At 45.5% G+C, this 115,343-nt stretch carries 94 protein-coding genes (2 of these 94 running past the window's edge); 45 read left to right on the top strand and 49 right to left on the bottom strand.

The features are described from left to right. The 6 genes from luxN to C1S73_RS17230 form a co-directional block, all read left to right on the top strand. On the top strand, positions 1 to 1,909 hold the 3' portion of the coding sequence (gene luxN / locus C1S73_RS17255) for a quorum-sensing autoinducer 1 sensor kinase/phosphatase LuxN (RefSeq protein WP_038871881.1). It extends 635 nt beyond the left edge of the window; the window shows 1,909 of its 2,544 coding nt (coding positions 636-2,544); its start codon lies beyond the left edge, outside the window; its stop codon occupies positions 1,907 to 1,909. A gap of 94 nt (positions 1,910 to 2,003) precedes the next feature. Next, a complete protein-coding gene (locus C1S73_RS17250) occupies positions 2,004 to 2,246 on the top strand; it encodes a hypothetical protein (protein WP_038871884.1) in 243 nt (80 codons plus the stop codon). A gap of 132 nt (positions 2,247 to 2,378) precedes the next feature. After that, on the top strand, positions 2,379 to 2,951 hold the full coding sequence (locus C1S73_RS17245; RefSeq protein ID WP_038871887.1) for a septation protein A: 573 nt from the start codon (positions 2,379 to 2,381) through the stop codon (positions 2,949 to 2,951). Positions 2,952 to 3,088: 137 nt separating this feature from the next. Beyond that, positions 3,089 to 3,484 (top strand): acyl-CoA thioester hydrolase YciA, encoded by a 396-nt coding sequence (yciA, locus tag C1S73_RS17240; protein ID WP_038871890.1) that lies wholly within the window; start codon positions 3,089 to 3,091, stop codon positions 3,482 to 3,484. 120 nt (positions 3,485 to 3,604) lie between these two features. Beyond that, positions 3,605 to 3,901: a YciI family protein gene (locus C1S73_RS17235; protein ID WP_038871892.1), complete on the top strand. Its 297-nt coding sequence runs from the start codon at positions 3,605 to 3,607 to the stop codon at positions 3,899 to 3,901. Between the two features lie 3 nt (positions 3,902 to 3,904). Further along, positions 3,905 to 4,306, top strand: a complete 402-nt coding sequence (locus C1S73_RS17230) for a GspS/AspS pilotin family protein (RefSeq protein ID WP_038871894.1) — start codon at positions 3,905 to 3,907, stop codon at positions 4,304 to 4,306. A 103-nt stretch (positions 4,307 to 4,409) separates the two neighbouring features. Here the strand turns inward: C1S73_RS17230 and metE are convergent, their stop codons facing one another. After that, on the bottom strand, positions 4,410 to 6,692 hold the full coding sequence (gene metE, locus C1S73_RS17225; RefSeq protein ID WP_038871897.1) for a 5-methyltetrahydropteroyltriglutamate--homocysteine S-methyltransferase: 2,283 nt from the start codon (positions 6,690 to 6,692) through the stop codon (positions 4,410 to 4,412). Positions 6,693 to 6,955: 263 nt separating this feature from the next. Here metE and metR point away from each other — a divergent pair, with 263 nt between their 5' ends. Next, on the top strand, positions 6,956 to 7,867 hold the full coding sequence (gene metR / locus C1S73_RS17220; RefSeq protein ID WP_038871949.1) for an HTH-type transcriptional regulator MetR: 912 nt from the start codon (positions 6,956 to 6,958) through the stop codon (positions 7,865 to 7,867). 21 nt (positions 7,868 to 7,888) lie between these two features. Here the strand turns inward: metR and C1S73_RS17215 are convergent, their stop codons facing one another. Both C1S73_RS17215 and C1S73_RS17210 read right to left on the bottom strand, forming a co-directional pair. Next, on the bottom strand, positions 7,889 to 8,089 hold the full coding sequence (locus C1S73_RS17215; RefSeq protein WP_005445023.1) for a DUF4250 domain-containing protein: 201 nt from the start codon (positions 8,087 to 8,089) through the stop codon (positions 7,889 to 7,891). A 183-nt stretch (positions 8,090 to 8,272) separates the two neighbouring features. Beyond that, a complete protein-coding gene (locus tag C1S73_RS17210) occupies positions 8,273 to 8,983 on the bottom strand; it encodes a hypothetical protein (RefSeq protein WP_038871898.1) in 711 nt (236 codons plus the stop codon). 211 nt (positions 8,984 to 9,194) lie between these two features. Here C1S73_RS17210 and C1S73_RS17205 point away from each other — a divergent pair, with 211 nt between their 5' ends. After that, entirely contained in the window at positions 9,195 to 12,893 is a 3,699-nt protein-coding gene (locus tag C1S73_RS17205) for an Ig-like domain-containing protein (RefSeq protein ID WP_081634796.1), read from the top strand. 74 nt (positions 12,894 to 12,967) lie between these two features. On the opposite strand, the gene C1S73_RS17200 is transcribed toward C1S73_RS17205, so the two are convergent. Further along, on the bottom strand, positions 12,968 to 15,424 hold the full coding sequence (locus C1S73_RS17200; RefSeq protein WP_038871901.1) for an EAL domain-containing protein: 2,457 nt from the start codon (positions 15,422 to 15,424) through the stop codon (positions 12,968 to 12,970). Positions 15,425 to 15,833: 409 nt separating this feature from the next. Between C1S73_RS17200 and C1S73_RS17195 the strand changes: the two genes are divergently transcribed. The 4 genes from C1S73_RS17195 (at position 15,834) to C1S73_RS17180 (ending at position 23,839) form a co-directional block, all read left to right on the top strand. Then, positions 15,834 to 18,197 (top strand): YgiQ family radical SAM protein, encoded by a 2,364-nt coding sequence (locus C1S73_RS17195; protein WP_038871903.1) that lies wholly within the window; start codon positions 15,834 to 15,836, stop codon positions 18,195 to 18,197. A gap of 308 nt (positions 18,198 to 18,505) precedes the next feature. Next, complete coding sequence (locus tag C1S73_RS17190; RefSeq protein WP_038871904.1) at positions 18,506 to 18,988, top strand: hypothetical protein; 483 nt, start codon at positions 18,506 to 18,508, stop codon at positions 18,986 to 18,988. Between the two features lie 380 nt (positions 18,989 to 19,368). After that, positions 19,369 to 22,875, top strand: a complete 3,507-nt coding sequence (locus tag C1S73_RS17185; RefSeq protein ID WP_038871906.1) for a T6SS effector BTH_I2691 family protein — start codon at positions 19,369 to 19,371, stop codon at positions 22,873 to 22,875. A gap of 4 nt (positions 22,876 to 22,879) precedes the next feature. Beyond that, on the top strand, positions 22,880 to 23,839 hold the full coding sequence (locus C1S73_RS17180; RefSeq protein ID WP_038871908.1) for a hypothetical protein: 960 nt from the start codon (positions 22,880 to 22,882) through the stop codon (positions 23,837 to 23,839). Between the two features lie 80 nt (positions 23,840 to 23,919). Here the strand turns inward: C1S73_RS17180 and C1S73_RS17175 are convergent, their stop codons facing one another. From C1S73_RS17175 to C1S73_RS17140, 8 genes are all read right to left on the bottom strand, one after another. Continuing rightward, positions 23,920 to 25,242: a CoA-disulfide reductase gene (locus tag C1S73_RS17175; protein WP_038871909.1), complete on the bottom strand. Its 1,323-nt coding sequence runs from the start codon at positions 25,240 to 25,242 to the stop codon at positions 23,920 to 23,922. A 76-nt stretch (positions 25,243 to 25,318) separates the two neighbouring features. Further along, positions 25,319 to 26,725, bottom strand: a complete 1,407-nt coding sequence (locus C1S73_RS17170) for a cation:dicarboxylate symporter family transporter (protein ID WP_038871911.1) — start codon at positions 26,723 to 26,725, stop codon at positions 25,319 to 25,321. 40 nt (positions 26,726 to 26,765) lie between these two features. Beyond that, positions 26,766 to 27,149 (bottom strand): RidA family protein, encoded by a 384-nt coding sequence (locus C1S73_RS17165; RefSeq protein ID WP_005434996.1) that lies wholly within the window; start codon positions 27,147 to 27,149, stop codon positions 26,766 to 26,768. A gap of 24 nt (positions 27,150 to 27,173) precedes the next feature. Beyond that, a complete protein-coding gene (locus C1S73_RS17160; protein ID WP_038871913.1) occupies positions 27,174 to 27,842 on the bottom strand; it encodes a helix-turn-helix transcriptional regulator in 669 nt (222 codons plus the stop codon). Positions 27,843 to 28,396: 554 nt separating this feature from the next. After that, on the bottom strand, positions 28,397 to 30,493 hold the full coding sequence (locus tag C1S73_RS17155) for a methyl-accepting chemotaxis protein (protein WP_038871916.1): 2,097 nt from the start codon (positions 30,491 to 30,493) through the stop codon (positions 28,397 to 28,399). Between the two features lie 389 nt (positions 30,494 to 30,882). After that, positions 30,883 to 31,269, bottom strand: a complete 387-nt coding sequence (locus C1S73_RS17150; RefSeq protein WP_038871917.1) for a GtrA family protein — start codon at positions 31,267 to 31,269, stop codon at positions 30,883 to 30,885. 4 nt (positions 31,270 to 31,273) lie between these two features. Next, positions 31,274 to 32,680 carry an ArnT family glycosyltransferase gene (locus C1S73_RS17145; protein ID WP_038871918.1) on the bottom strand — a complete coding sequence of 469 codons (1,407 nt, stop codon included), beginning with the start codon at positions 32,678 to 32,680 and terminating at the stop codon, positions 31,274 to 31,276. Positions 32,681 to 32,682: 2 nt separating this feature from the next. After that, positions 32,683 to 33,723 (bottom strand): glycosyltransferase family 2 protein, encoded by a 1,041-nt coding sequence (locus C1S73_RS17140; protein WP_081634797.1) that lies wholly within the window; start codon positions 33,721 to 33,723, stop codon positions 32,683 to 32,685. Positions 33,724 to 33,875: 152 nt separating this feature from the next. Here C1S73_RS17140 and C1S73_RS17135 point away from each other — a divergent pair, with 152 nt between their 5' ends. Together C1S73_RS17135 and C1S73_RS17130 are read left to right on the top strand one after the other, a co-directional pair. Then, positions 33,876 to 34,553, top strand: coding sequence for a response regulator transcription factor (locus tag C1S73_RS17135; RefSeq protein ID WP_038871919.1), 678 nt, complete (start codon positions 33,876 to 33,878; stop codon positions 34,551 to 34,553). Continuing rightward, entirely contained in the window at positions 34,550 to 35,848 is a 1,299-nt protein-coding gene (locus tag C1S73_RS17130; protein ID WP_038871920.1) for a sensor histidine kinase, read from the top strand. Before C1S73_RS17135 ends, C1S73_RS17130 begins: the two co-directional genes overlap by 4 nt. 110 nt (positions 35,849 to 35,958) lie before the next feature. Here the strand turns inward: C1S73_RS17130 and C1S73_RS17125 are convergent, their stop codons facing one another. Beyond that, positions 35,959 to 37,197 carry a leucine-rich repeat-containing protein kinase family protein gene (locus tag C1S73_RS17125; protein ID WP_038871921.1) on the bottom strand — a complete coding sequence of 413 codons (1,239 nt, stop codon included), beginning with the start codon at positions 37,195 to 37,197 and terminating at the stop codon, positions 35,959 to 35,961. Between the two features lie 264 nt (positions 37,198 to 37,461). Here C1S73_RS17125 and C1S73_RS17120 point away from each other — a divergent pair, with 264 nt between their 5' ends. The 3 genes from C1S73_RS17120 to C1S73_RS17110 all read left to right on the top strand — a co-directional run bounded on the left by C1S73_RS17120 (position 37,462) and on the right by C1S73_RS17110 (position 41,614). Beyond that, positions 37,462 to 38,358 carry a 1-aminocyclopropane-1-carboxylate deaminase/D-cysteine desulfhydrase gene (locus tag C1S73_RS17120; RefSeq protein WP_038871923.1) on the top strand — a complete coding sequence of 299 codons (897 nt, stop codon included), beginning with the start codon at positions 37,462 to 37,464 and terminating at the stop codon, positions 38,356 to 38,358. 382 nt (positions 38,359 to 38,740) lie between these two features. Beyond that, complete coding sequence (locus tag C1S73_RS17115) at positions 38,741 to 40,075, top strand: hypothetical protein (RefSeq protein WP_038871925.1); 1,335 nt, start codon at positions 38,741 to 38,743, stop codon at positions 40,073 to 40,075. Between the two features lie 96 nt (positions 40,076 to 40,171). Further along, positions 40,172 to 41,614 carry a hypothetical protein gene (locus tag C1S73_RS17110; protein ID WP_038871926.1) on the top strand — a complete coding sequence of 481 codons (1,443 nt, stop codon included), beginning with the start codon at positions 40,172 to 40,174 and terminating at the stop codon, positions 41,612 to 41,614. 128 nt (positions 41,615 to 41,742) lie between these two features. Here the strand turns inward: C1S73_RS17110 and C1S73_RS17105 are convergent, their stop codons facing one another. From C1S73_RS17105 to C1S73_RS17095, 3 genes are all read right to left on the bottom strand, one after another. Further along, complete coding sequence (locus C1S73_RS17105) at positions 41,743 to 42,219, bottom strand: GNAT family N-acetyltransferase (protein ID WP_038871953.1); 477 nt, start codon at positions 42,217 to 42,219, stop codon at positions 41,743 to 41,745. Positions 42,220 to 42,250: 31 nt separating this feature from the next. After that, positions 42,251 to 42,793, bottom strand: a complete 543-nt coding sequence (locus tag C1S73_RS17100) for a hydrolase (RefSeq protein ID WP_038871928.1) — start codon at positions 42,791 to 42,793, stop codon at positions 42,251 to 42,253. A gap of 117 nt (positions 42,794 to 42,910) precedes the next feature. Beyond that, positions 42,911 to 43,771: a LysR family transcriptional regulator gene (locus C1S73_RS17095; protein ID WP_038871930.1), complete on the bottom strand. Its 861-nt coding sequence runs from the start codon at positions 43,769 to 43,771 to the stop codon at positions 42,911 to 42,913. A gap of 114 nt (positions 43,772 to 43,885) precedes the next feature. Between C1S73_RS17095 and C1S73_RS17090 the strand changes: the two genes are divergently transcribed. After that, positions 43,886 to 44,950 carry an HlyD family secretion protein gene (locus tag C1S73_RS17090; RefSeq protein WP_038871932.1) on the top strand — a complete coding sequence of 355 codons (1,065 nt, stop codon included), beginning with the start codon at positions 43,886 to 43,888 and terminating at the stop codon, positions 44,948 to 44,950. 9 nt (positions 44,951 to 44,959) lie between these two features. After that, the gene (locus tag C1S73_RS17085) at positions 44,960 to 45,979 is read left to right on the top strand and encodes a DUF2955 domain-containing protein (protein WP_038871933.1); all 1,020 of its coding nucleotides are present in this window, start codon (positions 44,960 to 44,962) and stop codon (positions 45,977 to 45,979) included. A 415-nt stretch (positions 45,980 to 46,394) separates the two neighbouring features. Here C1S73_RS17085 and C1S73_RS17080 read toward each other — a convergent pair whose 3' ends face one another. The 7 genes from C1S73_RS17080 to C1S73_RS17050 all read right to left on the bottom strand — a co-directional run bounded on the left by C1S73_RS17080 (position 46,395) and on the right by C1S73_RS17050 (position 56,538). Beyond that, entirely contained in the window at positions 46,395 to 47,423 is a 1,029-nt protein-coding gene (locus C1S73_RS17080; RefSeq protein WP_038871935.1) for a methionine synthase, read from the bottom strand. Between the two features lie 30 nt (positions 47,424 to 47,453). Beyond that, positions 47,454 to 48,428 (bottom strand): DUF1852 domain-containing protein, encoded by a 975-nt coding sequence (locus tag C1S73_RS17075; RefSeq protein WP_005443333.1) that lies wholly within the window; start codon positions 48,426 to 48,428, stop codon positions 47,454 to 47,456. A 256-nt stretch (positions 48,429 to 48,684) separates the two neighbouring features. Further along, the gene (locus tag C1S73_RS17070) at positions 48,685 to 49,398 is read right to left on the bottom strand and encodes a substrate-binding domain-containing protein (protein ID WP_038871937.1); all 714 of its coding nucleotides are present in this window, start codon (positions 49,396 to 49,398) and stop codon (positions 48,685 to 48,687) included. A gap of 199 nt (positions 49,399 to 49,597) precedes the next feature. After that, positions 49,598 to 52,759 carry an AAA family ATPase gene (locus C1S73_RS17065; protein ID WP_038871939.1) on the bottom strand — a complete coding sequence of 1,054 codons (3,162 nt, stop codon included), beginning with the start codon at positions 52,757 to 52,759 and terminating at the stop codon, positions 49,598 to 49,600. Further along, positions 52,752 to 53,306 (bottom strand): ABC-three component system middle component 1, encoded by a 555-nt coding sequence (locus tag C1S73_RS17060; protein ID WP_038871942.1) that lies wholly within the window; start codon positions 53,304 to 53,306, stop codon positions 52,752 to 52,754. Before C1S73_RS17060 ends, C1S73_RS17065 begins: the two co-directional genes overlap by 8 nt. Continuing rightward, the gene (locus C1S73_RS17055; protein ID WP_102778964.1) at positions 53,299 to 55,032 is read right to left on the bottom strand and encodes an ABC-three component system protein; all 1,734 of its coding nucleotides are present in this window, start codon (positions 55,030 to 55,032) and stop codon (positions 53,299 to 53,301) included. Before C1S73_RS17055 ends, C1S73_RS17060 begins: the two co-directional genes overlap by 8 nt. Positions 55,033 to 55,035: 3 nt before the next feature. Next, a complete protein-coding gene (locus C1S73_RS17050) occupies positions 55,036 to 56,538 on the bottom strand; it encodes a metallophosphoesterase (RefSeq protein ID WP_158654988.1) in 1,503 nt (500 codons plus the stop codon). Between the two features lie 823 nt (positions 56,539 to 57,361). Between C1S73_RS17050 and C1S73_RS17045 the strand changes: the two genes are divergently transcribed. Then, positions 57,362 to 57,976 carry a 3'-5' exonuclease gene (locus C1S73_RS17045; RefSeq protein ID WP_038870613.1) on the top strand — a complete coding sequence of 205 codons (615 nt, stop codon included), beginning with the start codon at positions 57,362 to 57,364 and terminating at the stop codon, positions 57,974 to 57,976. A 65-nt stretch (positions 57,977 to 58,041) separates the two neighbouring features. Here the strand turns inward: C1S73_RS17045 and C1S73_RS17040 are convergent, their stop codons facing one another. The 8 genes from C1S73_RS17040 to C1S73_RS17005 form a co-directional block, all read right to left on the bottom strand. Next, entirely contained in the window at positions 58,042 to 58,470 is a 429-nt protein-coding gene (locus C1S73_RS17040) for a CesT family type III secretion system chaperone (RefSeq protein WP_038870611.1), read from the bottom strand. After that, a complete protein-coding gene (locus C1S73_RS17035; protein ID WP_038870610.1) occupies positions 58,470 to 59,453 on the bottom strand; it encodes a YopT-type cysteine protease domain-containing protein in 984 nt (327 codons plus the stop codon). Before C1S73_RS17035 ends, C1S73_RS17040 begins: the two co-directional genes overlap by 1 nt. A 259-nt stretch (positions 59,454 to 59,712) precedes the next feature. After that, positions 59,713 to 60,405, bottom strand: coding sequence for an ABC transporter ATP-binding protein (locus tag C1S73_RS17030; RefSeq protein ID WP_038870608.1), 693 nt, complete (start codon positions 60,403 to 60,405; stop codon positions 59,713 to 59,715). 22 nt (positions 60,406 to 60,427) lie between these two features. Next, positions 60,428 to 61,711 (bottom strand): ABC transporter permease, encoded by a 1,284-nt coding sequence (locus C1S73_RS17025; RefSeq protein ID WP_038870607.1) that lies wholly within the window; start codon positions 61,709 to 61,711, stop codon positions 60,428 to 60,430. Between the two features lie 2 nt (positions 61,712 to 61,713). Then, positions 61,714 to 62,928 carry an ABC transporter permease gene (locus C1S73_RS17020; protein WP_038870604.1) on the bottom strand — a complete coding sequence of 405 codons (1,215 nt, stop codon included), beginning with the start codon at positions 62,926 to 62,928 and terminating at the stop codon, positions 61,714 to 61,716. Continuing rightward, entirely contained in the window at positions 62,925 to 64,196 is a 1,272-nt protein-coding gene (locus C1S73_RS17015; RefSeq protein WP_038870603.1) for a TolC family protein, read from the bottom strand. The genes C1S73_RS17020 and C1S73_RS17015 overlap by 4 nt, the downstream gene beginning before the upstream one ends. Further along, entirely contained in the window at positions 64,189 to 65,325 is a 1,137-nt protein-coding gene (locus C1S73_RS17010) for an efflux RND transporter periplasmic adaptor subunit (protein WP_038870601.1), read from the bottom strand. The genes C1S73_RS17015 and C1S73_RS17010 overlap by 8 nt, the downstream gene beginning before the upstream one ends. 195 nt (positions 65,326 to 65,520) lie before the next feature. Further along, positions 65,521 to 66,369, bottom strand: a complete 849-nt coding sequence (locus C1S73_RS17005; RefSeq protein ID WP_038870598.1) for an MBL fold metallo-hydrolase — start codon at positions 66,367 to 66,369, stop codon at positions 65,521 to 65,523. 257 nt (positions 66,370 to 66,626) lie between these two features. Here C1S73_RS17005 and C1S73_RS17000 point away from each other — a divergent pair, with 257 nt between their 5' ends. Together C1S73_RS17000 and C1S73_RS16995 are read left to right on the top strand one after the other, a co-directional pair. Then, positions 66,627 to 67,166: a TetR/AcrR family transcriptional regulator gene (locus C1S73_RS17000; protein WP_038870597.1), complete on the top strand. Its 540-nt coding sequence runs from the start codon at positions 66,627 to 66,629 to the stop codon at positions 67,164 to 67,166. Between the two features lie 109 nt (positions 67,167 to 67,275). Next, positions 67,276 to 67,785: a GNAT family N-acetyltransferase gene (locus C1S73_RS16995; RefSeq protein ID WP_038870595.1), complete on the top strand. Its 510-nt coding sequence runs from the start codon at positions 67,276 to 67,278 to the stop codon at positions 67,783 to 67,785. Positions 67,786 to 67,839: 54 nt separating this feature from the next. Here C1S73_RS16995 and C1S73_RS16990 read toward each other — a convergent pair whose 3' ends face one another. The 8 genes from C1S73_RS16990 to C1S73_RS16955 form a co-directional block, all read right to left on the bottom strand. Continuing rightward, on the bottom strand, positions 67,840 to 68,253 hold the full coding sequence (locus C1S73_RS16990) for a hypothetical protein (protein WP_038870594.1): 414 nt from the start codon (positions 68,251 to 68,253) through the stop codon (positions 67,840 to 67,842). After that, positions 68,250 to 68,783 (bottom strand): GNAT family N-acetyltransferase, encoded by a 534-nt coding sequence (locus C1S73_RS16985; RefSeq protein ID WP_038870592.1) that lies wholly within the window; start codon positions 68,781 to 68,783, stop codon positions 68,250 to 68,252. Before C1S73_RS16985 ends, C1S73_RS16990 begins: the two co-directional genes overlap by 4 nt. A gap of 46 nt (positions 68,784 to 68,829) precedes the next feature. Continuing rightward, a complete protein-coding gene (locus C1S73_RS16980) occupies positions 68,830 to 69,600 on the bottom strand; it encodes a phospholipase A (RefSeq protein WP_038870590.1) in 771 nt (256 codons plus the stop codon). Between the two features lie 67 nt (positions 69,601 to 69,667). Continuing rightward, on the bottom strand, positions 69,668 to 70,102 hold the full coding sequence (locus C1S73_RS16975; RefSeq protein WP_038870588.1) for a GNAT family N-acetyltransferase: 435 nt from the start codon (positions 70,100 to 70,102) through the stop codon (positions 69,668 to 69,670). A gap of 21 nt (positions 70,103 to 70,123) precedes the next feature. Continuing rightward, positions 70,124 to 70,753, bottom strand: coding sequence for a class I SAM-dependent DNA methyltransferase (locus tag C1S73_RS16970; RefSeq protein ID WP_038870586.1), 630 nt, complete (start codon positions 70,751 to 70,753; stop codon positions 70,124 to 70,126). Between the two features lie 105 nt (positions 70,754 to 70,858). Beyond that, positions 70,859 to 71,371, bottom strand: coding sequence for a protein disulfide oxidoreductase (locus C1S73_RS16965; RefSeq protein ID WP_038870584.1), 513 nt, complete (start codon positions 71,369 to 71,371; stop codon positions 70,859 to 70,861). Further along, positions 71,368 to 73,479: a protein-disulfide reductase DsbD family protein gene (locus tag C1S73_RS16960; protein WP_038870582.1), complete on the bottom strand. Its 2,112-nt coding sequence runs from the start codon at positions 73,477 to 73,479 to the stop codon at positions 71,368 to 71,370. Before C1S73_RS16960 ends, C1S73_RS16965 begins: the two co-directional genes overlap by 4 nt. A 67-nt stretch (positions 73,480 to 73,546) precedes the next feature. Beyond that, a complete protein-coding gene (locus tag C1S73_RS16955) occupies positions 73,547 to 73,945 on the bottom strand; it encodes a hypothetical protein (RefSeq protein WP_038870581.1) in 399 nt (132 codons plus the stop codon). A gap of 139 nt (positions 73,946 to 74,084) precedes the next feature. On the opposite strand from C1S73_RS16955, the gene C1S73_RS16950 reads away from it, so the two are divergent. Continuing rightward, entirely contained in the window at positions 74,085 to 74,990 is a 906-nt protein-coding gene (locus C1S73_RS16950) for a LysR family transcriptional regulator (protein ID WP_038870579.1), read from the top strand. A 66-nt stretch (positions 74,991 to 75,056) separates the two neighbouring features. Here C1S73_RS16950 and C1S73_RS16945 read toward each other — a convergent pair whose 3' ends face one another. The 3 genes from C1S73_RS16945 to C1S73_RS16935 all read right to left on the bottom strand — a co-directional run bounded on the left by C1S73_RS16945 (position 75,057) and on the right by C1S73_RS16935 (position 82,271). Further along, entirely contained in the window at positions 75,057 to 78,191 is a 3,135-nt protein-coding gene (locus C1S73_RS16945) for an HD domain-containing phosphohydrolase (protein ID WP_038870576.1), read from the bottom strand. Positions 78,192 to 78,369: 178 nt separating this feature from the next. Next, positions 78,370 to 79,743 (bottom strand): melibiose:sodium transporter MelB, encoded by a 1,374-nt coding sequence (gene melB / locus C1S73_RS16940; RefSeq protein WP_038870574.1) that lies wholly within the window; start codon positions 79,741 to 79,743, stop codon positions 78,370 to 78,372. Positions 79,744 to 80,138: 395 nt separating this feature from the next. Further along, positions 80,139 to 82,271: an alpha-galactosidase gene (locus tag C1S73_RS16935; RefSeq protein ID WP_038870572.1), complete on the bottom strand. Its 2,133-nt coding sequence runs from the start codon at positions 82,269 to 82,271 to the stop codon at positions 80,139 to 80,141. A gap of 838 nt (positions 82,272 to 83,109) precedes the next feature. Between C1S73_RS16935 and C1S73_RS16925 the strand changes: the two genes are divergently transcribed. The 3 genes from C1S73_RS16925 to C1S73_RS16915 all read left to right on the top strand — a co-directional run bounded on the left by C1S73_RS16925 (position 83,110) and on the right by C1S73_RS16915 (position 88,474). After that, positions 83,110 to 84,351 carry a carbohydrate porin gene (locus C1S73_RS16925; RefSeq protein WP_038870568.1) on the top strand — a complete coding sequence of 414 codons (1,242 nt, stop codon included), beginning with the start codon at positions 83,110 to 83,112 and terminating at the stop codon, positions 84,349 to 84,351. A gap of 69 nt (positions 84,352 to 84,420) precedes the next feature. Continuing rightward, a complete protein-coding gene (locus C1S73_RS16920) occupies positions 84,421 to 85,296 on the top strand; it encodes a MalM family protein (RefSeq protein WP_038870566.1) in 876 nt (291 codons plus the stop codon). A gap of 85 nt (positions 85,297 to 85,381) precedes the next feature. Further along, entirely contained in the window at positions 85,382 to 88,474 is a 3,093-nt protein-coding gene (locus C1S73_RS16915) for a beta-galactosidase (RefSeq protein WP_038870564.1), read from the top strand. A 96-nt stretch (positions 88,475 to 88,570) separates the two neighbouring features. On the opposite strand, the gene C1S73_RS16910 is transcribed toward C1S73_RS16915, so the two are convergent. Together C1S73_RS16910 and C1S73_RS16905 are read right to left on the bottom strand one after the other, a co-directional pair. After that, positions 88,571 to 89,170, bottom strand: coding sequence for a response regulator transcription factor (locus tag C1S73_RS16910; RefSeq protein ID WP_005438923.1), 600 nt, complete (start codon positions 89,168 to 89,170; stop codon positions 88,571 to 88,573). Continuing rightward, positions 89,163 to 91,055, bottom strand: coding sequence for a sensor histidine kinase (locus tag C1S73_RS16905; RefSeq protein ID WP_038870562.1), 1,893 nt, complete (start codon positions 91,053 to 91,055; stop codon positions 89,163 to 89,165). Before C1S73_RS16905 ends, C1S73_RS16910 begins: the two co-directional genes overlap by 8 nt. Positions 91,056 to 91,226: 171 nt before the next feature. On the opposite strand from C1S73_RS16905, the gene dsrO reads away from it, so the two are divergent. The 10 genes from dsrO (at position 91,227) to C1S73_RS16855 (ending at position 103,550) form a co-directional block, all read left to right on the top strand. Next, positions 91,227 to 91,994, top strand: coding sequence for a sulfate reduction electron transfer complex DsrMKJOP subunit DsrO (gene dsrO / locus C1S73_RS16900; protein WP_038870560.1), 768 nt, complete (start codon positions 91,227 to 91,229; stop codon positions 91,992 to 91,994). Further along, the gene (gene nrfD / locus C1S73_RS16895) at positions 91,991 to 93,088 is read left to right on the top strand and encodes an NrfD/PsrC family molybdoenzyme membrane anchor subunit (protein ID WP_038870558.1); all 1,098 of its coding nucleotides are present in this window, start codon (positions 91,991 to 91,993) and stop codon (positions 93,086 to 93,088) included. The genes dsrO and nrfD overlap by 4 nt, the downstream gene beginning before the upstream one ends. 17 nt (positions 93,089 to 93,105) lie before the next feature. Continuing rightward, positions 93,106 to 96,198, top strand: a complete 3,093-nt coding sequence (locus C1S73_RS16890; protein WP_038870557.1) for a tetrathionate reductase subunit A — start codon at positions 93,106 to 93,108, stop codon at positions 96,196 to 96,198. 175 nt (positions 96,199 to 96,373) lie between these two features. Continuing rightward, on the top strand, positions 96,374 to 96,997 hold the full coding sequence (locus C1S73_RS16885; RefSeq protein WP_038870555.1) for a c-type cytochrome: 624 nt from the start codon (positions 96,374 to 96,376) through the stop codon (positions 96,995 to 96,997). Beyond that, on the top strand, positions 96,994 to 98,055 hold the full coding sequence (locus tag C1S73_RS16880) for a c-type cytochrome (protein ID WP_081634780.1): 1,062 nt from the start codon (positions 96,994 to 96,996) through the stop codon (positions 98,053 to 98,055). The genes C1S73_RS16885 and C1S73_RS16880 overlap by 4 nt, the downstream gene beginning before the upstream one ends. A gap of 150 nt (positions 98,056 to 98,205) precedes the next feature. Continuing rightward, positions 98,206 to 99,210: a substrate-binding domain-containing protein gene (locus tag C1S73_RS16875; RefSeq protein ID WP_038870622.1), complete on the top strand. Its 1,005-nt coding sequence runs from the start codon at positions 98,206 to 98,208 to the stop codon at positions 99,208 to 99,210. A gap of 132 nt (positions 99,211 to 99,342) precedes the next feature. Further along, a complete protein-coding gene (locus tag C1S73_RS16870; protein ID WP_038870554.1) occupies positions 99,343 to 100,674 on the top strand; it encodes a paraquat-inducible protein A in 1,332 nt (443 codons plus the stop codon). After that, on the top strand, positions 100,667 to 102,313 hold the full coding sequence (gene pqiB, locus C1S73_RS16865; RefSeq protein WP_038870551.1) for an intermembrane transport protein PqiB: 1,647 nt from the start codon (positions 100,667 to 100,669) through the stop codon (positions 102,311 to 102,313). Before C1S73_RS16870 ends, pqiB begins: the two co-directional genes overlap by 8 nt. Beyond that, positions 102,313 to 102,882, top strand: coding sequence for a PqiC family protein (locus C1S73_RS16860; protein WP_038870549.1), 570 nt, complete (start codon positions 102,313 to 102,315; stop codon positions 102,880 to 102,882). The genes pqiB and C1S73_RS16860 overlap by 1 nt, the downstream gene beginning before the upstream one ends. Before the next feature lie 95 nt (positions 102,883 to 102,977). Continuing rightward, a complete protein-coding gene (locus C1S73_RS16855) occupies positions 102,978 to 103,550 on the top strand; it encodes a TetR/AcrR family transcriptional regulator (protein WP_038870548.1) in 573 nt (190 codons plus the stop codon). 142 nt (positions 103,551 to 103,692) lie between these two features. On the opposite strand, the gene C1S73_RS16850 is transcribed toward C1S73_RS16855, so the two are convergent. Further along, complete coding sequence (locus tag C1S73_RS16850) at positions 103,693 to 104,079, bottom strand: DUF4345 domain-containing protein (RefSeq protein ID WP_038870546.1); 387 nt, start codon at positions 104,077 to 104,079, stop codon at positions 103,693 to 103,695. A 439-nt stretch (positions 104,080 to 104,518) separates the two neighbouring features. Between C1S73_RS16850 and C1S73_RS16845 the strand changes: the two genes are divergently transcribed. The 4 genes from C1S73_RS16845 to C1S73_RS16830 all read left to right on the top strand — a co-directional run bounded on the left by C1S73_RS16845 (position 104,519) and on the right by C1S73_RS16830 (position 106,819). Further along, entirely contained in the window at positions 104,519 to 105,298 is a 780-nt protein-coding gene (locus C1S73_RS16845) for a DUF481 domain-containing protein (protein WP_038870544.1), read from the top strand. Positions 105,299 to 105,380: 82 nt separating this feature from the next. Beyond that, complete coding sequence (locus tag C1S73_RS16840) at positions 105,381 to 105,863, top strand: SRPBCC domain-containing protein (protein WP_038870542.1); 483 nt, start codon at positions 105,381 to 105,383, stop codon at positions 105,861 to 105,863. Between the two features lie 156 nt (positions 105,864 to 106,019). Next, on the top strand, positions 106,020 to 106,259 hold the full coding sequence (locus C1S73_RS16835; protein ID WP_020197184.1) for a hypothetical protein: 240 nt from the start codon (positions 106,020 to 106,022) through the stop codon (positions 106,257 to 106,259). Between the two features lie 107 nt (positions 106,260 to 106,366). Further along, a complete protein-coding gene (locus C1S73_RS16830) occupies positions 106,367 to 106,819 on the top strand; it encodes a hypothetical protein (RefSeq protein ID WP_038870540.1) in 453 nt (150 codons plus the stop codon). An 82-nt stretch (positions 106,820 to 106,901) separates the two neighbouring features. On the opposite strand, the gene C1S73_RS16825 is transcribed toward C1S73_RS16830, so the two are convergent. Further along, positions 106,902 to 107,264, bottom strand: coding sequence for an HMA2 domain-containing protein (locus C1S73_RS16825; RefSeq protein WP_020197182.1), 363 nt, complete (start codon positions 107,262 to 107,264; stop codon positions 106,902 to 106,904). 140 nt (positions 107,265 to 107,404) lie between these two features. Between C1S73_RS16825 and C1S73_RS16820 the strand changes: the two genes are divergently transcribed. From C1S73_RS16820 to C1S73_RS16800, 5 genes are read left to right on the top strand one after another with little or no spacing between them, the layout of a single operon-like run. Then, positions 107,405 to 107,737 (top strand): HMA2 domain-containing protein, encoded by a 333-nt coding sequence (locus C1S73_RS16820; protein WP_078608395.1) that lies wholly within the window; start codon positions 107,405 to 107,407, stop codon positions 107,735 to 107,737. After that, entirely contained in the window at positions 107,734 to 108,501 is a 768-nt protein-coding gene (locus C1S73_RS16815; protein WP_038870539.1) for a YtxH domain-containing protein, read from the top strand. Before C1S73_RS16820 ends, C1S73_RS16815 begins: the two co-directional genes overlap by 4 nt. Next, positions 108,494 to 108,799: a magnetosome protein MamC family protein gene (locus C1S73_RS16810; RefSeq protein ID WP_020197179.1), complete on the top strand. Its 306-nt coding sequence runs from the start codon at positions 108,494 to 108,496 to the stop codon at positions 108,797 to 108,799. Before C1S73_RS16815 ends, C1S73_RS16810 begins: the two co-directional genes overlap by 8 nt. Continuing rightward, complete coding sequence (locus C1S73_RS16805) at positions 108,789 to 109,103, top strand: hypothetical protein (RefSeq protein WP_038870537.1); 315 nt, start codon at positions 108,789 to 108,791, stop codon at positions 109,101 to 109,103. Before C1S73_RS16810 ends, C1S73_RS16805 begins: the two co-directional genes overlap by 11 nt. After that, positions 109,100 to 111,160, top strand: coding sequence for a heavy metal translocating P-type ATPase (locus C1S73_RS16800; protein WP_038870535.1), 2,061 nt, complete (start codon positions 109,100 to 109,102; stop codon positions 111,158 to 111,160). The genes C1S73_RS16805 and C1S73_RS16800 overlap by 4 nt, the downstream gene beginning before the upstream one ends. A gap of 268 nt (positions 111,161 to 111,428) precedes the next feature. Here the strand turns inward: C1S73_RS16800 and C1S73_RS16795 are convergent, their stop codons facing one another. The 3 genes from C1S73_RS16795 to pyrF all read right to left on the bottom strand — a co-directional run. After that, the gene (locus tag C1S73_RS16795; RefSeq protein WP_102778962.1) at positions 111,429 to 112,442 is read right to left on the bottom strand and encodes an IS110 family RNA-guided transposase; all 1,014 of its coding nucleotides are present in this window, start codon (positions 112,440 to 112,442) and stop codon (positions 111,429 to 111,431) included. A 118-nt stretch (positions 112,443 to 112,560) separates the two neighbouring features. Further along, positions 112,561 to 114,408: an extracellular solute-binding protein gene (locus C1S73_RS16790; RefSeq protein WP_038869496.1), complete on the bottom strand. Its 1,848-nt coding sequence runs from the start codon at positions 114,406 to 114,408 to the stop codon at positions 112,561 to 112,563. A 428-nt stretch (positions 114,409 to 114,836) separates the two neighbouring features. Next, a protein-coding gene (gene pyrF / locus C1S73_RS16785; RefSeq protein WP_038869495.1) for an orotidine-5'-phosphate decarboxylase crosses the window boundary here: on the bottom strand, positions 114,837 to 115,343 show its 3' portion. The gene runs 195 nt beyond the window's last position; the window shows 507 of its 702 coding nt (coding positions 196-702); its start codon lies off the right edge, out of view; the stop codon is at positions 114,837 to 114,839.

Here is a 115,343-nt window from a genome sequence, read left to right as displayed (position 1 = left end):
CATGACTTACTTCATGGGTGACTTTTCACTGACTTGGCTACCACCAGCGTTGTCTATCAGTGAAATGTTATTCGTAGGTTATGCGCTACTCACCTCACGTTTTTATAGCGTCAAATACCTCGCATACATGTCACTCAGCGCATTGCTCGTATGCGCGATATTCGTTTTGCCTTTAGGTGCAATCTTCATCCCAATGACAGATAGCAAACAATGGTTAATCGCCACACCAATCTGTGCCCTAATCGGCATTACTTGGCATCTACTTTATAAACGAGTAAGCCGTTATTCATCGTTTTTGATTTACGGCAATAAGAAAACACCCGTGCAACAAATCTTAGCGCTTGAGGATGAGTTCAAACTGTCGATTGATGATGCGATGAGACGTTTGGGAATATTACTTCAAATCCCGAACGACAAGCTCCGCTTGGTGACCAGTAATTACACTGAGACATTTTACGAAGACTACTTGTCGTCAAACAAATCTGTCTTAGTGTTAGACGAACTCTCTGACGAGATTGACTATGCAAGCTCATCAAAGGGCTCCGTAAAAGCCTTGTACGAAAAAATGAGTTCAAACAATACGGCTTTGGTTATGCCACTCTTCGGGCAAGGCAAATCCGTGACGCACCTATTGGTCTCACCACATAAGATCAACAATCAGTTGTTCTCAAATGAAGAGATCTCCGCGTTGCAAACCTTGCTTACACGTGTTCAAAGCACCATTGAGGCCGATCGACGTATTCGTCAAAGCCGTGCGCTGGCTAACTCAATTGCCCACGAAATGCGTAATCCTCTCGCTCAAGTTCAATTGCAATTTGAGGCTCTGAAGCAGCATATTGAAAACCAAGCACCGATTGAGCAGATAAAAATTGACATCGAAAATGGTCAGGCGGCCATCCAACGTGGCCGTCAGTTGATTGATATCATTCTTCGGGAGGTCAGCGACAGCGCCCCTGAACATGAGCCCATTGCCCTCTCTTCAATTCATAAAGCGGTCGATCAAGCGGTCAGCCACTACGGTTTTGAAAATGAGAAGATAATTGAGAGAATTCGTTTACCACAACATACTGATTTTGTGGCCAAGCTAAATGAGACCTTATTTAACTTCGTTATTTTTAACCTCATTCGTAACGCAATTTACTATTTTGATTCCTATCCAGATAGTCAAATTGAAATCAGCACCAGTACTGGGGCTTATGAAAACGTGCTTGTGTTCCGCGATACCGGTCCTGGTATCGACGAGACCATCTCTCACAAAATCTTTGACGACTTCTTCTCTTACCAGAAAAGTGGTGGTAGCGGCTTGGGGCTTGGTTATTGCCAACGCGTAATGCGTTCATTTGGCGGGAGAATTGAGTGCCACTCAAAACTGGAAGAGTTCACCGAGTTTCACCTTTATTTCCCTGTTGTCCCTAATGCGCCAAAAGCTGAAACCTTACGTACGCCTTATTTCACGGATTGGAAGAATAGTCACACTGAACAAAAAGCCAAATCGAACGTACAAATAGATAAACACGCACCAACCGTACTCATCGTTGATGATAAAGAAGTGCAACGAGCATTAGTGCAAATGTATTTAAACCAACTTGGTGTGAATAGCTTGCAAGCCAAGAACGGAGAGAATGCGGTCGAACTGTTTGAAGCTAACCACATCGATTTGATATTAATGGATGTGCAAATGCCTGTAATGAATGGATTTGAAGCCAGTGAAAAGATAAAAGCGCTATCGCCTAACACGCCGATCATTGCGCTCTCAGGAGAGTCTGGAGAACGCGAGCTTGAAATGATTGCCAAGCTCATGGATGGGCGTTTGGAAAAGCCAACGACTTTAAATGCCCTCAGGCATGTCCTGAACAACTGGCTCAACAAAGACACCGCGTCGAATTCTTTCGAAATTGAGAATGAATAATTGGCATCTGATATGCATTACTGAAGTACAAACGAATTATCCATAGATTCAAGCCCTCTCTTTATTAGCGGGGAAACTTGATAAGGAGATGACCATGATGCTTCATCGACATACTTATTACGGCTTGATTCACCACGGTATTAAAACCTTACTTTTAGACCGTGTTGGACACTATACAGAAGAAGAATACCATCAGTACCTCAACCTGATGACGGGAAAATCAACCTGCTTCACCATGTCCCATGACGAACTAGAAGCAACAGTCGATAACCTGTTACGCGAAGGCTATTTGGAAGATGTGAAAAACCTCATCACTCGTTACCAAAACGTTGCCTGAACCTCTTCCTTCTGTCCAACAAAATAGCCGCTGAATGCGGCTATTTCTTTCCTCTATATTCTATAAATATTCACATTGCCTCAGATTCCGCTAGACTGTCCTCAACTCAATAACTAGGTAGTTTTTTGCATCATGAAGCAAATCCTTGATTTTATTCCACTCATTGTCTTCTTTGTCCTATACAAGATGCACGATATCTATGTTGCGACAGGCGCACTTATCATCGCAACGGCTATTCAAATCGTGTTGACGTTTGCTCTATACAAGAAAGTAGAAAAGATGCAATTGGTTACTTTCGCAATGGTGGCTATCTTCGGTGGCATGACCATATTTTTCCACGATGACAACTTCATCAAATGGAAAGTAACCATCATCTATGCACTGTTCGCTGTTGGCTTAGCCGTAAGTCATGCTATGGGCAAGTCCGCGATCAAAGGCATGCTTGGTAAAGAAATCACTTTGCCTGAAGCGGTCTGGACCAAAATCAACTGGGCATGGGTTGGCTTTTTCTCGTTCTGTGCCGGCCTAAACGTATACGTAGCGTTTAAGCTCCCACTCGATGTGTGGGTTAACTTCAAAGTGTTCGGTTTACTGATCGCGACATTCGCTTACATGATCGCTACGGGCTTCTACATCTACAAGCACATGCCAAAAGATCAAAAAGAGAAGAAAGAAAACTCATCCGATGTTTCGGTTGATGATTAAAAGCTCAATTTTGCTATAATCTTCTTACATTGATTATTTACAGCGACCTCAGGGTCGCTGTTTTGTTGTTTGCGCCAGAAATCTTGGTGCATTATTTGCTCCATTTTTGAGCTTAATAAAGATTGTAGGATGTCATCATGAATCAAGAAGGTCATACACCAAAAGGCCAATTATTGCTTCGCACCCTTGCTATGCCCGCTGATACTAATGCCAATGGCGATATCTTCGGCGGCTGGATCATGTCCCAACTCGACTTAGCTGGCGCGATTCTGGCTAAAGAAATCTCCTTAGGCCGAGTTGTTACTGTCTCGGTTTCTAGCATCACATTTAAAAAACCTGTCAGCGTCGGCGATGTTGTCTGTTGTTACGGAGTATGCTCAAAGATCGGCAGAACTTCGATGAGTGTAGACCTAGAAGTATGGGTGAAGCCTGTTAAAGTCGACGGTGTAGAAGAGCGCTTCATGGTTTGTGACGCCACATTCAACTATGTTGCGATCGATAGCGAAGGTAAACCACGCCCAGTTCAAAAGTAATAACTTGGTTTAATATAACGAATTGCTAGGAACAACCTCACAAATTCCATTGTTGACTTGTGAGTGGCACAAAAAAGGCGTTAAATTAGGACTTTACCCTACCAATTAAGGAAATATGCTATGTGGTACGTCATTTTTTCTCAAGACATCGAGAACTCATTAGAAAAACGTCTGAGTGTTCGCCCTCAACATCTTGAGCGCTTGCAGCAACTTCAAGACGAAGGACGTCTACTCACTGCAGGTCCAATGCCAGCCATTGATTCCGATAATCCGGGTGAAGCAGGCTTTACTGGCTCGACAGTCATAGCAGAATTTTCCTCTTTGGAAGAAGCTCAAACATGGGCTGATGCCGATCCATACATTGCAGCGGGCGTTTACGAAAATGTCATCGTAAAACCGTTCAAGAAAGTGTTTTAAGTTATGAAAAAATTACTGTGTCTTTTCCTCGTATTCGGTGCACTAGCAGGTTGTTCATCAAGTGATGACAAGCAACATCAACTTGAGTTGATGGCTTCTAACCGCGCTGGTGTTCTTTCTGCAGGTTTACCGCTTGAATACGGTCCATTAAAAATCTTACGCATTTCTTCCAACAAAAATGTGGTTGAGATGATGATGATTTATAACGATGATGCGCTTGGTGCCAAGCCGTTAAATCAAGTAGTGAACACCAGTATATACACTTACTGCAATACACCAGCGGTGCGTGAGCAAATTGATATGGGCTTGATGTACCGAATCAAAGTACGCAACTCCCGCGGCCAATTAATGGCGGATGAGTTGGTGTCAGCGCAAACATGCAGCGCAGGTCAAAAAGCACAGTAATACGCGACTCAATCTTCTTGAGTTAGACGCTCGATAAAATAAAAAAGCGAGGATAGATATCCTCGCTTTTTTGTTTCTGCGGCCAGTTTGAAAAACTAAGCGCTTATACGAGTTCAGCTCTGAGCTTCTTAGCAGCAGAGACAAGGTTACCTAATGCGGCTTCAGTTTCTGCCCAATTACGCGTTTTAAGTCCACAATCAGGGTTCACCCACAAGCGTTGCGCCGGTATTTTTTCAGCTGCTTTCTTGAGTAAGCCTTCAATCCACTCCTCCGTTGGAATGTTCGGAGAATGGATGTCGTACACACCCGGACCAATTTCATTCGGATAATTAAAGTCTTCGAACGCTTTCAGCAATTCCATATTGGATCGCGACGTCTCGATTGTAATCACGTCAGCATCAAGCGCTGCAACTGAATCAATGATTTCGTTAAACTCGCTGTAGCACATGTGAGTATGAATTTGCGTTTCTGGTTTTGCGCTAGCCGCAGAGATCTTAAACGCATCGACGGCCCAATTTAGATATTCTTTATGGTCACGCTTCTTCAATGGTAAGCCTTCACGAATCGCTGGCTCATCGATTTGAATAATGTTGATACCCGCCTCTTGCAAGTCAGAGACCTCATCACGAAGTGCAAGGGCCAACTGGTCTGCAATTTCTTTGCGAGTAATGTCTTCACGTGGGAATGTCCAACACAGAATCGTCACTGGACCGGTCAACATGCCCTTCATTTGCTTGCTGGTCAACGATTGTGCATACGTCGACCATTCCACCGTAATCGGTTTTATGCGCTCAATATCTGCGACCACAATCGCTGGTTTGACACAACGAGAACCATAGCTCTGTACCCAACCAAATTGAGTGGTTTGGAAGCCCGCCAGGTTTTCAGCAAAATACTCCACCATGTCATTACGCTCAGCCTCACCATGCACAAGAACATCAAGATCGAGTGCTTCTTGGCGTTTCACCGCATCAGCGATGTGTCCTTTCAATGCCTGTTTATAATCTGATTCTGAAAGTTGACCACTGCGGAACGCACTTCTCTGAACCCGAATTTCTCCCGTTTGTGGGAAAGACCCGATAGTCGTAGTCGGCAAGAGTGGCAAGCCAAGCACTTCAGCTTGGTGTACGGCACGCTCTTCATAAGGTGCACTGCGCTGACTGAGCGCCGCCGTGATTTGGTTCAAACGAGACTGAACGTGTGGTTTGTTAACATGTGAAGCGGCTTTACGATCTTTAATGGGTTGACTATACGTATCACAAGCTAAAATCGCATTTTGGTCTCCATCAAGCGCACGGCCAAGCAAGGCAACTTCCGTTACTTTTTGTTTGGCGAAAGAAAACCAACTTTTTACTTCTTCACTTAACTCCGTTTCTAACTCTAGGTCTACCGGGCTGTGTAGCAATGAACACGAACTGGCTACCCATAAATTGTCGCCAAGTTTCTCTTTAACTGGCTGTAAGCGCTCTAATTGAGAACTTAAATCCGATCGCCACACATTACGTCCATTCACCACGCCCGCAGACAATACCCAGCCACTAGGCAGTTTTGCTACCACTTCTTCAAACTGCTCAGGCGATGCAGATAAATCGACATGAAGTCCATCAACATTAAGCTCGATGATTTTATCCAACGTGTCCGTGACCGAATCAAAATAAGTGGTTAGCAACACTTTTACGTCACTACGAATGACCTGATAAGCTAGCTTGAACGCATCCAACCATTTACTTTCCAGCTCAAGCGAGAGAATCGGTTCGTCAATTTGTACCCATTCCACACCTTGACTAGCAAGTTTAGAAAGAATTGCTTGATACGCGGTGAGTAGCCTTGGCAATAAAGTCAAACGATCAAAATCTTCTTCCACTTCCTTACCTAGATAGAGGTAACTGAGCGGCCCAAGCAAAACAGGTTTTACTTTGTGGCCGGCTTTGACTGCCTCATTCACTTCTTCAAAAAGCTGTGGCCAACTGACTTCAAACGTATCGTCCTTGCTGAACTCAGGCACAATGTAATGGTAATTGGTATTAAACCACTTCGTCATATCAGAGGCAGCCGCCCCTCCACAGTCGCAAGCGGATTGAGATTGACCACGACCGACTTTAAATAGTGTGTCTAAATCCGGAAACCCACTTGCGTGTCGCTTTGGTACATGTCCCAATAACAATGTTGTGGTTAAGACATGATCGTACCAAGCAAAATCACCCGCGGTTGTGAAACTCAAACCCGCCTCTGTTTGTGTGTTCCAGTTTTGTGCTCGCAAGCTTGCCCCTGCTCGCTTAAGCTCCGCCTGATCGATTTCACCACGCCAGTATTTTTCCTGAGCAAACTTAAGTTCTCGTTTTTCACCAATGCGTGGGTAACCAAGAATATGCGTTGTCGTTGCCATGTCCGTATTCCTTATTCAGTGTCTGATGTTGAGGTCAGAGCATCGAGAGAAAACCTATCAAGATGTCTGGATGGCTAAAACTATCGCTCTGGCAACCGCATTGAACAACATCCAATTATTCAACTTGTTTATTAAAAAATTTCATATTGAGCGATCTCACTCGCACTAGACTAAAACAAATGGACGTCTAGACGTTTACATATCCATTTTTTATGGGTAAGTTAATAAAGCTCATGGCAGACATAAAAGGATGAATGGGATTCATGATAGAGTTGAAACACTTACGCACACTCACTTCACTGAGGGATACTGGTTCATTAACGGCAACCGCAACCGCTTTGCACCTGACGCAATCTGCCCTTTCTCATCAAATCAAAGATCTTGAATCTCGTATTGGTGGGCAGCTTTTTTTGCGCAAAACCCGCCCCGTTAAATTCACTTCAGAAGGTGAAATTTTGCTTCGTCTCGCTGATGAAATCTTGCCAAAACTCGCCAAAGCAGAAAACGAGCTTGCAAGCTTGAAAGAGGACGTCAACGGTCGTTTGCACATGGCGATTGAGTGCCACTCTTGCTTCCAATGGTTAATGCCGGCACTGAAGGAATACCAATTAACTTGGCCAAGTGTGACGCTCGATTTCTCTTCCGGCTTCGGCTTTGAACCTCTACCAGCCCTGTTGGCTGGCGAGCTTGATTTGGTCATTACATCAGACATTCAGCCACGCTCCGAAGTCCATTATGAACCGTTGTTTGACTTCGAAATGCGCTTGATTACTTCGACTAGCCACCCATTAGCGAACAAAAACGTCATTGAGCCTGAAGATCTTGCTGATCAAACCATGCTTTCTTATCCAGTACAGAAACAAAGATTGGATGTGGTCAAACACTTCTTACACCCTGCGGGAGTTGAGCCAGCCAAGTGGAAACAAGCGGACAACACATTAATGCTCGTACAAATGGTGTCAGCAGGATTGGGGGTAGCAGCATTACCAAATTGGGCGATTTCTGAGTTCTCGCGCCAAGGTTTGATTACCAGCATGCCTTTTGGAGAGGGGTTATGGCGTAGATTGTTCGCAGCAACACGTAACTCAGAAAAAGAGAAGCGTTACTTACAGGCTTTCTTTGCAACAGCTCGCCAGCAATGTAAAAGCCACCTTGATGGGATCAAGATGGCTTAAAGATCGACAATTGAAACGAAACTAACGTTCGTAAGATTTAAATTGATTGGTCAGTGGGTCATATTGATAGCCAAGCATATCGAGCTTGCCCACTACCGATTCCACATCCATCTCGTACATCGATACCAACTCTTCAAAGCTATCACATTCTAAGCGCAGCTTTTCATTAACGATACCCAACAAGATAATGCTGTCCCAGTTACTTACGTTGCTTAAATCCATCGCGACACTCCTCTAAGACAAGGTATTTGACCCCAATTCCGTTGAGCACGTGCGTCAAGACTCTCTCGAAATGAATGAGGCTATAACTAAAGCGTAGACTTAATCGAATGATTTGAAAGTGAGCTCGATCTAAATCCCGAGCTCACAAAAAGAAAAGAAGACAGAAGTGTTAGTTCATTCGGTCTATGCCCCCAATAGGAACAGACCCTGTAAGCTTGTCATTGAAGCCAAAGCAAGAAGCAACGCTGCCGCCAATTGCACTTTGTTTGGCGCTTTATGAGTGAAGATATGCCAGCACCAAACCACGATTGCCATAATCAGCATCGCCAGTGACGCTAGAATATGTTGTGTCACGCCATTCAATGTCGCTTCATCCAACTGATAAGCAGAAAACAGCGTCATCACGACCAACAGCATGCCCGAAACAACACCCGTAACCGGTAAGATTCGGTGAAATGCTTGCAAGCGGCTACGTGCGATAACTAGAAGTAACTGCGCAAACACGGCACCTAAGAAGAAGATCATCAATGCCACTGAAGCGCTTGCCGCCCAATGCGGTTGCTCAAATAGTTGAATGCTCACGTACGCGAACGCCAAACCGTTCGCTAGATGCAGAGCCCATAATGGCCCTTTCTCACGTGTCTTCTTAGTCTGAACTTGAGAGTAAAAATAAAAGATCGCGAATACGATCATGAAAGCTTCAATACGAAGCGACGCCACTGCCAACCAAAGTACGCCAATTGATGGCAACATCTTATGCAGGCGACCACGTTGACCAGGGCAGATATCACCCTTAATCAAAAGTAAGGTCAACAGCGCTTGGGCGCCAAATAGCATTGGAGGAAAAGTTAACAGCAATTGTTGAATCATGTTGAATGCAAACTCAAAAGTCATTTTGGGGTGGCGATAATAGCAAATCACCTAATGGTCGACTAGCCCGTAACTTCACCACTCGCTCGCAGAGTTCACAAGTCAGCATCTCTTGAGGGGCTGATTCGCTTTCCGTGTTAGCATCGCCGCGAAATAGCCGTCAAACCTGCTATTTAATCTCTCCGCTTGAACTTTACATTTTGCAATAAAATGAAAGTGTAAAGTCAAAAACAACATGAAAAACAGAACGTTCATCTCTATTCTCTTTTGTCTATTTTCGTTAACAGGCTGTGATTTCAACAAAGCTCCAGTCCTCTCCCTATCATACGAAGAGTCCACGGTTTCTCATGAGTTAGTCATTCATGCTGAATCAAAGTCACTACCCAAAGGGGATAAGCTCTATTTACGCGCTCAACTCCTTGATTCAGAGAATAACGGTTGGCTTACCGAAACAGATACCGTGATTTGGAATAGCTCGAATGAGAAGGTCGCGACGATTAACTCAAGCGGCTTATTGCTTGCGAAATCACAAGGAGCCACAACCATCACCGCATCAGTAAATAAAGATGGTCTCGCCTTCTCTGTAAGCTTAGAAATCACAGTATCCGAAGCAATGCTCTCAAAATTAACTCTCGTATTGGCAAACGAAGGTTCAACAGCTAAAGGCTTAACGCTTCCCTTTCAAGTCATGGGGGAATATTCAGATGGAAACCGCATTGATTTGACTGACTCTTCGGAACTTCAGTGTCATATTGCAGACTCTACTGTCGCCCAACTCACACTCGGGAATCCAGCCAACCTCATCCAAGGAATGAGTGTCGGAAATACTGTACTTAACTGCACATATGGAGATACCAGCTTAGAGGCAGGTAAGAAAATCTCTATCAGCAAAGCCATACCCGTCGAATTGTCCCTTAGCCTAGAGCATTCAGAACTGCCTGTCGGTTCGAGCTCTCAAATACTCGCGCTCGCTAAATTTTCAGATAGTTCAACGCAAGAAATTACAAACGCGCCGGAGCTCCATTTAGACATCAGGGATCGCTCGCTGGCATCTATTGTTCAAGAACAAGATCAAACCCAATTATTTGCTACCTCTACCGGGACAGCAATCGTGACGGCGAAAATTAAAAACACAAAGCTGTCCGACGAAGTATCAGTCGTCATTACTCCAGCAGAGTTTTCTGCACTCAATGTAACCCTCGAGAAAGATGAAATACCCTTGGGCCTCTCAACGCATGTTCAAGCACTGGCAGAACTTACAGACCAATCCACTATCAATGTCACACGAGACCCTCGAGTGATCTGGTCTGTGCTCCCTGTAACCATTGCTCGAATAGAAACAAAAGAGAACAAACTGACCATCAAAGCGCTTAAATCTGGTCAAGCGACGCTCATTGCCTCGCTGAACGATGGACAAATACGCTCGCAAGTACCGTTTAGCGTATCCGAACCTGTGGTGACCAAACTTAGTTTATCTCCCAATGTCGATTCATTGCCTAAAGGGTTATCTCATTCATTTCAAGCTTGGGCCACATACTCGGACGGTTCTATTGCCGAAGTTACGTCTGCCTCAGAATTTCAATGGAGCGTCGATAATACAGACATCGCGACATTTGAACTTAGTCCTCATAAAGGAATGATAACGGGCATTCAAGTTGGTGAAACCAACATAACAGGTACACTTTCTGATAGTTGGCGTAGTACCGCTACAGTAACGGTTTCAGATGCTATCGTTACCGAGATCAACTTTGATGAAACTGAGCTTTCTTTACCCGTAGGGCTAGAGCATCCTTTGAAAGTAAACGCCCTATTGTCAGATGGAAGTATCATTGATATTTCGAACTCTCCTGAGATTAGCTTTATTGTTAGCAATAACGAGTTTGTCGATTTTGACGACCAAGAAAGAAATGTGGTTGTCGGAAAGAATATGGGCTCGACCACAATTACAGCACTCGCTAAATTTAATTCATTAGAACATCAAAACCATATGACATTGTTCGTCATGCCTCCCGTAATAAAACGACTTTCTCTAGAATCAACATTTACAGAAATAACGGCAGGTGTTCCTCTGGTACTGCAAGCTATCGCAACCATGACCGACGGCTCTGAGGTTAACGTAACAAACAGCTCAACATTAGATTGGAGCGTCGAACCCATTGGTAGCGCAGAGCTTACTCAATCAACGGAAGTGATAACGCTTACCGGAATTGAAAAAGGTGAAATAAAAGTCTCTGTTATTGCGGAGTCTTTTCCCTCAACGGCCACAACTCAGAAAACATTCACTGTTGTCCCTAAGGACTATACGATTACATTGGTAGAAGAAGCGATATCTCCTCTAAGTCGCTCCGTTTTCGAAGGTTATGACATCGATGATATAAAAATTAGGCATAACGGTTTAACAAACTTTGATTTGTTGAACACAACACCACGCTACTTGAATAATCCTTTAGTCAGAGTCAATCAACAACACTTTCGCATTACGGGGGTTGTCTCACCATTTAAAGCTGTGAATTTTGAACTGCCAGAATGGTTTGATGAACCCATCGCTTCTGCTTATTTCGTTGATGAGCAACCATTGTTCAAAGCACATATACGAGCTTATGCCGACGTCAGACAAAATGACGACAAATACGCACAGCCAACGACAGAAAACGTTTATCAATATGAAAAAGAGTTGCGTGGCTTCAAACAGTTAATGAATAACTATGACTATAACCATCAGTTTATCGGCTTCATTCAAAGCTATATGAATTCAAGAACCCGCATGATCCGGCATGAAGATCATTGGTGTGAAGTAGAAACGCTACTGACATCAACTCGTTCAATAGAAAGCAGTTCTGACCACTTTGCTAAATTCAAAGGTAACGATACTTCACCACATACATTGAAACACGTAAGTCTTATCGCAAATAAGCCGAGTGCGACCTACATGATGCTGACCCGAGAAGCCAACGGCGTCGCAACGGTTGGAGATGGGTGGTTGAGCGTACGTGATTTTAGGTTGTTTTCTGAAGGGGCTACATCACCTAAAACAACCTACCTACACGAAAAGATGCACAACCACGGCTTCGGTCATAAAGGAGGAATGACCTATGGCTACCCCGCAGAGACTGGCAAGTTTGTGAATCAATCTTGGACACAGTTTTACGAAGATGGCGCGGTTGAGGCATCAACACCCACACTAGCAAGCCAATACGAACTCAAAGATCTGGGTAAACAGTTTAAGTTAGAGATTTCATTTTTAGATAAGAGCACATCGGTGCCATCAAACCGACATATTGATAAGTTCATCTTACTCACCACTTCTTTGACTAAATTAGAACGTAGCTATCTAATTGATCATAACAACAATGCCATCGAAATTTACCCAGAACTCGACTCTGGTTATGAGCACACGTATGTATTTAACAATATTGAACCAATTCAACCTCAAAGCATAAGTGAGGCGAACTCTGAACCAGTCGCGTCAAAACTCATTTTTGTTTTTGATAAACCAGAACAAGCAAATACAAACAACATCCCTACATCTATCATCTTTATCGGTGGTAACAGGGAAGATACAAAGCAACAAGCGAACCTCGTAATCAACTACTCAGGTTCAGGAGGATTTGTCAGCAAAGATGGACAGTTCGTCTATCTAACCAAGCAATGGAATAAAAATGACAATAACGTCTTCACCAATGAAGTAAATACACTCTCACCAATTGAAGCGGAACAGTTCTGCAAAGAGAAAGGACTCAACCTAGGAACATTAAAGCCATTTCGCTCAAGAGATATGATGGATTTTCAAACGAAATATCAGAAATACGGAACTCAAGTGGGGCTATCGTACGAAACTGGTACACCGATGGCCATCTCAGTACCAACCACTTACCGACCAAATACTATTACAGAAGTAGAAAAAGGTGCCGTAATTGTATGTAATGAGCGGTGAACTGAATGAAAGCAGCATTGAGCACTTTTACCAGTCCCCAACACTGCCCATATAAAAGATCGATGCAACTAATACTAGCTCTTTGCCAGATAACTCAACGCATCTTCTTGAGTTAACAAACCACGGTACTGATTTTGTGAATCACAAAGTATCCATGGAAAGGCCGTTCCTGCTGTCACTAGCTCTCGAACGGTCGAGACAGGCAAGTTCGCATCCACCAGCTCAAACTCTGTACTCATGATTTGATTCACTGGTCGCTTCCAAATCCTATTCTCACGTTCCGATTCCAAATCAGTCCCCATCGTTGGTGTTAAGTGCAAGTTGATTTGAGCTTTAGTAATCAGACCAACGCATTGCTTTTCATTAATGACCACCAAAGGCGCCGTCGGGCTCAAGTTCATGTACTCAACGGCGAGTGACAATGGCTCACCCGGATCAAGTCGACGAACATCGGTATGGCTGAGAGACATCAGTGGTGCATCTTGCGTCGGTTTTACTTTCACGTTGTTAAAGTGCTTTTTGTGACACTGTGGCTTGTCCAGTAGCACCACAGGTACCGCTTGAGAAAACAAAAAACCCTGCATAAAATCAACACCAAGGTCTGCAAGCTCTGTTAGTTCTTGTTGCGACTCAACCCCTTCAGCAACCACTTTCACGCCAAGCTTGTGTGCTAACTCAGTGATCATTTTGACGATGTTGTAACGAGTGCTCCCTTCTTCGATACCTCTGATAAATTTTCGATCTATTTTGAGCAGATCAAACTGCCCTTCTTCAAGGTAAGAAAAGGAAGAGTAGCCAGTACCAAAATCATCAATAGCGATCTTGATGCCCTTGTCACGCAGTTCACTCAAAGCAAGGGTATGCTCTTTATCTTGTTCAAAATACGCAGTTTCCGTGAGTTCGATAGTGATTCGATTCGGATCAACACCACTTCCAGCAATCAAATCATAGGAACTTTGCAACACTTGCAGCGCATCCAACTTGGTATTCAGTGAACGATTCAACGTTAATCCTATTTCTTCTCCATAAACTTTCTGGATATGAGGAAGTTGCTTGAGTGCTGTGCGGCAAACGAGATCATCCAACGCAGCAATCAACTCTAAATCCTCGACAACTGCGATCATCTCTTGGGTATCATAGGTTTTATTCTGATGATAGAAACGCGCTAACGCTTCGAACTTCACCACTTTGCCCGTACGTGTTTCAATGATCGGCTGATAATAGACATCAACAAGTTGGCTCTCAATTTGTGTTCTTAGAAAGGCTTCGAGATGATGACGCTTGACGAGTTCATCATGCAGTTCACTATTATAAAAACTGAAGTAGTTCTGGCCTCCACTCGGAGAGGAAACCATCGCTTGCGCTGCATGCACCAGTGCTTGTTTTGGATTATCAGTATCGTAACCGAGCACCGATACACCAGTTTGCCCTTCTACTATTGCATCATGCATACTTGATCCCAACTCACTTCTTAATTCCGAAAAAAAGCCTCGTAACGCAATCTGAATAAGACGCAGTGGGCTTAACCATTGGCATCGAGGCGTTTGCAAACACACTACAAATACGTCCCGCGACAACTGACCCGCAATACTGGCGTGGCGACTTCGCATCACAAAATCGGAAAAACCTAACTGCTGCTCAAGTAGGGACTGCTGTGAGAATTTCGGTCTAATTGTCACGATGATATTGAGATCTTTGTGGCTATTTTCATCCACTAACCGTGCTAACTGTTGTTCAAACTCTTCGCGAGGGGGAAGAAACGTAGTCCACTGTTGAGGTTGGTCACTGGCCTTTTTCATCCACAATAATGAGGCAGAAATATCGGTAGAAAAACCGAGGTAAAGCGTACGACCAGAATTGAACACTAACCGATAAATGCAAAGATGATGCGCTTGGTTACTCCCATTCACGGTACGACTAAGAAGGTTACCACTCCAAAAGCCTTCAGTATCAATGTCTTGCCAGATCTGTTCGTAAAACGCTTTACTATGATGTTCAGAACTTAAAATATGGGTTTTCAGACCAACAAGGTCACGGTTTTCATAACCCATTTGCTGCTCGAACGCTGGGTTGCAGCCTAATATGCGAGTGTCTTGATCGGCGACCAAAACGCCTACGTTGGGTAAATCGAAAATGGTTTCCAGAATTTTGGCTAACTCTTCGCAGCCGGTAATACTCAATTGCGGGATGATGGCACCTTGCACGATATGACCATTAAGGCGCTCAAAGCTCAACGCTACATGCACGAGTCGGTCATTATCTAGCATCAGGCAACCAGAAAACTTACCATGCCCACCATTTTGTTCTACATCTAAGATGTGTTGCTTCGCTCTGTCACCCTGACCAAGCAACATGTATTGAAAAACATCATCCAAACTATTCACTGTCTGTTTTAAGCCCAAAACAGACATCATGCTTTGCTGCTCACATTCAAACTCATGTGTCTCTATATCATAAGACCACTCGATCACTTGAGAATGACCGGACGCAGGCTGCACTTCTCCTTGTGCTACGGATAGCATTTCACTCATAACCTAGCCCCCTATTGTATCGGCTTAAGACTTTGAGAGCGCCACCCATGTATGACGATTGTTTGCTGTAGTTTTTTGATTGCAAATCGGCCAATACCATTTGAAACATCAACGATGTTTACGGCACGCTTCAGTCTACAAGCGCGTGCATTTTAGTATGCGCTAATACAATTATAGGAACAGAATTCGATAAGCACACCATTGCTTATTGCTAATTTTTACAAGGTTAAAAAACTCAATAACCATAAGGGATTGAAGGATATAATGGCGTAAAAGTCAGCGATGGAATTGAGAGTGATTTTCATCTCCAAATAAATCTAGTCGAACTAAGCTTTATATAATCACTTGGGTATAGATACCTGATCATCAAATCGCTATAATTCGCGCTCCCTGGAACAGAGAGCAAAATATGACCAACGACATTACTCCTATTCATGAGTACAAAAAATACTGGGCTGAGTGTTTTGGTACGGCACCTTTCTTGCCGACCAGCCGCAAAGAAATGGATGCCCTAGGATGGGATAGTTGTGACATTATCATTGTCACGGGTGACGCGTACGTGGACCACCCAAGCTTTGGTATGGCAATCATTGGTCGTCTGTTGGAAGCACAAGGATTCCGTGTCGGTATCATTGCTCAACCAGAATGGAACAACAAAGATGCTTTCATGCAGCTTGGTAAGCCAAATCTGTTCTTCGGGATCACTGCGGGTAACATGGACTCCATGATCAACCGTTACACGGCGGACAAAAAGCTTCGTCACGATGATGCTTACACACCAAACAACGAAGGCGGCAAGCGTCCAGATCGTGCAACCTTGGTGTACTCACAACGTTGTCGTGAAGCCTACAAAGGCACACCTATTGTTCTTGGTGGTATCGAAGCCAGCTTGCGTCGTGTTGCTCACTACGATTATTGGTCAGACAAAGTTCGTCGCTCTGTTCTGTTCGATGCAAAAGCAGACATTCTTCTATTTGGTAACGCTGAGCGTGCCCTCGTAGAAGTCGCGCACCGTCTTGCTGATGGCGAAGACATCTCGACCATGACCAACATTCGCGGTACTGCGGTTAACCTGCCAGCCGAACCAGAAGGTTACACCGTTATTGATTCTTCTCGTATTGAGAAACCTCGTAAAGAAGCGTTCGTACCAAAAAACCCTTACGAAGTGGAAACTCAGTGCGATACCAAAAAAGAAGAGCCTGTTGCACAGCCAATCACTATTCGCCCATCACGTCATGATGCAGCGAACACAGCAGTGCGCCTACCAGCCTTCGAAAAACTGCACAACGACCGCATTCTTTATGCGCATGCAAGCCGTGTGCTGCACTTAGAAACCAACCCATACTCGGGTCGTGCTCTATTGCAACGTCATGGTGACCGTGAGCTTTGGGTGAACCAAGCGCCAATCCCTTTGACTACAGAGGAAATGGATTACGTATTCGGCCTATCGTACGCGCGTGTTCCTCATCCTATGTATGGCAAGGCAAAGATCCCTGCTTACGACATGATCAAAACTTCGGTTAACATCATGCGTGGCTGTTTTGGTGGCTGTTCTTTCTGTTCGATTACCGAGCACGAAGGCCGTATCATCCAAAACCGTTCACAAGAGTCCATCATCAACGAGTTAGAAGAAATCCGCGACAAAGTGCCTGGCTTTACCGGTACCATTTCTGATTTAGGTGGTCCAACGGCAAACATGTACCGTCTTGGCTGTAGCGATCCAAAAGCAGAAGCAAACTGTCGTCGCCCTTCTTGTGTGTTCCCGGGTATCTGTAACAAACTGAATACCGACCACAAACACACCATCGATCTTTACCGTGCGGCGCGTAAAGTGGAAGGTGTGAAGAAAGTTATGATCGCATCTGGCGTACGTTACGACCTCGCGATTGAATCACCAGAGTACGTGAAAGAGCTTGTGACGCACCACGTCGGCGGTTACTTAAAGATTGCACCTGAGCATACAGAAAAAGGTCCACTGGATCTGATGATGAAGCCGGGCATGGGTACTTATGACCGCTTTAAAGAGATGTTTGAGAAGTACAGCGCGGAAGCAGGTAAAAAACAATACCTGATCCCTTACTTCATCTCGGCGCACCCAGGTACAGAAGATGAAGACATGTTGAACTTGGCACTATGGTTGAAGAAGAACAACTTCGAGTGTGACCAAGTACAGAACTTCTACCCATCGCCAATGTGTAACGCAACGTCGATGTACTACTCAGAGACAAACCCTCTGAAACGCGTGAAGTACAAACAACGTGAAGATGTGCCAGTGGCGAAAGGTGAACGTCAGCGTCGCCTACACAAAGCCCTACTTCGCTACCACGATCCAGCGAACTGGCCAATGATCCGCGAAGCGCTGATCAACATGGGTAAAAAACACCTGATTGGTGATAAACCGAACTGTTTGGTTCCAGCAGAAGACATTGATGCGCAAACTCCAGCACAGCGTCGTAAGTCTGGTCGTCACGGTGCAAACCGTTTTGCGACCAAACACACCAAGAACCAACCGGGTTTCGGTGGTCACTTGAATAAACGCTCAGAAGGCGGCTCTCGCGACGGCAAGCCATCTGGCAACCGCAACGGTTCAGGTAAAGCGCAAGGTGGTCAAAACGGCCAAGGTCGTGGCAACCAAAACGGTCAGCGTCCTAATACGGGATCACGTCCTGGTAGCAACAACCAAAGCCGCTCAAACGGTGCAGGTTCACAAGGTCAAGGTCGTCCTCAAGGACAAGGCAAACCAGCGAGTCAACGCAAACCTAAGCGCCGTTAATTCAATAGAGCTTGAATAGAAAAAAGGGCTTCAGAGGTAACTCTGGAGCCCTTTTGTTTTGTCTTTCGTTTGTGACTATCACTGCGATGCCATTAAGAACTTCACACTAGAAACTACCCCCTCAGAGAACCACCTTTCTAGAGCATCCGAGTATCCCTTCCTATAATCGGATTAAGGTAAGCCAGCACGTGATATCTAGTCATGTACATGAGCGCAGGAATACAAATTACTGAATTGACGCAACATTGACATAATTGATCTAAATCAATTTTACTGTGTTTCGCATAATTAAAACAGGAAGTCTAAGTATGTCAAACAAGAACTATGTAACCACCTTAATGCTGTTGTGTGCCTTCACCTCGAGTGCGAATGCGGAAAGCAAAGATGACATTGATAACATTAAAAACAAAATTGGCGATATCCAAGATAGCCTCTCTCAATCGCAAGACACCATGCAATTCGTGAGATCGGTTTCTGGTTCAACCTTTGTGCCGGAACCCAAACACAGTAAAGATATGCCTTCTTACAGTTACTTCTCGATAGAGAGCTACGACATATTCAGCAGCCCTTCTGGCAAGCGTATGATTCAAGCCGTTATCACCAACAACTCAGGCGGTGGTATTAAGCTCAAAACATCTCAAATCAAAGCGTACTTTGGTGGCCAAGTGTACTTATCTCCTTCTTCGATTGAGCAGGATGATAAATTCGCTCAAGGAGAAACGAAGTCCGTCACTTTGCATTTTGGTGAGAATAGCGCTTCGATTCTTGGTCTCATGACCAGAAACTACTAAGCGATTTTGGGGCTAAGCTCCCCTACAGTAATCGATGGTAATAAAACTGATGCTCTAAACTTCATATTCCCTTTTAAAGCCATCAGCTTCCCCAAAAATCATCCTAGAAACAGATACTAGAGAGGCTCCAGAGGTAACTCCGGGGCCTTTTTGTTTTGTATGCAGCTCTAACTGTCCCGATAACAACTCACAATTAAGCCCTAACTCAAACTTAAGCCCTATCGATACAAAAAATGGTATGCGCCAACCAACTTATTGGAAAAACAAACAATTTTTTGGTTAAAGCAGAATCTGGAAAGAATTAAACCACTGATTTTTAGTCGTTTTATTTTGGTGCGATATTTGCCTAATGGAGTAAAACTCTTAAACATAGGCCGACGATGAGTAATCCACTTCCCCCGAAAACTTCGATGTTTTGGCACGACAACAGCTATACCCACGAAAAAGCTGTTCAAGCATTTGAAAGCGATGGCACGTTGAAATCTCTGAATACCGTTCCAACCAACGCATCCGATGATATGGCTGGCTCGCCTCCAGAGCGCAGCATGTTTTGGGAGGGAGAAACCAAGAAAATCGATCCGCCACCGCCGTCTGAACCAGAACCTCTCAATTTAAAAACCGAGAAAGAACCGACAGAGGCTTTACCGGCACATTTCATCCCTGTTCGCTACGCCATCGATCAGCTAGAAACAGAAGAAACACAACCTTTTGGTTTGCCTGAAGAATGGAGAGGCCAAGGCCCAGCTAAACTCAATACCGTTGGCTACACCCTGCGTCAGCTTCGTGATGGTTGGTTGTATGTCTATGATGCAATCAACAAAAGCCTAGACGAATACGAAATCAAAGGAACGCAATTCACGCTCTACAAGCTGGGAGAGTCGGAAAGCCCAGAATCCGAACAGCGTGGGACGCCAGAAGGTGCAAAACCTTTCCTTACCTACGAAGACGGGAGTGTGCTGTCGATTTGTTACTCTGAACACCGTTGGACATGGAACATGTTCATGCGCGTCCTTAACAATCCGAGTAATCATATCGATCGAATGCAGACTATTGTTCTGTCTGCAAACGAGAATCAACCCAACATTGCACCAATCGATAAGTTAACTCAAGTGGCTGATATTGAATCTTCCGCCGTCGATGATGGGCGTTTTGCAGATTCTGGCATCGCCACCAAAGCTGACGAAGATGGCTCTGTCTTTAAACCTGTCGCAGCCGAGAGTGATTTAACCTCTGCGATTCCAGAAGAAGAGTCAGGCTACTTCGTCGCGATAAAAGATTACGCTGCAGACATTCAAGATATGTCGCTGCATTTTGTTGGCGCTGCAAGCCCTTACCGTCTTTTCACTGACCAGTTTTCGAACCAGTGGAGCTTGATGCAGACCGCCATGCAACTATGCATGTTCGGGGCAAGTGACGAGATAGACATGCCAGCTAGCGTTAAGCGTAACGGCGAAGAGCTGTCGTTTTATACCGACATGGCTGAGTATTATGATTCCTCTAACCAACTTGATTTGGCAGAGCAAAATAAAAGCTCAGTTCAATCAGGCTATCCTGCTAAATTTTCCGCCGGAGCGATTGAATCACACCAACATACCCAAAGTGACATTGCCAAAGCAATACAGGACAAATATCGAATTTCTGCAAGCCGATTTGGTAAATACGAACAATGGATAGCGACTGAACGCTGGCGTAAGCAGCTCAACTGGAAGCAAATGCTGAGCGAGATGCAAGAGCTGTCAGAACAAAAAGAAACCATGCTAGCCCAAGTTGTCTCGGTAAAAAGGGACTTTATTGCTGTAATGGAATCTTTGACGCCGCATCATCTCGAGAGAACCTTCGACCTATACAGCGAAGACACGCAGTACAGCTTGTATCAACTGCACAAGCAAGCCGTTGAGTCATTTACTCTGGTGATGCAAGAAGAAGACCGCCAATGGGCTGAAAGCCAATGGGAAAAACCAACCAGTTTACTTGCTCTCTATGCCTCTGGGTTCAGCCGAAGCTTATTTAAAGTAATAGAGAAGAATATTACTGAGGCGCAGAATGAACAGTCGATCGCCTCGGAAAATTCTGACGCTGATAATCAGTTGATGGACCAGATCTCTGCTACGAGCAACCGTGTGAGCATGTACTCTAAGATCATGGATTTTGTTTCCAACCCAAACACTGCGGAAACGGACTTTCTCAAAGATATCGCCAAAGGCTTCCAAGAGCTGGATATTATCTTTAAATCTGCAATAGGTGCGCTTGCAAAAGGAGTTTTAGAGTTTGGCGTTAGCATGACTTCACAAGCATCGATTATGCTGATGCCTGTTTTTGCTAAACCTCTGAACCGCCATAGCTATTATTTGTTTGCTGTTATAGCAGAGCATATGGCACACAATATGCCCGTAACAATAAAAGAAAGTTACGCTCGCGATTTTAAAAAATGGAAAACACGCGTAAATGATTATCTGATTAAGCTCGAAAAGAATGATGCAATCATTGCTGACTTCCAGAAAAATAACCGCAAAGCTGACTCTAAATACACAGCAGCTTTAAAAAATAAAAAGGCTATTAAGAAGGCACTCGCTGTGGCTACATTGGAGTACCCACAGCGTATTGTATTACCCGATGATCTGCCTCAAAAAACCGTCGAACTGCGAATGCGACTCGTGACTAATAAGCTCAATGATTTGAATAAACTGTTCGAGAATGCAGGTGGCCTAGGCTTTATGGCATTAGTATTTAACTGCATCGCGCTTGGTGATGCCATGAGCAGTATCCAAGATACAGAGTTAATGTCCTCAGATGAATTTTTGGATATCCAACAAAAGTTTTTTTATACCGCCAACGCGTGGACGGGGATTCGTACGGGTAAACTGTGGAACCAAGTAAAAGGAAATGACAAGCTCAGAAAAAAATCATTTAATACGTTAAAGTCTTTAGTTTCAAATCAAGTAGAAGGCTATGAAAACCTGGCAATTGATGATCTAAAGGTCTTCAATAAATGGCTTGCTATCACAGGAGCTCTCGGAGCCCTAGCCTCGGGTATAGAAGCGTACCGTTCTTGGTTCAAAATTGATAACCTCACAGGTCAAGAGCAAATTTTCGAGCGCATCAATTTTTACTCATTATTAACACTAACAGGTACTAGTGTAGTTCAGGTGCTTGGGGCGACAGGGGCTCTAACAACAACTTTTACCTTTGGTTGGCCGATGATGTTTGTCATAGCAGCTGCTACAGCAATTTATCTACTGAATAACTACATTAGGAACAAAAATAAACTAGATGAATACCAGAAGTGGTTAGATAATTTACCCTGGGGCTATAGCGTAAATCGATTAAGATGGAGTCGTTCTGAAGTGTTATTAGAAAGAAACATGCACAATTCAGAAGTCGTTCAAAAAGCACTATTTGATTTGCACACTATTATGGAACAACCAACAATATATCAACAGCCGATACTGCGAGTTGCGCCTAATTCACAAACCCAATATCCAGCAGTGAAACAGGAGTTATCTGGTATTGAACTACATATTCAGCTCCCAATTAGTGCAGCAAGAAACGGAATCAAATTCAGAACAAATACTGCGGCAACTGAAGAGGAATTGATATCAGGTGTTTGGCACGCAGGAGTCGAATTGGAAACCCTGACTAGCTCGACTAACTCTTCAGATTCTCAAAGTATTTATAAGTTGAATTTACCCATCAAAGGCTCGACTGACTATTTAGCATTGGAGATAGAGTACATCCTAGACGATGAAAGCGAATCAAGCCGTAAGTACTGGTTCCAAAACAGTGCAAAACAACGTGCAACCTATACAGCAATTTCAGACAATACTAAACAAGCAGCAATCATAAGCTCATTGAACTCGAGTGTTAGTGAACTTAGCTTACAGGAGTAACCCTTTGGCCTATTTACCATTTTACATCACCCCAGAAGAGCTTGCTGCTTACCAAGAGGCACAAGAGCATGAGATTTCTTCTGGTCAAGGCTTTAAAAACTGGCAAACAAAAAATGTCGAAGAAGCTTCTAGATACATTTATTTGAAGATGACTTCGATTCCTGCAGCTATCTTCATTATTCTCTTTTTCGTACTTGCTGATTTAAACAATTTATCATCCGCACTAACTCTAGCTAGCGGGTTTTGTTTATCCACGTCAGTTATATATTTTCTTTTGAGGCTCAACTTTGTCAAAAGGTATACTTATACCTTATCTGATAAAGGCTTTGTCATTAAGTCACAAAGTACTGTGCCGCGTTGGATGAACAATGCTACACAAGCTGTCGGTTGGGTTGGTGCTATCGTATGTATATTAATGGTCGTACTTGTTGGCCCAATGGCGCTAGCAGGCGCAGGTGCCTTTATATTGGTTTCCTTTAAAATGCTTAAACGCCAACCAGATGAAGTAGCCGAAATTAAAGTTGGCGAACGTGAGGATTGGCTGTTCGCCTACTACAACAAAAAGCGTAAAGTGATTCGCTTCTACCACAAGTATGACGAGTGTTCCAAATGGAACCTAGAGAAGCATACCGTCTTCAGAGCTCAAACTCGTGGTTATAGCTACATATTCTTTAGGACTGTTCAAGACCTTGATGCAATGTTAGAGACTCTTTCAAACAAGTACGGCATTGAATGTATTGATTTTCCAGACCATAAAGCGTTTTTTGAAGGAAGACCTGAGCCTCGAATTGAAGATATCCCTTCTCGTAGCCTTGAATTTCCGGTAGCCGATACCTTTGACCTTAGGGCTCAAAACGCCCCGCTTCCTGAATGGCGACGTATTTACAACGGAAAATGGCAAACTGAATCTGAAATCGAACGCTTAAAAGCGGAAGGTGCACAGCAAGCCACTCCCGCTTCGTAGTTCACAACAAGCATTAAAAAAGGGCTCCAGAGTTAACTCTGGAGCCCTTTTGTTTTGTTTGATTTACGTGGATAGCTATATTATTTCGCTACGTTGCCTGCAACGTTTAGTGCATCCCATGTACGTGCGAATGGTGGTGCGTAACAGAAGTCCATGTAGCCTAGTTGCTGTGTTGTCATCTTCGCAGTGATGGCAACAGCGAGTGCGTTGATTCGGCCTACTGCGCCTTTCTTGCCAACGATTTCACCGCCAAGCAGTACATTGGTTTCTGGGTGGTAAACCAGTTTCACTTTAATGTCTTCTTGACCTGGGTAGTAGTCGGTTTGGTTCTTATCTGAAATAGTTGAAACCTTCACTTCCAAACCGTGTTCTTTAGCTAGAAGTTCCGATACGCCTGTGCATGCCAGTTCGTAGTCCAGCACTTTCAAGCAAGACGAACCCAAGAAGCCACTCATGTAAGTGTCTTTGCCTGCAAGTTTGTCGGCCATCATGCGCGCTTGCTTGTTCGCAGTGGTTGCCAGTGGAACATACACTGATTTGCCTAGCGCCATATGGTGAACCACGGCACAGTCGCCAACAGCGTAAATGTGTGCATCTTCTGTTGCGCCAAACTCGTCTACTAGTAGTGCACCGTTCGCGGCTTTTGGTAACTCGAACGCTTCTGTGTTTGGTTTGAAGCCAAGTGACATGATCACAACGTCTGCTTCAACATTGCCGTTGTCGGTTTCTACGATGTAACCGCCCTGCTCGGCGTCGCGAATGGCTGATACGCTGCAACCAGTTTTAAGCTCAGCGCCAGATTCACGGATCGCGCCTTCTACCACTTCAATCATTTCTGGGCTGAACTGACGGCTCATCACGTGTTGTTCACGCTCAATGATGGTGACGTGTTTGCCTAGTAAGTGCGCTGCATCGAACACTTCAAGGCCGATAAAGCCGCCGCCGATAACACAAACGCGTTGTTTGTTGCTGTCCTTAAGCGCTTCTTTTACTGCCAAACCATCTTCCATGCTGGTTAGCGTGTATACGTGTTCTGGGTTGAACTCGCCAAACGATGGCACGATTGGACGCGCGCCCGTGGCAATCACCAACATATCGTAATCGATGGTGCTTTCTTCACCTTGGTGACGAACTTTAATCCGCTTTTCTGTGCGGTCTAGTGCCACCATTTCAGTTTCAATGCGCACGTCTAAACCAGATTTAATCGCTTGCTCTGGCGTACGAGAAATCATGCGCTCAGTGTCATCAAACATGCCACCAGCAAAATAAGGTAAACCACACGCACCGAACGAGATGTAATCGCGCTTATCGAGCACAATCACTTCATCTGATGGCTGATTACGTTTGTATTTCGCTGCGAAACTCATACCTGCAGCGCTACCGCCTACGACAACAACTTTCATATTTATTACCTAAATAACCTGAACTCAGGAAAAACGGAGAGCACCCGCGTTGGGTGCTCTTTATTAAGTTTGGAAATTACACTGCTGCTTCTTTTGCTACTGTTGCAGTAACGTCAGCATTGTATTGCTCAGTGTTTAGTGAGCCATTCTTCTTCGCGGTTAGTACACCTGACAACATTGAGCCAGAGATGTTAAGCGCGGTACGAGCCATGTCGATAAGCGCTTCGATAGAAACCAGAATCGCCACAACCGTAATGTCTAGACCCATGATAGTCAGTACCGCTACTGCTGCGAACGTTGCACCACCACCAACACCTGCGATACCGAATGAAGCAATCGCGATGACAGCAATCAGTTGTAGGATGAAGCTTAGGTCAACTGGCATACCCATTACTTGAGCTGCCATGATAGCGAGCATTGCTGGGTAGATACCTGCACAGCCGTTCTGACCGATACTGGTACCGAACGTTGCTGACATGTTTGCTGTTTCTTCGTCCACACCTAGACGTTGTGTTTGAGTTTCAACGTTTAGTGGGATTGCCGCCATGCTTGAGCGAGAACCGAAGCCAAATACAAGCACTGGCCAGATTTTCTTCATGAACTTCGCAGGAGACAGACCGAACATTGACACCATCACGAAGTGGATAGCGAACATTACACCGATTGCCACGTAGCTTGCTAGTAGGAAGCGACCCATTTCTGCTAGTGCGAACAAATCGTTTGTCATCATGAACGTGGTCATCAGAGCAAATACACCGTAAGGCGTCAGCTTCAGAATCTCACGTACCATTGAAAGTACTACTTCTTTTGCAGAGTTGATGAAATCAACGAAGTTTTGCACTTTCTCAGGCTTACGGTTTTTCACTTGCAGGATACAGTAACCAAGGAACATACCGAACAATACTGTTGATAGTGTTGAAGTACGCTCAGAACCCGTTAGCATGTCGAAAATGTTAGCTGGAATGATAGATAGCGCCATACCAGACAAACCGCTGTTCGCCATCGCATCTTGCGTTGCTACTAATGCATCACCACGAGCTTCAATCGCACCATTCGTACCGATTGTACTGACTAGTGCGTTTGCATCGATACCGAATAGGTAAATACTTGCGATACCAACGGCTGCTGAGATTGCACAAGTGAAAAGTAGAATACCGATGATTTTTGGTGCGATACGCGATAGCGCACCACCGCCTTCTACGTTCATGATTGAAGAGATCATCGCCACAAATACCAGCGGGATTACAATCATTTGTAGAAGCTTGATGTAGCCTTTACCGAACACGGAAATCAGTTCAGCAAAGCCTGCGGTTGCCACGTTGCCCACACCGAATACAAGCTGAATCGCTCCGCCGAATAGCAGACCAGCAGCAAGCGCACTTAGCACGCGGAAGTTAAAGCTTTTCTTTTGTTTTTTGAAGTTCGCAAGTAATGCATAGAACCCAAAGAACAGGATGCTCAATCCAATAAATGAAACGCTCATGAGAATCTCCTATTGATACCCATTTATGTCCGAAAATCGGTTACTTTTTGTATGCAATGGCTTCAACTTCAACCAATGCGTCTTTTGGTAGTCTTGCTGCTTCAACGCAAGAGCGAGCTGGTGCGTTTTCTGTACCAAATACCTCTGTGTACACTTCGTTAAATGCGGCGAAGTTTTCCATGTCTGATAGGAAGCATGTCGTCTTCAATACTGTGTCTAGGCCTGCACCGCTTGCTTCTAGAACCGCTTTTAAATTCTCAAGAGACTGACGTGCCTGCTCTTTGATGCCGCCTTCAACAAACTGCATGGTTTCTGGAACCAATGGTAGTTGGCCTGATGTGTAAACCATGTCGCCGTAAGATGTACCTTGAGAGTAAGGACCGATAGCGGCAGGTGCTTGTTCAGTGGCAATGATCTGTTTCACGATATAACTCCTAAGTTATTAGTTTTATTCTGATTTAAATTCACGGATAAACTTGTAAACCGCCTGACGGCTGATCCCAAGCTGCTCTGATACTTGTGTGGTCGTCTCTTTTAGCTCAAATACGCCGTTATCAAACAGACAACGAATGATGGCTTTGTTACGGCCTTTGCAAGAAACCGTCTCGTCTTGATCCACCTCTGTGATCGCGGCGCTCAAGGCTTTTTGAATGACCTCATTAGCATTTTTGCTAAACGTCTCGCTGACTAAGGTTTGAGACACATTGCACTGCGGCATAAGCGTTTTAACGATTTCTGGGAATGGGAAGGATAAGTTCATATTGATGCAAAGCATGCCAATCGGCTTTTGCTCAGGGCCCGCCAAAATGCATGTGGTCGATTTCAGTAACGAACCATCCGCAGCATTAGTGAAGTAACTCTTTGGCGAGACCTCTCCGGTTTTCTCGAATGTGCTCCACATACGTAGACCCAAATCCGTGATAGGCGAGCCGATTTCGCGGCCAGTATGATGACCATTGACGATTTTCACGACTGAATTTTCTAAGCTTTCAAATGAATGAATGACCACTTCGCAGTACGGCCCGATTAAATCGGCAATCGTGTCTGCTAAACGAAAATAATTGCTTAAACATTCTCTGTCTTCGTCGGTGAATCGAACTTGCTTTACACTCATCATCTCGGTTTACATTTTTGAACTCAATGACTAAAAAGTACTCCTTTCGAGTTAGTTGAGCAATACAGGGTAAACTTCTGTAAACCTAAAAAATACGTCTAAAACACCGCCAAAAACCGAAGAATTGATCGAAATCACGCACAATAGTTGAACAAGATCACCAAAAACATATGAATTGGGTTTAATTTCTTAAACCTCATCAAAGTTTAAATATTTAAAATCAAAGATTGCATTTTTGAACACTTTAATGATCTAGAACAAGTTCTTAAAGTCAGTAAAAATCGCGTACGGTAATAACAAATTTAAAAGGCGATAATATTTATAAAATGCCATTCATTTACGATACAAAACAATGGTTGTGAATGAATAAAACATCAATAACTGCCCTCTCCAACCTCAGTCCATGCTGATAAGACGACGTGAATTTTAAAAAGACGCAAACGTTGAAGAAAATACCGAGAAAAAGCGGTTATCGAAGTGAAAAGATGGAAGTACAGAACAAAAAAACCGAGCAGATTTACCTGCTCGGCTTTGTATGAAAAATGAGGAAAGACGAATTAAGACAGCTTGAACTTACTCAGCTCACCGTGAAGATCGCTCGCTTTTACCGTCAACTCGTTACTGATTTCTACTGAAGAGGTCATCGTATCCATCACCTCTACCGCCGTGTCGTTGATGATCACTACATTGCGGTTAATCTCTTCTGATACTGAGCTCTGCTCTTCTGCTGCCGAGGCGATTTGGTTGTTCATATCATTGATGACTTCAATCGCTTGGTTGATTTCAGACAGCGCTAAGTGGGCAGCTTGTGTTTCACCTTTAGTATCATTAGCTTGCTTTTGGCTTTGTTCCATCAAGACCACAATTGATTGAGTTTCTTGTTCTAGACGGGCCAGCATCGTACGAATCTCTTCAGTTGATCCTTGAGTACGATTTGCAAGGTTACGAACCTCATCGGCAACCACCGCAAAGCCTCGACCCGCTTCACCTGCACGTGCAGCTTCAATAGCCGCGTTCAGAGCCAGCAGATTGGTTTGCTCTGCAATGCCACCAATCTCGCTCAGAATGCCTTGAATCGCCGTGCTGGAATCGACCAAGTTCTGTGTTTGTTGCTGCGCATCGTTCACTTGCATTGCCAAGCTATCTACCGCATTTGCGGCATTATCCATGCGTGTCATGCCGTTCAAGCTGTTGCTTTGTACTTGGCTTGCTGCCGCTGCCGCTTGGACCGCAGAGTTCGCCACTTCTTGAGCGGTTGCACTCATTTCATTGATGGCCGTCGCTAATGAGTTCACCTCATTTACTTGCGTATTCAATTGATCGCGAGAAGCCGCAGCACGCGTTTGACCTTCGGTCGCATTCTTATCGACTTGATCAGCAGTCACCATCACGGTCAGCAGCATCTCCTGCATACGCGATAGGAAAGTATTGAACCAATGTGCCAATTGCGCAGTTTCATCTTTACCTTTCACTTCGATACGGTAAGTTAAGTCACCTTCACCTTGCGCGGCATCTTTAAAACGCTCAACCAGATTGTTTAGCACTTTACCCAGAGAGTTCGCGATCAAAGTCATCGAGGCAATGCCTAGAAGAGCAGCGATGATCCCCGCCCACACACCTTTTTCAAGCGCTTTTGAATTCTGTTCATCACTCCATTGCGCGTAGTCATCGACGCTTCTTGCAAGGTGGCTACTGGGAACCGACACCATGACTACCCATGGAGCGTCACTCGTATCGATAGAAGTAATCGCATATTCATCACCGCCAAAGGTCACAAGACCAGCGCCTTGACGTTTTGCAATAGATTGGATGTTAGACCATTCAGAGGCCAGTTCAGAAGAGACCTTCTTACCGACCATATCAGCAGCGCGGCTGTTCGCTAGGGTGATGCCCTTCCATGATGTGATGAGGATTTTACCTTTGCCATCAAACAAGTTACGTGCAGATTGCTCGCTCTGGCTTTGTAGCTCATAAAGAGACAGATCAAACCCAAGAGAGCCGATGATTTTGCCATCTTGTTTGATTGGTTGACTGATCGTTGTGATCAGCTCTTGCTTACCACGTACAGGATAAAAGTACGGCTCCATGACGAACGTTTTGCCCGTTTCATAAGGCATTAAATGCCAATCGTCTTTACGTTCACCACTGCTGTTTAGCTCCGTGTTGCTAAAGCTCTCCATCGCCACTGCATCAAAGCTATTTTGGTCATTTGGCGAGAAGAAAGGCGCCAGATAGCCTTGGCTGTTAAAACCCTCTTCTGGATTAAACGTCACTTGTTCTGGCCACGTTTTGTCTTGCCAAACCATGTAGCCCGCAAATACGGCTTTATTCTGTGCTTCTAGCGCGGCAGTAAACTGTTTAACAATAAGGTCTGCGCTTGCGTTGGTTTCTGCGCTCAACTCAATGATCGAACGTACTTGTTTTAAGTTTGCCAATACAGGATCAAGTTGGTTCGCAATATCCAACCCCTGCTGAATCGCGGTATTTTGCAAATCGGTGCTAGTCGCATCCGTCAATTGCGCTTTTACTTTCTCGTTCACTTGCTTGTTCACGTCAGTAAATGCGTTGGTTGTCATACCCATTGCAATCAATAAGGTGAAGGCCATTGCACCGCCCGCACTGACTGCGATTCGCGTACGTATACTGTTAAACATAGTCACCTCTGTAACTGATGATAGATTGGCATTATTTTCTGAAATTTCATGGATTTTAAACAACAGAGGTGAACAGAAGACGTCAAGATATGAATGAAAAGAGAATGGAAAGATCAAACTTATTAACAGGGTTACGTATGAGGCCAGTTTTATATTTTAAGTGCATGAGCCCCACAATAAATAAAACCTAGAGAATCGATCATTAAGTCATTGTATTTATAGAATTTAAAATCAACATTCAAGATGAATCTTATACGAAAGTACCCATAGCTATTCACTCTCCTATACTGAGTATTAGATTAGCCAAACCGTGACTTGAGTCACGTTTAATTTTCTTCATCTCCCTGTTTTTAATGCAGTTATTCAGTATTAAAGCAAATAAGCCAGGATCAATGTTCGCTAAATACCCATTTTGTACTGAGTAAGTAGTTACTCATCATGCCTGCCAATATTCCGAAAACCAACGCGACGTACACCATATAGTTTTGAGTCCCAAACATAAGCGTCAAACCTTTGAAAGCCGCAAAGTTCGGCACTGCACTAATACAAGCACTCACCATAAACTTTTGCCATTGAGCAAACGGATCGGTTTTTTCTGCTTGAGAGAAAGTCAGCCAGCGATTGCCAAGCCAAGTCGTGGTTGCCGCAAACAAAAATGCTATCCCACGAGCCAACATCAGCTCCAGACCAAACCAATGGAACAACAGCGAAAAGATAAGGGTGTCGACTATAAAGCCGACACCACCAACCAGAGCAAACCTGATTAATTTGTGCATTCCATTACCCAATCACACAGGTATAGAGTGAGCGTTTCGATTTTGCTGTGAACTCGTTGGTACAACTCAACGCATTTTCATGAATCATGCTATCCACTTGCTGCGATTTACCAATCAGGTGGAATTTCTTCAGGTCGTTTAAGTCATTCTTATCTTCAAGCTTTTTCGCCTGACCATGACTATAGAACTGGCCTGAGAACGGGCGCTTACCAATGTAAAATACCGGAGCGTTGTCATTAATTTGCGCGAAGATTATGCGGTCGCTGCGGCTGTCTGCTTTACCCATATTCAAAACCAACATCGCAATCATAAGCAGGGCTGGTAACACCGCCGCCGTTCCGGTCAACCATTTGAAATCATGTTTATCCACCAGCATCGCAATCAAGATACCCAATGCAGGCACACCCGGTAGTACGTAAGCAGGCAAAATATTCCCAGCCATGGTGAACAAGATCATTGGGGAAATCAGCCAACACATCAGGAAGCTAAATAGGCCTTGATGATCAGTTTCAATGGCTTTGAGTACCTTACGACGTTTCCACGCCAAGATAGGCAATACAATTGACCAAGGCGCAGCCGACTGCAGCCAGAATACCCAGATCATCCCACGTGGTTGATCATGAGCAGAGCCATACAGGTCCCCTTCCCAACCGCTGACAACAAAACGCTTAAAGTGCTCACCAACAATAAAGTAATCAATAAAGCCCGGCGTTGCCATTTCTGCCATGATGTACCAAGGCAGAGCAACCGCCAGCATAAGCGCCAAACCCGATACGATAGGAAACCGCTGCCACAAGGCTTTAAAAGCGCCAAAGAAACCATGCTGAATCACAAGCCAAGGAAATACTGCGATGCCCATGATCACTATCGCTACGGGACCTTTTGCCAACAACCCACAAGCCAAACCAAAGAAACCGAGGTAACCCCAAAATCGGCTGTGTTTGTCTTTGCCGAGCCAACAATAGTAAAAGCCGACCATCGCCATGGTCATTGCCAACGTCAGTGCCATGTCGGTCATCACTGCGCCCGCCGCAATTGAAAAGATGCCACACGTCGCTAATACCAACGCTGCGATGACTGCATTAAAGCCTGCACGATGCGCCATGAAAGCAACAAAAACAATCGTCGCAACACCCGCTAACCAATGAGGCGCGCGCACTGCAAATTCATTCAATCCAAACAACTCAATGCCGTAAGCACTCATCCACGTGAACAGGGGTGGCTTCCCCCAAAAAGGCACGCCGTAATCAAACTGTGGGGTAAGCCAATTGCCGGTTTCCACCATTAAGCGCGCCATTTCGCCGTAGCGGGCTTCTGTGGTGTCCATCAAAGGGTAAGCGGCAAGTGAAATAAGACGGAGTAAAAGAGCAAACGCCAACAACAACCACAGATGGGTTTTATTAATACTCATGATTACGCGGTTTCTCCCAGTTTAAACTTCATGGTTTGGATGGATTGATGTTTTGCAGGCTGCTCGTAAACAGACTGAACAAGATAAAGAGGACGTTGCTTGGTCTCGACAAAAATGCGGCCAATGTATTCACCCAAAAGGCCAATCGACAGCAGTTGCACACCGCCCAAGGCAAGTTGGACGACCATCATGGATGGGTAGCCAGTGACAGGCTCACCAAACACAACGGTTTTCATCACAATGAATGCACCATAAATAAAAGCACTGACCGCCACTAAGGCACCAACAAGTGTCGCTAAGCGCAAAGGGCGAATGGAAAACGAGGTAATGCCGTCCATTGCAAGGCCAATCAGCTTGAGGTAGTTCCATTTGGTTTCACCACAGAAACGAGCATCACGCTCAAACTGCACCGTCACTTGCTTGAAACCAGGCCAAGAAAAAATGCCTTTCATGTATCGGTTACGCTCTGGCAGCGCATTGATGTGTTTAACCACTTTTGCGCTCAATAAACGGAAATCGCCCACGTTCTCCGGCACATCCAATTTCGCCATGCTGTTAAGCACTTTGTAAAAACAAGTGGCCGAGAAGCGTTTGAACCAAGTTTCACCGTGGCGTTCACTGCGCTGCATGTTCACTACGTCATACCCTTCACGCCATTTTGATACCATTTGCGGAATCAGCTCCGGCGGATCTTGCAAGTCGGCATCAATCACGATCACCGCTTCACCTTGGCAGTGTTCCAAACCCGCACTCATGGCGGACTCTTTGCCGAAGTTACGGCTTAATGCAATACAACGAACATCGCTAGAAGATTGAGAAAAGCTTTGCGCGATCATTAGGCTGTCGTCTTTGCTGCCATCGTCGACATAAACGATTTCGCAGCGTTCTGGCATTTCATCCAAAACGGCGGCTAAACGACGATGAAATTCAGGCAAGACTTCTTGCTCGTTAAAGAATGGCACCACAACAGACAAAACTGTTTTAGGCTCAGTGTTTTGGCTCACCTTTGAAAAGGCTGCAGCGTGAATGTTGAAGGTTGACATGCTACTCTTCCACTAAATCCGATGAATGAATCCAGTCTACAAACATCAATGTGAAAGAGATGTTGTTGACATCTTTTTCACGTTCTTAGTGAATAATGTTCGGTTAAGACGAAGTCTTATTTTCGAAAACCCGCCCACTTGGAGAGAAATACATGAAACGCGTACTTTTAGTCGAAGATAATCGAGAAATCGCAGGCATGTTGTTCGATTATTTCGAGTGTGCAGGTATGGAACTCGATTATGCAGACAACGGCGAGCTCGGCCTGAAACTGGCGATGGAAAACACCTTCGACATTATCTTGCTCGATCTCATGTTGCCACGCATGGATGGCCTGACCATGTGTAATAAACTTCGCGATGCGGGCAACAACACACCGGTACTTATGCTGACCGCACTTGATAGCCGTGACGATATGCTCAAAGGCTTCCAACACGGCGCCGATGACTACCTGACCAAACCTTTCGATCTGGATATTCTTGAAGCGCGCATGATGGCGCTGATCCGCCGTTACCGTGGCACTGTCGCGTCGAGCAAGTTGGAATACGGTGAAGTGTCTATCGACCAAAAAACGCGTAAAGCGTACCGCCAAGATAAACTGCTGGCGCTCAATCCAACCACTTACACCATTCTGGAAATGCTTGTAAAAAGCGCACCGGATGTGGTGACGCGTGAAGAAATCGCCTTCCAACTTTGGCAAGAGAACGAGCCGAACAACGACGTTCTGCGCAGCCACATTTACCAGCTACGTAACCAACTCGATAAGCCATTTGAACAACATGTGCTGATCACCGTGCCGAAAGTTGGCTTTCGCTTGGAGCCAGATGCATGATCAATCGCTTACTTGCTAGCACGCAAAGCACACAAAGTATGACAGGGCGACTCGCTCTGTTTTTCTCTTTGGTGTCGGTCGTGATTGGCATTTTTTGTTTTCTGCTGATTACAGGCGCACTGCTCTGGTCTGAGGATCGTGTCGGTGAACGCCGTATCATGATCGATAAAAAAGAAGCCATCGAGCACTTTCAGTCTCACCCTGAGCAAGGCGTGATTAAACTCGACTTTCTCACTACCGCATACAATGACATCCAGCTCATACCAGAACAGTTCCAACAATACCTGATTGGAAAAAGCCGATTTTTAGACGAAGTGGGTGACGAGCCAAGCTCCAGAATGATCTACATGAGCACGTACACTTACAAAGGTGTCGAACACCCCATCATTCTGATTTCCTTAATCGATGAAATCGAAATTACCTCTGAAGAATTCATTATGGTCGTCGCCATGGTGCTTTCTATCGTTGCGGTTTTGATTTTCTTGTTTGGCAGTTTATTGCTCCGTCTGTCACAGCGTTTGATTGAACCAGTCAACACCCTGAAAAACCAGCTAGACCAACATCAAGGTGACCCTTCACAAACGTTCAATGTGCCAGACAGCTCAGCCAAAGAGTTCCAAGCCCTTGCCGATGAGCTGAATGAATACCGTCATAAAATTAATCAGGTCATCAAACGCGAACAAGTATTTGCACGATACGCGAGCCATGAACTGCGCACACCATTAACCGTGATGAAAGGCTCAAGCAGCTTGCTGGCGAGAAGCGCGAACACGGATTTCCAAACCCGCCAAGTGAACCGAATTCAGGATGCGACGCAGCAAATGTCGACCATGGTGGATGCCCTACTCGGCTTAGTGCGTTATGAACGCAATGCAGACGATTCACCGGTGCGCAGTATCACCGAAGAAGAACTGAAACAAATCATCTTCCAAAGCCAAGCTCAGGCGGATGAGAAAGCACTCAGCTTTAATGTACAGATCGACGGAACCCCAAAAACGCGCGCGACCAATGCTGTGTTGACCATTATTCTTGGCAACCTGATTCGCAACGGCATCGCCGCGACACCATCGGGGTCAATTCATATCAGCATGGGGGAAAACACCATCTCGGTACGTGATGAAGGCGAAGGCTTTTCGACCATTCCACATTCTGATGGGCACGGATTGGGTTTGATGATTGTGGATGATTTATGCCAGCGTTATGGCTGGCAATTTAAGATTGGTACACATCCAGAGGGTGGATGTGAGGCAATGATTGATCTTGCGTCAGAGCATCAAGAGACTTGCTCAGAGTAACTTCCTTAGCACTTGATTCAATTAAGAGGTATCTCATTAGCTCAGTATTAAAACGAGCAATTCGATACCTCTTTCTATCGTCTGTCGACCTTTCGCGGTTAAATAAAGTCTTATGCCGCAAGCGCAGCGAGTCGATTGAATGCCTGTGATGCCGATTCCGACGCTTCACACACAGAAAACACATCTTCGATAAAGCACTTCAACGCTCTAGATTCAATGGCTCTGATTGCGGCTTGCTGCTCGTCTGATAAGTAACCGTAAATGCTCGCCGCACCAAAGTCGCCGAAGATCATCTCACCTTGCTCATTCACCAAAGTATTGTGCGCATACAAATCGCCATGGCACACCTTGTTGTCGTGCAGGTGATTAAATACGTCCACCATCTGCTCCACAATAGAATTGACTTGCTCGACTGTCAGTGTAAACCCTTGTGGGAATGTATCTCGGGTGCAGGTTTCCAACGTTGGCGGCAAACCCAAGTTGTAGTAACTGTTTGGGATCAGCTCCATCACCAACGCCAGTTCATCACCATCATCGACTTGTGCGATGGATTTCACCAAATTGTTGTGATGCCCTGCTTGCAAGCATGCTTCAAGTTCATCATGTGGGTAACCGTCACTGGTCACTTCGCCCTTGAACACTTTCACCGCCACTTCGTTCGGGAAGTCGTATTGAGCGTCAATCCAGTTAGCATGAGAAATCACGCCACTCGCGCCTTGCCCGAGAACATGGTTAAGCGAGTAACTGTTTGTGGTCACTTTCGGCACACTGTCTAGCGACGATGGGTGTTTGCAGAATGGGTTACCTGCAAAAGCAAACCACGCCAACTTAGGCAGCTTCATCAACACATCAGGGAACTGCTCTAGCTGGTTCGCAGAGAGACGAATCAATTCCAAATTAACCAAGTTTTCCATGCTATTTGGCAGTTGCTTGATGCGATTGCCCGCCAATGCAAGCTTTCTTAGGCGCGGTCTTTCACCCAGACTGTTGGGGAGAACTTCAATCTCGTTATCGGTCAGAATAAGCCAACGTAACTGAGTTGGTAGTGAGGCTTCACTCACCACTTTGATCTTGTTGGTTTTAAAGCCAACCATTTCTAGGTTTGGCAACTTGCCCAAGACTTCTGGTAAGTGCGTGAACTGGTTATTAGAAGCAAAAAAGATTTTTAGCTTGGTCAACAGTTCCAGTTCTGGTGGCAAATCTGACAGTGCGTTACCAGATAAATCTAACACTTCAAGCGTTTCTGCAAGCTCTAAAATTTCCATAGGAAACTCAGTTAGCCCTTCCGCCAACTTCAGTTGTTTCGTTCCTACTAATTGTCCTGTTTTTAATTGTTCTAGAGTTTGCAAAACCAAGCCTTCTGATTGAGTTGAAATAAGCGGCGTAGTTTACGTGTCTTAACCTTGAAAGGCGAGGAACGTTAAGAATGTCACAAAGAAAAAACACTCAAAAAAGGACATTAACTGAAACGGGGCGTGAAGAAAGGTTGCCACTTTAACAAGAAGTCGAATCCGGCTACCGCTCAAACACAGACTTTTGATCTGGATTTAATGGCGTTACACTACGCGCCCTTTTGAACGGCAGGTCGCGTGGTTGGACACGTCAGCAGTAGCATGAAACTCTCTGAAAGCCCGATAACTCAACATAACTTTTACGGTCACACCTTTTTTCTTAAACGTGATGACATGCTTCATTCTCACTTTTCGGGCAACAAAGCACGTAAATTTATGGCGCTGATGGAAGCGCAAAATAGCCAAATCAAAACACTCATCAGTTACGGTTCAGCTCAATCCAACGCGATGTATTCCCTTGCCGCTCTGGCGCAAATCAAAGGCTGGAACTTCGAGTTCTACGTTCAACATATTCCGTCTTGGCTTAAAGACTCCCCTATCGGCAACTATCGAGGCGCGCTCGATTTAGGTATGAATATCACGGCGATGCAGGACATCGAGTCCACTTTGCATCCAACCGAGTATATCGAGCAAGTACGTGGGTTGGACGACACAACCTTGGTTGTCCCAGAAGGCGGAAAAGCGACGATTGCCGAAGCCGGGGTAAAACAACTGGCGCGTGAACTGCTTGATTGGACACGCCTTGAAGGCAAAAAACAGTTTGCCGTAGCGTTGCCATCGGGAACCGGAACCACCGCGTTGTACCTGAGTAAACACCTAAAGCCACATGGAATCGAAGTCCTTACCTGTGCTTGCGTAGGGGATGCCGACTACCTTACTGAGCAATTCAATACACTGGAAACTGAAAACCACCCAACCATACTTTCGGTGCGCAATAAACACCATTTTGGCCGTTTATACCAAAGCGACTACGAAACCTGGAATGCCTTGTACGACCATACCAACCTCGAGTTTGACCTGCTTTATGATCCCTACATGTGGCAATGTTTGCAGCCGTGGTTAGCAGAAAACGAAGACAAAACGCTCATATACATCCATCAAGGCGGGTTGCTTGGCAATGAATCCATGCTGCCGAGATACCAAAGAGAGTTTGAATAAGCTTGTTAGTACTTCTAATAAGCCGCAGCGTGAGTGAGTGAGTGATTGAGTGATTGAGTGATTGAGTGATTGAGTGATTGAGTGATTGAGTGATTAACAGTTATTGGTTATTAAGCTTTCGTCAATAATAACCAATAATTAGCGCTTCACGCTTTGCTAAAATAAACCTTAAATATATCTACCCTCCCTTCGCATTAATAATATTTATTGCATCACCTCCTCGCTTTAAAAAACATTATTATCATTAAATACCTTACCCTGCGTGACTTTCGTTCTGACTATAGATTTAGTAAGTAAGCAAAAGGAATTGGTTGTTTTGTCTATAGTGCGTTCTTTTATTTGCCGCTAAGCTATCACCAATTAAATTCAAGAGGCGATATTAATGAAGCGTCCAACATCAACACGTGTGAGGGGAGCTGGCTACGCGCCACTTATCGACCCAGTAACGTCTTCGTCAAGTAACCGCTCACGCACAAACTACTCATCAACGTCAAAGAACGCGACCCAAGCAAGCTACGGTTCGGTCGTTAGCAACAGTCAATCTCAAGCCGAGGCTGGATTCGAATGTCGAATAAAAATTCATGCTCCCAAAGATGACTTAAATACCCTGCAGTCTGGTGTTTTTTCTTTAGCGAAAACACAAAATGAACCGTTGATAAAACGCTGGAGCAAATTGGAGAAAAATCAACCATCACTCTGCACGGTGTTATCTGCCGAATGTTTCGAAGCCGAAGACAAAACCCTTTTACATGAACTTTTTCAAGACATCGGCCTGAATCAAAAATTTAAAATCACCCCCAAGCCAGTTGGTAGTGAATATATTAATGCTGAGTTCTTACCATTTATTCCAGCGGTAGAAACCAAGGGGTTATTAGGATGGGCAGCGCAAGGTTATTACTATTATTTCCATGATGGGAAGCTAATGTATGAAATGGCGATCCTAGGGAATGATAAATTCTCTTGGCAAGTGACGGCTTCTACGGCCAACGGCATGACAGATGAGCTCATTAGCCCAAAAACGTTTAACATGATACTCGCCCCTGTCGCTATTGAAGGTAAGAAGGCAGCGGCGCAACATATTTTCTATCGTCGCGAAAAACTTACCAATGACGCGCTTGCAGAAATCAACCAAACTTGGCTCGATCAACACGCCACTTTAATCGATATTGCTGCACTTAAAGCTGTGGGGAAGCAGCCTTTGCTGCCACGAACCAAAGCAGCCACTGAATCGGACATTAAACCCGTCCACATAAAAAATCATAAGGTGAGAACAAAAGACGACGGAAAACAAGAATGGTGGACAGACATTGCTCCTCTCTACGGTTTGTCAGCAAAAGCGCTGCTAAAACTCAATCCGACGTTTGAAAGTGATCCTATTTCATTAAAAGTTGGCGATGTGCTAACGGTCAACATTACGCAGCCGGCTCAAGCAACGGGCAATTCTGACCAAAGTTGCCCACAGAACGACTTCATCGTCGGGCATGCCTATCCGCTTGGGGATATTTGGGGAAAATATTCAAAGCGAGATGTATGGGGCGAGTATTGCGGTGCAAACCAACCATCAACCGTCATCAATATCTTTAACCATTCCAACTTGTCACAGAATACACCTGTGTTGAATGTACAGAAGGTGGAAAATCGGTTGTTACGTGTGGCCGTTTCTTTTATTGAAGACGACATACAACTGACGCATATAACCAGTGTATCAAAGGCTTAAAGGCCGCCAGCTGCGCTCGAACAAAGCGCCTAACCAAATGCCAATACGATAAGAATCAGCCTATCGTCGCCTGAATTTAAAAAAGTGAACACGTTTATGTACGGTGAAAATAACCAACCGGCTTCTTCTTCAAGCCAAACAAAAAAAAGAAAGAATGACGCGTCTCACCATTCACAAGAAGGCGCTCCGGCGAAACGATTACGAGACGTTCAAAACTTAGCGAAGTGGAACGAGTTCCAACTCAACTGGCAAAACCACGTTGAAGAAAATGACTTGGCAATCCAAGACAGACCGCCAGAAGCGCTAATTCGTTTTAACTACCGTTATGTCGTTAATGACAACACCGGCGCATTGAAGTACGAGCCAGTCACCGTCGATCAGGTTTTAAATAACTATGATGAGCTAGAGCGCGTTTATTATCGCCGACAAATCAATGACCCAAGCCCAATGCAAACTCGGCAACAAAGCCGCGATTCTGCTTCGGAAAGCATGTCTCAATTTGATATTAAGATCCCACCTCAATCCAACTCAGGTACCGCGTTAATGGTACCTTCTGTCGGAATGCCGGAAGAGTTTAAATCCAAAGAAAAGCTGCAAGAACTATATTGGTACACTGAGGGGATGAGTCGCCCCGTCTATCTGTTCGTCCACCAAAGTGAGCTGAACTTATATCAAGAACAAATGGGGACACTACTTCAAGCTGCTGGCGTAGGTTTGGTTGGGTGGTCATTCGAGTCCGGTACCGTTGGTTTCGGTGCAACAAGAAAAGCTGTCGTGGATTTTTGTAAACTCAACCACCTTAAAAAAATCACCATGATGGACTGCAACGTACTCATGTCTGAAATGGATCTTATCTCAGCCGCAGAAGAGGCGACATCAGAAGTCAAAGACGATACCACGCTGTATATTGCACTTGGTGTCACAAGTGGTGACACCTACGAGAAAGGCGCAAAAGCACCAAACAGCTTGCTCAATGAAGGGGCAGTAAAAGGCCGACCAATCGAACAGTTCACTATGCTCAACCGCAATGTGTTGTTTGACCCTGCATTTATCTCTTCTTCAGAAGATATTGATGTCTCCAACGAAATGAAGTTCTTCAACAGCATTGATCAGCAAAAATCCATTGCGTTAAAAGATCTGAAGCTGCACCAAAAGCTCGATGACGAACTCGAAAGTCAGTATCCAAGAATCAACAAGCTGCGATTAAAGGCAACATCCAACGTTTACAATGACAAGTTTAAAGCGCATCTGACTCAAATATCTGAGAACGAAAAAAACCTCGTCATTCAAGTGAAAACTGGTACAAAACCAAACGAACAAAAGCATAACGTGACGGTTCAGGTGTTCAGTGAGTACATCGCCTCAACGTTAGGAAAAGATCCTCTGCGTATTCAGTCTCTCGTTATTGAAAAGATGTTGGTGAAGTACAAAGACATGAGCATGGGGTCTGGTTATCAGTTTGAGCCGGAAGGGTTGGAGGAAACAAAAGCCGCACTCCATCCATATGAAGAGTCGAGTCATACACATGATGAAGCGTAAGCCATAATAAGACCTATTTCCCTTGGCAGGCCGATAGCGCCAGGGGAGATGAATACAAACTCATACTGCTCACGTTGTGGTGTTTGTTTCTTCCTGAATTTGTCGATAGTAAGGGGGTTATATTCGTGCTAAAAACGCTTTTCCATGAACAACAAATCCCAGATCTCGCCATCAAAAGAACGCTCTCCTGATTCACGCGACGTCACTTCGAACCCAAGAGATTCATAACAATTCTTGGCGACGGTGTTACGCTCGAAGACTGCCAATGACAATACACCAGCCTGATACTGAGTTTGAGATAGTACGATAAGTTGCGTTAGCATCACTTTCGCAAGGCCTTGCCCTCGAAACGCATCAGCAACAAAAACACGACAAATACGGAAATGGGCGTCTGATACTTTGAACAACTCAACATAACCCGCCTTCTTCCCATCGCAAACAAGGAGAAATGGAAACACTTCGGGTTTCGCGCAATGGCGGCTGATTTGTTGATGATCCAGAGGATAATGAAAATTCGGCCCACCCCATTGGTAATTCAATTTGTCTGAATCAATCCATTGAATCAGAGTCTCATAGTCTTCATGCTCAAATGCTCTCAGTTCCATCTTCGTCTCTGCCATTGTTTACTATTGTTTATTATTTGATGAGCCCTAAGATCTCTTTAAACTCTGGTGCTCGGCAATCTTCTACCATTTCATACAAACACATTTCTACGCCTGTTAGGCCAACGCCATTCGCGGTCAGTTTTGCAAGCGCAAGTGCTTTGTTGGCTGGCGTTCGAGAAGAAACGCAATCCGTCACCAGTTCCACTTTGTAACCCATTTGACGCAGCGACACCGCGGTTTGATACACACAAATGTGCGCTTCGATACCACAAACCAACCAAGTATCGACTTTGGCGTTTTCTACCGCGAGTTTGAATGTCGGTTCTTTGCAACCATCAAAGGTATGCTTTGCAATCGCCAAGTGCTCTTTCGCTAACACTTCACGAATCGGTTCTACCGTCGGGCCTAATCGGTCTGGGTTTTGTTCAAGCCAAACAATAGGGAGCTTGAGAGCCTTTGCGCCCTTGACTAACTTAGTCGTACTTTCAATCAGCGCTTCGCTTTCGTGCATTAGCGTTGCCAACTTACCTTGCACATCGACAACAATCAGACCGGTGGAATTTTTCGATAACATTCTCATCTCCTATGAGCGACAAGAGCATCACTCTGCTCAAGCATTTGAATATAAAGAATGTACCAGAAGCCCAGCATAATCAGATGAGCAAATTCGCAAAATAATTGTCCGCTCACGCTATTTGAATCGCTCTCGAAACAGTTCAATTAACACTTTGACCTTGTTGGGTAAAAACAAATTAGACGGGTAAATCAACGTCAGATGTTGTTTAGGGTGCGTGAACTCTGGCAATACTTCGACTAACTGGCCGTCTTCTAAAGCTGGCTTAGAGTGCACTTGTGGGATAAAGGCGATGCCGTTACCTGTAATCGCCATTAACCGCAGCAAGTTCAAATCGTCCGACCTAACCGCCACGTGCAATTCTGGATCTAACAATCCGGCATTGTATCGGTTAGTCAGCAAACGATGATGCTTTAAATCGTCCATGCTTTTTAGAGGAGGATGGGCATCTAAATAAGCTTGGGAAACGACAAAGTGACTGCGGTAAGGCAATAAGCTGAACTGAACATAGCTGTCATCCGAGACTTTCGCCACGCTCGGTAAAAGCTGAAGATCAAACGCTTGTCGCTTAAGATCGACACTCTCTTGGTGGTTCTCAATCTCTACCGACATCTCAGGGTAACGGGTCGTATATTCGTTAATGATCGAATTAAACGCCGCCGAGCTCATCAATGCAGAAGGAATCGCAACACGCACTTTACCCGTCAACTCTTGTTGGTATTCATGCATCACATTCAAACCTTGTTGAATGTGCTCTATGGGTTGCCCCACCAGCTCAAACAGACGCTTGCCGTGCTCGGTCAACTCAATGGTTCGCGTGGTTCGAATCAGCAATTGGCAGCCCAACGCTTTCTCTAATTCTTGCAAACGTCGGCTCACTTTAGAGCGTTGTAACTGGTTCGCCTCTGCCGCCGCACTGATACCACCGTGCACGACGGTTTGGCTAAACAGGTGAAGATCATCAAAACTAACGTTCATTGTCCTACTTTTAGGTCATTCATGCGCTTATTGTCATTCTACTGAATTGTGACCAAGTTCTCTATAATCGCCTGTCTAATTTGCTTGCGAGCACCATAAATTCAGGTATCTATTATGACGGCAGATCATAAATTCAAACACTGGATGCGAACACTTATTGTCCTGTTCATTGTACTATTTTTCTACATCATCATTGCGGATCGACACGCTCCAATCACGACCGAAGGGCGAGTCCAAGGTTACGTGGTGCAAGTTGCACCAGAAGTTTCAGGTAAAGTGACCGATGTGCTGATTGCCAACAACCAGTCTGTACACAAAGGCGATGTGCTGTTCACCATTGATGCTCGTAAATACAAAATCGCCCTTGAACAAGCGCAGCTATCACTGCAATCCGCTTACGAAAAAGAAGCAACACTGTATTCGCAGCGGGAAGCTGCACTGGCAAACATTGCTCGTGCTCAAGCGACTTACAACAACGCGCACAGTGAGTACTCACGTTTACAAAAGTTGTCGAAGCAAAAAGTCATTTCTCAATCCAACTTAGACAGTGCCTACGCACAAAACCAAGTGTCACGAGCTGCGCTCAAAGCCGAGCAACAAAACTTGAAAGTGATTGAAGCACAACTTGGGGACAAAAAAGGCCAAAGCACCGCAGTACGCATTGCTCAAAATGGCATTGAGAAAGCTCAACTCGATCTAACTAATACCGCAGTCCTTGCTCCGAGTGACGGCGTAGTAACTAACCTGCAATTGGAAGTCGGCACCATGGCAAACACCAACATGCCATTGCTTACCTTTGTACCAACCGGATCAATGTGGGTTGCTGCGGATTTTCGTGAGAAATCGGTAGCGGGCGTCGACAACAGTTACCACGCAATGGTTGCGTTTGATGCTAACCCAGGTTCGGTTTATGACTTCGACCTATCTAGTCGAGATTACGGCGTTGCCGCGGCACAGCAAACTCCAAACGGTGCATTGACCAAAGTTGAAGTGAACAACCGTTGGGTACGTGATGCACAGCGCACTCGTGTGAACCTAACCAGCGAAGAAGCACTGCCTTCCTCTCTGTTCGTTGGTTCTCGTGCCACCATCGTGCTTTACCCAGACAACAGTCCGTTTTGGGCGCTGATGGCACAAGTTCAAATCTACCTTGCTAGCTGGTTCCACTTTATCTACTAGGCGGCTGCGATGAAAACCTTACGTATTTGGTTTGGCTGCTCAATGGGTTTGGCGTTGAGCATGATCTTTGGTTGGTCTTACGGTTTCTTTGCCGTCATGCTGCCACTGTTTGTACTCGGTCGTATGGACCACTTCAGTCTGCCACTCGTCTTGATGGTGTTGTTCTCGGCGGTTTGGACCACGGTTCAAGCCACCTTTATTCTCGAATACTTACAGTTCCATCCCACTCTGATGTTCGCGGCTGTGGGTATTATGATGCTGTTTAAATGCATCGCAATGATGAACCCAAAAACCTATCTGTTTGGCTACATGGGGTTATTGGTTGGCTCGATCGTACTGAACTTCGCGAGTTACGATTTCATGGATATCGAGGAGTTCAACGTCAACCTTTGGGTGATCTCGTTCAGCAATATCTTTGTCTGTGCCCTCGCCTATTGGCTATTTCCAGAGCCAGAATCGAAGATCTTACAAACAGAAATGACTACGCCAGTAAAAAGCGATATCGACTACATCAGCCAAGTAGCAATGGGCTGGGTGGTAGCAATGGCGGCGTTTTTGGTGTTCCAAATCGGTGATTTGTACGACTCACTTTCGGCGCAGGCTTCGATCCTCATCATCCTAACGCCAATGACATTGGCAGGCTCAATGGCCATGGCGAAAATCCGCATCATCGGTACAGCGCTGGGTTGTATCGCGGGTATGGCGGTGCAGTTAATCTTGGGCAGTTGGTTTGGTCATGGGTTGCTGTTCTGGCTGGCGTTTTCCATCGCCATGGGGCCATTCTGTTTGTGGCTAACGAAAGGACAAGTCAAAGCCGCCATTGCGTTCTCGGCGATGTCTGCCCTGTCTGTTCCACTGACCACGTCATTAGTGCCTGAGCAGAAAGACGCGTTCTTCTCCATCTTGTACCGATTCAGTTCGATATTCGTAGCGGTAATGCTTACCGCAATGGTGATGTGGGTAGTACACCACTGGATTCGCGTGATGTTATTGAAGCATCCAGAGATGAAGAATGTGGAATTGAATTGACGGGAAACGAAGTATGCCGCTCACTTTACGGTGAGCGGCATTTTTATTTAGAACCGGTCACCCTGAACGACGAGTAACGAAGTGATTTAGGATCTACCCAAAGAGTGCTATTAAGTCCTGAGGTTATCGCCATTTTCCAAGCGAGTTGTTAGCAGATTCCTAGTCTCGTTTAGACTCGCTGGAATGACCCAACTTTGGATACAGACCAAATATAAAAATATCGCGAGCAACGTATCTACCAACGTCCGTTATCCTGAACGACGAGGAACGAGTGATTTAGGATCTACCCAAAGAGTGCTATTAAGTCCTGAGGTTATCGCCATTTCCCAGCGAGTGGTTAGCAGATTCCTAGTCTCGTCTAGACTCGCTGGAATGACCCTGTCTTAAGTTTCTGTATCGAACATAAATTTCGATACTAACCCGCCAACTCTTTACGAATGATCTCTGCGCCTGCGCTGAGTGCATTAAGCTTCGCAGTTGAAACTTCACGAGAGAGAGGCGCCATGCCGCAGTTGGTGCATGGGTAAAGTTTGTCCGCATCGACGTACTTAAGCGCTTCGCGCAGTGTTTCTGCAACCTCTTCTGGTGTTTCAATCTCGTTGGTTGCTACATCAATTGCGCCAACCATCACCTTCTTGCCTCGGATAAGTTCTAATAGTTCGATAGGTACACGCGAGTTATGACACTCAAGCGAGATAATATCGATGTTGGATTTTTGCAGCTTAGGGAATACCTCTTCGTATTGTCGCCATTCAGAGCCCAATGTTTTCTTCCAATCCGTATTGGCTTTGATGCCGTAGCCATAGCAGATATGTACAGCCGTTTCGCACTTTAGCCCTTCGATAGCACGCTCTAGACAGGCAATGCCCCACTCGTTCACATCATCAAAGAACACATTAAATGCGGGCTCATCAAATTGGATAATGTCGACGCCTGCCGCTTCAAGCTCTTTGGCTTCTTGGTTAAGGATCTTTGCGAATTCCCAAGCCAGCTTTTCACGGCTACCGTAGTGATCATCATACAGTGTATCGATCATCGTCATTGGCCCCGGCAGCGCCCACTTGATCGGTTGTTTGGTTTGCTGACGTAAGAACTTCGCATCTTCGACAAACACAGGTTTGGTTCGGCTAACTGGGCCAACGACCGTCGGTACACTCGCGTCATAGCGATTACGAATGGTCACGGTTTTGCGGTTCTCAAAGTCTACGCCGCTGAGGTGTTCAATAAAGGTCGTCACAAAGTGTTGGCGAGTTTGTTCACCGTCACTGACAATATCGACCCCTGCCAATTCTTGCTCTTGCAAAGAGACACGCAGCGCATCGCGTTTGCCATCAATTAACTCTTCGCCTTGCAGTTTCCACGGTGACCAAAGCGTCTCTGGTTGAGCCAGCCAAGAAGGCTTAGGTAAGCTGCCCGCCGTTGAAGTCGGTAATAGTGTTTTCATCGTCATTCCCTTCTAGATTCTCGTTTTCGATTACGCGTAATTTGCAGACCATTGCTCAAGGATCGCTTGATAAGGCTTGATGAAATGCTCCTCAGCAAACTTCCCTTGCTCTTTCGCAAGCTGACTGCGCTCTTCGCGGTCGTAAACGATTTGGGTTAACGAGTGATCGAGATTCTTCAAGTTCGGTTGGTAACACTGGCCGGCTACCGCATTCGCGTTGTAAATCTCTGGGCGATAAATCTTTTGGAACGTCTCCATGGTACTGATGGTGCTGATCAGCTCTAGATTCGAGTAGTCATTCAACAAGTCACCGAAGAAGTAGAACGCCAACGGAGCGACACTGTTTGGCGGCATAAAGTAGCGCACCTGTAACCCCATCTTTTTGAAGTACTGCTCGGTCAATGACGATTCGTTTGGCTGGTATTCAAAACCCAACACTGGATGCTGGTTGTCAGTTCGGCGGTAAACCTTGTTGTCCGACACACTCAAGCAAATCACAGGCGGCTTTTGGAAATGTTGTTGGTACGATTCCGACTTCACGAACGCTTTAAACAGCTTGCCATGCAACTCACCAAAATCAGCAGGAATGCTAAATTGAGGCTGGTCTTTGTTGTGGTCTAGAAGCAGAACGCTAAAGTCGTAATCACGCACATAAGAAGAGAAGTTGTTACCCACAATACCTTCGATACGTTCGTTAGTTTTGCGGTCAATAATGTTGGTTTTAAGCACTTCGATAGAGGGGAACGCTTCACCACTGCCTTGGATATCCATATCCACAGAGATGATTTCCAACTCGACACTGTAACGATCGCCATTTGGGTTATCCCAATGTGCCAAGGCATTAAAACGATTGTCGATCATACGCAGTGCATTGCGAAGGTTATTCTGGCGGCTGTCACCACGAGCTAGGTTGGCAAAGTTGGTCGTGATGCGCGTGCTGTCTGATGGTTGGTAGTTCTCATCAAAACGGATGCTCTTAATAGCAAAGTTGAAATCGTTATTCATGGTGAGTTGGTATCCTATTTCCTTAGATAAACGCTGACTGATTCCTAACTCTGTTCTTGGGGATGGTTGTGTTTTTTGATTTTCCCAATCGTCAGTGTGTGCAGCGTTTACTTCGAAAATTCAGTTCAAAAACAGCTGTCACAACGCCTAACACCAGAGCAGTCTGTTTTTTTATACTTGCTTCGTTACTTGAATAACATTGGTAATACTTCACGTTGAACATGAAAGAATTTCATGGTTTGAGGAAAAAGCCTGTCTAGTGCGCGTTACGCATACAGTCGATAAACACCTCCATTGCAGGCGTGACACACTTTCCGGGATGGTAGCCACACAGTGGTTTGATCATTTGCGGTGCGTCGGTAAACGCAAGCTCTTGCAGGCTGCCCTCTTGCAGTTCTTTTTCAACAGTGAAACGAGGCAGATAAGAGATACCGATATTACTCTCTACACAGTTTTTGATGGTGTTAATGCTGCTCAGCTCAATCATGTTATCGATGCTGATGTTGCGCTCTTGGATGATGCTCTCAAAAGTCTGACGGAAAAGGCACTTAGGACCATTACTGATGAATCCCAAATCAATGTGTTGATCCCTTTTCTGTAAATCCAATCCTGTTAAAAACGGCGAAGCGACAATGACTAACGGCTCTTGTTCAAACTCATGTACCTTGAGTGCATCATCATTACCAACACGATAAAACACACCCAAATCGGCTTTATCAGCAATCAATTCATCACGAATCTTATAGCAGTTTTGTGATTGTAGAGAGAGCCTGACCTTCGGCGCTCGTATTCTGAATTCCTTCAAAACATTGGCCATTTTATAAGCGAGCTGAATTTCTGCGATTAAAACCTTCAACTCTCCTGTCGGCTCAGAGCTCTTTTGTTGTGCCGTGCCTTCAATGTTTTCCATCACTCGTGCGAGCTCATAAACGTACGGAAGGATCTTTTCTCCTGCCTGAGTCAGCGCCACTTGCACTAAAGGATTAAAGCGTTAGCAAAAACATGGAGATGTAAAAATGGGAATTGGTTACTTTTTGCGACGTACAGGTAAATGTTAGTAGCAAATTTATAAAAAACTTAATGACTTGGCATCAGAATGGAATGGGAAAAAATAACAAGTGGGCTTCCTTTCAGAAGCCTACTTCAATATCTAGCAAGGGAATAGCTGCTTATGAAATACCTTTTTCCAATAAAACTCCATTCTCGTCTTTACCATAAACATGCCAATAGCGAGATGAAATTCCAGCATTACTGCACTTTCTGAGAAAGTACCCAGCTAGTTCCATATTATGCGTTGAAACAATAACTTGATAACCTTGATCCAAAATAAGATTACGTACCACATCAATAAATGCAGAAGAGTGGATTGAGTCATTGTGATGTAAAGGATCATCCAATAACAAAGCTTTCCAGCGACTCCATGGATACGTTACCGCTGCACCAAACTGTAAACACAAGCTTACCGCAGATAGTTGCCCTTCACTTAAATATAATAAAGGGTTTTTTTCCGTAGGTTCACCGTCAGAACTAAAACTTAACAACGACTGAGCTGAAGCTGCTTTTGCTACACTTTCGACTGATACTTTATAGTTTTTATCTGACATCAATGCTGCGCAAAATTTAGCAACACTAGCATTTAAAGGATCACTCACTTTACTTCGGATTTCTTTGTTACGCTGCTTTAGACGTTGAACAATTTCATCTCGTTGCTTCCGGACTTCATCTAACTTAGAAGATTGAATAGATAACGACTTTTCTTCATTATTTAGTTGTTCTAACAGTTCTTCTTCACTTTCCACTTTCTTCTTGACTATAAGGTCGGCTAAATCGTTTTCTAGCTGCTCCAACATTGCTTGACTTGCGTACGCCTTTCTTCCGTCGCGAAGCAAATCAAACTCAACTTGAGCTCCTTTCAAAGACTCGAACAACCGTGGCATCTGACCCAACTTTTCAGTGACAGCGTTCAAAGATGGGTCTCCGTTATCAATTTCTTTTTTCCAACGTTCAGACAACAACAGTCGACTATTTACCATTGATTCTATCGCTTTCTTACGAGAGCTAAGGTCATTCACTAATGTATCTAGTTCATTTCGATGTTCTAGACACTCAGAATTTTTCTTGTTAACTTCAAGTTCAATATCTTGTATTACATCTCTCGCTTTTTGACATTTTTCTAGCTGAGCATTTTTCTCAATAATGTGACTCTCATTTATTAGTGAACCAAATTCTGTACTAGTCTGGTGCTTTAAGAATAGTGTGGAAGAACCTAGAACGTGCTTCAGTTGAACTTTTAACGCTTCAATTTCAGCATTATAGCTATTAGTTAAACTACTTAATTTTCGAGCCTTTTCAGTTACGCCATCAAATTGATGTTGCTTTCCATTCAATTCTTTCTCCAGCTCACTTAATGATTTGGAAGAACTAATATCAGCCATCACAGCTTCAGCATTTTGATTCAATTCGCTCGACTTTAGTGCAATCACCTTAATAAAATCGTCTGAAGGAACGTTAACCAAGAGCGGTTCCATCCTAATGTGCTGCTCTAACTGAACCACATTTTTTTTTGCTAATTCTAAATTATCTACGACTTTGTAAGCAGCTTGCAGCTTATCTTCAATACTGGCGATATCAATATCAATTTCATGGATATTTTCATCAATACTTTTATTCAGAACTTCAATTTCTGCAATTTTGGGGTCGATAGCATTCGCAGAGTCATAAGCTAAACTCTTCAAAGCTCCTTTCACTTGAAATGGTGTCTTACATAGAGGGCAATTGCAATCTTCATCGCTCAGTGCAGCCGCGATTTGAGCAATTGCTGACGACATCGCATCAGCATTAATTTCCGCCTCTTTTTTCTTTATATCCAGAGTGTGCCTTTTTTCTAAAAGCCCTAATTTGACTTTCTCTTGATCACCCTTGACCTTTGTGAAATGCAGAATATCTTGACTCGCATTACGAGCTTCTAAAGTAACCTTCTCGATATTAGTCTTAGCTTCATTCAAGTTAACCGCACTATCGTGTAAGTTCCGAAGGCTATCTAACTCCTGAATAAGAGCCTTATATTCTTGTCTTTTGAACTTTAAAACCTCTAATTCAGTTGCTAAAGCGCTAACCTCTTTCTCTATATCGACTTTTAACTGCTCTTCGAAGCCAAACTGCTGTGCTATTTTTTCCAACTCAGCAGCCTTATTGGAAAAATCATCATTTAAAGAAATTAATTTAACCAATTGTTCTAACTCTTTAGACTCTTTATTAGAAATTTCTTTAGCTGCATCCAATTTTTCACGTTGAATTAACTCGGCACTAACGGTGAGATCAAGCTGTTCTTTTTTTTTCTCAATCTGCTTTTCTACAATAGCCAAACTAATAATCGATTGTTCTTCATTCTCTCTTAGCCCTTGGTATTCGAGAGTTAATTTTTGCCAACTCCTAAGTAACTCTTCTCTTTCTTGTAACTTTTTCCCTTCTTGCTCAAGAATTAATTTTAGTCTCTTTAAAGTTTCATCGATATCTTCCTTGATATCAAAGTCCTGATTATCGAATTGTTCTCTAAGTAATGCTTCAATTGAGAGTATTCTCTCAGTTAACTCGCTTGGTGAAATAGCGGCCTGAGCTCTCGCAATGGTTCTTTGCTTTGTTATCCTCTCTAACAGACGTTCTGTCGAAGCCTTTTCATCCTTTATATCAATTATTTTTTCTTTTAACTCACCTGATTTTTTGTTGAAAGCTAACGTTGTCCCTGGTCGCCCTAAAGATTGCTCAATTGCCCAAAGAGTCTTAACTCCGGCTGGACCTTGCATGCGATTCCAGCGCTCTTGACCTTCTTGGTGTACAAAAAGTTGTCGTGTAGATTGACCGAGAAAATGGGTAAAATGCAGACAGTCAGAAATACTATCAAGGTTCTTCCAGTGTGGATTGGCTAACCATTTAACTAACTGAGTTTTAGCACGTTCTGCTTTATTAACATCAAAGAATTCATCTGTTTCGTCATTGGCATTCTGTAACCATACCTCAGATGCACAGCTTTCTCCTGATCCGTATCTCTTTCTTCGAAGACTAGAGTCATCACTAAAACAAAGCTCCACTTCAGGGTTAGCTCCTATTGATAACCCTTTTTCTGTTGAATTAGCTTTAATACTTTCAATTTTCTTCAGTTCACCAGTAAGAGCCCACTCGACTCCATCAAACAGGGTACTTTTCCCTAAACCATTCGGGCCAACAATAACCGTCAGACCAGGACCATCGGGAAATGTTATTTCTTCACTTCTTGTATAAGCTCTAAATCCACTCAAGCGAAGTTTCTGTAGGTACAGTGGCTTATCACTCACTTTCTAATTCCTCTACTGACATAAGTGCACTTACTAACTCCACACCTGACAATTCTGGGTTCAGCAAAATTGCTTCCCACCCTGGCGGAAGCCCAATGTCGCCACTCAACAAAGATAATGCATCGCTACTTCCTGTCTCTGAATGACCAGGAGTAGCCAAGAATGTCGTCTGAATAAACTGCTTAAAGCTGTCCTCAATACAATATTGGTTAGGCAACCATATATGTTTCCTAGCTAAGCGATCGTCACGTTCAACTTCCGCTGAAATAGCTCTCCATTTAGACAAATCATAATCTAAAGGAGCCACCATAATGATATACATATCACTTGCTTGAGCTGCATAATAACGTTTCCTGCATTCAAGAACTTTTTCTAATAGCTTATCGACTTCCGTGATTACACTTTCACGATCTTGAGCGCTACCTAAATCTCCAATAACAATGGTGACCTTTCCAAACAAAATAACATTGGGCTCCGAAAGAATAACGCTGTGTGAATTACGCTTTTCAAGCTCTTCAATCAATAATTTCTTAAACAAGTTATACATCTAGAGCTCCCGTACGTGCCGGTAATTGAAAATCATTTGAAACATTTTCTATCTCTAATCTTCGCTCATCATAATATTTTTTCACAGACTCCCTGCCTGCTTCTAAAGCGTAAAGAAACTCCGTTTCACCAGTAATAGCTATAGGGGGCAGAAACTGGAAATGATGTCCTATTGTTCCTTCTGTACTAGTTAGCGGTGTGGTGATCTGAAATGTATGTAATAGCTGACGAGTCAAGTAAGGTAAAATAACAACATCTGTATTCCATTCATGCTTTCCGGCAATCATATCAATACGCCTCCTTTGACTTTGCTCAACCCCGCACACGTGACCAGGAAGCTCTTGGACTAATATATTCCCTGAGTCTAGGGGATCAAGTGACATATCTATTCCCGCTGCACGTAGTGCTAATGCGAATAATGTGGCATGTAAAAGTTGTCTACGAATCTGGGGAGTTGAGCCTATACTCATCAAGATCCCATTACTTGCTACACATTTACTGTCTAAGGAAAACACTCGAATCAAATACTGCTGTAGGAGATCAGGGTTTACTTTTAATTCATCATGCCAAGTTCTCCAGTGGTCATACATATCAAGACCTAAATCTTTATCAATGCAGCACCCTAATTCAGTATCATCATCTTCCTCTAAACAATGGTATAGCTTGTCATCCAACCATTCTAATAAGAAACTATTTAAAGAGTGGTGAATTACCTTAGAAAATTCTTCCACTGGGTATTCATTCCATCTAGATGGTTTATGTTGAGAAAGGGCGGGATCGTAATCTTTTAATGGCAATCTTTTCGCTGGTGATCGGTGTAGCTCATCTAGCTTATGAAGCTGGCTATACCATTTGGATGAATCATAAACATAACCAACCTTCCCTTCACTATATGCGCAAAACCTAATTAGAGCTTGACTAGCAGTACCTCTTAACTTTCGTAAAGGCGTATCGATATGAAACTCATTCACCAACACCTTGCTCGGTGAAGTAGCCACTATTTCACTCGTTTCCCAAAGTTTCGCAACTTCGTATGGAGTTATTGTCGAAGACCATAAAATGTTCTTTCCATCCTCACTCAAGGAAATGTGTAGTTGGTTACTCGTCTCATCAATATGTTGCGATTCGGCTAGAGCCTCCTGTACTGCTGGTATCTCTAAAGCAATATCTGAGATTGGTACCGCATATACCTTACCAAGCACATACTCAATGACTACACCTATAGCAGCATCATTGATTACTAACGGGCCTCCAGATAGACCTTGCAGCTGTTGGTCTCGATCTCCTGCACTGACAGTGCTGTTAATTTGAAAAGCTTTGCAATTCAATTGTGTTTTAACGCCATTATACTTAGTTACTATCTCTTCAACTCGACTCGGAATAGTAACTCCGCCAGGAAAAGTCTCAACACAAGCACCTGGATAGCCATGCATAGTACAATCAAAATCCGAAGATACAGCTGCTCGTGAGATTTGAATCAAAGGCAAATTGCCATACCCATGAGGGCCAATCTCAAGTACAGCAATATCCATATGTGGAACTTTATTCAGAACCTTTACAGCAATATCTTCGCCTGTCAGAGGGAAAAGTATTTTTAGATTTGAATACTCAATCTCTGCACTGTCTTGAACACAATGTAAGGCAGTAATAGCCAGATCGTCGTTGATTAACCACGCTGTCCCTTTATGGGTACTGGAGCTTTTTAGCTGAGCAACCATTCCCTGCATTTTTTAGACGCCCTCTACATTTTTGGCATCAACAGTGAACTCACAAAGCCTTGAAGAAATAACTTTTTCTTGTTCACCAATAACCTCTAACTCTACTTCTGCGTAAGTAAGACATCTAACTATGTAGTCATCTATCTTATTGTTACTCAGGTTATCTACGAACTCATGAAATTCGTTGCTTACCTCTGAACCCGCTAGGACATTTTCTGGAATTCTCATAGTATCCGCCCAAGTTCCAGTGTTTATATAGTTCATATCATTTGAAATCACTATTTGTTTAGGCAAATGTGTATGGCCCAAGATAACGCAACTAAACTTCTTAGTATTTGCGATTATGTTGAGAGCTTCTAAGTACTCAGAAGACTCAGAATGTCTGTCTAAAGAAAAAGCTCCTTTCCAAGCATTTAAGGCTTTGTGAAGAAGTTTATTTCGTGCTCTTGTCACACCTTTGTTTAGTAAATTATCTTCGTCTTCAAGCCAATTAGATATGTGCCCACTCATCCTTTTTATTTCATCCCAAGACTCAGTTACACCTAGTTGACTTCCTGATGTTGATTTCACAGAAAAAAGTTCAGCATCATCAACACCAAGGGCTAATTCTAGAGAAGATCTAACATCAAATGGCGTATTGACATTTGTAAATGAAAGTTGCCCAGCTTTCTCAGGTACAACTGGGCTCAGAAACGTTGTGCTCTTGGCTATATATGCAGGAGTGATCGCTGAAAGAACATGTTCAATCTTAGGATGTAAAGCAAGTAAAATTGGGACTGCTGCTTTAATTTCTGGCTTAAGCAAATCTACGAACCTATACTTGCGCTTTATTGGGTTAATCACTTCTGTAACCATGATAGAGCCGGCCGGCGGCTTAAACTGAGCGTACTCAAGTTGCATCATTTCAGGCCCAAAACCTCTCGAAAGCATTGAGCGTTCTTGTCGTAAAGCACTATGATCAACCACATTCCATCGATCGTACCGGTTACCATGCTCAATTAACAAATCTCCTCGAACATAAGCTTCACCATCATACAAAAATTTGAATCGCCCGTTCATTGAGCTTTTTAGAATCGAGCGTTCTAGATACTCTCTAACCTTTGGTAACGAAAGTTCTATGTCATGATTTCCTAACACAAACGTCAGGCATTGATTGTTAGCTAGCAAGTCTGCCATAGCTTCAAAAGGGCCACGTGAGTTACCTCCCCTCGTTCTTTCAACGATCCTAGCCAATTTCTCAATTATCAATTGCTCATCAGGAAGCCAAGGCTTGAGATTTTCAACCCTTTCAATTTCATGATCCGAAGATAAATCTTCTTCCATCAAAAAGTCTACTATGTCGCCATTTATAACGAGTTCAACAGTTCCTGCACCTTCCTGTTGAGCCCCAACCCAATCGATAAACTGAGTCAACTCAGTATAAGAATGGCAGATCTGAGACCCAACCACTCCGTTATCGGTAACCTTATGAGGGCTACCACCTAAATGTAAATCTGAAATGACGAACAACTTCACAGCAATACTACCTGTTGTATTTATAGAGAGACTAATGAGCAAACTAGCTCAAAAATGCAGAGAGTAAATTAATGCAACCAAGCATTAACGAGAAAACCAGCAATGCCAATTATATCAAATAAATAAATACCAATATGCAAACCATGGCAAGGAATTTTTGACTACTGTCTCTTTTATCAGATTTGACATGTTCAGATGGCTAAATCATGGTCAATTGATGGTATTACCTTGGAAGAATTTTGGCATTAGATGGAAACTTGGAAGTGTCAAATTTGCCCCTAAAGCACCAATATTAGGGCCATAAATTAAACAACACCGACTAGGTTGCAAGAACTAGTATGACCATCACTCAACTAAATAACCCGATGTTCAACTAAAATTGCTGGAGATAAGGTGAAAATGAACAAGAATGATACGGTGAGCGCTGAAGCTATTTACGCTACCTTTGAGCCCCACAAATACGGTTTGTTAGGGTAAAACGGTAGAGCAGCGAGATACACAAGTTCTTCATCGTGTTCGTACGGAGCTAATTTACTAAAGAACAGCAAAATACTAGGCCTTGTTGGCGAATATGACATCGTTGCTGCATGGGGGAAGTTTGTAGTCTAAGTCAAACTATTCTGCTTTGGTGCAAATGCCTTAAGCCTTACCATGTGAGTCCCCCTATTTGCTTGTACTATTACAAGAGGTTAACGCCACACATAGTGTCCTCACTGTACATGTTGGTATAACGTGAATTAAGATAACTAACACTTCCCCCTCCTTCCCTTTTCCACCACTTTCAACGATACTCTTGCGCCTTATTGTTCAGTTGGAAAACTTCATGCCTCAAGCTAACTCCGTTGTCGTACTCGACTTTGAAACCACAGGTCTGTCTCCGAATATGGGTGATCGCGCGATTGAAATCGGTGCGGTTAAGATCGTTGATGGTGAGGTGGTCAATAGTTTTCAGCAACTTATGAATCCTGGCTTTCGTGTGAGCTCATTTATTGAGGGTTACACAGGCATTACCAATAACATGCTGCGCACCGCGCCGAGCTGCGATGAAGTGATGGCATCGTTCAGTGAGTTTATTGCGGGTGAGAATCTTATCGCGCACAACGCGTCGTTTGATAAGCGATTTCTGGATGCAGAGCTAGAGCGAATCGACTGCGGTTATTCTGGCGAGTTCGCGTGTTCTTTATTGGTGGCAAGACGCCTGATTCAAGATGCGCCGTCACACAAGTTAGGTGAGTTGGTTCGTTACAAGAACATTGAAAACGACGGTGTGTTCCACCGCGCGTTAGCCGATGCACAGGTAACGGCAAAACTGTGGTTGCTGATGGTGGAAGAGCTTGAGCAATCGGGCATTGTCGCGCCAAGCTTTAAGTTTATGCAGACGGTAAGTAAAACAGCGAAAGGAAAAGTGGATCAGCTACTGGCTAAAAGCCGCGCTTAAACCACAAACAAGTAACGCCCAATCATACGGACGTTACTTGTGCCCTATAAATCTAGATCTAGGGTTTACACCGAGATCATATGAGGTCGGATATTGGTTGGCTCTGCGCTTGCTGGCGTTGGCTCTACACCAGAAATCGCCGCCTGCTTTTCAACAAGATCTTGAATAAAGCACTCCGTCCACGCCTCTAACGCTGCGACATTCAGTATCGCCATCGGTTGTTGCGACCATAAAACAGCGCTGTTTTCCTGATGCGACACAATGTGTGCAGGCCAGTATTCACCAAAGATATTGCTCTTCGCAAGCTGTTCCGATATCGGATTTGCCTCACCAAGTTCTGCATACAGTACCATCCACTCTTCATTCTGATGCGTGAAATGAAGTTGATACTTTTGGTCAATCAACAGGCTGTAGATACCATCTTGCGCGGTTGGATTCTCTAGGCCGTTCTTTTCGAAAAAGTGTTTAACTAGGTGATCGAATGTGGTTGTCATTAGAGGTTAGCCTCCAAGTTAACGATGCTGAATTCTCCCGATAAGCCGAATTTCGGTAAGTCGTAGCCTGATTTGTGCCAGAAATCCTGAACAAACCAGCTGGTGAAATCTTCCTTACTTGGGAAAGAAAACTCACCGAAGTTCGGGTCAAAGAAGGTTACTTTTTCCCCATCAACCGCGGCGGCGGCGGCGTGCGCATTACTTGGGCCTTCAAGGCCGATCTTCTTCAATAGTGATGTTTTAGGGCCGTTATCAACAATCTTTGCCGCAAGCTCTGCTGCACCATTTCGGCCACGGCTTGTTTGTCCATGCACACGTGATAAAGCACCAAGCTCTCGGTAAGGCGATTCAATGTTGTTGCTTCTTAGCCAACCTTCTGTGATCGCTTCTTGGTCATAACCCACCATGCCATCGGTTTGCAGTTGCGCGACAGACTGCATTGTCTCTTTGTTCAGCTTACCTTTGTCGCTTGCCGTTCCTGATTGAAATAGCTGTTCGCCAAGGTTAGAGCCTTCTGCTCGTGCCTTCATCCAGTGAGCGCTCAGTGCCTCACAACATCCGCCTGAGGTGTTGGTGTCTTTTAGAATGGCGTTTTTGATGCTGCCCGTTACCTGAGAGACCTGCATGCTTACTTCGCCGTTGTGTTTCGCTGCCGAGTTACGCAATGAAGCAGTTTTAGTGCTGACCAGCGCGTGCAAAATACGATCGCCCAGCGTTTGTACCGCTGTTTTGAAGTTTTGTAACTTTGAGCGAGGCTCTGCGCTTTGTTCTGGTGTCGCGCTTTGCAGAGAAAACGAACTGATCGGTGCTGGGTTTGCGGTAGCACCGCTATTCATCTGTTGCAGCATAAAGTTGCGAATGGCATCTGGCGTCATTTGCGTGCTTGCACTCAAACCACCAAGTTGACCTTGGTTTTGTGGTTGGCTGACTGGTGCAGTGATGATTGGTCGACTGATAGGAGAGATATTAGTAATACCTTGCATAACTACCTGCTTTCTTTGTTTGTTTTTGTATGCAGCAAGGTTAACCAAAGCAATGAAGGTGGGCTGTTAGCCATGGTCGTTGTTTTGTTGATTTGATCAGAGTGCTTCTTTAAAGAGATTTGGGGCGAGTGTATTTATGAGGCACAGAAATCGTTGAGGTGGCTCTGTTTATATAGGGGGCAATGATGATTTCCGCAACCATCATTGCCCTCTAAGCGTTATTTCCCTATGCGTTGAGTCTTAGCAAACATAAAGAAGGTTACTCAGGCACTCTATCCGAAATCACCTTGCCATCTTTGATGGTGATGATGCGTTTGGTGCGCTCTGCTAGGGCGTTATCGTGCGTCACGATGATCAAAGTTCTACCTTCAGCGTGGAGTTGATTGAACAAGGCTTCAATCTCTGCACCGGATTTCGAATCCAATGCACCCGTTGGTTCATCCGCTAAGATGATTTGTGGATCGTTAACTAGGGCTCTTGCAATTGCCACTCTCTGTTTTTGACCGCCAGAAAGCTGGTTTGGTTTGTGGTCGAGACGATCCCCTAGCCCGACTTGCTCTAACAATTTAGCGGCGCGCTGGCGACGTTCTTTGGCTTTAATGCCAGAGTAAACTAACGGCAGTGCCACGTTATCCAACGCTGTCGCGTATTCCAGCAAGTTAAAGCTTTGGAAGACAAAGCCTATCTTTTGGTTACGAATACCGGCTAGCTCGTTCGGGCTTAAACTTGCGACGTTTTGACCACCCAATTGGTATTGGCCATCGGTTGGTTTATCTAAGCAACCAAGCATGTTCATCAAAGTCGATTTACCCGAACCAGATGGGCCAAGAATCGACAAAAACTCCCCTTGGTTGATGGTTAAGTCAACGCCATCTAGAGCGCGCACTTCCGCCTCTCCGCTTGCGTAGTATTTGCAAATGTTCGTCAGCTCAACCAATGGGGCGTTTGACATTTTCTCTCCAGAATTCTTTTTATTATTCACTTTGCAGCGCCTCCAGCGGGCTCACTTTTGCTGCTCGGTTAGCAGGTAACCAAGCAGATGCGACGCCAATAAACACCAAGGTGGTAATTACAATTGCAACGACTATCCAAGAGAGCTCAGGAACGGGTCTGCCAAGGCGTTCATAAAACATGTTGCCTTCTAAATTGATCGCACTAATTGCGCTAACAAGCGCGTAAGTCACTCCTAATCCCAATGCGCCACCTAACATCATGGTCATCAGCGATTGCACCAAATAGTGCAGACGAATCGCGGTTGGCGTAGCACCAACGGCCATGCGCACGCCGATGTCTCTGGTTGAACGCTTCACGGTTGCGTACATCACATTCGCAATCCCGACGCCCGCCACGGCAAGCGTGACAAAGCCAATGATGCCAAGAAAACTTTGTAGACCAACTAAGAACTGTTGCATGCTTTTCTGTTTAAGAAACATGTCTTCCACTTGGACGACTTGCTCGTCACTCACACTGGCACCATGTTTACGAGCGATCACCTGACGAATGGTCTCTGCGAGTTTTTCACGATCTGCATTAGCATTCGGCTCTACGTTGATACCGCCAATATCACCATTAGTGTGAAAGCGTTGCCACGTGGCTAACGGCACAAAACTGGCGTAGTTAATTTGATCACCCTGTTCGATTTCAGCACTGTTTTTCTTCAACACGCCAATTACAGTAAACTCTTCACTGCCAATCTTGACCTTTTTACCCACTGGATCGGCTTGTAACGTCACAGGAGCAAACCAGCTGAAGTCTTCATTAGGATTAAACAGATCCGCGGCAAGTGAATAACCCAATACAACCACCTTACGCATCTGCTTTTGGTCGAGCGGATTGAGCCAACGACCGCCATCCATTGGGATCAGATTGGTCATGGACGCAAAATCCGTCGTGACCGCTAAGGGTTCTTGCCATGAACCTCTATCGTCCACGGTGATACGCTCATCCCATACTGCGGTTGGCGCAACGCTTTTCACCTCTGGTAGGGCTTTAACGACATCGGTATCGTCGGCTTTTAAGGTTAGAAACTTACCTTGGTGGAACACACCATAATCGACAGTCGCCATGCCTCCGGTTAAGTAAATCAGATTACCGTTGCCATTTTGCGCGGTTCTCAATACGCCCTGACGAATGCCCTCGCCCACGGCCAGCATTGCGGCGATACACAAGGTCGCCCATGCCACAGCAAGAATGGTTAAACCCAAACGCAGCTTTTCTGCTGCCATTTCTTGAAAGATTTGTCTCATCGGTAGCAACATGATTACGCCCTCGCACTTAATGCAATTACGGGGGTGAGACGCGATGCTCGCCTTGCCGGAAAGTAAGACGCCAGCAATGCCAGAACCAGCGTAACTAGCAGTGACCAGGCGATAGAGTCTGGTGTGATAACCGGAAAACCTAACCACTCCGGTAAGGTAATGGAACCAAGCAATGCGACCACTAAATAAGCAACCATTAAGCCGAGAGCTGTACCGACCGCCACCAAAATGAGTCCTTCAAGGATGAACTGGTTGAGTATGGATTTTTGCGTTGCACCAATCGCCAAGCGTACGCCGATTTCTCGCGTTCGTTCTGTCACAGAGAGGAACATAATATTTGCGACACCAAGAGCGCCAACGGCCATGGTCATCGCACCGCTTGCCCCAAGGAAGATTTGAATGCCACGAAAAATACCCGTGATCACCGCTGCGCCCTCACTGAAGTCAGGCAAGTTAATCGCTTCTTTGTCGGTCGGGTCGAAGTGCAATTGCTTGGCATAGAAGTTAACAATGGCTTGTCGGAATGCGTTGCCATCCATACCGTCGACAGGCTTGAGTAGCAGCATCCACGGTTTGGCATCCCACAAATCAAGGTAGGTAGTTTGAGGGATGAAGACTTTACGGCTATCACCAAATGAAATGCCCGCATCTTCGTCTTTCATAATGCCGATCACCAAAAAGGGCACGCCATTAACTTTGGCCATTTGACCGATACTGATTTCACCCATTTTGGCAATTTGGTCGCCCAAAATCGCTACGCGAGTGTGATTGGCAATATCACTAGGCGATAGATTACGCGAACCCGACTCCAACTTGCGTTGAATCAATGAGAAATAGTACGGGTCTATGCCGCTAACAAAACTCGTGAGTTTTTGGCCTTTTTCATTGGTGATGTTTGCATCCCACTTGGCATACACACTGGATGCAGATTTCACAAAGCCAGATTGTTTGATCATATCGACTTTATCCTGCGGGATCTGAATCTGACGTCGTAAAGGTAATCCGTGCCAAGGTTTGCTGGTGCTCGATGGAAACGCGACTTGCACATTATTGACCATAAACGACAACTGCTGAGTTTGATGGCGATAAAAGCCCTCTCCCAGCGCAATCAAAACCACCACCGATATAACGCCCCACGCAATGGCAATGATGGCGAGCATGCTTTTCATGCGATGTGCCATCAGCGTTTGCCATGTTTGCTGCAATAAACTGGTCATGAATTAAACGCTCGAGAGATCAGTGCCATGGTGTCGTCATCTAACTTACCTGCAGTTTGCAACAAGCCGATACGCTGACGCCAATAGTTGTACAAGTTGGTTTGTAGGCTGTTTTTCGCCTCAAACAAGCTGTTGTGTGCACTAATCACTTCTGATACTTCGAGCAAACCCGCATCATAAAGCTTCTCTTTGCTGCGCAGTACTTTCTCACGAGAAGTAACCAATTCGTCCGCCATCAAAACTTGGTTCCAGTTGATGTCGACTTGAGTGAACTGCTGGATCACGCGCTTTTGAATATCGATTTCCACTCGACGTAGATCTTGCTTTGCACTTAGGGTATTGAGTGACGCCTCATCGACTCTGGCTCGTGTTGCGCCGTTCAAATCAATGGGCACACTGAGTGTAATGCCTGCATTGAACTCGCCGTCTTTACGTCGGTCATCATCGTTGTAGCCAACATTCCCTTTTAACGTTGGGTAATACCCACCTTGTGCAGAATCTTTGGCAAACTCACTGGCTTTCACGTTTTGCGCGGCCACTAAAAGTTCTGGACTACTGTCCTTCGCGAGCTTTAACCATTGCTCTTGAGAGTCCACCAGCAAGGGCGGTTGAACAAGGGAATCAGTACGAATTTGATCGACGTTTTGCGGGATTTGATTGATCAACGCAGCCAGTTCCGCTCGCTTCACTTCTAAGTCAGAACGCGCATTCAAGATACCGGCTCTGTCCGCAACTTGTGTTGCTCGAATCTCTTCGACATCCACCGATTTCACTTTACCCGCGAGATAACGCTTCTCGATGATCTTCAGCAGTTTGTTGCCTTCTTCCAACTTGGATTGCGCCAACTGCAAATCACCTTGTGCACTCGCAACATCCAAATACGATGAAAGCAATCTTTGTGCTAATTCATTATGTGATTGAGCCAGTTCAAGCTGAGCTTTGATGTAGTTGGCATTCGCTTGGTCTAGATCCGACCACAAGCTGCTGTCCCAAATGGTTTGAGAAAGCGATGCCCCATAACTATTGGTATTGTCGGCAGATTCGCTCCAATTCGCTGATGCTGTCGCACTCAAACCGGGTAAGAGTGAACTACGGCTTGCATCGACACCCACTTCACCAAGTTGAACACCAATTTTGGCTTTCTCGTAATTTGGATCACTTTGTTTTGCCTGTTGCCACGCTTGTTCAATCGAAATTGCATAGCTTGGTAAGCTGAGTGTTGCCGCTAAGATCGCAACACCAATTTTAGATAAGTGCAGCTTAGCCATGTGCGGCTCCCATCATCATGCTGTTATCGATGATCTCTTCATCTAGCTCAACACCATCTAACACTTCTACATTGATGCCGTCCGACAAGCCTAGCTTCACTTCCTGTTTGTGGAAGCCTTGCTCTGAACTATCAGGGATCAATACGTTTGGCGTATCGCCATCAAATTGCAGCGCTCGTTCTGGCAAGGTTAATACGTTCTCAGATTTCTTCAGTGTGATTTGTGCCGTTGATGAAAAGCCCGAACGCAGCAATACTTCTTTCGGGATCTTCAGCTCACCCACTTCGACCTCAAATCCGTTATCGAAGCTTTTTGCAGAGGCATTGCCTTCAGGCGAATTTAGGTTTTCTGATTGAATCGCCACTTTGGTTAGCACACCAGAGATTTCCACATCGGGATACGGCGCCACGGTTAGTAGAACTGGCATACCCGGAGAAAGCTGCGCGGCATCATGCTCGCTCACGCTGCCTTTGAAGATCAGACTGTTCATGTCCGCCAGAGACATCATTTCTGTCGCGGCCTGGCTAGATTCAGTTGAGATGATTGGCTCACCGACTTCGACTTTGCGGTTTAATACTGTGCCATCAATTGGTGCGTAAATGGTTGAGGTTAAACGAGCGTCACCAATGGAAGCTTCACCGCTGCGAATTAATTCGAGGTTCTGGCGTTTTTGCAGTACGTTCGCTTGAGCCGATTTCACGGTTGAACGCGCACTAACGTATTCATCGTAATTCTTTGGAATGATGTCTTGCTTCACCAAGCTCTCTAGGTTGGCGAGCTTTTGTTTGGCTGATTCGAGGTCCGCTTCACTGCGCATTAAGTCTGTTGAAGCATCAGTAAGCGCTTGAGGCGTCGGGTTCGGACGAACCTTAATCAATGGCTGGCCTTGCTTGACCTTTTCACCGACCTGAACGTACATCTCGCCCACTATGCCATCGATTTGTGACTTAATAGATACCGAGTGTGCAGGGACAATATTGCCGACTGCCACCGCTTGTTTCTCAATGGTTCCCTTTTCCACTGCCAACGTCGGAAACGCCTCTGGTTGAGCCGAAGATTGCAGATAGAAATACGCACCGCCGCCAAGTAATGCAACGCTCACAGCAGCGACAAGCCAAGTTTTTGCCATTATTGATTCCAATTATTGTTTTGTAGTCTTGTGACCATCTGATGAACATAAAGTTCTAAGGATACCGTGGTTTGAAGCCGCTAAAACTGTCATATTTGGTAAGGTTTTGTCAGGGCGCTTTGACAATAGGCAAGATGAATAGCTGAGATTGGAATTTGGCTCACTCACAATCATAAACGTTAACAGGGTCGATGATTAAACCTCAACACAACGACCCGTTGGCAAATGATCCAGACGATCACCAAGCACTTCTTTCAGTAAATGATACGCCTTCATGCCCGTGCAATGGCCCGTGTAAAACTTCTCAACAGGGTATCTAGATAGCGCTATCCCTAATGCTTTGATGTCATCTTTAGTGCCGCCAATGCTATTAAATACGGGTAAGCCCACAAGATGAAAGCCACCCACTACCGCTTTGATCCTGTCGTTCGGAAACAACTCAACGGCGGTTTGAATCATGTTCAATACTCCGCTGTGCGCACATCCCGTGAACACAACCAAGCCATCTTCTTCCTTGATCACCAAAAGTAACTCGTGTTCAAAAGCATCTTGCTCATAACCGCCGTCTTTCGATTGGGTATAGAGGTACTGATTTCCTTTGGGTTGTGGGTACTTGTCGCTGATCTTGGTAATCACATGAACATTTGGAGCAACTTGCGTCGTTTCGCTTACCTGCACTATGCGGTCATTGGTTGTGTCTAACAAAGCTTTGTCGATACCAACATCACTCTTGAAACCGAAAGCTCGAAAGTAGTAATCCTGATCTCCACACGATTTTAAATAGACTTTGGCCACATTATTTTGCTCTAGAAAGTGAGAAGTACCGTTGCAATGGTCATGATGCCGATGAGAAATAACCGCGAGATCCACTTCTTGAATATTAATATTAAGTAAAGGCGCGTTGTCGCAAAACGTTCGCCCACTGCCCATATCGAACAACAATTTGGTTCCTTCAATGTCGATATGCAGCGATAAACCGCGCTCGACACAGAGATCGGTTCTGTGCTCAAGACGAGAATTATCAACGAGAGTGGTAACGATCATGGTGCCTCCTAATGGCGTTGAACCGCTTTAGTGGATGAGACAATAACGAGGTTTGATGCTTGTAGAAAAAAGTAATGGTAATTGTGTGATTAGACAGAGGTTTACAGTATCCGTTTTCTATCATGCTTGATTTTCACTTCGCTGCTAACACATCAATCAAGCGGTTTTGATCCTATTAATACTTGACGGAGGATCAAGAAACGCACTATCATTCGCAAAACTGACCAGTTGGTCAGTCAGTATATAGAGTGAGCACGATGGACAAACGACAACAGATCATTGAAGTTGCAACGCAGTTATTTGCGGAACATGGCTTTGAGAAAACGCCAGTCTCCACCATTTGTGAGAAGGCTGAGATTTCAAAAGGTTTGGTGTTTCATCACTTCAAAAATAAAAACGAGCTGTTGAGAGAAGTTTTTGTTCATATCACACAGATCATTGAAGAAACGGATAAAAATGATGAGCATTTATCCAACGAAGAAGGTGGCATTGAAGCGATGATCCACTCGATCTTCGATGGCATGACAGTTCCTGAACATCGCAAGATTTACCAGTTCAACTTTAGTGTGATGGTTCACCCGACAACCAGAGCGATTGTTGTCGACCTGATAGACGAACGCTACCAAGGTTTGCAGGCATCCACTGAAGAAGTCTTCCGCTCGCTAGGGCACACGAACCCGGCAGTGGTGACAAAAATGTTCATCGCAGAGATCGACGGCATTGCCATGAACTACTTACTGAATGAGGACTTCCCTATCGAAGAAATCAGACAAGAGTTCATCAAAAAGTACTGTTAGAAATACCAAAAATCATGCACATATCGATGCGTGATTTTTTTGATTAAACTCACTGACTGAACAGTCAGTCAGCACACCTATGAAATAATAGAAAACAAAGGAGAAACCAATGAACACACCTTATCAAATTCAATACGAAGCGTTCGCAAAAGCAGGTGGACTATATGACGAGAGACACGCCAAACTCTATGCAGAATTTGCCGACAATCTTATTGCGGATGGTAGCTTTTCAATCGTCTACGAAGGCGTGGCACACGCATGCTATACCCCTATCGTAATTGACGCAGCACCACACCTAAAATGCTATGTACTTGCGCCACTAGCCGTACTACCTGAATACCAAGGTAAAGGCTACGCGACAAGATTGATGGAAGAAGCAGAAAAGCAGTTAGATGCTGACGTTATCTTTGTCATGGGTGAGCCGTTCCACTATGGAAACCGTTACAACACGCCGCACAATGTGTTGCCACCAGTAAGAACGCAAGCACCTTTGGAATGTTGGTTTGCACGTGAATTAACACCAGGCGCATTAGATGGTATCGGCGAATCAACCTCATCAGTCAAAGGCCCTTACGCAGAACCATTGATGTGGGGTCATCCAGACGAACAGGTTCAATAACGCCTAAATAACAAAAGCCCAAAACACTTGTTTTGGGCTTAGTTGAATAAGATTCTACTGGTCACAATGTGCAAAGACTCTTTGCTTGTCAGATAGTTTTTTAGCGGCTTCTTTCGCTAACAAAATTTGTTCTTGGGTAGCTTTGAATTCAGAGCCTGTTCCCGGCCAGTAGTACCCTTGCTCATCATGACAAAGAGTGATGATGATTGGGTCATTTCCAATTTTAGGGGAGTCTCCAATCTCTGTGTACATATCGAAAGTGATGTTGGTAGTAATGTGGCCTCGAACTCCATCCAACACCTTAGCTTGAACCTTATAGTAGTTATCTCCACTGTCTTTCTCCGGTCCCTCAAAACCAGTTAGTACCACAACAGCCGAGTATGGAGTCTCTTCAACGGCAGTTGGAAGCCTCTCATTTGCTACTGCTTCAGATCCAATGAGAGTCATTAAGCATATTAGCCATTTCATGCTTTCAACTCTTTTAACTGCATATCCAAACAATCCTGAAGTTCGTCGCTAAGGGCAGGAAACACCGCATACTCTTTCAACACACCTTGTTTCTTAAATCCACATTTTTCGAGCACGCGAATACTGGCTTGATGGTCGATATGAGGCGCTGTATGAATCTGCTCGACTCCGATACTTTTCAGATACTCAATCCCGAGCTTACACGCCTGAGTCGCATACCCTTTACCTTGATAATTTCTAGAGATCCCAAAGTGAATTTCGCTATGACTGTTTTCAGGGATTAAGACTAAGCAACCAATGGGAACTTGAGTTGCGCTTTCTTCAATTGCGAGTACCAAAATACTAGGGACATCCAGCTCATATTGGGTTCGCCATCTATTGATAGCTTGTAACGTTTGACTTGAACTTTGATGCGCTTGTCGGTTTAGGTACAAACACGCTTGTTCATCACCAAGGTAGTTTTCAAACAAAGGAGCGGCATCTGTTTCTTCAAGGTACCTAATTGCCACATCTTGCGCTTCAACCCTCATTCACTTCCCTCTCGAACAAGTTTCTTTGGGTGTTAAAGGCTGGCCACTAAAAGTCGAACGCAAATCCGGCTCCATACGCACTTTCGTCGAAGTTGTAATTAGAGATTGTTAGGCCGTAACCTGTTTCTGCTTTCATGTAACCTCTTAGCCCTTGATAAACGGGGAAGTTCCAAGATGCGCGATAGAAACCCTTTTCCCAATCTTTTGTAAACACGTTGGATACCGTGAACTTTAGTTTGTGATCATTTTCAGAAATCCAAGCTGCTTCTAGCTCGCCATACCCAAGAAAGTCAACGATATCCGGGTTGTAATGGTGACTACCAACATCAAGCCACGTCTTAAAACGGACAAAGCCAGAGTCAAAGTGCCACTTGTTATCTAGGTATACGCGATTCCAACTGACTTCATCATTGCCACCCGCACCATTGGATTGATGCTCAAAACCAAGCGAAATGCGCCAAGGGTTTAAGTTCCAACGATAGAAGACGGCAGGATTATATTGGTCATCCCTAAAGTAAGCAGAATCATCGTATGCCTCCCAGTTAGAGCGCTGGGTATAAGAGACAAAAAGCCCATCATCACCAAAAACCAGTAACTTATATTTCATGCTGATTTGGAACTGAACCATGACATCTTTCGCATCATGACCGTTAGGATTAAGCGGAGCGAAGCGCTCTTGATTTACCTTTGATTCCTTATAGAAAGGCAATAAATAGTTGTCTTCATGAGCAGAGAAACGTCTCTCCTCTGCATAGACCTCTGTTACAAATATCGATGTAAAAGCAGCAAGTACGCATACTTCTTTACGGTTAAGCATCATCGTCCTTTTTATCTGTAAATCCATGAATTCAATATAGAAGATAATTAGCAACTTATCTGTTGAATCAACCTATCTTGTCTTGATAAACATCAGGTTGCCATATCTGCATAAAGTTCTCGACAGGCTCAATAGGCTTAAAGCCGCACTGTTCATAAAGGCCGTGTGCATCGCGCGTCGCAAGAATCATTCTGCGTAGACCTTGAAGATCTGGGTAGGACACAATTTCAGAAACCAACCACTTACTAATACCACTGCCGCGGTAATCAGGGAGCACGAAAACATCGGCGAGATAAGCAAAGGTGGCTTTGTCAGTAATAAGGCGAGCAAACGCGACTTGTTGATTCGAATCAGTAAACACGCCGAAACAAAGAGAGTTTCGTATGGCTTTATCTAACGTTTCTCTCGGCACACCTTTCGCCCAATAGCTTTGCGAGATGAATTGATGGATACAATCAAGATCCATATCTTCAAAGGCGGTACTGATGCGATACCCTTGCATGTTGCTCTCCATGACAGTTAATTAACTTTGCTTTTTTAGCTCCAAGAGCAGGTAACGACATACATAGCCAGCACCTGATGTGTAACCAACGAGGTTTTCTAGTGATACGACTTCAAGCCCTGCGTTTTGGCTGAATTCACGGACTTCGCTCTCGGTGTAAGCGGTATGTACAACCGCGCCACTGTAGGTATTTCTTGGCAGGTCTTTTCCATCTGGGTCGTGACATTGGAAACTGATAAAACAGCGCCCGTCAGCATTGAGCTTGTTAGCAATGCATTGAAGTAACGGCTGGGGTTTGGCAAGAAACTCCGTGAAACCAAGCGCGGTTATGATGTCGAAGGTTTGATTGAAAATTGGAGAGAAAGGTTGGTCGAGGTTATGAACACTGACGCTTTGATAGAGGTTTGTTTCGCGTGCTTTATCGACCATTTTGGATGAGATATCCAAGCCATGCAGAGTAACTTCTGGGTAATGAGTTTTGATGACTTCCCCGATGCTGCCTGTGGCACAAGCCAAATCAAGAGCAGAAACTTGTTGGAGATTAAGCGTTTTTAGCTTCCCATCTATCCAACGCGGACCGACATATTGGCTGTCTTCGATTAATTTCTGATACCGCTCAGATACTTCATCATACATTGTGGCAACGTCCATGATTCCTCCTTGATCGTTGAACGCTGCCAATGTAGCACGCCATACTCACCTACACACTTATGTCATTGTAAAAGCGTGAAAAAGGTCGACGTGCTACACATTAGTTTATGCCATCCAGATCCTTGCCAGAATGCCCATTGGCGTTGTGACTCCTGTGGTGATTGAGCTCACCTCTCCATCTTTTAATACATAGATAGTGGGCGTCACACTGATGCTCCATTCTTGCATAATGCTGCTTTTCGGATCGTTGATGTTGTTGAACTGGTAACCTTTCGCCTGCATGAATTGGTCTACCCGTTCTTGCGGACCTGACGCACCTGACACAGTGACGACTTCATAGTAATCACTCAGCCAACTCACGCTTGGGCTAACAAACTTACATGCCGGACACCAGGTTGCCCAAAAGTAGACCACAACGGGCTCTTCATGACTTTTGGCGATCACGTCCATATATTCACCATCAGCCATGACTACGCTTAGCGGCGGCGCTTGCTCTTTAGGAATGTCTTTGGTGCGATACCAATCCATGGCGACCGAAATCACGGTCACCATAAGCACCATTTGCAACGCTTGACTAAGCCAGTACTTCAGCGATTTGCGCTTTTTTACTGTGTTCACTTAATCGTGCCTCCACTTGCTTGTTCGATTGCTTTCACCACAACATCGTCAGTCAGAATCACAGGCAAAGGAATACCCTCTGGCGCTGCTGGTCCATATACGATGTTAAATGGCACACCAAAGCGACCGTGTGCACGTAGGAAGTCGGTCACTGAGCCGTTCGGATGTGTCCAATCACCTTTCAGTGTCGCCACATTCGGACTTTGCAACAGTGAATAAACCGGATCTTGCCAGATCACACCAATCTTGTTCGCTTTACAGGTCACACACCAATCTGCCGTCACATCGACAAATACCACACGACCATTTTTCACGTGCTCAGTGATGGCTTCGTTAGAGAGTTTTTCCCAAGCCAAATCTTCTGGCAATGGCGTAGCCCAATGATTTGCAGTCACACTGCCTAACACCAAACCACCAGCGATCAGAACCAAAGAGGCGCTGCCTGAGATAGCTAACGCTTTGTTGCCATAAATATGCTTCACACGTGCCATGATCGCGATAAACGCTACCAAGCCAATCAAGATAACCCAGAAGATTGGTAAGTGGTTTGCCATCAATGACAACAACCAAACGCTAGTTGCCAGCATCATGATGCCAAAGACGATTTTTACGACATTCATCCACTGACCCGGTTTTGGCAGTTTTAAGGCAATACCTGGGAAGATCGCCACTAAAATCCATGGCAGCGCCATACCAATCGCAAGTGCGGTAAAGACTGCGAATAACGTGATGACATCAGCACCTAATGCGAAAGCTACCGCTGTGCCAAGGAAAGGTGCAGAGCAAGGCGTAGCTAGTAGTGTCGCAAACATGCCTTGAACGTAATGCCCCACTAACGAGTTATCGCCTTTTGACGCCAACCAAGTATTGGTACCTGAAGAAAGACGAATCTCAAACAAGCCCAACATATTGGCACCGAACAGCGCAGTAACTAAAACCATCACACCAAGGAACCAAGGGCTTTGGAATTGAACGCCCCAGCCGATAGCGCTGCCTGTAAGCTTAAGCACCAAGATAAAGCCAGCTAAGATCCAGAACGAAGTCAAAATACCTAATGAAGACGCGATGAATTGCGTGCGAATTTGGCGGCGTTCTACCCCCTGCGCGGCAACAATACTACTTAGCTTCATGCCCAGAACCGGTAACACACAAGGCATGATGTTGAGAATCAAGCCACCGAGCAACGCAAATAGGAAGATGCTCACCAGTGATGTACTTGGCAACGTCTCTGTGATCAATCCTGTTTTAACAGGTGCCACTTCTTCTGCTAGCAAGTTGCTATCTTTAATTGAAACGAAAACCGATTGGTTATCCAGTTCCACATCACCCAGCCACGTGTTTACTTTGTAGTTTGCTGTCAGGGTATTGCCTTCTTGGTGCAGCCCAAGCAGTTTGAAACTGTAATCGCTGGTGTTTTCATCGACACCATCAACCAGCACCTCTGGTTTTTGCCAACCTTGTGAATTGGTCAGTTTGATTTGTAGTTTAGATTGGTTGGCATCCCAGTTTGCTTCTGTCACATCAATAAACGGCGAAGCTTGAGGCACACTGCTCACCGCTTGCGCATAGCTGAACATCACACCTTCATCGACTTGTAAGTCAGAAGGCATGAAGGACAATTGAATATGGTAATCCGTCAGGACACAAATCGTTGTGCACGAAGAAAGCGTCAATGTCGCATCAATCGTCACAGGTTTAGTCATATCTTCAACGTGCAAGGTCATCGGGAAAAGCGTGTCGCCTTTGTAACCCAGCGTTTCAATACCAAGCAGTTCATATTTCTGCGGATATGGCCACTGCCAATCCACCTTAGTTAGGTTTTGTGATTTTTCCCAATCAATGGATGGCGCAACACCGCCCTCGCCCGGCGAACGCCAGTAGGTTTTCCAGTCGCCGCTCAATTTGACATCGAGATATCCCGTCAGCGTTTTTGCTTTAGGATCGTGTTGGCCAGTAAGGACAAAGCGTGTTTGCACAGGTGGATGCTGAGGGTTGGTCAACCATCCCGTGTCTGTCGTTTGTGCTTGGGTAATTAGCGAGAATAAGCTCAGTGCCAGCGTCATGATAAGCATCAACGCGGCTTGAGTCGTTTTTTTCATGTGGTTCATAGTTATTCCTAGTTAAAAACAAGTGTAGAGAAAAACTGACGATACGAAACTCGTCAGAAATCACTTGTCATTCGCGGAATACACACAGGGTGAGATGGACTCGATACTTTTGGACTATCGGTTCGGTCCATTGTCTTTTGCTGGCGAACGCACAACAGCGCCACACGACAAGCGCGAAAATGCCAACAAATAATACAACGACCAAGGTTTCCAGTTGTTGCTGAGCAAATTGAATCAGCTTTTCAGACAATTCACATTTACTCGTGTCATGCCCTTTTTCTGCTTTTACGATTTTAACTTCATCGCCAATGAGCACAGAGGTAGAGCTAGAGTCATATTGCATAGCACAACTGAACATCAAGCCAGAATTTTTCATCAAGCACACAACAATCACCCAGCCGATTAGTGCTAGGAACCATTTTCCCTGTTGTCGGGACGCGGCAGATTGTAGAGTGGATGAGTGCATTCTAACTTCGATAAATGTGGAAACGCGGGAAATCATACGCAAGTTAATATAAACCTCAAGTAGTATGATTTTTTGAACAGCGCGTTTTCGTAACTAACTGTGATAGTCTTATGACTACCGTTTCTGTAAATAATTCAACATGCTCAATAAAGTTAATCTTGCTGATATTCGCTCCTTCGTTTTGATCGCTCAACTGGGTAACTTCACCAAAGCGGCAGAAGCGCTTTCCGTCTCTCGGTCTCATGTGTCTCGCCAAATCAGTGGACTTGAAGCACAAATGGGTGTGACCTTACTGACTCGCACCACGAGAACATTACGCCTCACTCACGCTGGCGAGCATTTCTATCAAGAGTGCGAAAAAGCGCTGCACGACATCGACCAAGCGTTAATCGCTGCTGTTGACGATACTCAAGAAGTGCGCGGCTTGATTCGCGTAAACTGCGTGGGTGGCTACATCGGTGAAGACATCATTGCTAAATACGTCAATGAGTTCATGTTGGAATATCCGAACATCACCGTAGATTTGGATTTCTCTTCACCACGTATTGATTTGATTGAAGACCAATTCGATGTCGCAATTCGCATGGGCGAGTTGGAAGACGCAGGATTCGTCGCACGCAAATTGATGATGATCGATATGGTTACGCTTGCAAGTCCGAACTATCTCAAAACGTACGGCGAACCTGTCACGCCAAAAGAACTGGCGAAGCATCGTACTCTGACAGGCTCAGTCACTCGCTGGAGTTACCGTAACGTTGCTAACCCACAAGAGCACAGCGATGTCATCGTGAAAGGTAATCTACGCTGTAAAAACGGACGTGCACTGGTAATGGGCGCGCTATTCGATAACGGCATCATCCGTGTCCCTCTCAGTTATTGTGATGACGAGGTCGAACAAGGCAAACTGGTTAAAGTAATGCCAGAATGGGAAATTCCGTCGGTGCCACTATCAGCGATTTACCACCGTGATCGCTACCAACCTAAGCGCCTGCGCACCTTCATCGATTTCGTCAAAACCAAATTTTCACAAGACTTTGATGTTTAAGTTTGGCGCATAAAAAAGTGCGTAAGAACCGAAGCTCTTACGCACATTTTTCAAGCTGAATGAAGGCTAAGATAACTTTTCTAAATAGCTCTCTATATCGACATCATCGATAAGCTCATCCGGTAAATAGCGCTTGGCGTAACTTAGGTAAGTGCCACTGGTTAACAGCAGCTTAAATACGTCTTTATCAATGTGACCACCGAGTGCCATTTTCGACATAATGCTGATTGCCTCACTCAAGGATTTGGCTTTCTTGTAAGGTCGATCGGCCGCGGTTAACGCTTCAAAGATGTCAGCAACCGCAAGAATACGCTCCGGAATCGACAGGTCTTCGCCCATCAATCCACGCGGATAACCAAACCCTTCCATCGCCTCGTGGTGAGTCGTAGCATAACGAGGTACACGTTCTAACTCTGGCGGGAATGGGATGCTCTCTAGCATCTTAATGCCGCTGATCATGTGCTCATTAATCTTAAAGCGCTCTTCTGCTGATAACGTACCGCGCTGCACCGCCAAGTTATAAAGTTCACCATGGTTGTAAAGCTTCTCTGGCACCGTCATATTAATGCCAAACTCAGGGTCAAGATCAAACGGCTGCTCACGCTCAATCACATGCTCAGGACGGTCAGAAAGCAGCTTCTCCGTTGCTGGCGTTGGTTGTGGTTCATAGCGTGTTTCTTCTAATGGCGATAAGCCAAGCCCGCAATCGAAGTAACGCGTCCACTCTTTCTCAGCCAACTTGTGTAAACGTTCGATGCCTTGATCCGACATAAACTCCGCCCCCACGTTCGCACTGGCGACAAATTCGAACTCTTCTTTCAGCGCAGAAAATTCTTTTTCAAGTGCTTGCTCAGGTTGTTCATCGACACCCATAATTTTTAGTTTTTTGAGTAGATATTGAATCTGCGCATCTCGCCACAGCACCTCAAAGCGCATGCGAACTTCGTGAATTCGATTGTAGTTAGTTTCTAGTTTACTGCCTTTATCGACCACGTATTCCGGCGTGGCGATCTTACCGCAATCATGAAGCCAAGCGGCAATACGGAATTCACGGCGCTCCTCGTCATTGGCAAACTCAAAAGCTCCAAACGCACCTTGGTCAGATTTCTCTGCCTCTTCCGCAAGCATCAACGCAATCTCCGGCACACGGTTACAGTGACCTGCCGTATAATGTGACTTTTCATCGATGGCGCGTGCGATAAGTTGAATCACGGAATCAAAAAACTCATTTTGCCTTTGTTCAAACTGCTTAAGCGAGTTGCTGCCTCGCATCAGCGAAAGACTAAGTTGATGAATTTCCTCAATGCGAGAATGCACACGCTGCACTTTGTCGTATTCGCGATCACGTACAAACCTGACTTGCTTTCTCAATGCATTGATGGGGTCTGAGATCGGTTTTGCCATTTCCCACGCGACGGGAATGAGTAATGCAAGAACAAACAACGATGCGCCCACAGCATATAGCGTCACTTCATTTACGCCTGACATGACGTAAGACTGTGGAATCACGACAGCAAAGTAACGCTCTTCCTTATGAGTGAGTTTGGAGACAAAAACATACTTGTCTTTCCCATTGAGCGTCACTAGTTGAACGGAATTGATGAACTTAGGATCTTTGGCAAATTTGACCAGCTCTTCGTATGGCGTAAAGGTATAGGTCGACACTGCTGCCTTACCCTCAAACCATTTTTCACGCAGCTCTTTTCTTTGCTCTGGCGTAATCGCGTCAATAGCACGGTTAATGATCTCAACTAAAGGTCTTTGTTCCTCATTCGCCAAGTAGTAAAACGCGTTGGAGAGGTTTGAATCCTTAACCAAAGTGATGGCTAAGTTCTGACGAAATGTTTCGCGTATTTTGTTGGCCAATATTTGACGGATGTCGAGCACAGCGACGATGTCACCATTCAATACCCCGTCGATCGCATCGTGCAAAGAAGCGTAATTGACGATGGTCATTTGTGGGTAAGCTTCTAACAAGTCATCTTGAATGCTCCATCCTTTTAGCAAGCCAATTCTTTCGTTCTTCACTTGCTCTAAGGTATTGATGTGCTTGTTCTCTTCTGTGGTGAGTAACGCAAACTTTGCGTGATAAAGAGGTTCACCCACTACGCCAATGCTCGAAAGGTCATCTTGGTCGGCAATCGATTGAAGAATGTCGATATTGCCATTTTTAAAATCGTTGACGAGCTCATTCCAACGTCGACCGTTCACAAACTTAAACTTTAAGCCGGTCATTTCAGAAATCATCTTGAACAAATCAATCGAGAAGCCATTTGGGCGACCGCCAACGGTGTAATCAAGCGGAGCCCAATTATTTTGGTTCGACACTTTCAATTCTGGCGTTTGGGCGACCAGTGCTCGTTGCTCATCAGTTAAGTTCACCGGAGAGACCAAAGGTAAGCGATCTTCGATGTCGACCATCTTGTTAGTTGCAATCAATCGGCCATTGGCCCGATAAATAAACGCCTCCGCTTCTGGCGCTTTCTTGTTTTCGACAAAACGGTTAGTGAGTTGCGCCTCTAACGAGGAGAGAAGAATGTCCACACCCACCACAGTATCGGATTCTGGCACCTTAATGGAAAAGGTTTCCCCAGATACTTTTAGAGTGTTGAACAAATATGGAGAAGTATTGTAAATGTCATCATGGTCAGCATTTTCAAACCAGCTGCGTTGAGTCGGGATGAAGTTACTAAACTCATCTAAAGCATGGCGTGATACAAAGTTTTCATCATAGTAAATACTTACCTTACGACGATCTCGCTTCACTCCGCTATGCGCGATCAACAACCACTTGTCCCCTGGTTGAGCATCTACACGTGAGCGAATTTCCTCTGAGGAAAGGTTGATCAACTGGAAGAAGTCGTTGTTCGCTTTGGCAACAAAAATACTATGAATGCCGGGCTCTCTTACCAACAATTTAGACAAAGGGATAATGATGCTCTCTTCGGGCGTATCTACCCCGATGAGCGACACTAACTGCGCGCCGCTTCGTGCCACGTTCTCAGCTAAATTTTGTAGATTAGATAAATGACTAGATACACCTGTCGCGATGGTTTGATATCGGGTGAGGGTGTGTTGCAGCTCAGTTTTCCTTGCAAAATGGTATTGCAAAGTAATCGCCACACCTGCTGTCACTAGGGTACAGAAGACAAACATCAACCCTAGCACTGTCCTTAACGAAATCCGTTTACGTTTCTTCATCGTTTCAGCTTGGAGTAATCCAAGCGCCTTAATCCTTTAACCAACTGAAATTATTGTCTAAAAATTGAATTTAAGCCAATCACGAAATTTTATCGAAGCAAACAAAAACGCCTCCATCGGGAGGCGCTTTATCTTAGTGACTAAATTGAGTTGGGGTACTTAAGTGAAAACGTAACGATTATGCTTGTGCTGGAACGCTTTCAACTTGAGTTTGTTGCTCAGCTTCTTCTTTGTTGAAGCCTTCGTGTAGATGGTAGTAACGTTGGTAAATCACGCCACTGATGGTCATCATGATGGCAGGTAGACCAATCATCATAAATTCTAAGCCCATAATGGTGCTTGCTGATTGCTCTACGTTTGGTACGTAACCCACAACAGACAGACCAACACCCACAATGAAGCCACCTGCTGCGCCTGCGAACTTCACAAGCATGGTTTGTACTGAGAAGATAACGCTCTCGCTACGACGACCTGTTTTGTGCTCACCGTAGTCCACAACGTCAGCCAGCATTACAGTTTGCAGCGCGTTCGCAATACCCACGCCAAACTTAATTGCTGCACCCGCCATACCAATCATTAGCGCGTTAGCTGGAGCGATAAAGCCCATCAACAGTAGAAGTACACAAGACAGAATTGGGAAGCCACACGCGATAGGCCATAGAAGCTTGCGTGGAAGGAATGCTGCAAGACGTGGGAATAAGAACACACCCGCGACTTCTGCCGCACCTGCGACCGCCATGTAAACTGGGAATAGCTCTGCGTTACCCAGTGCGTAAGAGAAGTAGTAAATCGCAAAGCCACCAACCAATAGGTTCGCAATTTGGAAAGACAGAACCGTGCCGATTAGCGCTTTAAGCTGGTCGTTTTTACCGATGATAGTCAAAACGTCTTTGAAGCTGAATTTCTCTGCTGGTTTTGCGTTAGCTGGTGCCGCTTTCTCTTTTACGTTACGAGCAATCAAGAATGCGCTCATCACAAACAGAACCGCAATCAGCATCGCAACATTGAAGAAACCGTCGCCTTGGTTGCCGTTACCTAACTCACCCACAATGTGCAGACCGTAAGTACCAGTAATGAACCATGCAAGGCTCGCGAACAAACGTGGCCATACCACAAGCTTTTCACGTTCTTGGCGAGAGCTTGATAGCGCTGGAATCATTGACCAGTATGGGATATCCATAATGGTGTACGTTAGGCCCCAAAGGATGTATGCCGCCGCTGCGTAGATGTAAAGCGTAGTGCCTTCAAACATGTGAGTACTGAAAAGGCCGACCAGCACTACTGCGTTTAAAAGCGTACCAATCACAATCCAAGGACGGAATTTACCGAATTTTGAGCGCGTGTTGTCAACAATCACTCCCATCATTGGGTCAGTGATGGCATCGATAACACGAGCGGCTAAGAAGATAGTACCAACGAAAGCAGCAGACAAGCCGGCTACGTCAGTGAAGTAGAACATTAAGAAGATGTAGATAGGTGCACAGGCAAAGTCTTTACCGAGTGCGCCAAGGCCGTAGGACAGCTTGGTTTGTAGCGTAATTTTATCAGACATAATAGTTCCTTAGTGTCGTACTGCTATTCATTCCCCTAACTAGAATTCATAACGTCGACGTCTTTTATTTATATTTCGATGCTAATGCTACTCACACACTGAATGCCTTACTGTGATCAAAAACTGCTTTATGGAAACGTTTACAGGCAAGTTTTCAAAATGAGACATCGAACAATATTTAGACCTATTAATGCGAGGAGATCGTGTTATTTACGTCATTTTATCAACACTTTACGTTCATTGAGCATGAGAACGATTTCAAAACGGTCAATTAAAACCAACGCAAAAAGCCGTACAAACTTGATGTCTGTACGGCGATAGAAAACCAATGAGAAACGATGAAATTGTCTAAGATGAAATTGTCTAAATAGCTATGACTCTAAATAGGCAAGGTTCTAAATAGATATGGCTTGGTGAATACGTTCGAACTTCACCAACATGGCACTTTCCGCGTCAAGGATTGGCATGGTTAAGCCAACCTCTTCACACCATGCGCCAGATAGCTCACAACCCGATTCAGTCCAAGGCGGTTGATAATTCACTATGTCATCGTAGTTAGACGGCTTGTCCAACACTGTCACGCGATATGTCGCTTGTGGATCCAAGCCCGGTACACGCAAATGCCCACTTAAAGAGTTCGTTGGCATCGCGAGCTGAGCAATCATCACCACGGCTTCCGATTGATCGTTTGAGACAACCGCATGAATTTGATGTGCTTTATCGTCCGTTGGGATTCGCCAAGTTCTTCCGCTGTGTAGCAATGGGCGCAGCATCTTGTGCAGCTTGATGTAGCGCTCAAAGCCTTCTTTTTCCGCTTGTTCTTCTTTCACTGGGTCAAGCTCAATCCCCATATGACCGAACAGCGCTGTAAGCCCGCGGAACTCAATACTATGGCGGCGGCGCGTACTATGACAGTGGCTAGCACCAATATGGCTGCCCATCACTTCTGGCGGGAAGAAGTAGCTCATACCGCGTTGAATGGTTTGACGCTCAAGTGCGTCGTTATTGTCTGAAGTCCAGAAACGATGCGTGCGTTTCAGAACCTCAAAATCAATACGACCACCACCAGCTGCACAAGATTCAATCTCGACTTTCGGGTGCTTTTCACGAACTTTATCGACTAACTGATAGTAACGTTGGGTTTGATTGTGCGCCGCAGCCTGACCTAAATGCGCAGGCTGAACGACTTCGCGGTTCATATCCCACTTGATGTAAGCAATGTTGTAAGTCGAGAGGAAGTGATCCAATCGCTCAAACAAGAAGTTAAACGCATCATCGTTTTGCAGGTTAATCACGTATTGGTTGCGACCGGTTGGCTGATCGTAACCGTTTACAGCCAGTAACCAATCAGGATGAGTACGGAACAATTCGGAATCTTTGTTGATCATCTCTGGCTCAAACCACAAGCCAAATTCCATGCCCAATTTATTTACGTTTTCCACAATCGGGTGTAGGCCATTTGGGTACTTAGCTTCACACAGAAACCAATCCCCTAACCCTGCTTTATCACCGTTGCGTCCTTTGAACCAGCCATCATCAATGATAAAGCGTTCTACACCCATCTCTGCGGACTGAGTTGCCATCGACATGATGTATTCAGGATCGTGGTCAAAGTAAATGCCTTCCCACGTATTGAGGTGGATCGGGCGAGGTTTGTCCGTGAAATCACTCGGCAAAATCATTTCGCGTACATGAGAGTGGAAGTGATGGCTCATACCATTCAAACCACAATTACTGTGGCTCGCGTAAAGCCAAGGCGTCGTAATGCTCTCACCTTCTTTTAGCGCAACTTCACCAGGCAGGTAAATAACTTCAGCCTGCATGTAACGACGGCCATCAGCTTTCACATCTACACGTAATCTGTGGTTGCCACTCCATGCGAAATGGAAGCCCCACACATCGCCATTCATTTCATCAAAGTGAGTCGTACCAGCAACAAGCGCAGGATAGTGCTCATGAGAAGTACGTCCACGACGGTTTTCTTGTTGGTAGCCGCCTTGCAGCAATGGCTGGCGCACCGTTTGGAACTCATGAACCCAACGGCCGTAATAAGTCATCAATTCATTCGCACGAGCTGGCAAAGGCAACGTATTGGCAAGACGGTTCACATGATAAATACCCGCTTTTTTGTTGGTGAGCCTATGACGCGTTTTCACCACATCGTTGCTATCAAGCTTAAGCTCGGTTTGTAAACGAAGACCTGCGATCGCATCTTCGCTCTCAATCACAATACTGTCTTGCTGTTGTTCAATATGGGAGATGACAAACACTGGAGCCCAATCTTGACCATCGCGATGCCCTTCCACACCAGGGCTGCTGAAAACGCCACGACCAAGCTCTGGATGTAGAGTCATGGATACGTCGCTGTCCAAACGACCGTATGGCACGGGACGATGTAAAGCCATGCGGAAACCACTAAGGTCACCACTTACTTTTTGTCCCCAATGCAGAATCTCTGCATATTCGCCCAACTCTACAATCAATTGAGTTTGCTGACCGGTTAGCTCAATCAGTGTTTTGTCCGTCATCTTGTCTTACCTTGAAACTGGAAATTACGCTGCATCATAATGAAAAAAACAAAAGAATCTGTGAGCCACACCAAAATCATGGAAACGTTTACAGTTAATTTTTCAAACTTGTGCCATCGCCCGCTACACCTTATTCCTTCTTATATTACGCAGCGATCAGCTCCAAAAAACTCAGATTCTTTGGTTACTGAGTTCTTTAAAGCACTGCACGTAAATTCGAATACCAAACTGATTTATAAAGAATTTTTCGTTATTTAATTCATTACCTTACAACGACAAAATCATAAATAAGGTTACAGACCGCTCAGTTGAACTCATCACCTCTTGAAGTGGTTAACCGACAACCGTATTCTTGAGGCTTCGAGATTCTTTATGAAGTGTCTCTCTTGGGTCCTAACTCAAAATCCCAGTTTGACGATACCGCAAATGCTCGTGTGCAGTGCGCCCGCGAACCACTTGTTGTATATGCTTCCTTGTCTCACATGCCCAGTTGATTTCAATTGGGCTCTCTTTCCTCTTCTTCCTAACAGCTCCCTCTCCTTAGATAAAAACCAATTTAAATCAGCATCTTAAATAAAATAAACTTCCATCTTCCAACTCAAACACCATCCAGCCCAAGTAAACGATTCCAATTCACACGGTCATAAATCAATCTAAAATCGCACTTAAAACCTCAATTTAAGAGATCGCAATCACACAAAATAGTAATAAAGCCCTCATTACGACAAAAATGCCAACCCCATCATGAAAACGTTTCCAGAGTTTATTTACACTGCGCAGCGAGTTAGGACTCAAACCAATAAAAAATAAATCCATAAAAATAGAATGGAGACACTTCATGAAACAAAAGACGCTTGTAAGAGCGCTTGGGTTAACCCTCGCCCTAGCACCGCTTGCTGGTATGGCTGCAGTGGAGAACATCACTTACTTTGGCTACGCCAAGTGGGGCAACATTTACACCGATAACGATGAACACAATGGTGGCAAAGGCGAACGCAACGATGTGATTCGTGCTGGTCAAGGTTACGGTAACTACCGTTTGGGTAACGAACTGAACTGGTGGGAAGCGGGCCTCAAAGCCGACGTTTGGCAACAAGGCGACGCGTACTTTGATACCACACTTTACCTTGGTAGCGGCGAAAGCTGGGGCGACGTTAGCTTGATCCAAATGTGGTCGGCAGGTCATGGTCTGTTTGAAGGCCAAGCGGATGCGACTGTTTGGGCGGGCGAACGTTTTTACCGCCGTCATGAAGTGCACATGATCGACATTAAATACTGGGACACATCGAGCACAGGTATCGGTATTGAAAACTGGGATCTTGGTTTTGCTAAAGGTCACATCGCATGGATGGCGCCAAACTCTAGCGCAGATGGCCGCAGCTTACACAACATCGACGCACGTTTGAGCGGCATTGAACTGAGCGACAGTGCAGATCTTACGGTCGGTTTGAACTACGTGTTCACACAAAACTCTAGCTATGACGAAAGTGACATCACCACTTCTGGCACCATGCTTTCTGCACTTTACCGTCAAGCTTGGAACTATGGTTCAAACACATTCGCTTTCCAATACGGTACGGATGCGCTTGCGGGCGGTTTGATGAGTGCTGAAGGCGGCTCAAATCGTAAATACAACACAGGCGTTGAGCACGATGGTTACAGCTGGCGTATTTTCAACTCTGGCGATCTTAACGTAAATGAAGATTTCCAAGTGATGTACTCCATCGCTTACCAAGACAAAAACCTGGATAACAACGAAGGTGAGAAATGGTTCAGCGTGGGCGCTCGTCCTCAATACAGCTGGACAGAATACATGGCAACCGCACTTGAAGTTGGCTACGAATCAGTAGAAGCACAAAACGGCGCTGGCACCAACGATATGTACAAAGTAACGGTGGCGCAAATGTTCCAAGCAGGCAAAGGCGTTTGGGCTCGTCCATCACTGCGCTTGTTCGCGACCTACTCAGAGAAAACCGATGAGTGGAACCGTGGCGGCGAAGTCTACGGCCATGCTCGCAGCACTGGTGGACAAAACGTTGACGAAATCACCTTCGGCTTTAACGTCGAAACATGGTGGTAATCCAAACCCGCTACTATTTATGAACCCAACGGGGTGAGCAATACGCTCACCCCACAAAGGACAACGCAGATGAAACTAAAACCGCTAGCAACTCTATTCATGGCTCTGTCTCTTGGCGCGTGCAGTGGATTACCAGAGCAAACCTTTAATACCGATTTGAGCCAACTACAATGTTGCTCAACGTTAGATGCTTTGCCTCTGACCGCCCTATCGATTCCTTTCCACCAGCAGGTGGTTATGGATGCAAATCTGCCAAGTGTTAGCAGTGCGGTTTTACTTTCTTCAGATTCTGCTTCATCCAAACTGCTCCCTGTGATGAGCTATCAAATCACTTCTGACGCACCATTCTCGCTACTTGTTCGCTCTTATGTTGATAACAATGCGCTATTTGCTGCGAACGTTCTTATTTATGACGCGAAGTGGCAGCTTCTATCCGATTACTCGGCGAAAGACTTTAACTACCACACAACGGGCATGCGCGGCTTAGAGCGTGTTGAACAAGTGATCACGGTGAACCCACAACTTAAAGGCGCAAAATACGTGGTCATCGCTTCAGATTCGACACTGCTTGGCACCGAATTGACTCGTAAGCATCCAGAAGAAGTCTACGCAGAAACGCAAAACGTCATTGGCAGTAAACAGCTTCCGCTCACAGCGCAGTTCCAACCTTTTGGCGTTATTGATGTCACGGCGAGCGCCTCCGACAACAACGCAGTGTTAACGCTTTTGGCGGAATTGGGCACACAAACCAACGACACCGCAAAAGCAGAGTTAACTGCTGCCGCATCTCCTGAAGCACAAGATGAATGGACGTTGTACCAATCTCAAATCGATGCAGCGCTCAAAGACAACGACGTAAAACAAGCTGCGGCGATTGCCAACCAAGCAGCTGAGCAAGGCTTTACCCAAGCAAAAGATTATCTCGTGAAGCAATTAGCGAAATAACGCTTCAAGAACAAAGACACTCTCGCTGCGGACTCAAATTCCGTAGCGAAACAAGATTAGAAACAAAAAGTTAAGTAGGAAAACCATGAAGGCATTTTCAGAAATTCTCCAAAGACGCGACTGGGAAAACCCGCAATCAGTGAACATTCACTGTCTTAAGGCTCACAGCCCTCTTTCCAGTTTCCGCGATATTGACCATGCCCGCGACGGTATTCAAGCCCAGCGTCAATCGCTGAACGGACAATGGAAATTCAAACTGTTTGATGCGCCAGAGCAAGTTGACGGCGAGTTCATCGAGTCACAATTCAATGACAAAGACTGGGATGAGATTACTGTCCCTTCAAACTGGCAAATGCAAGGTTACGACAAACCTATTTACGCCAACGTGAAATACCCATTCGAAGTAAACCCACCGTTTGTACCAACTGATAATCCAACGGGTTGCTACCGCACTACCGTGTCACTTTCAGCAGAAGATTTAGCCAATACGCAGCGCATTATCTTTGATGGCGTGAACTCGGCTTTCCACCTTTGGTGTAACGGCACTTGGGTTGGCTACAGTCAAGATAGCCGCCTACCTTCTGAATTCGACCTAACACCTTACCTTGTGGCAGGTGACAACAGCCTAGCCGTCATGGTGATTCGTTGGAGTGATGGCAGCTACCTAGAAGACCAAGATATGTGGTGGCTAAGTGGTATCTTCCGCGACGTAACTTTGCTGTCTAAACCACAACACTGCATTGAAGATGTGTTCATCACACCGGATTTAGACGCGTGTTACCGCGATGGTTCACTGTCGGTTGTGACTTCGATTTCTGCGCCGGACACCTACCAAGTTCAAGTGCAGCTGTTTGATGGCGAACAAGCCGTGACAGAGCCAAGCATCGACCGTCCGCACAACCGTCGCATTGACGAACGTGGCACGTGGGATGACGTGGTATTCCAAACATTGCACGTACGCGAGCCAAAGAAATGGACGGCGGAAACACCGAACCTTTACCGCTTAGTCGTTTCATTGTTGGATGAAAATGGCGCGCACTTAGAAAGCGAAGCGTACCCTGTGGGCTTCCGTAAAGTCGAAATCACCGATGGGCAATTGAAGCTAAACGGTAAGCCTTTGTTGATCCGCGGCGTGAACCGTCACGAACATCACCCTGAGCTTGGTCATGTGATGACGGAAGAAGACATGATCCGCGATATCTGCTTGATGAAGCAATACAACTTCAATGCGGTACGTACGGCGCACTACCCGAACCACCCTCGTTGGTACGAACTGTGTGACCAATACGGCTTGTACGTGTGCGATGAGGCGAACATCGAAACTCATGGCATGCAGCCAATGAACCGCCTATCGAGCGATCCACAATGGGCGCACGCTTACATGAGCCGCTTCACCCAAATGGTGATGCGCGATAAGAACCACCCTTCGATTATCATCTGGTCTTTAGGTAACGAATCCGGTCACGGCAGCAACCACAATGCGATGTACGCTTGGTCTAAAAACTACGACCCGTCTCGCCCTGTGCAGTACGAAGGCGGCGGTTCAAACACCACAGCAACCGACATCATTGCGCCAATGTACGCGCGTGTGAACACGGTCATTGAAGACGAAGCCGTGCCTAAATGGGCAATCAAGAAATGGGTGTCGTTACCAAACGAAACTCGCCCTTTAATTTTGTGTGAATACGCACACGCGATGGGCAACAGTCTGGGTAGCTTTAATGATTACTGGGATGCGTTCCGCGATTACCCTCGCCTACAAGGCGGCTTTATTTGGGATTGGGTGGATCAAGGCTTGAGCCAATGGGATGAAAACGGCCAACACTTCTGGGCTTACGGCGGCGACTTTGGCGATGAAATCAATGACCGTCAGTTCTGCATCAACGGTTTGATCTTCCCAGATCGCACGGTTCATCCAACGTTGGAAGAAGCAAAATACTGCCAACGTATGATCACCGTATCACTGCAAGAACAAACCAAAGAAGCTTGCACACTGTTGGTGACTAACGAGAACTTATTCCGCGCGACCGATAATGAGCAATTGAAATGGTCTCTGTTGGAAAATGGCAAAGTGATTCAAACCGGTTCATTGGCGCTTAACGTAGAAGCGGATAGCCAAACAAGTATTGAGATTGCCCTTCATTTCACGCCAAAAGCGGAAGCGCAATATCACTTAAATACCGACATTACTCTGATTGCAGCAACACCTTGGGCTGAAGCTGAGCACCTAGTCGCTTCTGAGCAAATGTCACTACGCAATACAGCAGGCCTTGCTCTGCCAAGATTGGAAACGCAACCAGCGCCAATGCTAACGCAGCAAGACAACGCCATTTTGGTGTCTAGCTTGGATGAAAAACATCAATGGCGTTGGGATAGCCAAACTGGCTTGATGACCGATTGGCGTATCGATGGTGAAGCACAAATGCTCGCGGCACCACAAGATAACTTCTTCCGTGCACCACTGGATAACGACATCGGTGTGAGCGAAATCGACAACGTCGATCCAAACGCTTGGATGTGTCGTTGGGACATGGCGGGTATCGGGCAGTGGGAGCGCCAATGCGTCGCTTGCCACAGTGAAGCTCTGGCGCATGCAGTGAAAGTGACCTCGACGTTCGCTTACCACTTTAATGGTGAAGTACAGGCGGTCACGACTTGGACGCACACTCTGAGTAATAACGGTGAGATGATATTGGCTGTCGATGTGAAGCTGGCTGATGATTTACCACCAATGCCACGCATCGGTTTGGAATTTGAACTGCCGTTGAACGAGCAAAACGCGCAGATCACATGGCAAGGCTTAGGTCCATTTGAAAACTACCCTGACCGTTTGACAGCGGCGCGCTTCGGCCAGCACACCCAAACACTTGAGCAAATGCACACGCCATACATTTTCCCAACCGACAGCGGTCTGCGCTGTGGTACGCAATGGTTGAAGGTGAATGAGTTAGAAGTCTCGGGTGACTTCCAGTTCAGTGTGAGTCAGTACGCTCAGCAGCACTTAGCTGCAGCGAAACACACCAACGATTTGGTCGCAGAAGAGAAGATTTACGTGCGCCTAGACCATAAACACATGGGCGTTGGCGGTGATGACTCTTGGAGCCCAAGTGTGCACAAGGAATTCCAGTTAACGGACAATCAATACGCTTACAAAGTGACGTTTAAGCCTGCTCAGTAATCGATTGATACCCTGAACATAAAACACGTCAGTGTGGCTTAATCCCCAAGTTTCGGCTTGGGGATTTTTTATTTGAGCATAAGTTTTATGCCTGTCTTATTGAGCCAGTTTGCCGTAGATGTAAGCCAGCTCTGCCACGGTTTTCGCCGAGAACTTTTTCAACAGACTTGCGCGATGTACTTCCACCGTTCGCATCGCAATGCACAACTCATCGGCAATGCGAATATTGCGCTTGCCAGCGATGATCAAACGCAGAATGTCTTTCTCTCTTGGCGTCAGTGATTCGTACGCCGCTTTCGCCCCCGCAATATCCAAATTCGCCGCAGATTGAACTTGGCCTTTCAAAATCGCTTGTGCCAGCTCATCCCCTTTTACTGGCTTTTGGAAGAAATTCACCGCGCCAGCTTGCAGCGCATCCACCGCCATTGGCACATCGCCATGTCCGGTTAAGTAAATCACTGCCAGTGGACTTTTGGCTTCATTGAGGATTTGATGCACTTGTTGGCCTCGCAAATTAGGCATTCGGCTATCCAGAATTACACAACCCGCTTGATGGATATCCACGCCATCAAGAAATGCCTGCCCATCGGCAAACGTCGTCACAGAGAAGTCATGTTCTTCGAGCATAAACGCCAACGAATCTCGCACCGACTCATCATCGTCGACCACAAATACGGGCAGTTGCTTATCACTCATTCACTTCTCCTGTGTTTCTTTTTGTTTGCTCTTCTTCGTTGCGTTTTGTATTGGCTGTTTTCATGGTTTGATACGGCAAGGTTAATACCACCAAGCAACCATGTGGCTGAGTAGATTGGATGACGAATTCACCACCATGCATCTCCATCACATCACGACAGATCGCCAGGCCCAGCCCTAACCCTTCCTGTTTTGTACTCACAAAGGCGGCGGTTGGGTTCTCATGCTCCAAACCCGTACCGTTATCCAACACTCGAATCGACATACTTTGGGCTTGATAATCCGTGTGAAGCGCAATTTTGCCTTGATAACTATTAGGGTGATTTTCTGCGTACATCACACAAGCATCTATCGAGTTATTCATCACGTTCACCAACACTTGCTGTAGACCAACGGCATCAGCTTCGACCAATTGGGGTTGTCCTTCGCTGCTACGAACCACTTCAATGCCTTGCTTCTGCAAGCGGAAATTCAGCAGCTCAACCGTATCAGAAATCAACTGTTCCACATCGCACGCCGCCATGTCGACGCTGCGCTTTTTAATTAAGGTTCGCAGGCGACAAACGATCGCATCGGCGCGTTCTACTTGCGTCTGGATCTTTTCTAATACTGGCACGATATCTTCATGAGGGCGCTTCTTAGCTAATCGTAACAAACCACCTTCGCTGTAATTTCGGATCGCCGCTAAAGGTTGGTTAATCTCGTGCGCAAGACTGCTGCCTAATTCGCCCACAATAGCCACTCGTTGTGAGTGCTCTAGCATTTCGCTCTTCTCTTTTAAACGCAGTAAGGTTTTCTCTAGCGCTTGTTTACTCTTGCTGAAACGATATTCCAGCCAAAAGTGGTAAATGTTCAACACAATCACAAACAGAAACAACGCCCACGCCCATTCTTGATGGAAACGCAACCAGCGTAGCGCCTCTTTCCACCAAGGTTGCTGCAGTGGATGCAAGTCCATCGCTTGGTAGAGTTTATCTATCGACAACAAGCTGACTGGCGATGTCCAACCGGATGCTTTAGCAGCAATCGCAGCGGGATTATCGGCAGGCATCGCAAGCAAGGCTCGACTGATCTTCTTGGCTAATTGAGACGATCCACGCTCCGTTTTCGCAAAGGACCAATTTGGATATAGGGGCGTCGATACTGCACACTCAGTTTGAGGAAGTTTAAGCGGACTTAACACCCGCAGTTGCCCCTCTTCCAATAGCCCTTCACCTTCCATTTGCTCAACCAAACAAGCTGGAACCACGGCGGCTTCCACATTGTGATCACGCAGTTGGTAGAGGTTGGCATCAATTGGGAAACCCAAAAAGCGCACGTCCGAGAAGAAGTCATTCGGATCTAACCCTTTCTCTATCACTTGATAACGCAATGTGAGGTAACCACCAAAGGCTTTCTCTGACACCGCTGCGATCGGCAAACCGGACACATCATTGAGTGTGGAATACGGCGAATCAGAACGCACCACCAGCGCCGATCCAATGCCGTAATTGGAGTTTTCTGGCGCTTGGCTGGTCAACGTCGCTATCCAAGACAGCGCGTACTGACGCCCCAAGCGCACTGCTTGTCCGGGGTTAGTGAGAATGAAGTCCATGCTTTGGTTTTCGACTGCTTTGGTCATGCCATCGAGATCTAGCGGATGGAGAACAAACCGCACTTCAGGGATCTGCTGATTGAGCCAGTAAATCGTCGGTTGCCAACGCTGCTCCGCATATAAATGGCCACGTATGGTTAGCACACCCACATCGACTTGCGGTTTAGAGAAAGCGCTGGAATCTAATGTCTGCGTTGGTGCTGCATGTGCAAAAGAAGCCGTCAAGCAGCCGAGTATAAGACTGATAAAAACAATCCATAAGCGAATGAAGTTTAGCGATTTTTTCAGCATGAATTGTTTCTTAATCCTCGGTATTGGGAGCATCAGAATAACAGCAACATAGCGGAATCCACATTTGTTTTAGATCAACTTTGCTCTCGGTATGTGGAAATCCACTATATCGGCAAACGGCTGCAATTCTGACAATGAAAACAAGCTCTAATCAATCTTAGCAGGTGAGTTATGGATTCCACCAAACGCCGTTTTCTCAGTGCCGTTACCGCAGGCGCTGCGCTGATTCCGATCGCCGGAGTTGGCACAGCCACAGCAGGCACAGTGATCAGAAACAACAATGAACCCGACCGTAAAGGCCAAGTCGGTAAACGCTACGCCATGGTTGTCGACTTACGTAAATGTGTTGGCTGTCAGGCTTGTACTGTCGGTTGCAGCATCGAGAACCAAGCCCCGATTGGCCAGTTTCGAACCACAGTAAAACAGTATGAAGTCACCCTCGATGATGGCTCAACCGCGACGGAAGAAGTGAAGTCTTTCATGCTGCCGCGCTTGTGTAACCACTGTGATAACCCACCGTGTGTGGCTGTATGTCCAGTGCAAGCCACCTTCCAACGAGAAGACGGCATCGTGATGGTCGATAACAGTCGCTGCGTGGCGTGTGCTTACTGTGTTCAAGCCTGCCCTTACGATGCGCGCTTCATCAACGAAGAGACCCTAACTGCGGACAAATGTACTTTCTGCGCACATCGCCTTGAAGAAGGTTTGCTGCCGGCTTGTGTGGAAACGTGCGTCGGTGGTGCTCGCGTGATTGGTGACATCAACGATCCGAACAGCGAAGTTCGCCGCTTGATGACAGAGCACCAAGACGACATCAAGGTGCTAAAGCCAAACGAAGGTACCAAACCGCACGTGTTCTACATCGGCATGAATGAACGCTTCACTCAACACATTGAAGGTCAACCTGCGATTTACGATCCACAAGGAGAAAAAGCATGAACATAACCGAAGTGCTCGTACAGCCTCAGGCCATCGCTTGGCTTCCGTGGGCGGTGCAATATTTCTTCTACATCGGCTCAGCTTATGCGGCGGCTATTTTGTTCTTAATCGCGCTGTTGTTTGAATCTCACACTAGTCATCGTCTGCGCGCCGCCTTGGTGCTAACTCTGGCGATTGGCGCGATCGTTGGTCCGCTCGCGTTAACAGGCGATCTCCATCAACCGGGACGTGCTTGGCATTTCTACGCACACCTCACCCCTTGGTCTTGGATGTCATTAGGTTCGTTGTTCTTACCTCTGTTCTCTGGCTTGGCTGTGGCAACGGCATGGTTATATCTGCGTAATGATTTGATCAACCTAGAGAACCAACCGGGTAAGGTATTTCCGCTACTTGCGAAGCTCTCGCTAGGCCGTTGGAAAACCAGCCGTAAGCTAATGATGGCAGCATCGATTGTGACCGTCTTATCTGGCCTCACCATCGCGCTTTACACTGGCGCAGAGATTGCGATCGTGAAATCTCGTTCGTTGTGGCATCAACCTGCATCGCCTGTGCTTTGGTTTGTGACTGCGTTTATTGGCGCGGTCGGCTTTACCCTACTTATTTGGCTTTTGATTCCATCGAAGTCGGATCGCCTGACCTTCGGAGATACTCGTTTACTGCGCCAGACGACCGCAATTAGCGGCGCATTATCGCTGTTGTTGATTCCTATCTGGGCTTCGAACAATGCCAGTTCATCCCTTTACGCTTCTCCATTATGGGTACAGCACATCGCATTACTAACGTCTTTGCTGCTGGGTAGCGTGCTGCTTGCACTGTTTACGCTGCGCGATACCAATCGCCACTTCATTCGAGTGTTATTCATGTCTGGGATGGCACTGACCACAGCGTGGACTGTTCGTTGGATCACCATGATGGAAGTACAAACCATCGCTAAGTTTGATGTTGGCCCATATCCATATGACTTGCCGATTGGCAGTAATGGTCTGCTCGGCATCATCGGCATGTTTGGCCTGTGGATTGCGCTGGCATTACTTGGCTCCGAACTGATTCAACCAAAGCGTGAATCGGCACCTTCCCCCCTAACTCAACACTGATCTAAGAGGATTTCATTATGGATAACAAACGCCGTCAGTTTTTGAAATCTGGCCTTGCAGTGGGAGGGCTTGGTGCCTTTGCTGCAGGCTACGCAACCACCACCAAACACATGGTAGAAGGTGCTATTCATGGCACTGCGGGTGAGAAAACCCGTGATATTCACCACGGCAACTCACTGGAGCCCGAATACAAGGTGAACGACAAGGGCAACTTAATCCCGAACCCAAATCAGCGTGTTGCGCCATCAATGTGTTTTGGTTGTTGGAGCTTATGTGGATTGCGCGTTCGTATCGACAATCGTAACGATGAGATCCTGCGCATTTCGGGCAACCCATACCATCCGTTATCACATCAGCAACACATTCCATTTGAGACGCCAGTAAAAGACGCTTACTTGAGCTTGGCGGGTGAAAACGGTTTAGAGGGCCGTTCCACAGCGTGTGCTCGCGGTAACGGCATGATGGAAATTCGTAATAGCCCTTATCGTATAACCCAACCACTGAAGCGTGTGGGTAAACGTGGTGAAGGCAAATGGGAACCAATCAGCTACGAGCAATTGGTGGACGAAGTCGTTAACGGTGGCGATCTGTTTGGCGAAGGTCATGTTGAAGGTTTGAAAGACATTCGTGACCTCACGACGCCCGTTGATCCACAAAACCCAGAATACGGCCCGAAAGCCAACCAACTGTTGATGACCAACGCCGGTAACGAAGGCCGTGACGATATCTTCAAGCGTTTTGCTTTTAACAGTTTTGGTACGCGTAACTTTGGCCACCATGGTTCTTACTGTGGCTACGCTTTCCGTGCAGGCAGCGGCGCATTCATGAACGATTTGGATAAGAACGCCCACTTAAAGCCAGACTTCGATAATGCCGAATACGTTATTTTTATTGGCATGTCACCAGCACAAGCGGGTAACCCGTTCAAACGTCAGGCTCGTCAGCTAGCCAAAGCACGTACCGAAGGCAAACTGGAATACACCATTATCACGCCGAGCTTGCCAGCAGGTTCATCCAGCCTTGCTGCGGGCGATAATAACCATTGGATGCCAATTAAACCGGGCACCGATTCAGCCTTGGTTCTTGGCATGATTCAGTGGATCATCGCCAACGAACGCTACAACAAAACCTTCCTTGCTCAACCAGGAGCAACGGCGATGCAAAGAGCGGGCACGGCACATTGGTGTAATGCCACTCACCTTGTGATCAGCGATGAATCTCACCCACGTCACGGGCACTTCTTACGTGCATCTGAAATGGGCATGCCATTTGAAGGGGAAGCACTGTCAGAGACAGATCCATACGTGATTGTCGATGCGCAAAGCGGCGAGTTGAGCGTACACAAGCAGGCGGGTGAAGCATCGTTGTTTGTCGACCAAGATGTAGAGCTGACATCAGGTGTCGTTCGCGTTAAGTCATCCTTGCAACGTTTGAAAGAGGAAGCGTTTAAATACGATCTGGACTTCTACAGCGAGCAATGTGAGATCCCAGCGGATCAAATCATCGCGCTAGCAAAACGCTTTACCAGTCATGGTACTAAAGCGGTTGTTGATACTCATGGCGGCAACATGCACACCAACGGCTTCTACAACGCCTTCACCATCATGATGCTCAATGCTCTGATTGGTAATATCAACATGAAAGGCGGCGCAATGGCGAAAGCAGGCGGTTATCCGACATCTGCCGCAGGCCCTCGTTACGACTTCACTCAATTTGAAGGCAAAGTGGGACCAAAAGGTGTGTTCCTTTCACGCAGCAAATTCCCTTATCAGAAAACCAGCGAATACAAACGTCGCGTGGAGGCAGGCGAATCCCCTTACCCTACTCGTGCTCCTTGGTATCCGTTTGCAGCGCCTTTGCTTACCGAGCATCTATCGGCAGCGATCGATGGTTATCCATACCGAGTAAAAGCGTGGCTCAACCATATGGCGAACCCAATTTATGGGGTACCGGGTTTAAAAACGCTGCTTGAAGACAAGCTAAAAGATCCAAAGCAGCTTGGTTTGATTGTTTCTGTCGATGCCTTCATCAACGAGACCACTGCACTATCGGACTACATAGTGCCTGATACCGTCACTTACGAAAGCTGGGGCATGGCATCACCTTGGCATGATGTTCCAGTAAAAGCAGTAACGGCTCGCTGGCCAATCGTGGAAGCGCGCACAGAAAAAACCGCCGATGGTCGCAGTATTTGTCTCGAGAACTTCCTGATTGATATCGCCAAAAAGATGCAGCTAGGCGGCTTTGGTGACAGCGCCATCAAAGACACGCAAGGTCGTTTACACGGTATTCACTCTGCTGAAGACTTCTATCTTCGCTCAGCAGCCAACCTTGCCTACGTGAAAGGTGGCGTTCCGGAAGTGAGCGCAGAGGACATTGCTTGGTCTGGTCTTGAGCGTCTATTGCCAAGCATGCAAAAAGCACTAACACCAGATGAGATGAAGCGCGTGGCATACATTTTTGCTCGTGGTGGTCGCTTTGAAAACGCTACAGAAGCCTACAAAGGCGAGCAAATGAAGTACAAGTGGACGCGTCCAGTCGCGATTTGGAACGAGCGTGTTGGCAGCGCAAGAAACACCATGACAGGCGAGTTCTACAGTGGCTGTCCGACTTGGCATCCACAAAAGCTCGCAGATGGCACACCACTTGAGACTCAGTACCCGAAAGCCGAGTGGCCATTCAGCCTGACCAACTTTAAATCGAACATTCACAGCGCGGTATCCAATTTGTCACCACGCTTAAACTCGATTAAAGGTGTTAACCCTGTTTACATCCATCCAACGGATGCCGCTGCGGTTGGCATTCAAACTGGCGATCATTTCGTGATTGAAACTCCAGGAGCCAGCACCACAGCACTTGCAATGGTCATGTCTGGTATCCGCCAAGGAACGCTCGGTTTTGAACATGGCTTTGGCCACACAGAGCTAGGTCAGCGTGCGCACTGGATTGGTGATAAACAACAACCAGTGAAAACCAGCGGCAATGATGGCGTCAACATCAACGACGTAGGTTTGATTGACCCTACTCGTGAAGGTAAAGGTGTGATGCTAGACTGGGTGGTTGGTGCAGCAGCTCGTCAATCTCTGCCTGCGAAGATTCGCAAAGCGTAGCAATTCAGCCATCATTTGTTCGTTAGGCTTCTTCCCTTTTAGGGTGGAAGCCTTTCTTATTTCTGCAGTAAGCCGCAATGCCTCTCCACAAGATTTATGTGGATTTCCACAATAGCCACAACTAATAACAATACTCACAATAATGCGCTCAAATAATAATCAAATGTGAGTCAGCATGTTTCGTAACTTATCTTTGGCTGCGCTTTGCTTGAGTGCCGCCTCTTTCGCAGCCTATTCTGCACCACTCCCCGAACACGGTGAGATCTGTACCGGATGCCATGGTGTCGACGGTAAAGGCCAAGCAGGTATCGCACCTATGCTTGCCGGACTGAATGCCGACTATATGGAAAGTCAGCTCGAACTCTTCTCGAACGATAAGCGCCACAATGTCATCATGAAAAGCATGGCCGATGAGCTTAGCGACCCAACACTTCGTGCAGAAGTTCTGCAATATTTTGCTCAATTGCCAACTTGGGAATTTTCCGACCTTGAGCAGCGCGGTGACCAAGCCGATATCAGCAATCCTTATCGCAAACTGGTTTATCAAGGAGACTGGGATCGAAACATTCCCGCCTGTTCAACTTGCCACGGCGCAAGTGGCATGGGCGTAGACAAATTCCCGCGCCTTGCGAGCCAACAAGCCGATTACTTACAAAACCAACTTCATGCTTGGAAGAACGGCACTCGTAGCGGTGATCCGCTCAATATGATGGGCAGCATTGCGAAAAAGCTCACCGATAAAGAAATCGAAAACTTGTCTTACTACTTCGCTTCTTTGCGTTATGAGGAGTCGAAATGAAACTGATTTATTCTCTACTGCTTGCAAGCATCTCAACCCTCGTGCACGCCAGTGATGCAGCAAACCATGAACTGCCAGATCGCCAAACAGAACTACCAGCGGTACAAAAGCACGCTGATACGCAATACCTTAAACCTCGCGATTTAAGCACAATCGAAAACGACGAGTTTGGTCAAAAAGTAAAATACGGCTACTCACTGTTTGTGAACTCCCAGCAAATGCGTGGACGCTATGTAGGTAACGAACAAAACTGTGTAAATTGCCACATGGAAGCCGGACGTAAAGCCAACGCCGCGCCTCTGTGGGCGGCTTATATGGCCTACCCTGCTTATCGCAAAAAGAACGACAAAGTAAACAGTTACGCCGACCGCATTCAAGGCTGCTTTACCTATTCGATGAACGGCAAGCCACCAGCAAAAGATTCCAAAGAGTTAGAGGCGCTCAGCGCTTACGCCTATTGGCTGGCAATGGGTGGTTTATTGGACCAATACGGCATGCAAGATGAACCAGTTCCAACCATTAGCACGAAGCAATTATTGACGGGCGGTAAAGCGGAAGATTTCCCGTTGCCAGAAAAAATCGCTAACGCTTTGCCTGCGGAGAAACGTGGCAACCTAGCAGGCCGTGGCTACCCAAAAATTGATAACCCAGAGCTTGAGCCTTCACCAGAGCGTGGCGCGCAAGTTTACGTCGACAACTGCGCGGCCTGTCATGGAGAAAGTGGTCAAGGTATTCACGATGAAAACGGCCGCTCTTACATTCCACCTTTGTGGGGCGAATACGCTTACAACTGGGGCGCAGGCATGCACCGTATCAACACTGCGGCTTACTTCATCTACGAGAACATGCCTTTGGGCAAAAGCGTTCAATTGAGTAAACAAGATGCATGGGATGTCGCGGCTTACATCAACAGCCATGAACGCCCTCAAGATCCACGCTACAAAGGTGACCTCAAGGCTAACGCGGCGAAATACCACAACCACCAAGGCTACTACGGCAAAGAAGTGAATGGTCATGTTTTAGGCAGCAAAGCCTTCCCGCCAACTACGGTAGATTAAGGCGTAACTTCAATTCGACTAAAAGCGTGTTCACTTGAGCACGCTTTTTTGTTTTAAAACCTTGATACACCGCCACTATTCTCAATTGGGTGTTTGAGTTCATCCGCTGTGCATTGTTAAATGAAGCAAATTTCAGATCCTGAGTTCCCTATGGCTACCATCAAAGACGTCGCAAAAGAAGCTGGCGTATCCATTGCAACCGCATCTCGCGTCATCAATGACGCCCCACACACCAGTGAATCCGCGATTGTCGCCGTCAAAGAAGCAATGAAGAAACTAGGCTATCGGCCGAATGCCAATGCGCGCGCACTGGTCAGTAAATCGTCCAACGCGATCGGGGTATTGGTCAACGACGTTTCTGCGCCCTTTTTTGGCACCATGGTCAAAGCCATCGACACCATTGCCAGTGAGCAAGAGAAACAGCTTCTGATTGGCAGTGGCTATCATGATGCCGTGAAAGAGCGCAACGCGATCAACTTGCTGATCAACAGCCGCTGTGAATCTTTGGTCGTGCACAGCAAAGGTATGACGGATGCCGAGCTAACCACGCTCGCTCATGAAATTCCGGGAATGGTGCTAATCAACCGTATCGTGCCAGACATCGCTTCACGCTGTATTGCGTTGGATAACCGCAAAGGCTCTTACATTGCAACTGAGCATTTGATTCGCAATGGACACGAACACATCGGCTATATCTGCTCAGGTCATGATATTGAAGATGCACGCGATCGCCGCGACGGCTATCTTGATGCTCTGCGAGATAACGGCATCAAGATTCGTGAAGAATACATCGAATACGGCGAGCCAGACGAAACCGGCGGTGAGCAAGGCATGGTAAACCTGATGGCGAAGAACACGCCCATCACTGCTGTTGCTACCTACAATGACTATATGGCCGCAGGTTGCATGACGTTACTGCAAGAAAACGGCGTCCGTATTCCTGAGGACATGTCGGTGATTGGATTCGATGATGGCCATATCGCACGCTACATTTACCCTCGCCTAACGACCATTCGTTACCCAATTCAAGTCATGGCAAATGAAGCGGTCAAACTCTCACTTCAGTTAGTAAATAACGAAGAAGCCGAACGCACAGAACACAAATTGTTCATGCCAATTCTGGTCAGACGTGCTTCTGTTGGCAATATCAAATAACCTCAAACCAGCCTCACCGGCTGGTTTTTTCTATTAAACAGGTAAGAAGCTTGTAAAACATCCCCGCAAAAACAAGCGCATATCTTGAAAAAGGGTTATTCTTAGTGATTAAAAGTACGAAATAATAACTGAATGAGCATTCAACCCAATTCACGTCAATTAGTCTCCTGTGATGAGTGCGGCTTGGTCGTTCGTATCCCAGATATCGAGCAAGGTCAAAAAGCGCAGTGTCCTCGTTGCGAACATTCGCTTACCAAAGTGAACGCGAAACCGTATCAAAGCGTCATTGCTGTATCGGTGGCTTGCTTGATCACCTTAGTTTTAAGTGTCTCATTCCCGTTTATGTCATTCAGTGTTCAAGGCTTATCTCAAGAGATTACCTTGATGCATGCCGCTAAGATGCTAGCCGAGTTTCATAACGCATTACTCGGAGCTTTGCTTCTGGCGACCGTCGTGGTGCTGCCCGCAATCTACGTCGGATTAATTCTGTTTTTACACCTTGAAGCCTTGAAGTCACTCAAGCATCCATTAGGTAAGAAGCAGATTCGCATGGCGAAAACCCTATGCCGGATCTTATTCCGTGTTGAACCATGGTTGATGGTCGATGTATTCCTGATCGGTGTCTTAGTGAGCTTAATTAAAATCGCCTCACTGGCTGAGATTGGCATGGGTAGTTCATTTTGGGCATTCTGTGTTTACACCGTGCTGGTCGTGAAATGTATTTCAATGGTCGATAAGAGCTGGCTGTGGGGACACTTCATTCCTGCGATTGAACTGCCAAATGTGAAAGAAGGTGATACGCACCACAATGAAAACCACATTGGTTGTCACACCTGTCATCAACTCAACCCTATTGAAGACAAAAAACATCAAAAGTGTCTTCGTTGTGATAGCCCAATACACAAATACAACCCTACAGATAGCATGCAGAAAGCATGGGCCTTACTTTTTGCGGCAATCATTTTCTACATTCCAGCGAACCTTTATCCAATGATGTATACAGTGAGCCTCGGTCATTCCGAAGGCTCGACCATCATGGAAGGTGTGGTTCTTCTGTGGCAACTGGGCTCCTACCCTATTGCAGCGGTTATCTTCTTCGCCAGTGTGTTTATCCCAATGGCAAAAATGTTGGCACTCGCTTGGCTGTATTTCAACGCTCAAAAAGCACAATACTTGCCTCCTGAAGAAAGTATTTCACGCTTGAAAATCTACCGAATTACAGAATTTATCGGTCGTTGGTCGATGATTGATATTTTTGTTGTCGCTATTCTGGTTGCGCTCGTGCAGTTGCAAAACCTAATGGCGATTTACCCTGGTCCAGCAGCGCTTTCATTTGCTGCTGTGGTCATACTCACCATGCTCTCTGCAATGATTTTTGACTCGCGTTTGTTGTGGCAATTACCACAAAACGAAGCGCAGGAGCCAATGACTAATAACTTAAATGAGAAAGCCAAATATGAGTGATGAGAACAAGGCAACCGCTCAAATAAAACCGCAAAAGCAGGTCTCTGCGATTTGGATCATTCCGATCCTTGCGTTAGCGATGGGAGCGTGGATGCTGTTCCAATACATCAACAGCACAGGACCAGAGATCACACTGAAATTACCAACAGCAGAAGGTATTGAAGTCGGTAAAACAGAGATCAAAGCACTGAACGTAAAAGTTGGCGTGGTTACTGACGTTAAACTCAGCGAAGACTATGACCACATCATCGCTACAGCACAAATGAACAAAGACGCGAAACGCATGCTGCGTGAAGACTCCATGTTCTGGGTCGTTAAGCCTCGTATTGGTCGTGAGGGCGTGTCAGGTTTAGAAACCCTGTTATCTGGTGCCTACATTCAACTTCAACCAGGTAATTCTCAGGTCGAAAAAGAGCATTTTGATGTTCTCGATGTGCCACCTGTCGCTTCCCCTGACGCAGAAGGTCTACGCATTGTATTGACACACCGCGAAGCTGGAAAACTTGGTGTTGGTGACCCAGTGATCTACAAAGGCTTTACCGTGGGTCGAGTTGAAACCACTAGTTTCGATGTCGACACTCGCCGCGCTTTGTACCAACTGTTTATCTTCAAGCCATATGACAGCCTTGTACGTACCAAAACTCATTTTTGGTTGAGCTCAGGTGTCGATTTGCAGCTTAATGCGGAAGGCTTTGAGGTGAAGTTCGGTTCACTAGAAAGCATGATTACGGGCGGCGTAACCTTCGATACCCTGCCAGGAATGGGCGCAGGAGATGAGCTTAAAGAAGACATGACACACTTCCGTTTGTTCGATGATGTTAAACAAGTGCGCGAAGGCATGTACGATGAATACATTCAGTTTGTGATGATGTTTGAAGAGTCTGTTCGTGGTCTGAAAGCTAAAGCACCGGTTGAATACCGTGGTTTACGCATTGGTACCGTTATCAAAGTGCCTATGCGAATGCCAACGCCAGAAGAAGACTTCTCCGCGAAGAAAATCCCAGTGCTTGTACGTATTGAGCTTGGCCGAGTTTATGAAAATTTACCATCAAGCCAACTGCCAAGGTTCAAGGAGAAGCTAAAAGAAGAGTTTGCCAAAGGTCTTCGCGGTACGCTGAAAACGGGTAACTTGTTAACGGGTGCGCTGTATATCGATGCGGATTTCTATCCTGATGATGAACCTTACGTGCCGAGCCAATTTGAAGATTTAGATGTCTTCCCAACCAAACAAGGTGGCTTTGCTCAGGTTCAACGCCAAGTGAATGACTTCCTAACCAAGCTAAACAGCTTACCAATGGAAGACACGTTGAACTCACTGAACAAGACATTGAAGAACTCGGAAAAAACGCTTGCTTCAGCAGAGCGTGTTGCGAGCAGTGTGGATCGTCTCCTCAACCAAGAAGACACCAAAGCGATTCCAGCCGACATTCGTAAGAGCCTAGAACAGCTGCAAAGAACATTAGATGGCTACGGTCCGAACTCCACCATGTACAGTGAAATGGAGTCGACGCTGAAAGAGCTAGAACAAGTAATGACTGAGTTCAAACCAGTCCTTAAGCAGTTGAACGAAAAACCAAATTCATTGGTATTTGGCGAAGATGAAGTCAACGACCCAATCCCAGTTAGAGGACAAAAATAATGAAACGCGGACTTTTATTGATTTCTGCCCTTCTGGCAGGTTGCAGTAGCGCTCCTGAAGACACAGGCGCTTTGTATGTCTTACCGGAAGCAAGCTCAGCAAAGGTAAGCGACACCATGATTGCACAGCGTCCACAACTTGTGGTTCGCCCAGTTGAATTAGCAAGCTATCTTGCCGACAGTGGCATAGTGTATCGCGCTTCAGAGACCCAGATCATCCAAGCGAAACATAATCAGTGGGCGCACAGTATCTCTGAGCAAATTACTCAACGAGTGATCGCTGAACTGCGTGGCAAACAAACTCTATACTGGCCGGTAGACGTCAATAACCTGCTCGACCAGAGTGGCGAAAGCAAGCTTCAATTGTCACTGAGCAAGTTCAATGGCAGTTATGAGGGCAAAGCTGAAATCGAAGGCGAATGGCTCATTGTTGATGCTAACGGCAAAGTGAAGACCAGTGCACCGGTAAAAATCAGTATGCCTTTACAAGATGAAGGCTACGATGCGCTTGTCGACGCACTATCGGTGGGTTTGAACAATCTGACAGACCAAATCGCAGCTCAGCTATAACACTCCTCGCCCATTCAGTTCTCTGAGTGGGCGACTTTTTCTCCCCTTGTTTTCCCGATACACTGTAACCCTGCCCTTTTAGTGAGTGATAAAGAATGAAAGACATGCGACAAGCGTTGCTCGATGCCGGATTGCATTTGGTCAATGAACACGGCTTTGCTGGTGTGGGTTTAATGAAGATCATCAACGAAGCAGAAGGTACTAAAGGGTCGTTTTATCACTACTTCAAATCAAAAGAACACTTCGGTGCGATTTTGCTGCACGACTACTTTGAAACGCATCTCGAACGCTTAGACCGCTTCCTTTCAGATGAAACAAAAACGCCGCAAGAACGCGTACAAGCTTACTTTGATGATTGGTGTGTGGTGAAGTTAACCGACGACTTTCGTATTCAGTGCTTAGTCGTCAAACTCGCGGGTGAAGTTTCTGGTCACGACACTGAAATGCAAAGTGAAATGGCTGCCGGCACTAAGAAAATGATTGAGAAAATGACGACTTTCTTTGAGCGCAGTAATCAAGAAGACACGCTTAGTTTGTCTGCACCGAAACAAACAGCAAAAACACTGTTTAGCTTGTGGCTTGGTTATACCTTGCTTGCGGCAATGCAAAAGGATCGCACAATTTTAGATGATGCGATGCAAACCACCATCAAGCTGCTAAGCGAGTAAGACATACTCGGCAAAACACGCGCAGCACATACGTCGACCCCATCAAGATAAAGACAACAAAGCCAGCATTTCGCTGGCTTTGTGTTTATTTGGTCACTAACCCTAGCGCTATACGACGAAGTATCCCTTTCATAGATTTTCCTTATGCTGTTTGCTCTTCTTTTCTGATCATCTTCAGCCCCACTAAGCCAAAGCCGAACTCCAAAAATAGATACACGACTAACAACCAATGCGGCATTCCGTCTACTAGCAAACTCAAGAGCCTTCCCATCGCTAAGCCCCACATAAAAATGACCAAGCTATACAGTGCAGGTAGACGATATTTGGTACTCATCGCCCCAATTACCCAAAACATAGCGAGCGCTAAATACAATCCCATGACCGCTCGGAAAATGTGGCTAACATTCACCGAGGATGCATCAATCCCAAATAAAAATGAGAGCGAGTCAACCGGTGAAAAACCATAAGAAAGTGCAATTGGGGTAAGACCTGCCGCAGCTAAGAGAAGAAAAATACTTTGAATTTTCATGACGTCTCCTGATTCGCTGTTTCACATACAGCGTAGTTAAATTAACAAATTAAACAGGTTGCATATTTAATGCATTTTTGAAAGGGGCTTGATTACGCCAGCCTGTCTTTAAGCAAACATCAATAAAGGCGCCAAAATACACAAACCAGATAGCAGGACGTTTTCGATTTTCATCTGGGATTCTCCGTCAAATATCATTCCATCGACGTTGAATGTTGAACGCGTTACCACGTTCTTCGATGGTCAAAGAATACACAACACAAACCGGTCGGTCTAGTGTTATTTACAAAAAGATCTTAGCTCGATCATAGAGAATTGGTATCACACTGAATTGAAAAGAAAGTTATCCATAAACCTGATATTTTGAATTACTGCAATCCATGCTCTACGCTAATTTTGTGCAATTCATTTAATAACGATTACAAACACGGACGTTGATATGGCTAAGATGACCTTCCCTTCTATCGCCCTTATTTCCTCGCTTTCAGTGGCTCCAAACGCAATAGCAGAAGACACGCAATCCCCACCAAGCAACTGGCAACACAGTGTCGAGATCTACATGCTCGCCTTAAATATCAATGGTGATACCACCATGGGTAACTTCTCTTCCAGTCTCGATGTCGATCCAAAATTCATCATGGATCATCTCGACATTGGTGCTATGGCAAGACTTGAAGGGGTATATCAAAACAAATGGGGTTACTACATCGATTACAGTTTTATGGACCTCAGTGGTGACGTAAATAACCTGTCAGGTATTCTCCCAAATGTCAGTTATCGTGCTGATTTGGAAATCCGTCAGGGCGTTCTCGAAGCAAAAGCATTTCAGCGTGAAACCTACTCCTTCGGCATGATCGATTACATGTTTGGCTTACGTTGGTGGGATAACGACATCAAGGGTAAGGTTTACCGCAACGATAACCGTATTCTGGTGGATAGACTCAACATCAAAGAAGACTGGGTTGATTTTCTAATGGGTGTTCGATGGATCAATAACCTAACCAAAGATTGGCGCTTTCATGCCAGCTTGGATGCCGGTTTAGGTAAAGACACCAACTTCACCTATGCGACCCAATTTGGTTTGCGTTACCACATTAATGATTGGTCAGACGTTAACCTCGCTTATAAATCCACTTGGGTTGATTACGTAAACGAAGGAACCTTTGAATACGATACCGCTTCGCATGGCTTCTTAATCGGTCTTGGTTTGTACTTTTAATCACTTTAGGGCGAAGTGTTTCGGCACTTCGTACCGGACTCTCCTAAGCTAATAAGAACGAGTGTCATAAGGTGTTGCTTAGATGAACAAATCGGAAGTTATCTGGCCGGATTATTATCATCCCAAACATTCTCATATTCATGTGCGTAGCCAAATCGAAATCCCTGAACCTCCCGAGGTTGTTTGGCAACACTTAGTTCGTGCTCATGAATGGCCCGCATGGCGAGACGGAAAAACCATGGTGCAGATCCTAAGTGGCGACAGCACATTGTGCAAAAACACCATGTTTCGTTGGAAAGCCTCTTGGCTAGACTTTCATTGTACGGTTGTCGAATACACACAGCATCAGCGCTTGGCTTGGAAAGGGAAAAAAGGCGGCGTTGATATGTATCACGCGTGGGTGTTGGAACCAACCAAAACCGGTTGCAGTATTGTCACCGAAAGCACGCAACGTGGTGGCATGACTTGGCTTACCAAATACTTTGCACCAAAAAGGTTGAGAAGATACCATCTCAAATGGCTAGAAGAGTTATGTCGTCAGTCTCATGGTCACTGCGGCAAATAAGCACCAATGCCCCCGCCTACCGACGGATATGTACAATAAATGCCCCCTCCCTGATCTCAATCATATTTGAGACACATTGCATGAGATACCCTTAGCGAAAACTATAAAACCCAATCATATGACCCTATGGTCAATAGATAAGGCGCTTGAGCAGCAATGTCGATTAACATTTCAGATCTAACCACCGCATTAAGCAAGGTGGAGCACATCCACAAAGTTCAATTGGAAAACGTGCATCAGTTTTTTAAGTCTAACGAAACTTTCTCGGTAAAAGCCTTTAGCCAAATTGTGGCAACGGACTCTATTGATGAACGTTTTAAAGCTATCGACAAAGAATTTGCTTTGTTGGGTGATGCTAAAACTTACCTGCTAGAGGCTTCTTACTTAGTTGCTTAGAAACAAAGCTGACTAAAGTAAAAAATTGCGCTTTCAAACCTTAAATGAGATTTATTTTTAATCGCATTACTGCTAAATTATCAGCAGTTATCGTATGAGGTTTTGCAATGAACGCGAAGAAAGCGCTCAAAAAATTGAAGAAGAAAACGGTTAATAAAGTCGCCTCTTCTTCAAACAAACAACTTAGTGCATTAAAGAACAATGCATTAGGTAGTGTTGTCACATCTCAATCCCGCACTTCCTCATCACAAAGTGAACTCGTTAATGAGCTAAAAGGCGTAGCAAACCAAGCCGCAATGAGCGCGGCTTATGAACTTGCCGCCCCACTCAATCCGTTGTTGTCTTGGTTTAACGATGCTGGAGGTGTGGTTGATTTCACTACTTCAGCTAAAAAAGCGTCAACGCCACGACCTAAGCAATCTGCCAATGATACAGCACCTGCATTTTCGGTAAAATCAGTGGGACATTTACCCTTAAAGTCACCACCTTGCAAACGATGCCCTGCTCTTTCTAACGGCATTTGTAAATGTGCAGCTAAAAAGTTTAGGTTGAGCGCATAAATTCCCACGCGAGTACCCACAGATTAGATCAAAAAAGCCCGACATCACGTCGGGCTTTTTGCTATTCATTTTTCGCGGTCATTTATGCCAAGTTCATGATCACTCGGCTGACAGATGGGCCAACAATTCGGGTTAACGCCACCCCAGTTAATCCTTTAACGAGACTCTTCGTTCCACTCACCATCGCTTTCTCAACAAAAGACGGTTTTTCGCTACTCTGCGTCCAATGGTGACTTTCTAGAATTTCCATCAGGCTATCACAATCAAGCTCTTCACTATCAAAACTGATAGCAACCGAACCTGCGTATCGCTTGTGCTTAATTTCGTGTACGGCATCAATCTCTTCCAACTGACAAATCAGTTCCGCAACCTCATTAGGGTGATCTTTAATGTAGTCAGAACGAACTCTAAGTCGCTGATTTGTCTTGTGAATGTAAGTATTCATGCTAGCACCAATCCAAATGATAACTATTACTGTTTGCAACAGTACCACTGAAATTGATTAAGCGCAAAACATTTGTAATTAGTTTGTCACATGATCGTTTTTCCCAATGAATCGCACTTTGCTTACCGTATAATTTTTTTATGAAACAGTACGTCGACCAGGCCTTAAAACTAAGAAAGTGGGTATCGATTGGCCATCATATCCCGGGAAGAGTAAGACTCAAATACAAGCTGGGCATCGTAGCGCACCTTGCCAAATTCCGTAGTGACGACATCGAGAAAGCCATTTCTTCTATTCCTGCGTTCAAAAACTACAAGTTGAACAGTGCGACGGGAAGCATCGTCATCGAATACGACCCAATGACAGTCAACCCTAAGGCGATTGACGCGTTGTTTTCGGATTCAGAACAAGCTGCGGAGCAAGCATGCTATTCGATCGCTGAGCAATTGGACTTAAATGGAGAACGTTCATGAGTGACTCATTGAACAATGCAAATCCATACGAAGCCTACTTCAAGGCTATGATGGAAATGCAAAAGGAAATGGCGAATGCTTACATGGCAAGTATGCAAAACGGTGAAATGCCGCCAATGATGATGCCTCATCAAATGGGTATGATGCCGCATTTCCCACATCCTGCATTTTGTCATCCCCACCAAATGCCACCGGGCATGGGGGCACAATTCCATCCAGGAATGATGCCACCGCCTCCACACTGGCCACATCCGGGGATGATGCAACACCCACCTCAACCTCAACAACCACCACAGACTCCTGAAACACCGGAGAGCGACCCATTATTCGAGCAGGCTCAGGCAATGCTAGAAGGCGCTCTAGGTGAAGAAGCAGGCATGTTTAAAGAGATATTAGGAACTTTCGGTATGAACGATAAAGAGTTTTGGAAAGGCGCTATGGTAGGCGCTGCAGCAGCACTTCTACTTAGCAATGAAAATGTGCGCGGCAAACTAATGGGCTTGGTATCAGGTGCTGGCGATATGCTGAAATCTGGTGGTTCGAGCGTAAAAGAAGGCGCTGTTAATACCGCAAGCGCAGTCAAAGAGAACGTTTCAACAGGTAGCGAGATCTTCAAAGATACTTACGCTGCCGGCAAGCAAGGCTTTCAAGAGTCTGTAGAGCGCCACAAAGAAGAACCTGCAATCAAAGAAGTAGCAGAAAAAGCGCCTCGCGAAGAAAGCGAAGGTGAAGATGGCCAACCCGTTATTAAAGAACATGAGTAATTCAGCCAATAAACTCAGTTCTGCCAATCGCGCTATGCTCGTTGGTGCTATAGCCGGCGGTAGTGCAACGATTGCCAGCCAATGGAAAGAGCACAAAGCTGGCAATATCGACACCAATGAAATGGCGACTAACGCAGCGAAATCCGCGCTAAAAACCGCAGCTATCGCTGGTGCGACAACTTATGTGGCAGAAAAAATGGCAGGCCGCCCTGCACTGTCCATGCTGACGATTCTCAGCGTCGGTGCAGCAGGCCTTTACCTTATGGATCAAGCTTCGGACTCTAAAAATGAACAATAACAACCCATACTACGGTTACCCTTATTACGGATATCCGCAACAACAAAACCAAGCGGCTGAACAACAACCAGTTGAACAACCTTACAAAAAGCAAAATACCAAAACCCATTTTGCTATGGGTGTGGCTGCAGGCGCTGCAGTTGCTTACCTTCTAACCAATAAAAAGTTCCAACAAGGCGTTGCAACGACTGGCGAAAAAGCGTGGTCTGCGGTTCGTGGCGAAGTTGAAGAACTAAAAGAGCGTTTGGAAGACACCCAAGCAGAGCTGGAATACTACCGTAACCTTTACAAAGGCGAAGAATGATCTCGATTCAGGTAAAGCATCACTTTCCCGGTCGAATCCGCTTTAAAGCATCAGCACTGAGACATCACAAAGATGTGGGTACTTGGATTGAAACCAGTTTAATGGCGATCCAAGGCATTAGTGCGGTACGAGTGAACGAATCTGCCCATTCTGTTGTGGTGGAATACGACACGCAATTGCTGCAAGCAAAAACTGTCGAAGAGCGTTTAAACCAGCTTGATTTAAACGACGCAACGCAAGAAGAAACGGAACATAAGTTCACTCGCGGCGATATTGCAATGAACGTGATTGGCACTATCGCTGCAGCTTTGCTGCCAAACAAATGGGGCGCACTTTCAACAGCTACCTTAATTGCCCCAACGCTGTTTGAAGGTGTGAGCGACCTAAAAGACAAAAACATCTCGGTTGAAGTTTTGGATGCGATTGCGGTTGGTCTCTCAGCTTGGCGCGGTGATTATCGTACCGCAATGATGACACAAAGCTTGATCAGCCTTGGGGAATACATGGAGCAGAAAACCAGCCGTAATAGTGACCAACTATTGGCTGATTTAATGCGCCCTCAAGAGTCGATCGTTTGGCGCGTCGATGGGTCAGACCGCACTCAAGTCAACTCGACGGAACTGAATGTTGATGACATCATTGAACTGGCTCCTGGCGTTTCAATTCCTGTTGACGGCACCATTGTAAAAGGCGCGGCGTTAATCAACCAATCATCTCTTACTGGTGAGAACGTGCCTGTTCGTCGTGAAGAGAGCGCGGTTGTTTACTCTGGTACTAGTGTTCATGAAGGCACTATTCAAGTTCGTGTTGATAAAGTCGGAAGTGAAGCGACAACCGCAAAAATTGCTAAGTTGATTTACGACTCGTTGAGTGAAAAAAGTGAAATTCAACAAGTCACACAAGACATGGCGAATCGCCGTGTAAAAATCACTTTAGGGATTGGTGCAGCTGTCTTCGCACTAACTCAAGACATCAACCGCGTTGCATCGGTGTTTCTTGTCGATTATTCCTGTGCCTTGAAACTGAGTACCCCAGTAACGTTCAAGTCCATCATGTACCGTGCTGCGCAACAAGGCATCTTGTTTAAAGGCGGCAGTGCAATTGAGAAGTTAGTGAAAATCGACACTTGTGTGTTCGATAAAACAGGGACACTAACGTATGGTGATATGCAGGTAACGGATGTCATTCCCCTCTGCGACTCGAACTCTGCACGTGACTTGCTAGCGATTGCTGCCTCGGTAGAAGAGCACAGTAACCACCCGCTATCTCAGGCTGTGGTAAACGCTGCCAAGCACAACCAACTGCCGCACATTGAGCATGGTGAAGTGGAGTACGTGATTGCACACGGCCTCAAGAGCACAATGAACGAACATGAGTTGGTTATGGGTAGCCGTCACTTCCTAGAAGTGCATGAGGACGTCGACTTCACGCCATTTGAAGATGTGATTAAGAAATACGAGGCGCAAGGTCGCCATCTTATCTTTATCTCTCATCAAAATGTCTTAATTGGCATGATTGGCTTGCGTGATCACTTACGTGAAGATGCACTAGAAACCCTGAGTGCCCTTCGCCAGTTTGGTGTAAAAGAGCTGATCATGATTACGGGTGATAGCCAATTCAAAGCCAGCATCCTTGGCAATGAGCTGAAGCTAGATCGTATCTTTGCCGAAGCGGTACCTTCTGAGAAATCGACTATTGTCGAAGCGCTTCAAGCAGAAAGTCGCACTGTTATGTTTGTCGGTGATGGTGTTAACGATGCTCCAGCACTCACTGCGGCAGATGTTGGTGTTGCGATGGGCCGAGGAACCGAACTCGCCCGCCAAGTCGCGGACGTAGTTCTACTTCGTGACCATTTGTCTGGATTAGCAGAAGCGCGCGAACTTGCTAACATCGCCATGCATGTTATCAACTCCAATATTAAAATTGCTGAGTACGTGAATAGCGGAATCATGCTTGCAGCCGCGCTAGGGTGGTTAAACCCAGCCATGAGTGCCCTGCTCCATAATGGTACGACATTGTCTATTCTTGGTCGTTCTGCGGCGCTAAGACATGGATAATCCCTGTATTCATCGTCCATTTAGATAGAAAAATGTATGGTCCGCCCCGTTATTGCAACTACAATTAAGTAATAACGGAGTTGGTTTGCGCTAATGTATTCGGAGTCCACGTTGGGAACATTAACTTCCCGCTCCACGATGATATCCGCGCCAGATTATCCTTAAAAGCCCCAAAGCAACTAGGTGCTATTTTTTGTATCAGGTTACTAATCTGGCCGTTCGACCGTTTTTGTCATCACGTTCATTGGCGTTGCAAACTTGGTTATGGCTATACAGCCTTAAAAGCTTGGCGGTGGTACAACACCGCCCAAGCTATTCTTGCTAGCTTATTGGCAAGTGCGACTACCACTACATTAAACGGCTTTGTTGCTCGTAAATTGACTAACCAATCTCCAAACACTTTTCCTGTTGTTTCTATCCTAGATAGCACGGACCTCGCTCCATGTATAAATAGAGCGCGAAGGTGTTTGTTCCCTCGTTTACTCATGCCTAATAGCTTTGATTTGCCACCCGTTGAATACTGCCTTGGAACGAGTCCTAGCCATGCAGCCATCTCGCGACCTCCACCAAAGTTTGAAAGAGAACTGATATTGGCCACACACAACGTTGCTGTTAAATCACCAATACCAGGAATACTCTTCAAAAGTTCGGCATTTTCATTATTTTCAGTAATCGCTTTCAGTTTTCTATCTTGAGTAGATACTTGCTCATTTAGGTATTTATAGTGCTCATGAATCGAGAGCAACTCAGCGACCAGACTCGGTGGTAGCTTTATATCTTGCTCGGCCAACCACTGAAATAGCGCTTTCATCTTGGCATGGCCTTTAGGAAAACTCAGCCCAAACTCAAGTAGTATTGCTCCAATTCGGCTCATACAAGCCGTTCGTTCTTTGATATAACCATCCCTCACTCGATGGATAGCTGCGATTACCTGAGCTTCCTCTGACTTGGCAGAGACAAATCTCATGCTTGGTCGACTCGCTGCTTCTGCTATCGCAGCCGCATCAATAAAGTCGTTCTTATTACCTTTGACGTAAGGTTTTACATATTGAGGCGGGATAAGTCGAACTCGATGCCCATAGGCTTCACACTTTCTCGCAAGCCAGTGAGCACCACCACAGGCTTCAAAAGCGATGATGGTAGGTTCAAGTACAGATAAGAAACGGAGTAGTTGGCTTCGACTAAACTTACGGCGAATAACGTCTTTGCCAGTGTGATTGTTGCCAACCGCATGAAAGCAGTGCTTGCCTAAATCGATACCTAAGATGTGAATGGTAGACATATGGTTCACCTCGTTCTGAGAGCCTACTCTAAGCGTAGGGCTTGAGAGTGAGGCGGACCATATAATTAGCCCCGACACAATCGAGTTTCGGGGCTTTTTGTTGTTTGCTATCTAACAACTAGTTCGATGACAGCTTGTAACGGTCGTCGATAACCGTCACTTCAGGGAACGATTTCCCCGCCTTCATCGCTTTCTCTGTTTCTTCCTTCACAGACTTATCAATCCAGAAGTTTGAAATATCCATTGGGTGCAAAATCCATTCGGTATTTTTTGTCATCCCATTCTTAGGAATCTTAACCCAACGCCAATGTGCATCACGTGTGTAAGGGACCATGTAACCAGGAACAATGACGTTTGCATCACCGATGTATTTTTGGATCTGACGAGACAAGTCGTAGCGTTTTTGTTGTTCAAACTCATTATCATACGCTTCAATCAGCTTATCTAGCTCTGGGCTGCTGTAGTTTGTATGTGCATTAGTTTGAGGCTTATTCGCATTATCTGAGTGGAAGTATTCCCAGTACGCAGGGATCTCACCAGAACCCATATTCAAAAATGCTAGTTGGTGCTTCTTCTCCAGAATGTATTTAAACGCCGAAGAACCATCAACAAGGTTTAAGGTAAACTCCAAACCTGCCAACTTCGCTTGCTCTTTTAAGTACGCAATACGTGGAGTGTGTGAGTTGTAACCGTAGGTAATCGCAAAACTCAAACGCTCACCTTTATCATTGACGCGGATACCATCCGAACCAATTTTATCAAAGCCGGCTTTCTCGAAATGTTTTACTGCCTCTGCAGCATCAAACTTCGGTGGTGTGTTGCTTGGATCATCATACTCACCGTGGCCAAAACCAAGACCATGTGGCTTACGAGAGTAGTCACCACGCATTATGTTTGCGATCATACCGTCGTAGTCTGTTGCTGCCATCACACCTTTACGCACTTCTAAGTTGTCTAGCATCGGCATTGCCGTGTTCATCCACAGACCACCCGCCCCCTGAGGCGACTGGTTGAAGCCCCAGTATTTTTGTACATAGCCTTTCTTGTACACTTCACTGTCTGTTTTATCATGCCAGAAGTTAGGTAACACCATCTCGAAGTAGTCTAAATTGCCCTTCTCGAAGTGCTTCATTGCGATGTCTTCATCACGGATCACGGTAATACGAACCTTGTCTACATTGTAACGATTTTTGTAGTAACGGTTGTTATAACCCCACCAATCTTCACCAACGTGTTTAAACGTCACGCTCTTACCTTTCTTTACTTTATCAATGTAATAAGGTGCCGCGGTAGGCTCTGATTTGAAGTTGAACTTACGAACAAAGTTGTCCGGCATACCATCTTTGTTTTCATCTTTTTCCCCTTCAAAAAAGTGCTCTGGGCGAGGCTGAAAACCATTACTTGGCATGTTGATCAGAACCATCAAAGCATCTTGGCTCTGTTCCACAGCAAGGTTTACTTGGATGGTGTAGTCATCGATTTTCTCTACGCTTACAATGCTTGTTTTAAAGAAATCGTTGTACCACGGATCAATGATGTCTTCTGACGTGTAGTACTTCATCATAAACACGTAATCATCGGCGGTTATCTTCTCACCATCGGACCATCTTGCCGTCTCATCTAACTTGAAATAAACGCTTTTGTTGTCATCGCCAAATGCCCATTCCTTAGCAAGTTGGGGAATCCATTTACCCGTATCAGGATGGCGCTGAGCGAGTTTAGGAGTGCCATCCATTAAGTATTGGCGAAGACCAGAGTTCGCATCAGGACCGACACTGCGTAACGTTTGAGGGAAGCTTCGAATAAAAGTACGGTATGTTCCACCTCGTACCGCTTCTTCTGAAGCAAACAGAGGCTCATTATTGTTTGAAATCCATTCTACCTCTGCTGGTAGCTCAGCTGCGCTAACTTGAAAGCTGGTTGCCATCAAGGTTGCCAGTGCTGCAAATGGCAGGGTTTTTATCATTGTATTCTTCCTTGTTGTGTTTACGCGGTAAGACTGATGGAGCGACAACAAGTGAATCTCGGAGAGGCTATGCCAAGGCACAGTAAAGGAAATAATAAGCGCTAATACCAAGTGAATTCCTGTCCACTTTACGTATTAATATCAGAGAGTTTCACGAGGTCATCCTAGACCTTACAACGCAGTGAATGCATCAACCTCATAGTATTCGTTACACATTTGTAACGCAACCCATCCATAACACATGCTTGCAATTTCACATCATCACAGCGAGTTATGTTACCAAAGTGTGATCGTAGCAGTCCTATCACCTAATCTAACACTATCCGGCGATATTCAATTCAAGCTTACACCTCAGATTTTCTGTGTTAAAAAAACAAAAAAGGTGAAGCACTTCCACTTCACCTTTCCATCTTCCATTTCAACAATGTTTACATATTCGCCAAACTTTCGTTGATGGATTTAAGCACTGCTGCTGGGTCGGTAGCTTGTGTAATAGGACGACCGATCACTAGGTAGTCTGAGCCTGCTTGAATCGCATCGACTGGTGTCATAATACGACGTTGGTCACCTTGCTCAGAACCTGCTGGGCGAATCCCAGGAGTAATGAGCTTAAACTCTTTACCAAGCTCACTCTTAAGCATTGAAGACTCTTGAGCTGAACAGACTACGCCGTCTAGGCCAGAGTTCTTAGTTAGCGTTGCAAGACGGACCACCTGCTCCTGAGGAGCCACGTTTAAGCCAATTCCAGCTAAGTCGCTTTGTTCCATACTGGTCAGTACCGTTACACCAATCAATAACGGGCGATCTGTACCATACGGCTCTAGGATTTCACGCGAAGCAGCCATCATACGCTCACCACCGCTTGCGTGAACGTTTACCATCCATACACCCAACTCAGCGGCGGCTCGCACGGCTTTTGAACACGTATTCGGGAT

Source organism: Vibrio jasicida 090810c, assembly GCF_002887615.1.
Taxonomy (GTDB): Bacteria; Pseudomonadota; Gammaproteobacteria; order Enterobacterales; family Vibrionaceae; genus Vibrio; species Vibrio jasicida.
Note: the sequence above shows the minus strand (reverse complement) of the source record. Positions and strands in the feature narration are given on the sequence as shown.

Excerpts from the sequence above, each read along its gene's own strand:
- C1S73_RS17250 (WP_038871884.1), top strand. The coding sequence starts at position 2,004 with ATGATGCTTCATCGACATACTTATTACGGCTTGATTCACCACGGTATT.
- C1S73_RS17245 (WP_038871887.1), top strand. The coding sequence starts at position 2,379 with ATGAAGCAAATCCTTGATTTTATTCCACTCATTGTCTTCTTTGTCCTA.
- yciA (WP_038871890.1), top strand. The coding sequence starts at position 3,089 with ATGAATCAAGAAGGTCATACACCAAAAGGCCAATTATTGCTTCGCACC.
- C1S73_RS17235 (WP_038871892.1), top strand. The coding sequence starts at position 3,605 with ATGTGGTACGTCATTTTTTCTCAAGACATCGAGAACTCATTAGAAAAA.
- C1S73_RS17230 (WP_038871894.1), top strand. The coding sequence starts at position 3,905 with ATGAAAAAATTACTGTGTCTTTTCCTCGTATTCGGTGCACTAGCAGGT.
- metE (WP_038871897.1), bottom strand. The coding sequence starts at position 6,692 with ATGGCAACGACAACGCATATTCTTGGTTACCCACGCATTGGTGAAAAA.
- metR (WP_038871949.1), top strand. The coding sequence starts at position 6,956 with ATGATAGAGTTGAAACACTTACGCACACTCACTTCACTGAGGGATACT.
- C1S73_RS17215 (WP_005445023.1), bottom strand. The coding sequence starts at position 8,089 with ATGGATTTAAGCAACGTAAGTAACTGGGACAGCATTATCTTGTTGGGT.
- C1S73_RS17210 (WP_038871898.1), bottom strand. The coding sequence starts at position 8,983 with ATGACTTTTGAGTTTGCATTCAACATGATTCAACAATTGCTGTTAACT.
- C1S73_RS17205 (WP_081634796.1), top strand. The coding sequence starts at position 9,195 with ATGAAAAACAGAACGTTCATCTCTATTCTCTTTTGTCTATTTTCGTTA.
- C1S73_RS17200 (WP_038871901.1), bottom strand. The coding sequence starts at position 15,424 with ATGAGTGAAATGCTATCCGTAGCACAAGGAGAAGTGCAGCCTGCGTCC.
- C1S73_RS17195 (WP_038871903.1), top strand. The coding sequence starts at position 15,834 with ATGACCAACGACATTACTCCTATTCATGAGTACAAAAAATACTGGGCT.
- C1S73_RS17190 (WP_038871904.1), top strand. The coding sequence starts at position 18,506 with ATGTCAAACAAGAACTATGTAACCACCTTAATGCTGTTGTGTGCCTTC.
- C1S73_RS17185 (WP_038871906.1), top strand. The coding sequence starts at position 19,369 with ATGAGTAATCCACTTCCCCCGAAAACTTCGATGTTTTGGCACGACAAC.
- C1S73_RS17175 (WP_038871909.1), bottom strand. The coding sequence starts at position 25,242 with ATGAAAGTTGTTGTCGTAGGCGGTAGCGCTGCAGGTATGAGTTTCGCA.
- C1S73_RS17170 (WP_038871911.1), bottom strand. The coding sequence starts at position 26,725 with ATGAGCGTTTCATTTATTGGATTGAGCATCCTGTTCTTTGGGTTCTAT.
- C1S73_RS17160 (WP_038871913.1), bottom strand. The coding sequence starts at position 27,842 with ATGATGAGTGTAAAGCAAGTTCGATTCACCGACGAAGACAGAGAATGT.
- C1S73_RS17155 (WP_038871916.1), bottom strand. The coding sequence starts at position 30,493 with ATGTTTAACAGTATACGTACGCGAATCGCAGTCAGTGCGGGCGGTGCA.
- C1S73_RS17150 (WP_038871917.1), bottom strand. The coding sequence starts at position 31,269 with ATGCACAAATTAATCAGGTTTGCTCTGGTTGGTGGTGTCGGCTTTATA.
- C1S73_RS17145 (WP_038871918.1), bottom strand. The coding sequence starts at position 32,680 with ATGAGTATTAATAAAACCCATCTGTGGTTGTTGTTGGCGTTTGCTCTT.
- C1S73_RS17140 (WP_081634797.1), bottom strand. The coding sequence starts at position 33,723 with ATGTCAACCTTCAACATTCACGCTGCAGCCTTTTCAAAGGTGAGCCAA.
- C1S73_RS17135 (WP_038871919.1), top strand. The coding sequence starts at position 33,876 with ATGAAACGCGTACTTTTAGTCGAAGATAATCGAGAAATCGCAGGCATG.
- C1S73_RS17130 (WP_038871920.1), top strand. The coding sequence starts at position 34,550 with ATGATCAATCGCTTACTTGCTAGCACGCAAAGCACACAAAGTATGACA.
- C1S73_RS17120 (WP_038871923.1), top strand. The coding sequence starts at position 37,462 with ATGAAACTCTCTGAAAGCCCGATAACTCAACATAACTTTTACGGTCAC.
- C1S73_RS17115 (WP_038871925.1), top strand. The coding sequence starts at position 38,741 with ATGAAGCGTCCAACATCAACACGTGTGAGGGGAGCTGGCTACGCGCCA.
- C1S73_RS17110 (WP_038871926.1), top strand. The coding sequence starts at position 40,172 with ATGTACGGTGAAAATAACCAACCGGCTTCTTCTTCAAGCCAAACAAAA.
- C1S73_RS17105 (WP_038871953.1), bottom strand. The coding sequence starts at position 42,219 with ATGGAACTGAGAGCATTTGAGCATGAAGACTATGAGACTCTGATTCAA.
- C1S73_RS17100 (WP_038871928.1), bottom strand. The coding sequence starts at position 42,793 with ATGTTATCGAAAAATTCCACCGGTCTGATTGTTGTCGATGTGCAAGGT.
- C1S73_RS17095 (WP_038871930.1), bottom strand. The coding sequence starts at position 43,771 with ATGAACGTTAGTTTTGATGATCTTCACCTGTTTAGCCAAACCGTCGTG.
- C1S73_RS17090 (WP_038871932.1), top strand. The coding sequence starts at position 43,886 with ATGACGGCAGATCATAAATTCAAACACTGGATGCGAACACTTATTGTC.
- C1S73_RS17085 (WP_038871933.1), top strand. The coding sequence starts at position 44,960 with ATGAAAACCTTACGTATTTGGTTTGGCTGCTCAATGGGTTTGGCGTTG.
- C1S73_RS17080 (WP_038871935.1), bottom strand. The coding sequence starts at position 47,423 with ATGAAAACACTATTACCGACTTCAACGGCGGGCAGCTTACCTAAGCCT.
- C1S73_RS17075 (WP_005443333.1), bottom strand. The coding sequence starts at position 48,428 with ATGAATAACGATTTCAACTTTGCTATTAAGAGCATCCGTTTTGATGAG.
- C1S73_RS17060 (WP_038871942.1), bottom strand. The coding sequence starts at position 53,306 with ATGTATAACTTGTTTAAGAAATTATTGATTGAAGAGCTTGAAAAGCGT.
- C1S73_RS17055 (WP_102778964.1), bottom strand. The coding sequence starts at position 55,032 with ATGCAGGGAATGGTTGCTCAGCTAAAAAGCTCCAGTACCCATAAAGGG.
- C1S73_RS17045 (WP_038870613.1), top strand. The coding sequence starts at position 57,362 with ATGCCTCAAGCTAACTCCGTTGTCGTACTCGACTTTGAAACCACAGGT.
- C1S73_RS17040 (WP_038870611.1), bottom strand. The coding sequence starts at position 58,470 with ATGACAACCACATTCGATCACCTAGTTAAACACTTTTTCGAAAAGAAC.
- C1S73_RS17035 (WP_038870610.1), bottom strand. The coding sequence starts at position 59,453 with ATGCAAGGTATTACTAATATCTCTCCTATCAGTCGACCAATCATCACT.
- C1S73_RS17030 (WP_038870608.1), bottom strand. The coding sequence starts at position 60,405 with ATGTCAAACGCCCCATTGGTTGAGCTGACGAACATTTGCAAATACTAC.
- C1S73_RS17025 (WP_038870607.1), bottom strand. The coding sequence starts at position 61,711 with ATGTTGCTACCGATGAGACAAATCTTTCAAGAAATGGCAGCAGAAAAG.
- C1S73_RS17020 (WP_038870604.1), bottom strand. The coding sequence starts at position 62,928 with ATGACCAGTTTATTGCAGCAAACATGGCAAACGCTGATGGCACATCGC.
- C1S73_RS17015 (WP_038870603.1), bottom strand. The coding sequence starts at position 64,196 with ATGGCTAAGCTGCACTTATCTAAAATTGGTGTTGCGATCTTAGCGGCA.
- C1S73_RS17010 (WP_038870601.1), bottom strand. The coding sequence starts at position 65,325 with ATGGCAAAAACTTGGCTTGTCGCTGCTGTGAGCGTTGCATTACTTGGC.
- C1S73_RS17005 (WP_038870598.1), bottom strand. The coding sequence starts at position 66,369 with ATGATCGTTACCACTCTCGTTGATAATTCTCGTCTTGAGCACAGAACC.
- C1S73_RS17000 (WP_038870597.1), top strand. The coding sequence starts at position 66,627 with ATGGACAAACGACAACAGATCATTGAAGTTGCAACGCAGTTATTTGCG.
- C1S73_RS16995 (WP_038870595.1), top strand. The coding sequence starts at position 67,276 with ATGAACACACCTTATCAAATTCAATACGAAGCGTTCGCAAAAGCAGGT.
- C1S73_RS16990 (WP_038870594.1), bottom strand. The coding sequence starts at position 68,253 with ATGAAATGGCTAATATGCTTAATGACTCTCATTGGATCTGAAGCAGTA.
- C1S73_RS16985 (WP_038870592.1), bottom strand. The coding sequence starts at position 68,783 with ATGAGGGTTGAAGCGCAAGATGTGGCAATTAGGTACCTTGAAGAAACA.
- C1S73_RS16980 (WP_038870590.1), bottom strand. The coding sequence starts at position 69,600 with ATGCTTAACCGTAAAGAAGTATGCGTACTTGCTGCTTTTACATCGATA.
- C1S73_RS16975 (WP_038870588.1), bottom strand. The coding sequence starts at position 70,102 with ATGCAAGGGTATCGCATCAGTACCGCCTTTGAAGATATGGATCTTGAT.
- C1S73_RS16970 (WP_038870586.1), bottom strand. The coding sequence starts at position 70,753 with ATGGACGTTGCCACAATGTATGATGAAGTATCTGAGCGGTATCAGAAA.
- C1S73_RS16960 (WP_038870582.1), bottom strand. The coding sequence starts at position 73,479 with ATGAACCACATGAAAAAAACGACTCAAGCCGCGTTGATGCTTATCATG.
- C1S73_RS16955 (WP_038870581.1), bottom strand. The coding sequence starts at position 73,945 with ATGCACTCATCCACTCTACAATCTGCCGCGTCCCGACAACAGGGAAAA.
- C1S73_RS16950 (WP_038870579.1), top strand. The coding sequence starts at position 74,085 with ATGCTCAATAAAGTTAATCTTGCTGATATTCGCTCCTTCGTTTTGATC.
- C1S73_RS16945 (WP_038870576.1), bottom strand. The coding sequence starts at position 78,191 with ATGAAGAAACGTAAACGGATTTCGTTAAGGACAGTGCTAGGGTTGATG.
- melB (WP_038870574.1), bottom strand. The coding sequence starts at position 79,743 with ATGTCTGATAAAATTACGCTACAAACCAAGCTGTCCTACGGCCTTGGC.
- C1S73_RS16935 (WP_038870572.1), bottom strand. The coding sequence starts at position 82,271 with ATGACGGACAAAACACTGATTGAGCTAACCGGTCAGCAAACTCAATTG.
- C1S73_RS16925 (WP_038870568.1), top strand. The coding sequence starts at position 83,110 with ATGAAACAAAAGACGCTTGTAAGAGCGCTTGGGTTAACCCTCGCCCTA.
- C1S73_RS16920 (WP_038870566.1), top strand. The coding sequence starts at position 84,421 with ATGAAACTAAAACCGCTAGCAACTCTATTCATGGCTCTGTCTCTTGGC.
- C1S73_RS16915 (WP_038870564.1), top strand. The coding sequence starts at position 85,382 with ATGAAGGCATTTTCAGAAATTCTCCAAAGACGCGACTGGGAAAACCCG.
- C1S73_RS16910 (WP_005438923.1), bottom strand. The coding sequence starts at position 89,170 with ATGAGTGATAAGCAACTGCCCGTATTTGTGGTCGACGATGATGAGTCG.
- C1S73_RS16905 (WP_038870562.1), bottom strand. The coding sequence starts at position 91,055 with ATGCTGAAAAAATCGCTAAACTTCATTCGCTTATGGATTGTTTTTATC.
- dsrO (WP_038870560.1), top strand. The coding sequence starts at position 91,227 with ATGGATTCCACCAAACGCCGTTTTCTCAGTGCCGTTACCGCAGGCGCT.
- nrfD (WP_038870558.1), top strand. The coding sequence starts at position 91,991 with ATGAACATAACCGAAGTGCTCGTACAGCCTCAGGCCATCGCTTGGCTT.
- C1S73_RS16890 (WP_038870557.1), top strand. The coding sequence starts at position 93,106 with ATGGATAACAAACGCCGTCAGTTTTTGAAATCTGGCCTTGCAGTGGGA.
- C1S73_RS16885 (WP_038870555.1), top strand. The coding sequence starts at position 96,374 with ATGTTTCGTAACTTATCTTTGGCTGCGCTTTGCTTGAGTGCCGCCTCT.
- C1S73_RS16880 (WP_081634780.1), top strand. The coding sequence starts at position 96,994 with ATGAAACTGATTTATTCTCTACTGCTTGCAAGCATCTCAACCCTCGTG.
- C1S73_RS16875 (WP_038870622.1), top strand. The coding sequence starts at position 98,206 with ATGGCTACCATCAAAGACGTCGCAAAAGAAGCTGGCGTATCCATTGCA.
- C1S73_RS16870 (WP_038870554.1), top strand. The coding sequence starts at position 99,343 with ATGAGCATTCAACCCAATTCACGTCAATTAGTCTCCTGTGATGAGTGC.
- pqiB (WP_038870551.1), top strand. The coding sequence starts at position 100,667 with ATGAGTGATGAGAACAAGGCAACCGCTCAAATAAAACCGCAAAAGCAG.
- C1S73_RS16860 (WP_038870549.1), top strand. The coding sequence starts at position 102,313 with ATGAAACGCGGACTTTTATTGATTTCTGCCCTTCTGGCAGGTTGCAGT.
- C1S73_RS16855 (WP_038870548.1), top strand. The coding sequence starts at position 102,978 with ATGAAAGACATGCGACAAGCGTTGCTCGATGCCGGATTGCATTTGGTC.
- C1S73_RS16850 (WP_038870546.1), bottom strand. The coding sequence starts at position 104,079 with ATGAAAATTCAAAGTATTTTTCTTCTCTTAGCTGCGGCAGGTCTTACC.
- C1S73_RS16845 (WP_038870544.1), top strand. The coding sequence starts at position 104,519 with ATGGCTAAGATGACCTTCCCTTCTATCGCCCTTATTTCCTCGCTTTCA.
- C1S73_RS16840 (WP_038870542.1), top strand. The coding sequence starts at position 105,381 with ATGAACAAATCGGAAGTTATCTGGCCGGATTATTATCATCCCAAACAT.
- C1S73_RS16835 (WP_020197184.1), top strand. The coding sequence starts at position 106,020 with ATGTCGATTAACATTTCAGATCTAACCACCGCATTAAGCAAGGTGGAG.
- C1S73_RS16830 (WP_038870540.1), top strand. The coding sequence starts at position 106,367 with ATGAACGCGAAGAAAGCGCTCAAAAAATTGAAGAAGAAAACGGTTAAT.
- C1S73_RS16825 (WP_020197182.1), bottom strand. The coding sequence starts at position 107,264 with ATGAATACTTACATTCACAAGACAAATCAGCGACTTAGAGTTCGTTCT.
- C1S73_RS16820 (WP_078608395.1), top strand. The coding sequence starts at position 107,405 with ATGAAACAGTACGTCGACCAGGCCTTAAAACTAAGAAAGTGGGTATCG.
- C1S73_RS16815 (WP_038870539.1), top strand. The coding sequence starts at position 107,734 with ATGAGTGACTCATTGAACAATGCAAATCCATACGAAGCCTACTTCAAG.
- C1S73_RS16810 (WP_020197179.1), top strand. The coding sequence starts at position 108,494 with ATGAGTAATTCAGCCAATAAACTCAGTTCTGCCAATCGCGCTATGCTC.
- C1S73_RS16805 (WP_038870537.1), top strand. The coding sequence starts at position 108,789 with ATGAACAATAACAACCCATACTACGGTTACCCTTATTACGGATATCCG.
- C1S73_RS16800 (WP_038870535.1), top strand. The coding sequence starts at position 109,100 with ATGATCTCGATTCAGGTAAAGCATCACTTTCCCGGTCGAATCCGCTTT.
- C1S73_RS16795 (WP_102778962.1), bottom strand. The coding sequence starts at position 112,442 with ATGTCTACCATTCACATCTTAGGTATCGATTTAGGCAAGCACTGCTTT.
- C1S73_RS16790 (WP_038869496.1), bottom strand. The coding sequence starts at position 114,408 with ATGATAAAAACCCTGCCATTTGCAGCACTGGCAACCTTGATGGCAACC.